At 68.1% G+C, this 111,929-nt stretch carries 111 protein-coding genes and 3 tRNA genes (2 of these 114 only partly in view); 58 read left to right on the top strand and 56 right to left on the bottom strand.

Annotated elements, in window-relative coordinates; genetic code table 11:
- A protein-coding gene (locus MF609_RS08825; protein ID WP_242415931.1) for an alpha-L-fucosidase crosses the window boundary here: on the top strand, positions 1–1,517 show its 3' portion. Its footprint begins 166 nt before the window's first position; the window shows 1,517 of its 1,683 coding nt (coding positions 167–1,683); its start codon lies off the left edge, out of view; it ends in the stop codon at positions 1,515–1,517.
- Between the two features lie 44 nt (positions 1,518–1,561).
- A complete protein-coding gene (locus MF609_RS08820) occupies positions 1,562–2,377 on the top strand; it encodes an amidohydrolase family protein (protein ID WP_242415930.1) in 816 nt (271 codons plus the stop codon).
- 128 nt (positions 2,378–2,505) lie between these two features.
- Here MF609_RS08820 and MF609_RS08815 read toward each other — a convergent pair.
- Positions 2,506–2,579: transfer RNA gene (locus MF609_RS08815), tRNA-Gln, on the bottom strand.
- A gap of 165 nt (positions 2,580–2,744) precedes the next feature.
- Here MF609_RS08815 and MF609_RS08810 point away from each other — a divergent pair.
- Positions 2,745–3,785 (top strand): Ppx/GppA phosphatase family protein, encoded by a 1,041-nt coding sequence (locus MF609_RS08810; RefSeq protein ID WP_242415929.1) that lies wholly within the window; start codon positions 2,745–2,747, stop codon positions 3,783–3,785.
- A complete protein-coding gene (locus tag MF609_RS08805; RefSeq protein WP_242415928.1) occupies positions 3,782–4,501 on the top strand; it encodes an RlmE family RNA methyltransferase in 720 nt (239 codons plus the stop codon). The genes MF609_RS08810 and MF609_RS08805 overlap by 4 nt, the downstream gene beginning before the upstream one ends.
- Positions 4,502–4,643: 142 nt before the next feature.
- Here MF609_RS08805 and MF609_RS08800 read toward each other — a convergent pair whose 3' ends face one another.
- The gene (locus MF609_RS08800; protein ID WP_242415927.1) at positions 4,644–5,708 is read right to left on the bottom strand and encodes an SDR family oxidoreductase; all 1,065 of its coding nucleotides are present in this window, start codon (positions 5,706–5,708) and stop codon (positions 4,644–4,646) included.
- 96 nt (positions 5,709–5,804) lie between these two features.
- On the opposite strand from MF609_RS08800, the gene MF609_RS08795 reads away from it, so the two are divergent.
- Entirely contained in the window at positions 5,805–6,185 is a 381-nt protein-coding gene (locus tag MF609_RS08795; protein ID WP_242415926.1) for a winged helix-turn-helix transcriptional regulator, read from the top strand.
- Between the two features lie 199 nt (positions 6,186–6,384).
- Here the strand turns inward: MF609_RS08795 and rpoZ are convergent, their stop codons facing one another.
- Complete coding sequence (rpoZ, locus tag MF609_RS08790) at positions 6,385–6,729, bottom strand: DNA-directed RNA polymerase subunit omega (RefSeq protein WP_055758348.1); 345 nt, start codon at positions 6,727–6,729, stop codon at positions 6,385–6,387.
- Positions 6,730–6,853: 124 nt separating this feature from the next.
- Between rpoZ and MF609_RS08785 the strand changes: the two genes are divergently transcribed.
- From MF609_RS08785 to MF609_RS08775, 3 genes are read left to right on the top strand one after another with little or no spacing between them, the layout of a single operon-like run.
- Positions 6,854–8,002, top strand: coding sequence for a phospholipase D-like domain-containing protein (locus tag MF609_RS08785; RefSeq protein ID WP_242415925.1), 1,149 nt, complete (start codon positions 6,854–6,856; stop codon positions 8,000–8,002).
- A 43-nt stretch (positions 8,003–8,045) separates the two neighbouring features.
- Positions 8,046–8,399, top strand: coding sequence for a hypothetical protein (locus MF609_RS08780; RefSeq protein WP_242415924.1), 354 nt, complete (start codon positions 8,046–8,048; stop codon positions 8,397–8,399).
- Positions 8,400–8,421: 22 nt separating this feature from the next.
- Positions 8,422–8,757: a hypothetical protein gene (locus MF609_RS08775; RefSeq protein ID WP_242415923.1), complete on the top strand. Its 336-nt coding sequence runs from the start codon at positions 8,422–8,424 to the stop codon at positions 8,755–8,757.
- 52 nt (positions 8,758–8,809) lie between these two features.
- On the opposite strand, the gene MF609_RS08770 is transcribed toward MF609_RS08775, so the two are convergent.
- Positions 8,810–9,400: a TlpA family protein disulfide reductase gene (locus MF609_RS08770; RefSeq protein ID WP_242415922.1), complete on the bottom strand. Its 591-nt coding sequence runs from the start codon at positions 9,398–9,400 to the stop codon at positions 8,810–8,812.
- 16 nt (positions 9,401–9,416) lie between these two features.
- On the opposite strand from MF609_RS08770, the gene argH reads away from it, so the two are divergent.
- The 5 genes from argH (at position 9,417) to MF609_RS08745 (ending at position 14,080) form a co-directional block, all read left to right on the top strand.
- The gene (argH, locus tag MF609_RS08765) at positions 9,417–10,778 is read left to right on the top strand and encodes an argininosuccinate lyase (RefSeq protein WP_242416018.1); all 1,362 of its coding nucleotides are present in this window, start codon (positions 9,417–9,419) and stop codon (positions 10,776–10,778) included.
- A complete protein-coding gene (locus MF609_RS08760) occupies positions 10,778–11,014 on the top strand; it encodes a hypothetical protein (protein WP_242415921.1) in 237 nt (78 codons plus the stop codon). The genes argH and MF609_RS08760 overlap by 1 nt, the downstream gene beginning before the upstream one ends.
- A 98-nt stretch (positions 11,015–11,112) precedes the next feature.
- Positions 11,113–12,378 carry a diaminopimelate decarboxylase gene (gene lysA / locus MF609_RS08755; RefSeq protein WP_242415920.1) on the top strand — a complete coding sequence of 422 codons (1,266 nt, stop codon included), beginning with the start codon at positions 11,113–11,115 and terminating at the stop codon, positions 12,376–12,378.
- Positions 12,375–13,130, top strand: a complete 756-nt coding sequence (locus MF609_RS08750) for a precorrin-2 dehydrogenase/sirohydrochlorin ferrochelatase family protein (RefSeq protein ID WP_419723075.1) — start codon at positions 12,375–12,377, stop codon at positions 13,128–13,130. Before lysA ends, MF609_RS08750 begins: the two co-directional genes overlap by 4 nt.
- A complete protein-coding gene (locus MF609_RS08745; protein WP_242415919.1) occupies positions 13,127–14,080 on the top strand; it encodes a CorA family divalent cation transporter in 954 nt (317 codons plus the stop codon). The genes MF609_RS08750 and MF609_RS08745 overlap by 4 nt, the downstream gene beginning before the upstream one ends.
- Positions 14,081–14,196: 116 nt before the next feature.
- On the opposite strand, the gene MF609_RS08740 is transcribed toward MF609_RS08745, so the two are convergent.
- From MF609_RS08740 to MF609_RS08645, 20 genes are all read right to left on the bottom strand, one after another.
- Positions 14,197–16,245: a HAMP domain-containing methyl-accepting chemotaxis protein gene (locus MF609_RS08740; protein WP_242415918.1), complete on the bottom strand. Its 2,049-nt coding sequence runs from the start codon at positions 16,243–16,245 to the stop codon at positions 14,197–14,199.
- 111 nt (positions 16,246–16,356) lie between these two features.
- Positions 16,357–16,890, bottom strand: coding sequence for an NADPH-dependent FMN reductase (locus tag MF609_RS08735; RefSeq protein ID WP_242415917.1), 534 nt, complete (start codon positions 16,888–16,890; stop codon positions 16,357–16,359).
- Between the two features lie 104 nt (positions 16,891–16,994).
- Complete coding sequence (fliS, locus tag MF609_RS08730; protein ID WP_242415916.1) at positions 16,995–17,396, bottom strand: flagellar export chaperone FliS; 402 nt, start codon at positions 17,394–17,396, stop codon at positions 16,995–16,997.
- Entirely contained in the window at positions 17,396–18,901 is a 1,506-nt protein-coding gene (gene fliD / locus MF609_RS08725; protein WP_242415915.1) for a flagellar filament capping protein FliD, read from the bottom strand. The genes fliS and fliD overlap by 1 nt, the downstream gene beginning before the upstream one ends.
- A 51-nt stretch (positions 18,902–18,952) precedes the next feature.
- The gene (locus MF609_RS08720) at positions 18,953–20,080 is read right to left on the bottom strand and encodes an EscU/YscU/HrcU family type III secretion system export apparatus switch protein (RefSeq protein ID WP_242415914.1); all 1,128 of its coding nucleotides are present in this window, start codon (positions 20,078–20,080) and stop codon (positions 18,953–18,955) included.
- Positions 20,077–20,859, bottom strand: a complete 783-nt coding sequence (gene fliR, locus MF609_RS08715; RefSeq protein WP_242415913.1) for a flagellar biosynthetic protein FliR — start codon at positions 20,857–20,859, stop codon at positions 20,077–20,079. The genes MF609_RS08720 and fliR overlap by 4 nt, the downstream gene beginning before the upstream one ends.
- Before the next feature lie 388 nt (positions 20,860–21,247).
- The gene (fliQ, locus tag MF609_RS08710) at positions 21,248–21,517 is read right to left on the bottom strand and encodes a flagellar biosynthesis protein FliQ (RefSeq protein ID WP_055758396.1); all 270 of its coding nucleotides are present in this window, start codon (positions 21,515–21,517) and stop codon (positions 21,248–21,250) included.
- A 4-nt stretch (positions 21,518–21,521) separates the two neighbouring features.
- Complete coding sequence (gene fliP / locus MF609_RS08705; RefSeq protein ID WP_419723076.1) at positions 21,522–22,373, bottom strand: flagellar type III secretion system pore protein FliP; 852 nt, start codon at positions 22,371–22,373, stop codon at positions 21,522–21,524.
- Between the two features lie 83 nt (positions 22,374–22,456).
- Positions 22,457–22,711, bottom strand: a complete 255-nt coding sequence (locus MF609_RS08700; protein WP_055758399.1) for a FliO/MopB family protein — start codon at positions 22,709–22,711, stop codon at positions 22,457–22,459.
- A complete protein-coding gene (gene fliN / locus MF609_RS08695) occupies positions 22,711–23,007 on the bottom strand; it encodes a flagellar motor switch protein FliN (RefSeq protein WP_242415911.1) in 297 nt (98 codons plus the stop codon). Before fliN ends, MF609_RS08700 begins: the two co-directional genes overlap by 1 nt.
- On the bottom strand, positions 23,004–23,885 hold the full coding sequence (locus tag MF609_RS08690; protein ID WP_336944518.1) for a flagellar motor switch protein FliM: 882 nt from the start codon (positions 23,883–23,885) through the stop codon (positions 23,004–23,006). The genes fliN and MF609_RS08690 overlap by 4 nt, the downstream gene beginning before the upstream one ends.
- A gap of 78 nt (positions 23,886–23,963) precedes the next feature.
- Positions 23,964–24,638 (bottom strand): flagellar basal body-associated FliL family protein, encoded by a 675-nt coding sequence (locus tag MF609_RS08685; RefSeq protein ID WP_242415909.1) that lies wholly within the window; start codon positions 24,636–24,638, stop codon positions 23,964–23,966.
- Between the two features lie 11 nt (positions 24,639–24,649).
- Entirely contained in the window at positions 24,650–27,133 is a 2,484-nt protein-coding gene (locus MF609_RS08680) for a flagellar hook-length control protein FliK (protein WP_242415908.1), read from the bottom strand.
- A 32-nt stretch (positions 27,134–27,165) separates the two neighbouring features.
- Positions 27,166–27,594: a hypothetical protein gene (locus MF609_RS08675; protein ID WP_242415907.1), complete on the bottom strand. Its 429-nt coding sequence runs from the start codon at positions 27,592–27,594 to the stop codon at positions 27,166–27,168.
- Positions 27,587–28,915: a FliI/YscN family ATPase gene (locus MF609_RS08670; protein WP_242415906.1), complete on the bottom strand. Its 1,329-nt coding sequence runs from the start codon at positions 28,913–28,915 to the stop codon at positions 27,587–27,589. Before MF609_RS08670 ends, MF609_RS08675 begins: the two co-directional genes overlap by 8 nt.
- The gene (locus tag MF609_RS08665) at positions 28,915–29,676 is read right to left on the bottom strand and encodes a FliH/SctL family protein (RefSeq protein WP_242415905.1); all 762 of its coding nucleotides are present in this window, start codon (positions 29,674–29,676) and stop codon (positions 28,915–28,917) included. The genes MF609_RS08670 and MF609_RS08665 overlap by 1 nt, the downstream gene beginning before the upstream one ends.
- Positions 29,669–30,676 carry a flagellar motor switch protein FliG gene (gene fliG / locus MF609_RS08660; protein WP_242415904.1) on the bottom strand — a complete coding sequence of 336 codons (1,008 nt, stop codon included), beginning with the start codon at positions 30,674–30,676 and terminating at the stop codon, positions 29,669–29,671. The genes MF609_RS08665 and fliG overlap by 8 nt, the downstream gene beginning before the upstream one ends.
- Positions 30,673–32,373: a flagellar basal-body MS-ring/collar protein FliF gene (gene fliF / locus MF609_RS08655; RefSeq protein ID WP_242415903.1), complete on the bottom strand. Its 1,701-nt coding sequence runs from the start codon at positions 32,371–32,373 to the stop codon at positions 30,673–30,675. The genes fliG and fliF overlap by 4 nt, the downstream gene beginning before the upstream one ends.
- 1 nt (position 32,374) lies before the next feature.
- On the bottom strand, positions 32,375–32,740 hold the full coding sequence (gene fliE, locus MF609_RS08650; protein WP_242415902.1) for a flagellar hook-basal body complex protein FliE: 366 nt from the start codon (positions 32,738–32,740) through the stop codon (positions 32,375–32,377).
- On the bottom strand, positions 32,737–34,026 hold the full coding sequence (locus MF609_RS08645; protein WP_242416016.1) for a sigma-54 interaction domain-containing protein: 1,290 nt from the start codon (positions 34,024–34,026) through the stop codon (positions 32,737–32,739). The genes fliE and MF609_RS08645 overlap by 4 nt, the downstream gene beginning before the upstream one ends.
- 246 nt (positions 34,027–34,272) lie before the next feature.
- Between MF609_RS08645 and MF609_RS08640 the strand changes: the two genes are divergently transcribed.
- Entirely contained in the window at positions 34,273–36,264 is a 1,992-nt protein-coding gene (locus MF609_RS08640; RefSeq protein WP_242415901.1) for a flagellin N-terminal helical domain-containing protein, read from the top strand.
- A 771-nt stretch (positions 36,265–37,035) separates the two neighbouring features.
- Here MF609_RS08640 and MF609_RS08635 read toward each other — a convergent pair.
- The 8 genes from MF609_RS08635 to MF609_RS08600 form a co-directional block, all read right to left on the bottom strand.
- Positions 37,036–37,782 (bottom strand): sigma-70 family RNA polymerase sigma factor, encoded by a 747-nt coding sequence (locus MF609_RS08635; protein WP_242415900.1) that lies wholly within the window; start codon positions 37,780–37,782, stop codon positions 37,036–37,038.
- Complete coding sequence (flhA, locus tag MF609_RS08630; RefSeq protein ID WP_242415899.1) at positions 37,779–39,875, bottom strand: flagellar biosynthesis protein FlhA; 2,097 nt, start codon at positions 39,873–39,875, stop codon at positions 37,779–37,781. Before flhA ends, MF609_RS08635 begins: the two co-directional genes overlap by 4 nt.
- The gene (locus MF609_RS08625) at positions 39,875–40,786 is read right to left on the bottom strand and encodes a lytic transglycosylase domain-containing protein (protein ID WP_242415898.1); all 912 of its coding nucleotides are present in this window, start codon (positions 40,784–40,786) and stop codon (positions 39,875–39,877) included. The genes flhA and MF609_RS08625 overlap by 1 nt, the downstream gene beginning before the upstream one ends.
- Before the next feature lie 80 nt (positions 40,787–40,866).
- The gene (locus MF609_RS08620; protein WP_242415897.1) at positions 40,867–41,205 is read right to left on the bottom strand and encodes a flagellar protein FlgN; all 339 of its coding nucleotides are present in this window, start codon (positions 41,203–41,205) and stop codon (positions 40,867–40,869) included.
- Complete coding sequence (gene flgM, locus MF609_RS08615; protein WP_242415896.1) at positions 41,192–41,500, bottom strand: flagellar biosynthesis anti-sigma factor FlgM; 309 nt, start codon at positions 41,498–41,500, stop codon at positions 41,192–41,194. Before flgM ends, MF609_RS08620 begins: the two co-directional genes overlap by 14 nt.
- A gap of 122 nt (positions 41,501–41,622) precedes the next feature.
- Positions 41,623–42,153, bottom strand: a complete 531-nt coding sequence (locus tag MF609_RS08610; RefSeq protein ID WP_242415895.1) for a flagella basal body P-ring formation protein FlgA — start codon at positions 42,151–42,153, stop codon at positions 41,623–41,625.
- Positions 42,150–42,692 (bottom strand): OmpA family protein, encoded by a 543-nt coding sequence (locus tag MF609_RS08605; RefSeq protein ID WP_242415894.1) that lies wholly within the window; start codon positions 42,690–42,692, stop codon positions 42,150–42,152. Before MF609_RS08605 ends, MF609_RS08610 begins: the two co-directional genes overlap by 4 nt.
- A 2-nt stretch (positions 42,693–42,694) precedes the next feature.
- Entirely contained in the window at positions 42,695–43,348 is a 654-nt protein-coding gene (locus MF609_RS08600; RefSeq protein ID WP_242415893.1) for a motility protein A, read from the bottom strand.
- A 190-nt stretch (positions 43,349–43,538) separates the two neighbouring features.
- Between MF609_RS08600 and flgB the strand changes: the two genes are divergently transcribed.
- The 13 genes from flgB to MF609_RS08535 all read left to right on the top strand — a co-directional run bounded on the left by flgB (position 43,539) and on the right by MF609_RS08535 (position 54,454).
- Positions 43,539–43,889, top strand: a complete 351-nt coding sequence (gene flgB / locus MF609_RS08595; RefSeq protein WP_242415892.1) for a flagellar basal body rod protein FlgB — start codon at positions 43,539–43,541, stop codon at positions 43,887–43,889.
- Positions 43,890–43,893: 4 nt separating this feature from the next.
- Entirely contained in the window at positions 43,894–44,301 is a 408-nt protein-coding gene (flgC, locus tag MF609_RS08590) for a flagellar basal body rod protein FlgC (RefSeq protein WP_242415891.1), read from the top strand.
- Position 44,302: 1 nt separating this feature from the next.
- Positions 44,303–44,977 carry a flagellar hook assembly protein FlgD gene (locus MF609_RS08585; RefSeq protein ID WP_242415890.1) on the top strand — a complete coding sequence of 225 codons (675 nt, stop codon included), beginning with the start codon at positions 44,303–44,305 and terminating at the stop codon, positions 44,975–44,977.
- Between the two features lie 41 nt (positions 44,978–45,018).
- Complete coding sequence (locus tag MF609_RS08580) at positions 45,019–46,326, top strand: flagellar hook protein FlgE (protein WP_242415889.1); 1,308 nt, start codon at positions 45,019–45,021, stop codon at positions 46,324–46,326.
- 57 nt (positions 46,327–46,383) lie between these two features.
- Positions 46,384–47,136 (top strand): flagellar basal body rod protein FlgF, encoded by a 753-nt coding sequence (locus MF609_RS08575; RefSeq protein WP_242415888.1) that lies wholly within the window; start codon positions 46,384–46,386, stop codon positions 47,134–47,136.
- A 12-nt stretch (positions 47,137–47,148) separates the two neighbouring features.
- Positions 47,149–47,937 (top strand): flagellar basal-body rod protein FlgG, encoded by a 789-nt coding sequence (gene flgG / locus MF609_RS08570; RefSeq protein WP_242415887.1) that lies wholly within the window; start codon positions 47,149–47,151, stop codon positions 47,935–47,937.
- 4 nt (positions 47,938–47,941) lie between these two features.
- On the top strand, positions 47,942–48,607 hold the full coding sequence (locus MF609_RS08565; protein WP_242415886.1) for a flagellar basal body L-ring protein FlgH: 666 nt from the start codon (positions 47,942–47,944) through the stop codon (positions 48,605–48,607).
- 8 nt (positions 48,608–48,615) lie between these two features.
- Positions 48,616–49,707 carry a flagellar basal body P-ring protein FlgI gene (locus MF609_RS08560; protein ID WP_242415885.1) on the top strand — a complete coding sequence of 364 codons (1,092 nt, stop codon included), beginning with the start codon at positions 48,616–48,618 and terminating at the stop codon, positions 49,705–49,707.
- The gene (locus tag MF609_RS08555) at positions 49,704–50,063 is read left to right on the top strand and encodes a rod-binding protein (protein ID WP_242415884.1); all 360 of its coding nucleotides are present in this window, start codon (positions 49,704–49,706) and stop codon (positions 50,061–50,063) included. The genes MF609_RS08560 and MF609_RS08555 overlap by 4 nt, the downstream gene beginning before the upstream one ends.
- A complete protein-coding gene (gene flgK, locus MF609_RS08550) occupies positions 50,060–51,397 on the top strand; it encodes a flagellar hook-associated protein FlgK (protein ID WP_242415883.1) in 1,338 nt (445 codons plus the stop codon). The genes MF609_RS08555 and flgK overlap by 4 nt, the downstream gene beginning before the upstream one ends.
- A gap of 8 nt (positions 51,398–51,405) precedes the next feature.
- Positions 51,406–52,491 (top strand): flagellar hook-associated protein FlgL, encoded by a 1,086-nt coding sequence (flgL, locus tag MF609_RS08545; protein WP_242415882.1) that lies wholly within the window; start codon positions 51,406–51,408, stop codon positions 52,489–52,491.
- Between the two features lie 109 nt (positions 52,492–52,600).
- On the top strand, positions 52,601–53,464 hold the full coding sequence (motA, locus tag MF609_RS08540; protein WP_242415881.1) for a flagellar motor stator protein MotA: 864 nt from the start codon (positions 52,601–52,603) through the stop codon (positions 53,462–53,464).
- Between the two features lie 3 nt (positions 53,465–53,467).
- Positions 53,468–54,454: a flagellar motor protein MotB gene (locus MF609_RS08535; RefSeq protein ID WP_242415880.1), complete on the top strand. Its 987-nt coding sequence runs from the start codon at positions 53,468–53,470 to the stop codon at positions 54,452–54,454.
- Between the two features lie 102 nt (positions 54,455–54,556).
- On the opposite strand, the gene MF609_RS08530 is transcribed toward MF609_RS08535, so the two are convergent.
- The 3 genes from MF609_RS08530 to MF609_RS08520 all read right to left on the bottom strand — a co-directional run bounded on the left by MF609_RS08530 (position 54,557) and on the right by MF609_RS08520 (position 58,272).
- A complete protein-coding gene (locus MF609_RS08530; protein ID WP_242415879.1) occupies positions 54,557–57,355 on the bottom strand; it encodes a TonB-dependent receptor in 2,799 nt (932 codons plus the stop codon).
- 99 nt (positions 57,356–57,454) lie between these two features.
- Positions 57,455–57,832 carry a PaaI family thioesterase gene (locus MF609_RS08525; protein WP_242415878.1) on the bottom strand — a complete coding sequence of 126 codons (378 nt, stop codon included), beginning with the start codon at positions 57,830–57,832 and terminating at the stop codon, positions 57,455–57,457.
- On the bottom strand, positions 57,829–58,272 hold the full coding sequence (locus tag MF609_RS08520) for a PaaI family thioesterase (protein ID WP_242416015.1): 444 nt from the start codon (positions 58,270–58,272) through the stop codon (positions 57,829–57,831). The genes MF609_RS08525 and MF609_RS08520 overlap by 4 nt, the downstream gene beginning before the upstream one ends.
- 134 nt (positions 58,273–58,406) lie before the next feature.
- On the opposite strand from MF609_RS08520, the gene MF609_RS08515 reads away from it, so the two are divergent.
- The 5 genes from MF609_RS08515 to MF609_RS08495 are packed head-to-tail and all read left to right on the top strand — an operon-like array spanning position 58,407 to position 61,898.
- Entirely contained in the window at positions 58,407–58,568 is a 162-nt protein-coding gene (locus tag MF609_RS08515) for a hypothetical protein (protein WP_242415877.1), read from the top strand.
- 1 nt (position 58,569) lies between these two features.
- Entirely contained in the window at positions 58,570–59,514 is a 945-nt protein-coding gene (locus MF609_RS08510; protein ID WP_242415876.1) for a hypothetical protein, read from the top strand.
- The gene (locus MF609_RS08505; protein WP_242415875.1) at positions 59,502–60,410 is read left to right on the top strand and encodes a transposase; all 909 of its coding nucleotides are present in this window, start codon (positions 59,502–59,504) and stop codon (positions 60,408–60,410) included. Before MF609_RS08510 ends, MF609_RS08505 begins: the two co-directional genes overlap by 13 nt.
- Positions 60,411–60,442: 32 nt before the next feature.
- Entirely contained in the window at positions 60,443–61,093 is a 651-nt protein-coding gene (locus MF609_RS08500; protein WP_242415874.1) for a response regulator transcription factor, read from the top strand.
- A gap of 31 nt (positions 61,094–61,124) precedes the next feature.
- Positions 61,125–61,898 carry a crotonase/enoyl-CoA hydratase family protein gene (locus tag MF609_RS08495; RefSeq protein ID WP_242415873.1) on the top strand — a complete coding sequence of 258 codons (774 nt, stop codon included), beginning with the start codon at positions 61,125–61,127 and terminating at the stop codon, positions 61,896–61,898.
- Between the two features lie 143 nt (positions 61,899–62,041).
- Here MF609_RS08495 and aguB read toward each other — a convergent pair whose 3' ends face one another.
- From aguB to MF609_RS08480, 3 genes are read right to left on the bottom strand one after another with little or no spacing between them, the layout of a single operon-like run.
- Entirely contained in the window at positions 62,042–62,887 is an 846-nt protein-coding gene (gene aguB / locus MF609_RS08490; RefSeq protein ID WP_242415872.1) for an N-carbamoylputrescine amidase, read from the bottom strand.
- A gap of 8 nt (positions 62,888–62,895) precedes the next feature.
- The gene (locus MF609_RS08485) at positions 62,896–63,246 is read right to left on the bottom strand and encodes a DUF3147 family protein (RefSeq protein WP_242415871.1); all 351 of its coding nucleotides are present in this window, start codon (positions 63,244–63,246) and stop codon (positions 62,896–62,898) included.
- On the bottom strand, positions 63,243–64,211 hold the full coding sequence (locus MF609_RS08480; protein WP_242415870.1) for an agmatine deiminase family protein: 969 nt from the start codon (positions 64,209–64,211) through the stop codon (positions 63,243–63,245). The genes MF609_RS08485 and MF609_RS08480 overlap by 4 nt, the downstream gene beginning before the upstream one ends.
- 134 nt (positions 64,212–64,345) lie before the next feature.
- On the opposite strand from MF609_RS08480, the gene fsa reads away from it, so the two are divergent.
- Together fsa and MF609_RS08470 are read left to right on the top strand one after the other, a co-directional pair.
- The gene (gene fsa / locus MF609_RS08475; RefSeq protein WP_242415869.1) at positions 64,346–64,999 is read left to right on the top strand and encodes a fructose-6-phosphate aldolase; all 654 of its coding nucleotides are present in this window, start codon (positions 64,346–64,348) and stop codon (positions 64,997–64,999) included.
- 43 nt (positions 65,000–65,042) lie between these two features.
- Positions 65,043–65,924 (top strand): tyrosine recombinase XerC, encoded by an 882-nt coding sequence (locus MF609_RS08470; RefSeq protein WP_242415868.1) that lies wholly within the window; start codon positions 65,043–65,045, stop codon positions 65,922–65,924.
- 220 nt (positions 65,925–66,144) lie between these two features.
- Here the strand turns inward: MF609_RS08470 and MF609_RS08465 are convergent, their stop codons facing one another.
- The 10 genes from MF609_RS08465 to MF609_RS08420 all read right to left on the bottom strand — a co-directional run bounded on the left by MF609_RS08465 (position 66,145) and on the right by MF609_RS08420 (position 78,299).
- On the bottom strand, positions 66,145–66,396 hold the full coding sequence (locus tag MF609_RS08465) for an ATP synthase F1 subunit epsilon (RefSeq protein ID WP_055788798.1): 252 nt from the start codon (positions 66,394–66,396) through the stop codon (positions 66,145–66,147).
- A gap of 1 nt (position 66,397) precedes the next feature.
- Positions 66,398–66,580 carry an eL24 family ribosomal protein gene (locus MF609_RS08460; protein ID WP_242415867.1) on the bottom strand — a complete coding sequence of 61 codons (183 nt, stop codon included), beginning with the start codon at positions 66,578–66,580 and terminating at the stop codon, positions 66,398–66,400.
- Positions 66,580–68,052, bottom strand: coding sequence for a F0F1 ATP synthase subunit beta (gene atpD, locus MF609_RS08455; RefSeq protein ID WP_242415866.1), 1,473 nt, complete (start codon positions 68,050–68,052; stop codon positions 66,580–66,582). The genes MF609_RS08460 and atpD overlap by 1 nt, the downstream gene beginning before the upstream one ends.
- Entirely contained in the window at positions 68,052–68,639 is a 588-nt protein-coding gene (locus tag MF609_RS08450) for a hypothetical protein (protein ID WP_242415865.1), read from the bottom strand. The genes atpD and MF609_RS08450 overlap by 1 nt, the downstream gene beginning before the upstream one ends.
- Positions 68,636–69,514, bottom strand: coding sequence for a F0F1 ATP synthase subunit gamma (locus MF609_RS08445; RefSeq protein WP_242415864.1), 879 nt, complete (start codon positions 69,512–69,514; stop codon positions 68,636–68,638). Before MF609_RS08445 ends, MF609_RS08450 begins: the two co-directional genes overlap by 4 nt.
- Positions 69,515–69,635: 121 nt before the next feature.
- Positions 69,636–71,165 carry a F0F1 ATP synthase subunit alpha gene (gene atpA, locus MF609_RS08440; protein ID WP_242415863.1) on the bottom strand — a complete coding sequence of 510 codons (1,530 nt, stop codon included), beginning with the start codon at positions 71,163–71,165 and terminating at the stop codon, positions 69,636–69,638.
- Between the two features lie 2 nt (positions 71,166–71,167).
- Positions 71,168–71,743 carry a F0F1 ATP synthase subunit delta gene (locus MF609_RS08435; RefSeq protein WP_419723074.1) on the bottom strand — a complete coding sequence of 192 codons (576 nt, stop codon included), beginning with the start codon at positions 71,741–71,743 and terminating at the stop codon, positions 71,168–71,170.
- Positions 71,744–72,061: 318 nt separating this feature from the next.
- Complete coding sequence (locus MF609_RS08430; RefSeq protein ID WP_242415861.1) at positions 72,062–73,594, bottom strand: S1C family serine protease; 1,533 nt, start codon at positions 73,592–73,594, stop codon at positions 72,062–72,064.
- Between the two features lie 194 nt (positions 73,595–73,788).
- Complete coding sequence (locus tag MF609_RS08425; RefSeq protein WP_242415860.1) at positions 73,789–75,954, bottom strand: primosomal protein N'; 2,166 nt, start codon at positions 75,952–75,954, stop codon at positions 73,789–73,791.
- A gap of 257 nt (positions 75,955–76,211) precedes the next feature.
- Positions 76,212–78,299: a TonB-dependent receptor gene (locus MF609_RS08420; protein WP_242415859.1), complete on the bottom strand. Its 2,088-nt coding sequence runs from the start codon at positions 78,297–78,299 to the stop codon at positions 76,212–76,214.
- 133 nt (positions 78,300–78,432) lie between these two features.
- Here MF609_RS08420 and MF609_RS08415 point away from each other — a divergent pair, with 133 nt between their 5' ends.
- The 5 genes from MF609_RS08415 to MF609_RS08395 all read left to right on the top strand — a co-directional run bounded on the left by MF609_RS08415 (position 78,433) and on the right by MF609_RS08395 (position 86,912).
- A complete protein-coding gene (locus MF609_RS08415; protein ID WP_242415858.1) occupies positions 78,433–79,263 on the top strand; it encodes an IclR family transcriptional regulator in 831 nt (276 codons plus the stop codon).
- A 141-nt stretch (positions 79,264–79,404) separates the two neighbouring features.
- Positions 79,405–80,688: an L-fuconate dehydratase gene (locus MF609_RS08410; RefSeq protein WP_242415857.1), complete on the top strand. Its 1,284-nt coding sequence runs from the start codon at positions 79,405–79,407 to the stop codon at positions 80,686–80,688.
- A gap of 306 nt (positions 80,689–80,994) precedes the next feature.
- A complete protein-coding gene (locus tag MF609_RS08405) occupies positions 80,995–82,176 on the top strand; it encodes an efflux RND transporter periplasmic adaptor subunit (RefSeq protein ID WP_242415856.1) in 1,182 nt (393 codons plus the stop codon).
- A gap of 3 nt (positions 82,177–82,179) precedes the next feature.
- On the top strand, positions 82,180–85,371 hold the full coding sequence (locus tag MF609_RS08400; RefSeq protein ID WP_242415855.1) for an efflux RND transporter permease subunit: 3,192 nt from the start codon (positions 82,180–82,182) through the stop codon (positions 85,369–85,371).
- The gene (locus tag MF609_RS08395; RefSeq protein WP_242415854.1) at positions 85,368–86,912 is read left to right on the top strand and encodes an efflux transporter outer membrane subunit; all 1,545 of its coding nucleotides are present in this window, start codon (positions 85,368–85,370) and stop codon (positions 86,910–86,912) included. The genes MF609_RS08400 and MF609_RS08395 overlap by 4 nt, the downstream gene beginning before the upstream one ends.
- A gap of 94 nt (positions 86,913–87,006) precedes the next feature.
- Here the strand turns inward: MF609_RS08395 and MF609_RS08390 are convergent, their stop codons facing one another.
- Positions 87,007–87,450, bottom strand: a complete 444-nt coding sequence (locus tag MF609_RS08390) for a hypothetical protein (RefSeq protein ID WP_242415853.1) — start codon at positions 87,448–87,450, stop codon at positions 87,007–87,009.
- Between the two features lie 50 nt (positions 87,451–87,500).
- A complete protein-coding gene (locus MF609_RS08385; protein WP_242415852.1) occupies positions 87,501–88,214 on the bottom strand; it encodes a hypothetical protein in 714 nt (237 codons plus the stop codon).
- A 124-nt stretch (positions 88,215–88,338) separates the two neighbouring features.
- On the opposite strand from MF609_RS08385, the gene MF609_RS08380 reads away from it, so the two are divergent.
- Positions 88,339–88,560, top strand: a complete 222-nt coding sequence (locus tag MF609_RS08380; protein WP_055758567.1) for a hypothetical protein — start codon at positions 88,339–88,341, stop codon at positions 88,558–88,560.
- A 5-nt stretch (positions 88,561–88,565) separates the two neighbouring features.
- Positions 88,566–89,471: an EamA family transporter RarD gene (rarD, locus tag MF609_RS08375; protein ID WP_242415851.1), complete on the top strand. Its 906-nt coding sequence runs from the start codon at positions 88,566–88,568 to the stop codon at positions 89,469–89,471.
- Here rarD and MF609_RS08370 read toward each other — a convergent pair.
- Both MF609_RS08370 and MF609_RS08365 read right to left on the bottom strand, forming a co-directional pair.
- Positions 89,468–90,031, bottom strand: coding sequence for a glycine zipper 2TM domain-containing protein (locus MF609_RS08370; protein ID WP_242415850.1), 564 nt, complete (start codon positions 90,029–90,031; stop codon positions 89,468–89,470). The genes rarD and MF609_RS08370 overlap by 4 nt on opposite strands.
- Before the next feature lie 92 nt (positions 90,032–90,123).
- Positions 90,124–90,948 carry a class I mannose-6-phosphate isomerase gene (locus MF609_RS08365; RefSeq protein WP_242415849.1) on the bottom strand — a complete coding sequence of 275 codons (825 nt, stop codon included), beginning with the start codon at positions 90,946–90,948 and terminating at the stop codon, positions 90,124–90,126.
- 131 nt (positions 90,949–91,079) lie between these two features.
- Between MF609_RS08365 and MF609_RS08360 the strand changes: the two genes are divergently transcribed.
- The 5 genes from MF609_RS08360 (at position 91,080) to MF609_RS08340 (ending at position 95,168) form a co-directional block, all read left to right on the top strand.
- Positions 91,080–92,045 carry an outer membrane protein assembly factor BamD gene (locus MF609_RS08360; RefSeq protein WP_242415848.1) on the top strand — a complete coding sequence of 322 codons (966 nt, stop codon included), beginning with the start codon at positions 91,080–91,082 and terminating at the stop codon, positions 92,043–92,045.
- 266 nt (positions 92,046–92,311) lie between these two features.
- Positions 92,312–93,976 (top strand): DNA repair protein RecN, encoded by a 1,665-nt coding sequence (gene recN, locus MF609_RS08355; RefSeq protein WP_242415847.1) that lies wholly within the window; start codon positions 92,312–92,314, stop codon positions 93,974–93,976.
- Positions 93,973–94,287 (top strand): hypothetical protein, encoded by a 315-nt coding sequence (locus MF609_RS08350; RefSeq protein ID WP_242415846.1) that lies wholly within the window; start codon positions 93,973–93,975, stop codon positions 94,285–94,287. Before recN ends, MF609_RS08350 begins: the two co-directional genes overlap by 4 nt.
- Positions 94,288–94,371: 84 nt before the next feature.
- The gene (locus MF609_RS08345) at positions 94,372–94,872 is read left to right on the top strand and encodes a homogentisate 1,2-dioxygenase (RefSeq protein ID WP_242415845.1); all 501 of its coding nucleotides are present in this window, start codon (positions 94,372–94,374) and stop codon (positions 94,870–94,872) included.
- Between the two features lie 206 nt (positions 94,873–95,078).
- Positions 95,079–95,168 (top strand): darcynin family protein, encoded by a 90-nt coding sequence (locus MF609_RS08340; protein ID WP_242415844.1) that lies wholly within the window; start codon positions 95,079–95,081, stop codon positions 95,166–95,168.
- Positions 95,169–95,445: 277 nt separating this feature from the next.
- On the opposite strand, the gene MF609_RS08335 is transcribed toward MF609_RS08340, so the two are convergent.
- The gene (locus MF609_RS08335) at positions 95,446–96,090 is read right to left on the bottom strand and encodes a DNA-3-methyladenine glycosylase family protein (RefSeq protein WP_242415843.1); all 645 of its coding nucleotides are present in this window, start codon (positions 96,088–96,090) and stop codon (positions 95,446–95,448) included.
- 60 nt (positions 96,091–96,150) lie between these two features.
- On the opposite strand from MF609_RS08335, the gene MF609_RS08330 reads away from it, so the two are divergent.
- Entirely contained in the window at positions 96,151–96,468 is a 318-nt protein-coding gene (locus MF609_RS08330; protein ID WP_242415842.1) for a 2Fe-2S iron-sulfur cluster-binding protein, read from the top strand.
- Positions 96,469–96,843: 375 nt separating this feature from the next.
- On the opposite strand, the gene rlmB is transcribed toward MF609_RS08330, so the two are convergent.
- On the bottom strand, positions 96,844–97,593 hold the full coding sequence (rlmB, locus tag MF609_RS08325; protein ID WP_242415841.1) for a 23S rRNA (guanosine(2251)-2'-O)-methyltransferase RlmB: 750 nt from the start codon (positions 97,591–97,593) through the stop codon (positions 96,844–96,846).
- Positions 97,594–97,772: 179 nt separating this feature from the next.
- Here rlmB and MF609_RS08320 point away from each other — a divergent pair.
- Together MF609_RS08320 and MF609_RS08315 are read left to right on the top strand one after the other, a co-directional pair.
- Positions 97,773–97,859 (top strand) — tRNA-Tyr (locus tag MF609_RS08320).
- A gap of 38 nt (positions 97,860–97,897) precedes the next feature.
- Entirely contained in the window at positions 97,898–98,224 is a 327-nt protein-coding gene (locus MF609_RS08315; RefSeq protein ID WP_419723073.1) for a YnfA family protein, read from the top strand.
- A 9-nt stretch (positions 98,225–98,233) separates the two neighbouring features.
- Here the strand turns inward: MF609_RS08315 and MF609_RS08310 are convergent.
- Positions 98,234–98,307, bottom strand: a tRNA-Gly gene (locus tag MF609_RS08310).
- A gap of 131 nt (positions 98,308–98,438) precedes the next feature.
- Between MF609_RS08310 and MF609_RS08305 the strand changes: the two genes are divergently transcribed.
- From MF609_RS08305 to MF609_RS08285, 5 genes are all read left to right on the top strand, one after another.
- Positions 98,439–99,779: a cation:proton antiporter gene (locus MF609_RS08305; RefSeq protein ID WP_242415840.1), complete on the top strand. Its 1,341-nt coding sequence runs from the start codon at positions 98,439–98,441 to the stop codon at positions 99,777–99,779.
- Between the two features lie 42 nt (positions 99,780–99,821).
- Positions 99,822–101,069, top strand: a complete 1,248-nt coding sequence (gene hisS, locus MF609_RS08300) for a histidine--tRNA ligase (protein ID WP_242415839.1) — start codon at positions 99,822–99,824, stop codon at positions 101,067–101,069.
- Entirely contained in the window at positions 101,066–102,136 is a 1,071-nt protein-coding gene (prfA, locus tag MF609_RS08295) for a peptide chain release factor 1 (RefSeq protein WP_242415838.1), read from the top strand. Before hisS ends, prfA begins: the two co-directional genes overlap by 4 nt.
- Before the next feature lie 243 nt (positions 102,137–102,379).
- Positions 102,380–103,189 carry a peptide chain release factor N(5)-glutamine methyltransferase gene (gene prmC / locus MF609_RS08290; protein ID WP_242416013.1) on the top strand — a complete coding sequence of 270 codons (810 nt, stop codon included), beginning with the start codon at positions 102,380–102,382 and terminating at the stop codon, positions 103,187–103,189.
- 246 nt (positions 103,190–103,435) lie between these two features.
- Positions 103,436–104,320 carry a DUF4167 domain-containing protein gene (locus MF609_RS08285; RefSeq protein ID WP_242415837.1) on the top strand — a complete coding sequence of 295 codons (885 nt, stop codon included), beginning with the start codon at positions 103,436–103,438 and terminating at the stop codon, positions 104,318–104,320.
- Between the two features lie 159 nt (positions 104,321–104,479).
- Here MF609_RS08285 and MF609_RS08280 read toward each other — a convergent pair whose 3' ends face one another.
- The gene (locus MF609_RS08280; protein ID WP_242415836.1) at positions 104,480–106,201 is read right to left on the bottom strand and encodes an acyl-CoA dehydrogenase family protein; all 1,722 of its coding nucleotides are present in this window, start codon (positions 106,199–106,201) and stop codon (positions 104,480–104,482) included.
- Positions 106,202–106,247: 46 nt separating this feature from the next.
- On the opposite strand from MF609_RS08280, the gene MF609_RS08275 reads away from it, so the two are divergent.
- The 4 genes from MF609_RS08275 to MF609_RS08260 all read left to right on the top strand — a co-directional run.
- Positions 106,248–107,207 (top strand): L-threonylcarbamoyladenylate synthase, encoded by a 960-nt coding sequence (locus tag MF609_RS08275; protein WP_242415835.1) that lies wholly within the window; start codon positions 106,248–106,250, stop codon positions 107,205–107,207.
- A gap of 91 nt (positions 107,208–107,298) precedes the next feature.
- Positions 107,299–108,753, top strand: coding sequence for a methyl-accepting chemotaxis protein (locus MF609_RS08270; protein WP_336944497.1), 1,455 nt, complete (start codon positions 107,299–107,301; stop codon positions 108,751–108,753).
- 132 nt (positions 108,754–108,885) lie between these two features.
- Positions 108,886–111,369 (top strand): circularly permuted type 2 ATP-grasp protein, encoded by a 2,484-nt coding sequence (locus MF609_RS08265; protein WP_242415834.1) that lies wholly within the window; start codon positions 108,886–108,888, stop codon positions 111,367–111,369.
- A protein-coding gene (locus MF609_RS08260) for a transglutaminase family protein (protein WP_242416011.1) crosses the window boundary here: on the top strand, positions 111,369–111,929 show its 5' portion. It continues 324 nt past the right edge of the window; 561 of the gene's 885 nt are visible here — the first part of the coding sequence; it begins with the start codon at positions 111,369–111,371; the stop codon falls past the right edge of the window. Before MF609_RS08265 ends, MF609_RS08260 begins: the two co-directional genes overlap by 1 nt.

Genomic DNA, 111,929 nt, shown 5'->3' with positions numbered 1-111,929 from the left:
GCGGATACAGCGTGCCCGACTGGTTCCGGGATGCGAAGTTCGGCATGTGGGCGCACTGGACCGCGCAATGCGTGCCCGAGGCAGGCGACTGGTATGCCCGCGAGATGTACCTGCCCGGATCGCGCGCCTATCACCATCACCTGAAACATTACGGCCATCCCGCTGATCGCGGGTTCATGGAAATCCAGAATCTGTGGAAGGCCGATCGCTGGGACCCCGCCCGGCTGCTCGACCTCTACAAGCGGGCGGGCATCAAATATTTCATGGCGCTGGCCAATCACCACGACAATCTCGACACCTGGCCGTCGCAATATCATCCATGGAACACGGCGCGCGTCGGCCCGCGCAAGGACATTGTCGGCACGTGGGAAAAGCTGGCGCGCGAGCGTGGGCTGCGCTTCGCGGTGTCCAATCACTCCGCCCATGCATGGCATTGGGGGCAGCCCGCCTATGGCTATGATCCCGAAGGACCGCGCGCCGGGCAGCGGTACGACGCCTACAAGCTGACCGGGGCGCAGGGGCGCGGCACATGGTGGGAGGGGCTGGACCCCCAGCAACTCTATGGCGGCCGGCACATGCCGATGCCGGACGGTATTCGCACCAACCGCGAGGCTGCCGAGTGGCACGAATCCACCGACCGGTTGTGGAACGAGGGGGTACCGACCGGCGATTTCGCACGCACCTGGCTGTTGCGCTGTCAGGACCTGGTCCGGACATATCGCCCCGACATGGTCTATTTCGACAATTTCGACCTGCCGCTGGAGCAATATGGGCTGGATTTCACCGCCTGGTATTACAACGAATCGATGAAATGGCATGGCGGTCGGCTGGAGGCGGTCGTCACTGCCAAGATGACGCCGCCGCAGCGCCGCATGGGGATCGTCGACGACGTCGAACGCGGCGGCAAGAGCTATATCGAGCGTTTCCCGTGGCAGACGGATACGTGCATCGGCGCATGGCACTATGATGCCGACCTGGCGGCGCGCAACGGATACAAGTCGGCGGCGACCGTCATCCATACGCTGTGCGACGTGGTGTCGAAGAACGGCAACCTGATGGTATCGGTGCCGATGCGGGGCGACGGTACGATCGACGAGAAGGAAGAACGGATCGTCACCGAGATCGGCGACTGGATGGGCCGGTATGGCGAGGCGATCTATGGCAGCCGGCCGTGGAAGATCAACGGCGAAGGCCCGACCGGGGGCGGAAGCGGCCTGTTTTCGGAAGGCGGCCCAGAATCGCGCTACACGGCGCGGGACGTGCGCTATGTCACCCGTGGCGGGAATCTCCATGCGCTGGTCATGGGATGGCCCGACGACAATGTCGCGCGCCTGACGCTGCTCGGCCGTCGGAACCCGACCATGTCGGGGGAGGTGACGCGGGTCACGCTGCCGGGGGATGCGACGCCGCTGTCGTTCCGCCGGACCGACGACGCGGTCGAGGTGACGTTGCCGGAGCGTGCGCGGCATCCGATCGGCGTGGCGCTCGTCCTGTCGGGCAACGGCGTCACGGCCTGAGACCCGGCTCCCGCTGGCAGGACGTTCTGGTACACCGATTGGCGATGATCGATTCGCACCTGCATTTCTGGTCGCTGGCGACGCCGGGCAATATGTGGCCGACCCCCGACGAAGCCGCGATCCACCGCGATTTCGGGCCTGGCGATCTGCACGTCGCTGCCCGCGACGTGCCGTTGAATGGGGCGGTGCTGGTCCAGTCCCAGCCGAACGATACCGACACCGACTGGATGCTCGCGCTGGCCGCGGACGAACCGCTGGTCCGGGCGGTCGTCGGCTGGGTCGATCTCGCCGATCCGGCGGTGCCCGGACGGATCGCGGCGCTCGCCGCCAATCCGCTGCTGCGTGGCCTGCGCCCGATGCTGCAGGGAATCGAGGATAGCGACTGGCTGCTGGGCGATGCCCTGACCCCGGCGATCCGGGCGATGATCGACCATGGCCTGCGTTTCGATGCGCTGGTCCAGCCGCGCCACCTGCCGATGCTGGCGCGCTTTGCGGCACGCTGGCCCGACCTGCCGATCGTCATCGACCATGCGGCAAAGCCTCCTGCTGCACGGGGCACGCTGGAGCCGTGGCGCTCGGACATCGCGCGGCTCGGGCAGGCGGGGGCCTATTGCAAGCTGTCCGGGCTGCGCACCGAACAGGCACCGGGCCAATCGTCCGACGACCTGTTTGCCTATGTCGATCACCTTGCCGCGACGTTCGGCGACCGGTTGATGTGGGGCAGCGACTGGCCGGTGCTGACGCTGTCGGGCGACGGCTATGGTCGCTGGCTGGCCGATGCCCGGCGGCTGGCCCAGAGGTGCGCACTGGACGAGGAGCGGCTGTTTTCGACCTGCGCCGCCGAATTCTACGGGCTTTGACGATCGGCCCCGTCGCGGCGGTTGCCGCTCCCGGACCTAGACGGAGGCGGATCAGCGCACGCATAGGTAGCGGGGGGCAGGCAGGTTGCGATAGCTGAACGCGAGTGATGCGCTGCTGCGATATTCGCTGGATGCCCCGTGAGGATTCGAACCTCAATTAACGGAGTCAGAGTCCGTGGTCTTACCTTTAGACGACAGGGCAGCGTCGCAGCGAGGGCGGTCGGATAGGGCGACTGTCCGGGCATGTCAACGCCGAATCGCTCGTTTCGTCGCAACGCCTTGTCGGACAGGGTCGCCTTCGCTAGGTTGATGTCCAAGCACCGAGCGGCGTTCGGCCGTGACGGATAGAACATAAGTGAGTGACGGCATGGGGGATCTCTCCGCCCGGTTGCCGCACCGGGGGGCGCGTGGCGCTCCTCGAAAGGCAGCCTCTTCGCCGGCGCGGCCGCGCTGGCCGGGCGCGCGTCATTACGCCGCGCTCGATCTTGGCACCAACAACTGCCGGCTGCTGATCGCCCGGCCGCAGGGTGACGGCTTTGCCGTGGTCGATGCCTTTTCGCGCATCGTCCGGCTGGGCGAGGGGCTGGCGGCGACCGGCCGCCTGTCCGACGCCGCGATGGACCGCACCGTCGCCGCGCTGAAGATTTGTGCCGAAAAGCTGAAGCGCCGCGACGTGACGCTCGCCCGGTCGGTCGCGACCGAGGCATGCCGCCGCGCCAGCAACGGCCCGGCCTTCGTCGAACGGGTGTTGGCGGAAACCGGCATCCACCTCGACATCATCACGGCGGAGGAGGAAGCCCGGCTGGCGGTGCTGGGCTGTCACGCGCTGCTGGAGCCGGGTGACGGGCCGGCATTGGTGTTCGATATCGGCGGCGGGTCGACCGAACTGGTGCTGCTCGACGCGTCTGGGCCGGTGCCGCGCGTGCTCGACTGGCATTCCGCGCCGTGGGGCGTGGTATCGCTGACCGAGAGCCTGGGCGCGGGCAGGGAAGCGCCGATGGCGTCGGGCGCCTATGCCCGGATGCGCGCCTGCGTGACGGAGAGCTTCGCGCCCTTTGCCAAGCGCCTGCCCCGGACCGACGAGCCGCGCCGGCTGCTCGGCACCAGCGGTACGGTGACGACGCTGGCGAGCGTCCATCTCGGCCTCGCCTCCTATGACCGGTCGCAGATCGACGGGCTGATCGTGCCGGCCGAATCGATGCTGGCGGTCAGCCAGCGGCTGGCGGGCATGAGCCTGGCCGAACGCGGCACCGTGCCGTGCATCGGCAGCGAGCGCGCCGATCTGGTCGTCGCGGGCTGTGCGATTCTGGAAACGATTCTGGCGCTCTGGCCCGCCGAACGGCTAGGGGTCGCCGACCGTGGGATTCGCGAAGGAATCCTGCGCCGATTGATGGCAGGAACCCGATGACCCGCGGAAGCCCCCCCGGACGCCAACGTGTACGCACCGCGCGCTCGCGCTCGGCCCAGTCGACGCGCTGGCTCGAACGCCAGTTGAACGACCCCTATGTCAAGAAAGCTCGCGCGGAAGGCTATCGCAGCCGGGCGGCGTACAAGCTGATCGAGCTGGACGAACGTTTCAAGCTGCTCCGCGGCGTCAAGCGCGTCGTCGATCTGGGCATTGCGCCCGGCGGCTGGACGCAGGTCGTGCGCAAGGTACGGCCGGACTGCACCGTGGTCGGCATCGACCTGTTGCCGGTCGATCCGATCGACGGGGTGACGATCCTGCAGATGGACTTCCTTGCCGACCATGCGCCCGACCGGTTGCGCGAGGAGCTGGGTGGCGAGGCGGATCTGGTCCTGTCGGACATGGCGGCCAACACCGTCGGCCATCCGCAGACCGATCACCTGCGCACCATGGCGCTGGTCGAGGCGGCCGTCATGTTCGCCTGCGAAGTGCTGCGTCCCGGCGGCGATTTCGTGGCGAAGGTGCTGGCGGGCGGCGCCGACAACGAACTGGTCGCCGAACTGAAGCGCAATTTCCAGGCGGTAAAGCACGCCAAGCCGCCGGCGAGCCGCAAGGATTCGTCCGAATGGTATGTCATCGCCACCAACTTCAAGGGGCGGCGGGATGCGCCTTCCACCGGTTTGGAGCCGGCCGAAACGGACGACGACGACACGCTATAGCTTGCCGCACATCGCGCCCGACCCTTCCCTTCGTCACTCCCGCGCAGGCGGGAGTCCATATACGCAACGCTCGTGTATCTGGCTGAAACCTCAGCGCATATGGATTCCCGCCTTCGCGGGAATGACGAAGAGGGGGTGCCTCTTACGGAATGATGCGATCCGCGCGCAGCCGTTCGAACAGGGCGAAGAACGCATCGTCGGTCGCGCGATAGCCGGTGAAGCCCAGCCGGCGGCTTTTCGACATGTCGGTCACCACTTCGATCGGGCGGCCGAGATCGGCGTCGGTGTGCCAGGGCGATGCCAGCCGGTCGAGGTCGCCCTCGACCAGTCCATGCTTCGCCGCGATCTCTACCCAGCGCGAGGCGTCGTCCGCCATCTGCCGTTCCAGCGGGCGGGGCGTGCCGTCGAACGGCGCGGCCTCAATGCCGAACCACTGCGCGATCCGTCCCCACATCCATTGCCAGCGAAAGACGTCGCCGTTGACGACGTTGAACGCCTCGTCATGCGCCGCCGGGGTTTCCGCCGCCCATAGCAGCTGTTCGGCCAGCAGTCCGGCATCGGTCATGTCGGTCAGGCCATGCCACTGCGCCGCCGATCCGGGGAAGGCGAACGGCCGCCCGGTTTCGCGGCACAATGTCGCATAGACGGCCAGTGTCGTGCCCATGTTCATCGCATTGCCGACCGCCTTGCCGATCACGGTATGCGGGCGGTGGACGCTCCAGGTCGAACCGTCGCGCGCGGCGGCGGCGAACAGCTCGTCCTCCTGCGCATAATAGAAGTTGGCCACCGGCAGTCGCCCCTGTTCCTCGCGGAACGGCGTCTGCGGCAGGCTGCCCTGTCCGTACGCTTCGAAGGGTCCCAGATAATGTTTGAGCCCGGTCACCAGCGCCACATGGCGGGCGCGGTCGGCGGCGGGCAGGGCGGCCAGCAGGTTGCGGACCATCGCCGCGTTGACCCGGATATTCTCCGCCTCGCTGTCCTGCCGCAACCAGGTGGTGATGAACACCGCATCGGCCTGTACTCCGGCCAGCGCGCCCCGCGTCGCGTCCGCATCCAGCAGGTCGGCGGCCAGCGGCTGCACGCCCTGCTGCGCCACCGGCCGGCGGGCAAGGCCATGGACGGTCCAGCCCTGCCGCACCAGCAGGTCGGCGGTCGCGCTGCCGATGATGCCGCTCGCCCCCGCCACGATTGCCGTCTTTCCCGCCATGTCCGTTCCTTTCCTTTGTCGAAACGGGCAGTTAGGAAGCGGGCCACGCCGCCGAAAGACGGCACCCTCTCCACCCCCAGGCACCTAAAGGTACCCATGCGACCCGGATCGGACGAGGCGGAATGGCGGGAGGATTGCGCGCCGCGCCGCGTGCTGTCGCTGTTCGCGACCAAATGGACCAGCATGGTGCTGCACACGCTGCATGCCCGCCATGGCGGCACCGCGCGCACCGGCGTGTTGCTGCGCAGCCTGCCCGGTATCTCCAAGAAGATGCTGACCCAGACGCTGCGCGAGATGGAGGAGATCGGCCTGATCGCGCGTGACGTGCTCGCGGTGATGCCGCCCGCGGTCGAATATCGCCTGACGGAGCTGGGCTGCCGGTTCGTGGAGCCGGTGAACCTGCTCTATGACTGGGGGCGGGCGAACGCCGATGCGCTGGATGCGTTGGGCAGCCGGCCGGGCGCGCGGCGGGGGTGAGCCATAATCGTCATTCCCGCGAAGGCGGGATTCCATAGACACTGCCGTGGCGGAGCGATCAGCAGCGCCAGCGTCAATGGACTCCCGCCTGCGCGGGAGTGACGAACCCGGCTGACGGCTAACCCATCGCTCGCCCGCTCGAAACGAAAAGGGCGGCCCCGCAGGACCGCCCTCTCGAACTCAAAACGACCGACCGGCCTCAGCCGTCATAGTCGCCACCGACATTCTGGTTGCGCGGGGGTGCGGCGGCGGTGAGGCGCAGCGCCTCTGCCGATGCGGCCAGCGAACCCAGTTCGTCCGGTGCTTCCTCGTCGTCGATCTGCACCTTCTGCATCGAAGTGATGACCGATTCGCGCAGATGGTCGGGGGTGATGTTCTCCTCGGCGATTTCGCGCAGGGCGACGACCGGGTTCTTGTCACGGTCGCGATCGAGCGTGAGTTCGGCACCGCCCGAAATCTGGCGGGCGCGCTGGGCAGCCATCAACACCAGGTCGAAACGGTTGGGGATCTTGTCGACGCAATCCTCGACGGTGACGCGCGCCATGAAACGCCTTCCTTGCAAAACGGAGGGTATCGGAAAGCACGCTGCCTACGCACGCACGCCCGGAAAGTCAATGAAACTTGGGGAAGCGACAGCCGTTACGCCATGGCAACGGATGGGAGAGGGCATGAACGCAGCGACCGAGCCGACCTTCACCGTCGCCGGCAACCGGCTCACGCTGTTGACGGAGGGGCCCGAACGGCTGTCGGCGCTGCTCGCGCTGATCGACGGCGCGCGCCATTCGCTGCGGTTCCTGTTCTATATCTGGGAAGAGGACGATGCCGGCACGCGGGTGCGCGACGCGCTGGTCGCCGCGGCGACGCGCGGGGTACGGGTGGCGCTGATCGTCGACGGGCTGGGCGCGGAGGCGGCGGCCAGTCGCCGCTTCTTCGAACCGCTCCGCGCGGCCGGGGGCGATGTCTGCGTGTTCGTGCCGCGCATCGGCCGGCGCTATCTGCTGCGCAATCACCAGAAGCTGGCGCTGGCCGACGATGCCCGCGTCATTGTCGGCGGCTTCAATATCGAGGACGCCTATTTTGGCACGGTCGAGGATCAGGCATGGCGCGACCTGGGGCTGATCGTCGAAGGGCCGGCCGCCGGGCGATTGGCGGGCTATTTCGACGCGCTGAAGGCGTGGACGGCGCTGCCCGGTGCCCCATTGCGCAGATTGTCGAAGCTGTTGCGCGACTGGAGCGAGGATAGCGGGCCGATCCGCTGGTTGCTGGGCGGGCCGTCGCGGCGGCTGTCCCCCTGGGCGCGGATGGTGAAGCACGAGATTCGCCATAGCGAGCGGATCGACATGATCGCGGCCTATTTCGCGCCCGGCCCGCTGATGACCCGGCGGCTGGACCATGCCGCGCGACGGACCCGACTGCGCATCGTCGTGCCGGCCAAGACCGACCATGCCATCGCCCTGCTGGCGGCGCGCTTCACCTATCGCGGGCTGCTGCGCCACGGGGCCGAGCTGTATGAATATCGCCCGACCAAGCTGCATACCAAATTGTTCGTCGCCGACGACGCCGTGCATATCGGGTCGGCCAATTTCGATATGCGGTCGATGTTCCTGAACATGGAACTGATGCTGCGGGTGGAGGACGCCGCCTTCGCAGCGCATCTGCGCGCCTATATGGACCGCGAGGTCGCCGAGTCGCAGCGGGTGACGCGCGAGCTGAACCGGGCGCGATCGGGCTGGTGGACGCGGGTGAAGCAGGCCGGGGCCTATTTCGTGATGGCGGTGCTCGACCCGGAAATCACCGTGTGGCTCAACCGCGACTGAAGCCGCTTGAGGTAAGCGCGGCGCTGGTCCATCGCTTGCGGCCATGGATATCCCCACGCTTTATGCCCAATTCATTCAGGCCATTGGCGACGGCACCGGCATGGCCGACAGCCTGTTGCACGTTCATGCCGGCATGGCGGTGCTGCTGATCACGCGCGTCGTGACGGGGCGTCGACTGTCGACACCGATCCCGCTGGCGATGGTGGCGCTGGCCGAACTGGCCAATGAAGTCCTCGACCGTCTGCATTACGGGTCATGGCGCTGGGACGACACGCTGCTCGACATCCTCAACACGATGTTCTGGCCGACGATGCTGTTCCTCGGCCTGCGCCTGCGCAACCGGTTCGAACTGCGCGAGAAGGCAGCGGAGGAACAGCCGGCGATCCGAAGGGGTTGATGCGGGAAAGGAGCCTTTCCCCATGACCGACACCCCTACGCATCCCAAGGTCGATCCGGAGCGGACCGAGCCGCAGAACGCTTTCGACAACCCGACCGGCTATTCGGGCCAGGAATATGACCGCGACCGTGCGGCGCGGCAGGAAGCTGCCGAGGCGCGCCCGCCCGCTACCGTCCATGCCGATGACGGCCGCGAAATCCCGCCCGAGGCCGGCCACCGCGCGTCGATCGGCCCCAATGGCGAGGTCCATGGCAGCGGCGCCAATGCCGGTGGCGGCGGGCAGGGCGAGAATTTCGACGACGACGCGCCGGGCGAAGGTGCGGGCGTGCCGCCGACGGAACGCGCACCGGATCGGTAATGCTTCCTCGTCATTCTCCGCCTGCGCGGGGAATGACGAATTTGGCGGTTGATCAGCCCTTCGCCTCGCCGATCAGCTTCGCGGCATCCGCCCCGGCCCAGTCCATGCCGCCGGTCACGCGCCACACTTCCTTGCCGCCCGCGTCATACAGGATCGTCGTCGGCAGGCTGACCCCCATGCCGGTCGAGAATTGCAGGTCGGGATCGCGATAGGCGACGAGGTTCGCCAGCTTGCGCTCGGTCAGAAACGGCTGGACCTTCCCCGGCTCCATGTCCTGCGACACGGTCAGGACGTGCAGCGACGCCTTATCCCGCACCGCCAGCGCATCCAGCGTCGGCATTTCCCGCACGCACGGCGCGCACCACGTCGCCCACAGGTTCAGCAACACCGGCTTGCCCCGGAAATCGGCCAGCGTCACCGGCTTTCCCGCGCCGTCCTGAAACTTGTAGGCGGGCATCGCCTCGCCCTTGTGGCTGCGGTCGACCTTCGCCACCGCTTCCGGTGCGGCGTCGTTGGCAGGCGCGTCGACGTCCGGCACGGTGCCGTCGCCTTCCGCGGCGGCTTGCTCCGGCGCGGCGGCTCGCTTATCGCAAGCGCCGACGAACAGGCTCAGTCCAAGGAGAAGCGCGATTACCGGGCGCATGGAAGGCTCCAACAGCATGTGGGGCGGGCGCTTTGCCGAAGGCCCGTCCGCGGTGATGCGTGAGATAAACGCCTCGATCCCCTTCGACAAGCGGATGTGGCGACAGGATATCGCCGGGTCCAGGGCGCACGCAACGATGCTGGGCGCGCAGGGCATCGTCGACCCGGCCGATGTGGCGAAGATTCTCGACGGGCTGGATGCGGTCGCGGCGGACTATGCCGAACAGGGCGTGCCCGACGACCTGACGCTCGAAGACATCCATATGCTGACCGAGGCGCGGCTGGCCGAAAAGATCGGTCCCGTCGCCGGACGGCTGCACACGGCCCGCTCGCGCAACGACCAGGTTGCGACCGATTTCCGCCTGTGGACTCGCGATGCGATCGATGCGGTCGACGCCGCGCTCGGCCAGTTGCAGGCGGCGCTGCTGAACCGGGCGGAGGAACATGCCGCGACGGTCATGCCGGGCTTCACCCATCTGCAGGTCGCGCAGCCGGTGACGCTGGGCCATCACCTGATGGCCTATCACACGATGATCGCGCGCGACCGGGGTCGCTTCGCCGATGCCCGCGCGCGGCTGAACTACAACCCGCTGGGATCGGCGGCGCTGGCCGGGACCGGCTTCCCGCTCGACCGGCACGCGACGGCAAAGGCGCTGGGCTTTGCCGGGCCGACGGTCAATTCGCTCGATTCGGTGTCCGACCGCGACTTCGCGATCGAATATCTGACCGCCGCGGTGCAATGTTCGCTGCACCTGTCGCGCCTCGCCGAAGAGTTCGTGATCTGGGCGTCGCAGATGTTCGGCTTCGTCTCGCTGTCTGACCAATGGTCGACCGGCAGCTCGATCATGCCGCAGAAGCGCAATCCCGACGCCGCCGAACTGGTGCGCGGGCATAGCGGGCGGATCATGGGCTGCATGACGTCGCTGATGGTGACGATGAAGGGCCTGCCGCTGGCCTATTCGAAGGACATGCAGGACGACAAGCCGCCGGTGTTCGAGGCGACCGACCTGCTGGCGCTGTCGATCGCGGCGATGACCGGCATGGTCGAAAGCGCGACCTTCCGCCCCGACCGGATGCGCGCGGCGGCCGAAACCGGCTTTTCGACCGCGACCGACCTTGCCGACTGGCTGGTGCGCGAAGCGGGCGTGCCGTTCCGCGAGGCGCACCACATCACCGGCCGCGCGGTGAAGCTGGCGGAGGAAAAGGGCGTGCGACTCGATGGGCTGACCCTCGACGACCTGACCGGCATCGACGCGCGCATCCATGGCGGCATCTTCGACGTGCTGAGCGTCGACGCCTCGGTCGCCAGCCGCAAGAGCTTCGGCGGCACCGCGCCCGAACGGGTGCGCGAAGCCATCGCCACCGCGCGGGGGCAGTGATGCGGGCGCTCGCCCTGCTCGGCATCGCGCTGGCACTGGCCGGGTGCGGCCAGCGCCGCGACCTGCGTCCGCAGGAGAACGCATCGCTGCCGCCCGCACCCTATGGCGCGACCGCGACGCCCACTTCCGGCGAACTGCTCGACCCGACGACGCAGCAGCGCCCCTCGCGCAGCGACGAACTGCTGACCGAATCGAAGGCGCGCGGCGACGACCCCTTCGCCCTGCCGCCGCGCTGAGGGTCGCCAAAGCCTGCGTCTATGGATTCCCGCCTGTGCGGGAATGACGGGCGGCGACCCCATTCTCAACCCGCCCCGGCCGTTCTAAAGGCGAAGCCATGGACAATTTCACCCTGCGCGACGGCACGCTCCATGCCGAGGATGTCAGCCTGCCCGCCATCGCCGATGCGGTCGGCACGCCGGTCTATGTCTATTCGACCGCCACCCTCGAACGCCATGTGCAGGTGTTTCGCGACGCCGTGGCAGGGCTGGGCAAGGGCGAGCCGCTGGTCGCCTTCGCGGTAAAGGCCAATCCGAACAAGGCGGTGCTGGCGACGCTCGGCCGCGCCGGCATGGGCGCCGACGTGGTGTCGGGTGGCGAGCTGTACCGCGCGCTCGACGCGGGCATGGACCCCGACAAGATCGTGTTTTCCGGTGTCGGCAAGACGGCGGACGAAATGGCGCAGGCGCTCGCCGCCGGCATCGGCCAGTTCAACATCGAATCCGAACCCGAACTCGACATGTTGTCCGCGGTCGCGACGCGTCTGGGCAAGGTCGCGCAGATCGCCATCCGGGTGAACCCCGACGTGATCGCCGGCACCCATGCGAAGATTTCGACCGGGGGCAAGGAGAACAAGTTCGGCATCGACTACCACGCCGCGCCCGCCGCCTACGCCCATGCCGCGTCGCTGCCGGGGATCAAGGTGCGCGGCGTCGCGGTGCATATCGGCAGCCAGCTGACCGACCTCGTGCCCTTGGAGGCCGCGTTCGGCCGCGTCGGTGCGCTGATCGCCGAATTGCGTGCCGGCGGCCATGACATCACCCATGCCGATCTGGGCGGTGGGCTGGGCGTCCCCTACGACCCCGCCAAGCCCCTGCCGCCGTCGCCCGCCGCCTATGGCGAAATGGTCGCGCGGGCGACCGCCGGCTGGGATGCGCGGCTGATGTTCGAGCCGGGCCGGCTGATCGTCGCCAATGCCGGGATGCTGGTATCGCGCGTCATCCGCGTGAAGCAGGGCGCGACCGCGCCGTTCGTGGTCGTCGATGCGGCGATGAACGACCTGCTGCGCCCCAGCCTGTACGACGCCTATCACGACATTCGCGCTGTGACCCCGACCGGGGAGCGTGCGGTGACCAATATCGTCGGCCCGGTGTGCGAAACCGGCGATACCTTTGCGCTGGGCCGTGAAATGGACGTGGTCGCCGCCGACGATCTGGTCGCGTTCATGACCGCCGGCGCGTACGGCGCGACCATGGCTTCGACCTACAACTCGCGCGCGCTGGTGCCCGAGGTGCTGGTGGCCGGGGATCAGTTCGCGGTGGTGCGCGAACGGCCGCCGATTCAGGCGCTGGCAGAGGCCGACCGCCTGCCGCCCTGGCTGTGAACGGACTGCCGATCCTGTTGCGTACCGCCGGGCGCAGCGTGATCCTGGTCGGGGAGGGGGAGGCGGCCGATGCCAAGCGTCGCCTGCTCGAACGCAGCGGCCTGACCATCGTATCCGATGCCTCCGACGCCCGGATCGCGGTCGTCGCGGTCGAGGATGACGCCGAGGCCCGCACCGCGATCGACGCGCTGAAGGCGCGCGGCATCTTGGTCAACGCCGTCGACCGGCCGGACGATTGCGACTTCACCCTGCCGGCGATCGTCGACCGTTCGCCGATCCTGATCGCGATTTCGACCGGCGGTGTCTCGGCCGGGCTGGCAGCGGCGATCCGGCAAAGGCTGGAGGCGATGCTGCCCGCCGACGTCGGGCGATTGGCCGAAGGGCTGGGCGCGGCGCGTGCGGCCCTGCGCGCCCGCTTTCCCGATGGCGGCGACCGGCGGCGGGCGATCGGCGCGGCGATCGCCGCCGGCGGCCCGCTCGACCCGATGGTGCCGCACGCCGACGAGGCTGTTGCGCAGTGGCTGGCAGGAGCAAGACAAGTTGCCGGCCGGGTGGAGACGATCCGCCTGCGCTCGGCCGATCCCGACGACCTGACCCTCCGCGAAGCCCGCTGGCTGGGGCAGGCCGACCGCATCCATCACACGCCGCACGTCCCGGCCGTGATCCTCGACCGCGCTCGCGCCGATGCGGTGCGGATCATGGGGCCGGTCCCGGCCGATCCGCTCCCCGGCCTGACGATCGACCTCGCATGAAGTGTCGCGCATGGCATATCGATGGGGGCAGGGCGACGCCGATCGACCCGCTGGCGGCGGTGGACACGACCGGTGGCTTCGTGTGGATTCACCTGCACGGCGATGGCGATGTCGTCGCGGCATGGCTGCGCACCCACGCCCATCTGCCCGACTATGTCATCGACCCGCTGACCGCCGTCGAGACCCGCCCGCGCTGCGACGCGATCGGCAGGGGGGCGTTCGTCAACCTGCGCGGCCTGTCCGACGACCAGCTGACCAGCGCCGATCCGCTCGCCTCGGTCCGGCTCTATGCCAGCGCGGGGCGGGTCCATTCGGTGACCCGGCGCAAGCTGACCGCGTTCCACACCGTCGTCGAAGAGGTCGAGGGTGGCGGGGTGGCCGATCCCGGCGACCTGATCGTCGCTTTCGCCAGTGCGATCACGGAGCAACTCGACCCGCTGATCGCCGATCTGGGCGACACGCTCGACGAATGCGAGGAGGCATTGGACCCGACTCGCATCTTCGAACAGCGCCGCGCCGTGACCCATACCCGCGTCCGCGCGATCGGCTATCGCCGGTTCCTCGTGCCGCAGCGTTCCGCACTCGAAAAGCTGGGGCAGTTGCCCGGCGACTGGCTGCAAGCCGATGACCGGCTCCACCTCGCTGCCGCTGCCGACCGTGCCGCGCGCATGGCGGAGGAGGTCGATTCGATCCGCGAACGCGCCGCGCTGATCCACGAGACACTGACCGACCTGCGTGCGGAACAGCTCGATCAGCGTTCGCTCCAGATCGCGATCGTCGCGATGGTGTTCCTGCCGCTGACCTTCGTGACCGGGCTGCTGGGCATGAATGTGAAGGGGATACCCTTTGCCGACGAACCCTGGGCCTTTGCCGGGGTGGTCGCGCTGTGCGTCGCGATGAGCGCGGCGATCGTCGCGTGGTTCGTGCGCAAACATTGGATCGGGCGCTAGGGTCTGATCCACTTCCGTGGAAGCGGTGCCGGCCCGCTCCCCTACCCGACCACCGCTGAATGGGCGGCCGGACAGGGGAGCGGGCCGGCACCCCCCGATCCGATTTCAGGGGCGGTTCAGGCGGCGCGACCGAAGGCGTCGTCGTCCTCGTCCGGCCCACCGTGCGTCAGGTCGAGTGCGAAGCCGCGCGCCCGCGCCTGCTGCTCCATGACCGAGTTGCTCTTCGCCTTCGGGGCAGGAGCCGCCTTCGCCCGACGGGCTGCCGGCTTGCGGCTGGCCGCAGGCTTGCGGGTGGTGACGGCATCGCCGATGTTGAAGAAGGCAATGCTCTGCTGCAGTTCCTCCGCCTGGCTGGCCAGTTCCTCGGAGGTCGAGGTGATCTGTTCGGATGCCGAGGCATTCTGCTGCGTGACCGTGTCGAGCTGTTGCAGCGCTTGGTTGATCTGGCCCGCGCCGATATCCTGTTCGCGGCACGCGGCGCTGATTTCCGATACCAGTTCGGCCGTCCGGCGGATATCGGGCACCAGCTTGGTCAGCATTTCGCCGGCCTGTGCCGCCGCCTGCACCGTGTCGCCCGACACCGCGCTGATTTCGGCAGCGGCGGTCTGGCTGCGTTCGGCGAGCTTGCGCACTTCGGAAGCGACGACCGCGAAACCCCGGCCATGTTCGCCGGCACGCGCCGCCTCGACCGCCGCGTTCAGCGCCAGCAGGTCGGTCTGGCGGGCGATCTCCTGTACGATGCTGATCTTCGCCGCGATGGTGCGCATCGCCTCGACCGCCTTGTCGACCGCGACACCGCTGGCTTCGGCATCCTTCGACGACTGACGTGCGATCTTTTCGGTCTGCGCCGCATTGTCGGCATTCTGTTTGATGTTGGCGGCCATCTGCTCCATCGAAGCGGATGCTTCCTCGGCGGCGGCGGCCTGTTCGGTGGCGCCCTGCGACACCTGTTCCGACGACGCCGAAAGCTGCTGGCTGCCGCCCGCGACATTGTCCGCCGCGCTCGAAGCATCGCCGACCACGACCCGCAGCCGTTCGACCATCGACACCAGCGCATGGCCCAGCTTGTCGCGGTCCGACAACGGCGTGTGGTCGACGGTCAGGTCGCCCTGCGCGATCTGGTCGGCCAGCGTCGCCGACTTGCGCAGGCCACCGACCATCGTCACCAGCGCATGGCCCAGCCGGTCCTTGTCCGACAGCGGAACATAGTCGACCGACAGGTCGCCGACCGCGATGGTGTCGGCCAGCGTCGCCGATTTGCGCAGGCCGTCGGTCATCGCGACCATGGCATGGCCCAACCGGTCCTTGTCCGACAGCGGCTTGTGATCGATCGACAGGTCGCCCTGCGCGATGGTGTCGGCCACGCCCGCGGTCTGGCGCAGATTGCCGACCATGTCGTTGAGTGCGGTGGTCAGCAGCCCGACCTCGTCGTTCGACTGGACGGTGGCGGTCTGCGACACGTCGCCCTGTGCGACTGCCTCGGCAAGGTCGGTCGCCTGGCGCAGGTTGCGACGGATTGCGTTGGTGACGACCCAACCCACCGCAGATGCGATGGCCAGTGCGACCAGTGCCACGATCGCCATCACCCAGTTCAGCATGCGCGACAGCGCGGCGCCGTCGGCGCGTGCGGTCTCGGCGGCCTTCAGCTGATAATCGGACAGGTGGCCGATCCCCGCCGTGGTCGGGTCGATCCCGGCATACATCTCCGTATCGGCGAAGCGGGCCAGCGCGGCGCTGTCGTGCGCCGCGATGATCGCGTTCAGCCGCGCCACCGCCTGGTCCGACTGATTCATGTTCTGGCGGACCTGCGTCACGACCGACCGTTCCTCGTCGGTCAGGTCGGTCTGCATATAGGCCGACCATTCGCGGTCGATCGTCCGCTTCGCCTCCGCCACCGACGTGCTGGCCTGTGCCCAGTCGAGCTTGCCGGCGCGCAGCTTGTGCGTGGTGTCGACGATGTTGATCGCATAGGCGTCCGACACCGCCTTCAGCTGGCGGACCGGTACCAGGCGGTCGTCATAGATCGACGTCATCGCGCCGGTCAGCGCGTTCATCCCGTAAAAGCCGGCACCGCCGATGATCGCCGCGATGGCGATCCCCGATGCGAGCTGGATCGTCAGGATCCTGGTCCCTATGGAGGTAAATTTCGTGCCGGCAGGTTTCATGGATTGCGTCCCCAAATCTCGCGGAAAGGGTACGCAGCGCGCCTTAAAGTGACGTAAACATACCGTATACCATTGCCAGTAAACGGTTTTGGGACGAAGCGCCCGAGTCGCTCAGCGAGCGACGAAGCCGATCATCTGTTCGACCATCAGCCGCAACTGTCGATCGGCCTTGTCGATCGCGCCGTCCTCGACGGTGTTGATCGCCACGCCGACCGGGGTCGGCCATCCGCGCAGCGCATGGGCGACGGTGCGCAGCGTCGTCATCGTGGCGACCGCCGCCTGCCACCCCGCCGCCGTCGCGACGATGCCGATCGGCATCCCGTCGAAATAGACTCGGTCGTCGCGGCGCAGCAGCTCGACATGGTCCAGCGCATTCTTGACCAGTCCGGACAGCGTGCCGTGATAGCCCGGCGACCCGATGATGATCCCGTCGGCATCGCGCAGCGCGCGCAGGAACGACTGGATCCGCGGATTGCCGCCCGCCGCTTCGGGTTCGTAGTTCGGGAAATCGATCGCCGGCCCGGTCAGCAGCGTGGTTCGCGCGCCCAGCATCGCGGCATGGGCCAGCGCCCGCTCCAATGCGGCGGCGGTCCCCGAAGTCGGGCGCAGCGTGCCCCCCAGCGCGACGATATGCGGTTGCTTCATGCGCGCACCGCTAGCGGATCATGGCGGCCGATGCCACCGTTGAGAAGGGGGGAGCGCGCCACGTCCGGCTATCGCCCCCATCGGCCACGATCGAGGGAACGATCCTATCGCGGCCGGACCGCTTCCCATGCCTCGGCGATATCGGTCAGCGACGCGGCGGCGTTCAGGAACGGCTGTGCGTCCTGCCCGATGCTGGCGTTTACGATCTGTTCGCGCAGGCCCGTGTAGAGCCGCGACAGCGTCTGCGACAGGTCGCCGCCCTTCTCGTAATCCAGCCCGGCTTCGAGCGCGAACAGGATCGCGGTCGCGCGGGTCACGCGCTCGCCTTTCATCGCATATTGGCGGTTGGTCGTCGCCCACGCGGCCGACCGCAACGCGCGGATCGCCTCTTCGTACAACAGCGACACCAAGGCGTGCGGATCGGCCCCGCCGGTGCGCGCGGCCAGGTCGACCGATCGATAGGTCTGGGCGGGATCGCCCGCGAGCGCGGTGGCATAGCGGGTCATTATTCGCTCCGCGTCCACATCTTGATCTGGTTTTCCATGAAGGTCTGTCGCGCCTTGTACGCGGCGACGCGCGCTTCGGACGCCGCGAACTGCTGCGTCATGCGGGTCGATGTCACTTCGGTCTGTTCGGCGACCTTGGCCTGTTCCTTGGCCAGATCGGCCTGCAGGCCGGCATAGCGCTTGTCACTGGCGCCAAGGCCCAGCGTCGTGCTCTTCGCGGTGGCGGCGATGCGGTTCAGCGTCGCGGGCAGGCTGCTGCCGGTCGTACCGTCGCTGCCGGTGCCGGCGGCGAACATCGCTTCCACCGCGCCGGGATTATTGGCGAGTGCCGACGACAGCATCTTCGCATCGACGCGCAGCGATCCGTCGTTGTTGGTCGCGATGCCGATCGATGCCAGCGTGGTCGGGCTGCCGTCCTTGGCGCCGGTCAGATCGGTCAGGGTCAGCTTCTGCAGTGACCGCTTCATCGCCATCGCCGCCGGATCGGCGCGCAGGTCGCCGGTGATCGGGTCGGTCGCCTTGTTCACCGACGTCAACATCTGGTTATAGGCGGCGACCACGTTGTTGACCGCCTCCTTCAGCGCATCGGTCGGCGTCGACGAACTGAGCGTCACCGGACCGTCGGTCGTCACCGCCTTCAGCTCCAGCTTGACCCCGTCCGCGCCGGTGATGGTGTTCGATGCGCTGACCATCGGCACGCCGTCGACGCTGAACACGGCATTGCCGGCGCGGGTCACGACCTCCGCGCCATCGGTGGTGTTCGAATCGAAATCGACGTTCAGCCGCTCCAGCCCGGTGCTGCCCGAATCGTTCGTCGCGGTGACGGTGAAAGCCTGGTTCGCGCCGTCGGTGCTGCGCATGACGAGGCGCTGGCCATTGGCGTCGGTCACGACGCTGGCGGTGACGCCGGCCTTTGCGGCGGTGATCTTGTCGGCGACCTTTTGCAGCGACATGGCGTCGCTGGCCGTGATCGTGATCGCCGGGATGGCGGTGCCGTTCGACGTGAACTTCCCGTTCGCATCGACGCTGCCCAGTTGCAGCTGGATCGTGCCGGACCCGACCGATCCGGTGGTGCTGAACGATTCCTTGGTCACCGCCACCTGCGGCGAGGCGAGGCGCGCGACCGACACGCTGGCGTTCAGGCTCGTCACCTTCGCGCCGCTGGTCAGCGATGCCTTCACCGCCGGCCCGCTGCTGCTCAGCTGGGTGGTGAGACCGCCCGATTCGGCCAGCGCGGTCAGCGCCGTGGCGAATTCGGTAATGCCCGATTTCAGTTCCGACACCGCCGATACCTGCGCGGTCAGCGTTTCGGCCTGCCGCGTCAGCCGGGCGTTCCTGTTGGCGAACTGCGCATCGACCAGGCTCTTGACCAGTGCGGTCGTATCGACGCCCGATCCGGCGCCCAGCGCATTGGCGAGGTTTGGAGTCGTCGCCTTGCTCGTGGTCGTGGTCGACGTCTTTGCCGTGGTGGCGCTGGCCGTCGCACTGGTTGTCGTGATCGCCATCGCTGGTCCCCGGTCCGTCTCCCCCATCCAACGGCACGGCGTGGCGAATCTTTAGGAGATTTTTACCGCCAGATTGCCGTTCTCGTCATAGCGCGCCTCGGGCGGCACGGTCACCGGCGGCTGGATGCCGCCCGCCTGCCGGTTGACCCCCATGACGAACGCCAGGACGGTGGCGATGGCGAGGTACAGGTCGTCGCGAATCTCCTGTCCCTGCCGGCTGGTATAATAGACCGCACGGGCCAGCTGCGGATATTCGAGCATCGGCACCTTCGCCTCCGCCGCCAGTTCGCGGATGGCGAGCGCGGTCGCGCCACGCCCCTTGGCGACCACCACCGGCACCTGATCGCGCCCATGTTCGTAGCGCAGCGCGACCGCGAAATGGGTCGGGTTGGTCAGCACGACCTGTGCCTCGCCCACCGCCGCCTTGAACCCGCCCTTCAAAATCTCGTGCCGGCGCTGGCGGATCTGCGCCTTCACATGCGGATCGCCGTCGCTTTCCTTATGCTCGTCGCGCACTTCCTGCTTGGTCATCTGCAGCCGCTGCATCCGCTGGAAGATCGCCAGCGGCACGTCCAGCCCGGCGATCAGCACCAACCCGCCGGCCATCACGAACAGCAAGGTGAGGAAGGTGCCGCCCAGATCACCGACCGCCTGGTCGACATTCGACGACACCAGCCCGACCGAACTGACCGCCGCCTTCTTGAGCATGACATAGCCGATCGCGCCGAGCAGGATGACCTTCAGCAGCGACTTGCCCAGTTCGATCCAGCCCTGCGTGCCGAAGATGCGCTTCATCCCCGATGCCGGATTGATCCGCGACCCCTTGGGGGCCAGCGCGCCGCCGTTGAAGCGGATGCCGGTCAGCCCCGCCTGCGCCAGGATGCTGGCCGATACCGCGAGCGCGAGGATACCGCCCAAAGACGGCAGCAGCTTCCACCCCGCCTCGATCAACGGGCGCCAGGGCTGGAAATCCTCGACATCCGCTCGGCCGAAACGGAAGCTGGCGGTCATGATCGCCTTGCACGCCCCCACCAGCGAGGGACCGAGCAGCGCAAGCCACGCGCAGCCCGCCAGGATCACCAGCGCCGCGCCCAGCTCCTTGGACTTGAGGATGTCGCCATCTTCGCGCGCCTTGTCGAGGCGCTTCTGGGTTGGGCTTTCGGTTTTGTCCTCGCTCACCTGACCCCTCCCAGCACCAGCGTATTGGCGGCGTCCAGCGCCTCCTGCACGATGACCAGCATATAGTCGGTCATCGCGGGCAGGGCGACGAACAAGGCGACCACGCCGACGAACAGGCTGGCCGGCAGACCCACCGCGAACAGGTTGAGCGCGGGGGCCGAGCGCGACAACATCCCCATGACGAGGTTGAGGCACAGCAGCAGGAACCCGACCGGCAGCGCCAGCAACAGCCCCGACAGGAACGCATAGCCGCCGAAGATCGCGATATTCTCCAGCTTGGCGGGCGACAGCCACGCGGCACCCGGCGGCAGCAGCTCATAGGAGCGCACGATCAGGTCGATCAGTAGCAGATGCCCGTCGAGCGACAGGAACAGCAACGTCAGCAGCACCGACAGGAAGGTGCCCAGCGCCGGGCTTTGCGCGCCATTCTGCGGATCGACCATCGCGGCGAAGCCGATGCCCATCGAAATGCCGATGACTTCGGCGGCGATGACCGGGGCGGCGAATGCGATCTGCAGGACGAGGCCGATGGCGAGGCCGACCAGCCCCTCCGCCGCGATGCTGAGGAAGGTGGTGAGCGAAAACACCTCGGTCGGAATGGCGAAGGGCTGGGCTTTCAGCACCAGCACCGCGATCGCGCCCGATAGAAGCACCCGCACCTGCACCGGCATCGCCACCGCCCCGAACACCGGCGCGACGATGAACGCAGCGCCGATGCGGACCATGGTGAAGAGCAGCGCCCAGAGCTGCGGCTCGACCGCGAGGCCGAGGCCTAGCATGGGGCGAATGCCCGCGACGCGACCCAAGCGCGCACTCGTGTCCCCGCGCAGGCGGGGACCCAGGGCCACGAACGCCGACGCCCGCGACCCTGGACCCCCGCCTGCGCGGGGGTACGGCGGAAGGTGGCACATACCACGCGTCCAAACACGTCACCCCAGCGAAGGCTGGGGTCTCCCTCGTAGGCACCGCGACGCTGGACTGTGAGAGACCCCAGCCTGCGCTGGGGTGACGTGCGTGGCGCGCAACCGACCAAACCCACCCCGTCATTCCGGCGAAAGCCCGAATCGACGGACACGACCGCCATCGACGAAGCGCAACCGTCCCCCCATCCATGGATTCCGGCCTCCGCCGGAATGACGGACGGCGAGCGGTAAGCGCCCCCCGCAATCACCGCACCAAATCCGGAATCCGCTCGAAAATGCTCGTCGTGAAATCGCTCAGCAGCCCGAGGATCATCCCCCCGAACACCGCCAGGCTGATGCCGACCACCGCCAGCTTCGGCACGAACGACAGCGTCTGTTCGTTGATCGACGTCGCCGCCTGGATCATGCCGAGGATCAGGCCCGACAACAGCGCCGGAATGAGAATGGGTGCCGCGACCAGCGCCAGCACCCACATCGCCTCGCGCGCGACGGTCATGAAATAGCCTGCGTCCATAACGCTAACTCACGAAAGAGGCGGCAAGGCTGCCCATGGTCAGCGCCCAGCCATCGACCAGCACGAACAGCAATAGCTTGAACGGCAAGGAGATGATCGTCGGCGACAGCATCATCATGCCGAGCGACATCAGGACCGTCGCCACCACCAGGTCGATGACGATGAAGGGCAGGAAGATCAGGAACGCGATCTGGAACGCGGTCTTGAGCTCGCTGGTGACGAAGGCTGGCAGCAGGATCGTGAACGGCGTGTCGGCGGGCGTCGCGATCGGGCCGATCTTGGCCATCTGCGCGAACATCGTCACGTCCTTGGTCCGGGTCTGCTTCAGCATGAACGAATGCAGCGGCAGGCTGGCCGCCTCGATCATCTGGGTCGAACTGATCTGTCCGGCGGCATAGGGTTTGATCGCGGTCTCGTTGATCCGCCCGATCACCGGCGACATCACGAACAGCGACAGGAACAGCGACAGGCCGATCAGCACCTGATTGGGTGGTGTCTGCTGCAGGCCCAGCGCCTGGCGCAGTACCGCCAGCACGATGATGATCCGGGTAAAGCTGGTCATCATCAGCAGGATGCCGGGCAGGACCGACAACAGCCCCATGATGATGAGGATCTGGAGGGACAGTGCCATCGGCGCGTCGTTCTTGCCCCCCAGCTGCCCCAGCGCGCGGTCGAGCGCGTCGGCCGCCCCCGGCGTCGGCGCGGGCGCGGCGGGCACGCCCTGCGCCATCGCCGGCATGGCGAGGAACAGCATCAGCACGATGCCCACCACCGCCAGCGCGACTTCGAACCGCCAGTGCGGCAGCGTGCGCGCCGGGCGGCGGACTTTCACTGTCTGCGCCGGCACGGTCGCCATCGTCCGCCGGCGCGCGGCGGCGATCGGCGACGGCCGATACCGCATTTGCGACAATACCGGCGCGAGCTTCCCCCCCAGGACGCTCACTTGTCGCCCCGGTCCAGCAGCGTGACCCCGTTACGGCTGACCGATACCAGCAGCAGCCGGTCGTCGAATTCCAGCACCGCCAGCTTGGTGCCGGTCGACACCATCATCGTCTCGCGCACCTTGACCAGCCGTTCGCCCTGATTGCCCGGCATCCGCGCTTCCAGCCGGCGCCACAGATACAGGCAGCCGATCATCAGCCCGCACACCAGCGGCAGCAGGATGACCAGCTTCAGGATGTACGACCACATCATCAGCGGCTGACCCGCTTGTCCGGGCTGACCAGTTCGGTCATGCGCACGCCGAAGCGGTCGCCGACGGTCACGACCTCGCCGCGCCCGATCAGCGTGCCGTTGACGAACACGTCGAGCAGTTCGTTCGCCGCCCGGTCCAGCTCGATCACGCTCTGCTCGCTCAGCGCCAGCAGTTCGCGCAGTGTCAGCTGAGTCGACCCGATCTCGACGGTCAGGCGGACGTCGACATCCTGCAACAGCTTGAAATTGGCGGCGAGCGACGCTTCGGCGGGGAAGCCGCCGGTCATCTCGTTCATTGGAATTCCTCTTCGAAACCGGGGTCGATGGAGTTGAGCTTGATCGCGGCCTGTCCGTTGGCGGTGCCGACCGTGCCGGTGCCCAGCCGTCGGTTGGCGACCCAGACCGGCACCTGCGGGCCGAAGCTGATCGGGATGATGTCGCCCTCCTTCAACTCCAGCAGCATGGCGAGCGACACGACCGGTTCGGCCAGTACCGATCGCACCGGCAGCTTCACCGACATGACCGCGCGGGTCAGGCCCGACAGCCATTTCGGGTCGGGCGCGCTCTTGCCGTGCACCTTGGTCGACAGCTGCGGTGCATGGGGCTTCAGCGCCGCCACGGGGTAGAGGATGTCGATGAAGGTCGGCTCCGCCTCCCCCGCCGCGATGCCGAACCGGGTCGCGATCACCGCGTCCTCGCCATCGATCGCGCCCATCATCGCCGGGTTCGATTCGGGATTGCCGGGTTCGAAGCCGATGCCGGCCAGCGGCCCCCATGCCTCGCTTAGCGGTTGCGCGATCGCCCCCGCCAGCCGCCGCAGCATCGCCTCGGCCGCCGGCGAGAACTCGATCGGCAGCGGCGAGGGGGCCTCGCCGAACCCGCCGAAGAAGATGTCGAGCACTTCGAGCAGGAACGCGCCGTCGAACACGATGATCGCCGGGCTTCCCCCGGTCGACAGCGTCATCGGCACCCATCCGGTCAGCCGGTCCTTGCGCCGGGCCTGGATATAGCCCGCGAATCGATCCACCTCGACCGGTTCGGCCCAGCTGCGCACGCCCCGGCGCAGCAGCGGCTCGAACACCTGTCGCATCGATCGCGCCATCCGTGCGGACAGATGCTCCAGCGCATGGAGGTCGCCGAACGGATTGAGGTTCGCCACGCCGAGCGTCGGCACGTGCGACGCCGGGGGATTCCGGCGGCTCCGTTCGCGGCGCTCGGGCGCGGAGGTGGATGGCGCGTTAACCATGCGCGTTTACTGAACGACAAATTGGGTAAAATAAACGTTACCGATGCCGCCAAAGCCCTCTTTCTGCTCAAGTGTGTCGTTGATGGCCTTCTTGATCCGCAACGACAGCTGTTTCTTGCCCTCGGCGGTGAACACCTGATCCTCGGTCGTCTCGCCCAGCGCCAGCAGGATCGCCGAGCGAATCGCGATCTCATGGGTCTTCAGATTGTCGAGCACCTTGTGATCGTAGGAGGTCGAGATGGCGACGCCGACCTGGATGAAATGCGTGCTGTCCGCCAGGTTGGAGGTGAACTCCTTGTCCATCGCGTAATAGCTCGACGCATAGCGGTCGCCGCCTTCCATCTCGGGGGTCGGACGGCCGCCTTCGCCGTTATTGGCGGCTTCGCCGCCACTTTCGCCGCCTTCGCCACCGCCGCCATGGCCGCCGCCCTCGCCGCCGCCTTCCGCGCTGGCCTTCACTTCCTCGGACTTGGGCACCAGCTTGGGCAGGTCCTTCTTGACCTCCTCATGCTCGCTTTCCTTGCCGTGCCCGCCGCCGATCAGGCCCGACGAGCTGGCATATAGCCCGGCGCCTACGCCACCGCCCAGCAGGACGATGACGCCGACCGCCATGACGATGATCTTGCCGAGCTTGCCCTTCTTCTTGGCCGGTTTCTCGTCCGGCGATTCCTTGTCGCTCATGTCATGCTTCCTCAGGCGATACGATCATCGGATCGGGTGGTTTGGGTGTCTGCTCGTGCGGCGGACCGCGGCGCGCGGGGGGCGGGATTGCCCTGATCCTGCGCCTGGCGCTGCGACTGCTGCGACTGTTGCTGCGTGCCAACATCGACCTGCATCCCGCCCAGCTTCAGCCCGCGGGCCTCGGCCATCTGCAACAGGCGCGGCTGCGCATCGGCCAGCAGGCGGCCGGCATCGGCATTGTCGCTGTTGAAGTGGACATGCAGCTTGCCGTCGTCACCGGTGCGGATCGCGACCTCGACATCGCCCAGCGCGTCGGGCGACAGGCGGATGCGGGTCTCGCCGCTGCCGTTCGTGCCGCTCGCCTCGCGCAGCGTCTCTATCCGGTCGATCATCCCCTCGATCCATTGCGGCTGGCGCGTGTCGAGCGCGGGGTTCGCGGCATGGGCGGTCGGCGCGACCGGGCGCAGCACGGCGGCGTCGGGCGCGGCGATGGCGCCGGTCGTCGGGATCGCCGGATCATCGTCCCGCCGTGCGCGTGGCACCTGCGTGTCGCTGTCGCGCAGCATCGCGTCGGCCACGACCGGGGCGACACCCGCCACCGGAACGGCGTCGCGGCGCGTGACCGGCGGCATCGCTGCGGGCACGTCGACCTGCGCATCCACCGGCCGGCGAGCGGCGGGAAGAACGCCCTGACCATCGTCCAGGGTCGCATCCGGGACCGGTGCGGTGTCCGGCACCGGAACGCCGGCAATCCGCGTGACCGGCGGCGCGGCAACGGTGGGCTGGGTCGCAGCAGCGGCAACCGAGACGGCGGGCGCAGTGGCATCGCTCGCGATCGGCTGACGATCGGTGTTTGCTGCCGCGGGCGGTCGGAGGTTGCTCGGCCGGGCGGCGATCTCGGTCGCGGCTTCACGGTCGATCGGCTGACGATCGACGAGCACTTCCGCCAGCGGCACGGGATTGCCTGAGTCGGCGACCGGGATAGGCGTTGCCGTGCCGCGTTCGACCACCGCGTCGGCGTTCGGCGCAATGCCGCGCGACACAGGAGCGGTCGGTGCGAAGCCGGTCCGCGTCATCGGCCGGGAAAGGCGGGTTGGCGATGGCATCGTCGGAGTTTCGGCCGGACGCAGCACCGCGTCGGCGGTCGGCTTCCGGGCGGGTTGCCCGACGTCGATGGTAACCGGCGTTGCCGCTGCATCGGCAGGCATGGCCGGCGCGACGCTAGGCATTTGCGGTGTAGCGGGAGCCGTCATCGCCAGCGGCGCTTCGTCGACCGGCAACAGATCGACCATCGCCCCGGCCAGCCCATCCGGTGCCACCGCAGCAACCGGAGCGATACCGGCGGTCCGCACCGCATCCGACCCGGTCGAGCGAACGAAGGACGGCGCGATCGCCGCACGACCGGGCATCGGCGTCGCGGATGTCTGGGGCGGTACGACCGCGGATGCAGCGGCGGTGGCGGGTGGCCGGACGATCGACCCGGCGCTTCGGGCGGGAGCGGCGGCCATGGGCACGACCAGCGGCGCGCCGTCCACGACCGGCGGCACCACGACATGCACCGGCACCGGCTGATCGGTATCGAGCGCAGTCACGACGCCGATCGCCGGTTCGGCGACTATGGCGTCCCGATCGCTATCGGCCGTCCGATCGATTGTCGCGGCAGCCGCGCGACGGGTCTCGGCCGGGGGGAGGGCGGCATCGGTCCGCTTCGCCGATCGCATCGTCGATGCCTTGCCCGATACCGGTTCGGCGGCAACGACCTCGCCCATTTCGATCACCATCATCGCGGCGGGCGTCGGGCCATCGCCCGACGCGGTGACCGGATCGCCGGCCTGCACGGTCGCCTGCACGGCGGCGGGCAACAGGATCGCGTCGGCCGGTGGCGGCACGATTACCGGTGCGGCAACGACCGGCACTGCGGCCTCCGCGGCCGGTTGTTCGGGATCGGTGCCGTCCTCCTGGCTCTCTGGGCCGGCCGTGTCGGGCGTCGCGGTCTCGGCCCGCTTCGCGCGCGGCGGAGTCATCGCAAAGCGGGTCGGCACCGGCATGGGCAGCGCGCGGGCGACGACCTCCTCGGCACGCGGCGGGGTCTCGACCGTTTCCTTGTCGGGCAGCGCGCCCGCCAGAACGCCGATCGCCGCGGCGGCCACCAGCACCGGTGCGATCTGCTCGATCGGCGTCGCCACCGGCGCAGCGGCTTCCTGCGGTAGCATCAGCACTGCCTCGGTCGCCGACACCGGCAGCGGCGGCGCGATGGGTGCCGTAACCTCGACCGGCGCGACCGGCGTCAATGGCGTGGCAAGCGTTACCGGCAAGGCGTTGCCGGTCGGGGCAGTACCCTGCCGCTCCCCCGCAACCGGCATCGCTTCGGCATCGCCCGCCGGCACCATTCCCGCGATCAACGCCGCGAAATCGCCGGTCAGCGGGCCGACGAGCGGCATTGCCGGCATCGCAAGCGGTGAGGTGGTGCTGGAAAGGGCCGAGAGCAGGGTCATAGGTCGATCCGTCGAAGCGTTCGACCGGTCGATCAGCAAGGATCGTGCCGATTGAGACGGCGGACCGGCGGCGCGTTTTCGAGCGCGCGCAACTCGCGCAACGCACGGGCGGCATGGGCGCGCTCCAGCAGCTTTTCGACCGCGCTCTGGTCGCGCTTGGCGGCCATGGTCGCGGACTTGGCGCGGGTCAGCCCGTCGTCGGCCTGTGCCACGCGATGTTCGACGACGCGCGCGGTCGCGTGGAGTTTCTCGCGATAATGGGCGGCGGCGCCCAGCGTCTGTGCGCTCGCGCTGGGCGTCGGCACCGGCGACACCGCCTGCGCCAGATTAAGGATACGGTCGCGCAGCGCGATCTCTTCCGCCACGCGGGCGGCGGCGCGGGCCTCTTCGGCCTGGGTGAGGTTCAGCTGCATGGTGCGCACCCGCAGCACGCGGGCGAGGCGCTTGGCCCTGTCAGCCACCGAACACGCCCACCAGCTCGGCGACGGCATCGTCCAGCGACACGACCTCGTCCGAATCCTGCTTCACATATTCCATGACCGCCGGATGCGCGGCCAGCGCCCCGTCGATCGCGGCATCGGTGCCGGGGCGATAGGCCCCCATCAGCACGAGATCGCGATTCTCCTCGTACGTCGCCAGGTGCCGGCGCAGCACCCGCGCGGCGGCCAGATGCGGCTTGTCGGCGATGTCGGTCATCACGCGGCTGACCGACGGCCCGAGGTCGATGGCGGGATAGACGCCGCGCTCGGCCAGCTGGCGGCTCAGCACGATATGCCCGTCGAGGATCGACCGCGCCGAATCGACCACCGGGTCGCTATTGTCGTCGCCATCGGCCAGCACGGTATAGATGGCGGTGATCGACCCGCCGGTGCGCACGCAAGTGCCCGCGCGTTCGATCAGCCCCGGCAGCATCGCGATGGCACTGGGCGGATAGCCCCGCGCCGACGCCGGCTCGCCCAGCGCCAGCCCGATCTCGCGGCCGGCATGCGCCACGCGGGTCAGCGAATCGATGATAAGCAGGACCTTCTTGCCCTGTTCGCGAAACGCCTCGGCAATGGCGGTCGCGCGCAGCGCGCCGCGAATGCGCAGCACCGGCGAATGATTGGCCGGCACCGCGACCACGACCGAGCGCGCGCGGGCATCGCCCTTCAGCTTGGTTTCGAGGAAGTCCGACACTTCGCGGCTGCGCTCGCCGATCAGGCCGACGACGATCACATCGGCCTTGGCGGCGCGGACCATCATGCCCAGCAGCACCGATTTGCCGACGCCGGAGCCAGCCATGATGCCGACGCGCTGGCCCTGGCCGATCGTCAGCAACCCGTTGATCGCGCGCACGCCCACGTCCATCGGCTCCAGCACGCGGCCGCGGTCCAGCGGCGACTGGATACGTCCGGCCAGCGGCCAGCGACCCGCACCGCGGATCGGGCCCTTGCCGTCGATCGGCTTGCCCGCGCCATCGACCACCCGGCCCAGCATCGCGTCGCCGACCTCGGCCTCGCCCGGCTTGTCGCCCGGCCGCACCAGCGCACCGGGGAGCAGGGGCGCGGGTCCGCCCAGATTCATCATCAGCGTCCGGCCGTTGCGAAAGCCGATCGCCTCCGCCTCGACCATGCCGCCATCGCCGGTGCCGACCTGGCACACGGTGCCGACCGGCAGCGACAGCCCGACCGCTTCCATCAGCAGCCCGTCATAGCTGGCGAGCTTGCCCGCCACCCGCGCACGCGGCCGGAAATCGGTCGGGGCCAGCGCACCCAGATAGTCGTCGGTGAAACGGTTGAGCATCAGCGGGGCACCGGTACGGTTTCGATCGCCGCGCCCAGCTGTTCCAGCCAGAGCGAGGGACCGTCCTCGACCACGGTCGAGGCGGATTCGAGGATGAAGCCGCCGCGCTCGACATGGGCGTCGGCGACGGGAAAGACGGCCTTGGGCAGCTTGCCCTCGACGAGCGGCATGTCGGCCTCGTGCATCCTCAGGATCGCGGATTCGGCACCGTCGGCCAGCAGGTCGGCGGCGGCGTCGATCCGTTCGATCAGGTGGTTGGCCGATACGCCGACCTCGCCCACGATCTGGCGGACCAGCGTCAGCACCGTCGCGCGCAGCCGCTCGGCCATCGCTTCACGGTCGATATGGGTCGCGGTGCCCAGCGCCTCGGCCAGCTTCCCCAGCAGCGCATGGTCGCGCGCGGTGTCGGACTGGCTGGCGGCGGCAGCGGCGGCCAGCCCCTCGGCATAGCCTGCCGCATGGGCTTCGGCGACCGGGTCCAGCGTATGGACGCTTTCCTCGACGACGGTCGAGAACGGGTCCCAGCCCTCGGTCGGGTTGCTGTCGGGATCGGCCGGGCGGAAATGCCTTGGGCCGGACGGCTGCACCGGTTCGGCGGCCATGCCGAAATCGGCGGGGCGCACGGGGATGACGCCGGTCGCCGCGAACGGATCGGGCGCACCGAAGGCGCGGGCCAGGATATCGGCCGCCGCGACATGGCGGCTGGCGAAGCCGGCGACGAAGCCGGTCGCGGGCGCGGGGGAGGCGGCGCTCTCAAACATAATCGTCGTCGCCGCCGCCCATCATGATCGTCCCGTCCTTGGCCAGCTGGCGCGCGATGGTGATGACGCCCTTCTGCGCGTCCAGCACCTCGGCCAGCTTCATCGGCCCGCGCGCCTCCATCTCGTCGCGGATGCCGTCGGCGGCGCGCGCCGACATGCAGCCCAGGAACCGGCCGCGCGCATTCTCGTCGACGCCCTTCAGGGCGCGGACCAGCAGGTCGCTGTCGACGTTGCGGATCAGCACGCCCAGATTCTTGTCGTCCATCTCCAGCAGGTTGTCGAAGACGAACAGCTGGTCCTCGATCTGGCGGGCAATGTCGCGGTCGATCTTGGCCAGTTTCGGCATGACCCGCGTCTCGGTCGCCTTGCGGCCCGACGACAGGATCTTGGCGGCGTCCTTCGCCCCGCCCAGCTGCACGCCGCTGCCCGAACTGCGCCCGGTCGAGCGGCGCGACAGCATCGACTTCAGCGTTTCGATCGCCTCCGGCGTGATCGGGCCGAGCTTCGCGATACGGTGCAGGATCTGCGGCTGCGACGCTTCGGGCAGTCCTTCCAGCACCTGCGCGGCGATGGTCGCGTCGAGATTGGCGAGCAGGACGGCGGCGATCTGCGGATGTTCGTCCTTGATGAGGCTGACGATCTCCGATGCGTCCATCCAGTCGAGCAGCTCGATCTGGCATGCGGTCTCCACCGGCGTGATCTTGGCCAGCACGCTCTCGGCCTTGTCGGCACCCAGCGCACGGTTCATCACCGTTTCGATGTGCGGGCGCGGGTCGAAGCCGACCGTGGTGCGCTCGCGGGCCTTTTCGACGAAATCGTCGAGGACCACGGCGACCTCGTCCTCGCTGACATCGGCGACGCTGAACATCGCCTTGCCCAGCTGCTGGACCTCTTCCGGCTCCAGCTTCTGGAGGATGGCGGCGGCTTCCTCCTCGCCGACCAGCATCATCAGGACGGCGGCGCGTTCGACGCCGGTCTGGATACGGACGGGCGCGTTCACTGCTTGGCGTCCGACTGGATCATGTCGCGGACGGCCAGCGCGGCGCGCGTCGGATTGTCGCGGGTGAAGCCACGGACCAGCCCGACCCGGTCGTCATAGCTGGTGGCGGTTTCCAGCATCTCCATGCTCACCGGTTCCGGCCCGGCCGGGGCGGCCAGCGCGGCCTTTGCAGCGGCTTCGGCGGCTTCGGCGGCGGCGATCCGGGCCGTTTCGGCGGCGGCATCGGCGTTGCGCTTTTCGTTCATCGCCTTGACCATCGGGCGGACCCCCATGAACAGCACCAGCAGCGCGATGATGAGCGCGGTGCCGTTGCGGGCGGCCAGCGGCACCCAGTCGGCATCGTACCACGGGCGGGCGACATCGGTCGCGACCGCATCGGGCGAAAATTTCCGGCTGATGACCGTGACCGTGTCCTGGCGCTGCTGGTTATAGCCGACCGCCGCCTTCACCAGGTCGTTGATCTGCTGGATCTCGGCCGGGGTGCGCGGCTTCGCCCCTTCGGGTTCGCGCAGCAGCACGGCGACCGACAGGCGACGGATCGAACCGGGGGCGGCACGGGTCACCGACACTTCCTTGCCCAAATCATAGGCGCGGTTGAAATTCTCGCTGGTCTTGACCGGCGCGGGAGCACCCGGCGCGGTACCCGGCTGGACCGTCGCACCGGCGGGGCCGGGGGTCGCGGTCGCCAGCGTCGATGCGGCGGGTGGGGTGTTGGCCAGTGCGCCGGGCACGCCGCCGGGGGTGGTTTCGCCGGGCGTATTGCCCTGCCAATTACCCTGTTCGGCGCGGACGACCCCCTGCTTGTCATAGCTTTCGCGCGTCGCCTGGCTCTGGTCCAGATCGACATCGGCCTGGATTTCGGCCGAGAAATTGCCGGCACCCAGCAGCGGGGTCAGCAGCGTGTTGAGCTGCGCGCGATATTTGTCCTCGATGCGGCGCTGATAATCGATCCGCTCGTCCGACAGAGTCGATCCTTCCGACCCGTCGGTCGGCTTGCTCAGCAGCGCGCCCATCTGGTCGATGATCGTCACCTGATCGGCCTTCATCCCCGGCACCGAACTGGCGACGAGGTTGACGATCGAGCGGACCTGCGCCTGCGTGAGGCTCCGACCGGGTTCGAGCCGGACGATGACCGAGGCGGAGGGCTGCGCATTGTCGCGCACGAAGACCGAGGATTCGGGCATCGCCAGGTGGACGCGGGCGTCCGCCACCGACTCGATCTCGCCGATCGACTTGGCCAATTCGGTCTCGCGCGCCTGGCGCAGCCGCTCGCCCTCGACGGCGCGGCTGACGCCCATCGGCAGCTGGTCGAGGATGGCGTATCCGCCCGGCGCGGCCTTGGGCAGGCCTTGGCCCGCCAGCAGGATGCGCGCGCGGTGGTAATCGTCCTCGGCGACGGTGATCCCGCCCGAATCGTCGACATGGCTGGTGATCTTCGCGGCGGAAAGCGCGTCGACCACCGCCTGCTTGTCGCTGTCGGGCAGCTGCGGGAACAGCGTGCGCTGGGGCGGGGTGGCCAATGCCATCCAGGCGAGCGCCGCCGACAGGACGAGCCCGACGATGAAGATCATCGGCAGGCTGCGCTTGACGGCGGGGTTCTTCATGATCCCGCCGATCTGGGTCAGCGGGTTGGCGAACTTGGTCGCGGGGGCGGCGGGAACGCCGCCTGCACCGGTGGTGGCGAGTGCGTTTTCCATATCAGACCGGCATGCTCATGATGTCCTTGTAGGCGGACAAGAGTTTGTTCCTGACCTGCATCGTGGCTTCGAAGCCGACCGATGCCTGCTGGCGGGCCATCATCACCTTGGCGATGTCCACGGTCTCGCCGCGTTCGTACATCGCCGACAATTCGCTCGCCTTGTTCTGCTGCGCGTTCACGCCCTTCAGCGCGTCGCCCATCGCATCGGCGAAGCTGGTCGGCTTGGCCGGTTCGGCCTGTACCGGGGCGGTCGCGACCTGCGCATTCGCCTTGGACAGGGCCTGGTTGCGTTCGAGGATCTGCGCACGCAGCGCCATCACCCGGTCGACGCCCATCGCGCCGCCGACACCGCCGACGCCGCTCATGCCGACGCCGCCATCGACTGGGTCGCGGGTGCGGCGAGCAGCTCGCCGGCCTCACGCGCCTTGGCGAGGCGGTAGCGCAGCGTCCGCTCCGAAATGCCCAGCCGCTTCGCGGTTTCGATCCGGTTGCCGCCGCATTCCTCCAGCGTGCGGCGGATCGCCGCGAACTCGTGGATCTGGACGATGTTGGTCAGCGTCGCGGCGACCGGCTCGACCGCCTGCGGCACGGTGGCAGCGGTGGCGGCCGGAACGCTCGCCCGGTCGAACACGATATCGTGCGCCTCGATCCGGTCGCCCATGCCCAGCAGCAGCGCGCGCTGGATCACATTCTCCAGCTCCCGCGCATTGCCCGGCCAGTCATGGCGGCCGAGCATCGCCAGCGCCTCGTCCGAAATCCACGGCAGGGTCCCGCGCATTCCGGCATGGCGCACCACCATCGCGGCGGCGAGCGCGGCGATGTCGCCCGGCCGGTCGGCCAGCGCGCGGGTGGTCAGCGGAAAGACGCTGAGGCGGTAATAGAGATCGGCGCGGAAGCGGCCGGCGGCGACTTCGTCCTGCAGGTCGCGATTGGCGCAGGCGACGACGCGGACATCGACCGCCTCGGCCTGGGTCGCGCCGATCGGCACGACTTCGCGTTCCTGCAACACGCGCAGCAGCTTGGCCTGCAGCGGCAGCGGCATTTCCGCGATTTCGTCGAGCAGCAGCGTGCCGCCATGCGCCGCGCGGAAAAACCCTTCGCCCGCCGCGCCCGCGCCGGTGAACGCGCCCTTCACATGGCCGAACAGCATCGCTTCCAGCATGGTTTCGGGCAGTGCCGCGCAGTTGATCGCGATGAACGGGCCTTCGGCACGGTTGCTCTCGGCATGGATGGTGCGGGCCAGCACTTCCTTGCCGGTGCCGGTCGGGCCGTTGACCAGCACGGTGATGTCCGCCCCGGCGACCCGGCGGGCCAGCGCCTGCAGCGCCAGGCTTTCGGGGTCGGCGGCGACCGCCTCGTGCCGACCGCACAGCAGCGCGGCGGCAAAGGCATGGGCCAGCTCGGTATCGGCATGGGAATAGGACAGGCGGGCCGGGCGGCCTCCTTCGAACGGGGTGGCGGAGGCCGGACCGTCGGCCAGCACCAGCGTGCGCGCGGCGATCGGCGGCACTTCGCCTTCCATCACCAGGAACACGTCGTGCGGCCCCGGCTTCTGCCCGGCATTGGCCAGCGCAAAGCCCTGCGCACGCAGCGACGAGACCAGCGTAAACTTCGACGCGAGCACGGCGGCGGATGGATAGATCGAGCGCATTGTTTCGGACATTCCCCCTGAACGGCACCCTTTTGCCGGCAAATGGTTAACGGCCGGTAAAATGACCCCCGATTCGGCTCTGTACTCCGCGTACGCCCTCGTGCGCGCGCGAGGGCCGGGGAAGGCCCGGAACTTTTTTGCTTAATGCCGTCCGATGCGTGCCGTTTCTCCGGGCAGCAGCTTCGATCCCGATCGCTTCAAGGGGGGGACGCGGGGCGCTGGAAGTCAGACTGGAGGACACACCCAATGACCGTTATCGGATCCAACATCGGATCGCTCCGCGCCGCGAACGCCTCGACCGCCGCCAACGACTCGCTCAAGGCGTCGATGGAGCGCCTGTCGACCGGCAAGCGCATCAACTCGGCCAAGGACGACGCCGCCGGCCTCGCCATCGCCAGCCGCATGACCAGCCAGATCAAGACGATGGCCGTCGCCGCGCGCAACGCGAACGACGGCATCTCGATGGCGCAGACCGCCGAAGGCGCGCTGGGCGAAGTCACCAACATGCTGCAGCGCATGAAGGAACTCGCAGGGCAAGCCGCCAACGGCACGCTGGGTTCGTCGGAACGCAAGGCGCTCCAGTCGGAAGTCGGTCAGCTGACCGCGCAGATCAACGACATCGCGACCAAGACCAACTTCAACGGCATCAACCTGCTCGACGGTTCGGTGAAGGCCGTGACGCTGCAGACCGGTTCGCAGGCCGGGCAGACCACGTCGGTCAGCCTCACCAGCACCTCGGCCACTGCGCTCGGCCTGAATGGCTATCGTGTCGAAGGTCAGGCGACCACCGGCCGCGTCAATGGTGCCACGGTCGCTGTCGGTGACGTTCAGTTCAACGGCAAGAACGCGCTCGGAACCGCGCTGACCACCGCCGACGCAGAGACGACTGCCGCCAGCATCAACGCCAACACCGGCCAGACCGGCGTGTCGGCCAAGGCATATAACACCCTGTCGGGTGGCCCGATCGCGGCAGGCGGCATCACCGCCACCGGCAGCCTAACCATCAAGGTCGGTGCCGGCGCAGCCGTCGACATCACCGGCGCCAACGGCCAGGAACTGGTCGACAAGATCAACCGTGACGTGGGCGGCATCAGCGCCCAGCTCGACAGCGAAGGCAAGATCGTCCTGTCGAACGATACCGGCAAAACGATCGAAATCGGCGGCACGGCAGCGGGCAAGGCGGGGTTCACCGCCGGCACCTATGGCGGTTTCGTCGCGCTGCAAAGCTCGACCGGCGAAGCGATCGACATCAAGCGCAGCGCAACCGGCCCGGCCGCAAGTCTGACCGCGCTCGGCCTGAACGAAACCACCACCAATGACGGTGTGAAGGGGTCTTCGGTCAGCGATACCAAGCTCGCCACCACCGATGACGTCCGCATCAATGGCGTCGCCGTCGGTGCCTCGAACGACGCCTCGGCCGCGTCGAAGGCCGCCGCGATCAACGCGGTCAGTGAAAAGTCGGGTGTCACCGCCACCGCCACGACGACGGCAACCGTAGCGCTCGACTCGTCGAAGGTCGTCGCCGCCAACACCGTCATCATCAACGGCGCGACCGTCACCCTCGCCGATTCGGACGGCAAGGCCGGCATGTCGATGGCGGAAGTGGTGAAGAACATCAACGACGCCGGCATCAGCGGCCTGGTCGCGTCGAGCGACGATAAGGGCAACCTGATCCTGACCTCGTCGACCGGCAACGACATCACCATCAAGGACGGCACTGGCGGTACCTCGGCGGGCATGGTCACCGCGATGTCGGGCGATGACGGCACGGCCGCAACCGGCACCACCGCCGGCGCGGCGGGCATGACCCTGCGCGGCCGTATCGAACTGAAGTCGGACACCGGTGCGGAAATCCGCGTCGAAAGCTCGACCGCAGGTTCGCTCGCCAAGGTCGGCATCTCGGCACAGGGCGGTTCGGCTGCCACGGTCGGCGGCGCGCTGAACGTGTCGACCCAGGCGAATGCCGCGGTGGCGATGAACGCCATCGACAAGGCGCTCGACAAGGTCTCGTCGATCCGCGGCGACTTGGGTGCGGTGCAGAACCGTCTGCAGGTCACCGTCAACAACCTGACGACCACCTCGTCGAACCTGCAGGAAGCGCGCAGCCGCATCGAAGATACCGACTTCTCGTCGGAATCGACGGCGCTCGCCAAGGCGCAGATCCTCGGCCAGGCCTCGACCGCGATGCTCGCCCAGGCGAACCAGTCGCAGCAGGGCGTGCTGAAGCTCCTCGGCTAATCCCGGCTCCGCCGCCGCCGTTCCCCCTTGATGAAGGCGGTGGCGGCGGAACTCCCGGCAACGGGACCAACCCCCGGCGACCCGAAGCGGTCTCCGGGGGTTTCGGCGTTCTGAAGCGCACACGGACTCTATATACAGGGCACGACCCAAATCCTCCCCGGCACGGGGAGGGGGACCGTCCGCAGGACGGTGGAGGGGGACGTCCACAAACGCCACGCCCGCATATTGTCGTACCCGTATCCCCGCGCAGGCGAGGATTCAGACGCCCGCCGTATCAGGTCGTCGTCGTCGGCCGGCGTATCCCCGCGCAGGCGGGGATCCAGAGTCCCAATCGCAACGATAGCGCTCGACAACCCTGGACCCCCGCCTGCGCGGGGGCACGGAACCAGCATTGCGGCCCTCACCCACAACCTGCCCTACCCCGGCGGAGGCCGGGGCCCAGTTGGGAAAACACCACGCTTCTATCGCTGTCGTCCCCCAACTGGACCCCGGCCTCCGCCGGAGTACCCACGGGTGGCGGAGTGCGACAACTGCACCGCTTTCCTACAACCGCCCCGCCAGGCTAACCTGCGCGCGCTCTTTCTCGCCACCGAACCCCATCGTCACCCCGGGCCTGACCCGGGGTCCCGCTTCTTCTTCTCCGACCGGACCGACGACCCAACCGCACCGCGCGCAAAATGTGCACGAGTGTGAACTTTGTGAACTTTGGGCGCGAAAACGGGGCCGGACTTCCCGCCCGACCCCGTCCAAATATCTAAATTGAAAGCGAAACTACCCGGCGGCCCGTGCCAGTGCCCGTTTCAGCTTCTCATGCGCCGCCTTCTTGATCTGGCAGATGCGCGCGGCCCCCACGCCCAGCACCTGCCCGATCTCTTCGAGGTTCAGTTCCTCGACATAATAGAGCTGGATCACCTGCGCCTCGCGCTCGGGCAGGGCGGCGATCGCGGCTATCAGCGTGTCGCGCAGCTGCCCCTCGGCCAGCGCTTCGAAGGCGTCGGGACCGTCGTCCATGAACCACGGGGCCTCGTCGGTATAGACGTCGTCGATCGAATCGAACTGCACCGACTGGACATCGGCATAGTCGACGCGCAACCGCCCCAGCGGCACGCCCAGCCGGTCGGCGATCTCGGCCGGCACCGGCGCGCGGCCCAGCTCGACCGTCAGGGTCGACACCGCCTTGGCATAGTCGCGCCGCCGCTTCATCGCGCCCCGGCTGATCGTCGCCTGTCGCCTGAGCTCGTCGATCATCGCCCCGCGCAGCCGCGTGGCCAGATATTGCTCGAAGGTGACGGTGCCACGATCCTCGAACATCGGCACCGCCTCGACCAGTGCGACCAGTCCGACCTGCACCAGGTCCTCGACATCGACCATCGTGCTCATATGGCCATGGACGTGCCACGCGATGCGGCGGACCAGCGGCAGGTGGCGGCGGACGATCGCGTCGCCATCGTTGGGCCGGGCGCTGCGGGTATAGACCGGCACGCTCAGCTCGGGCTGGGGAAAGAAGGGGGCGTTCATGCGGGGATGGCCTCCGGGGCACCGATGACGGCGACGACTTCGACTGCCTTGTCCTCGGGAACTTCGAAGAAGCTCATGACCGGGGTGTCGGGCAGGCAGGTCTTGACGAGCTTGCGGATCGCGACGCGGATCGACGGCTGCACGACCAGTGCGAACGGCTTGGCCTCGGCCATCAGCGGCTGGGCGGCATGGGTCAGCGCGTCGATGATGCGGCGGCCGAGGTCCGGTTCGATCGCATGGCGGCGCGACGGATCGTTGCGCATCGCCTGGCCCAGCAAGGCCTCCAGCTGCCCTTCGAGGGTCATGACGCGCAGCGGCTCGCGCACCCCGCACAGCTTCTGGATGATGAGCGCGCCCAGCTCCGGCCGGATCAGCTCGACGATCTCGTCGGCATCCTGCGTCCGCTGGGCGACGACGACGATCGCGGCGGCGATGCGGCGGAATTCCTTGAGCGTGATATTCTCGGCCAGCAGCGCGCGCAGCACCTGCGTCAGCGTGGTGAGCGTCAACGGGTTGGGGCAGAGCGCCGCCACCAGATTGGCGGCACGGTCCTTCAGCCCGTCCAGCAGCGCCTGCACCTCGTCCGGGCCGAGCAGCTCGGTCGCATTGACGGTCAGCACATGGTTCAGGTGCGTGGCGATGACGGTCCCGGCATCGACCACCAGATAGCCGGCACCCGTCGCCGCATCGGCATCACCCGGCTGGATCCACACGGCGTCCAATCCGAAGGTCGGGTCCTTGGCGGTCTTGCCGTTCAGCATGCCGACCGCCTGGCCCGTGTCGAGCGCCAGCATCTCGGTCGCCGACGCCATGTCCTCGCCGACGACCACGCCGCCGATCGAGATGCGATAGGTATAGGGAGCAAGGTTGATGTCGTCGCGCACCTTCACCTGCGGCACGACGAAACCCAGTTCCTTGGACAGCTGGCGGCGGACCCCGGTGATTCGGCTCATCAGCGGCGCACCCTTGCGCTCGTCGACCAGCGGCACGAGGCCATAGCCGATGTCGAGCATGACGTGGCAGGTGTCGGCGACTTCGTCCCAGCCGATCTTCGACAGGTCGGCGGCCTCGGGCAGTGCCTCGACCGGCGGCGGGGGCGGGGGGGCGTTCTTCTTCTTGGCAAGCTTCCACGATGCGAAGCCCGCAATGCCTGCCGCCGGGGCCAGCACCAGGAACGGCATCCCCGGCAGCATCGCCAGCAGCCCGAGGATACCGGCGACCGGCGCCCAGGTGCGGTGCGACGCGAACTGGGTACCGATCTGTCCGGCCAGGTCCTGCGACGAGGTGGAGGTGACGCGGGTCACGATGGCGGCGGCGGCGATCGACAGCAGCAGCGATGGCACCTGCGCGACCAGCGCGTCGCCGATGGCCAGCAGGACATAGGTCTGCGCCGCCTGTCCGACCGCCATCTGGTGGCTGACGACCCCCAGGATCAGGCCGCCGACGATATTGATCGCCAGGATCAGCAGGCCGGCGACCGCGTCGCCCTTCACGAACTTCGACGAACCGTCCATCGCACCGTAGAAATCGGCTTCGGCGCCGGTCTCGATGCGCTTGGCGCGGGCTTCGTCGGGGGTGATGAGTCCCGCGTTCAGATCGGCGTCGATCGCCATCTGCTTGCCGGGCAGGGCGTCGAGGGTGAAGCGCGCCGACACTTCGGACACGCGGCCCGCACCCTTGGTCACCACGATCATGTTGATGATGATGAGGATCGAGAAGACGAAGAGACCGACGACATAGTCGCCGCCAATCAGGAAGGTGCCGAACGCCTCGATGACATGGCCCGCCGCCGCTTCGCCTTCGTGGCCGTGCACCAGCACGACTCGGGTCGATGCGACGTTGAGGCCGAGGCGGAACAGCGTCGCGAACAGCAGCACGGTCGGAAAGGCGGAAAAGTCGAGCGGCTTCTGCGCGTTGAGCGCGACCATCAGGACCGCGATCGAGATCATGATGTTCATGACGAAGAAGATGTCGAGCATGAACGCCGGGATCGGCACGACCATCAGCAGCACGAGCAGCAGGATCGCACCGGGCAGCGCCGACCCGCGCAGCGCGGGCAGGATGCTCTTGGGATTGCTCAGGATCGCCTGCATCACGCGTTCCCCAGGCCGGCGAGGATCGAATAGGCGAGCCGCGCCGACTCAGGAGTCGGGCGATAGAGCGAGGCCATCTGCATCTGCGGCGTCGTGGCGTCGCCGCTGCGGCTGCGCACGACGTTCAGGTTGGCGAGCGTCGTCGTCAGCCATGCCGCGTCGCCACCCTGCGCCTCGTTGCCCATGATGACGTCGCCGTCGAAGCCGTTCATCAGCACCGCCGGCTGCATCCTATTGACCGGAAAGCCGCCGTTCAGCGCGTCGCCCATGTCGACGCCCTCGCCGCCGCCGGCCTTCGCGCCACGATCCAGCTTGGTGGCCATCCTGTCATAGATTTCGGCAAGCGAGCGCGGCTGGCCGCCGGCGCCGTAGAAGATCGAGCGGTTCGCGCGCGCCGCGGCGGGGAACATGGCCGCCGCCGAGCGGTCGGGATTGCTCTGCATGGTGGTCAGGAACTGGCGCGCACCGCCCAGCCCGAGGAAATGCGCCATATACAGGTCGGTACCGGTCGCCGAGCGGCCCAGCGCATTCTCCAGCGCGGCCTTGTTGTCGGCGGCATGTTCGGCGGCCATCAGCGACGATGCCTGCGGGTCGCTGCGCAGGTTCAGGATCGCGCGGCGGGTTCCCGCATCGGCGACATAATAGCGGCCGTTGCTCCCCTGGCGGATGCTGTCGGCGGCCCAGGCCATGCCGTGTTCGGCGCCATGCGCCTTCACCACGCCCAGCCAGCTCTGTTCGACGAACTGATAGAGGCCGGTCGCGGAGGACGTGCCGGCGCGGGCATTGGCCTGCAGGCCGCTTTCGACCTGTGCCTGCCCCAGCAGGTAATTGAAATCGACACCGGTCCGCGCGCTCGCCTTGGCGATCGCGCTGTGGACATAGGATCGGGATTCTACCGGAACGACACTCATCGGGCTTTGCTCTGCTTCCCCTGTTCAGGAGCAAGCACAGCAAGCGGCGTGCCAATTCGAGATTTGCTGTCGTCGACCGATCAGCGATATGCCGCGGCGGCCATGCGCTGCGGCGTGCCGGCAACCACTGGCCGGTAGGCCGGCAAACCGCCGCCGGACAGCTGGTCGATCCGCCGGCGGACATTGGCCGCCATCAGGTTGACATAGATGCGCGCGGTCTCGTTCAGCCGCTGCGCCTCGCGTGCCAGCGTTTCCAGCTCCGCGTCGAGCGGCAGGTCGTCATTGGCGGCGACCGCTTCGATCCCCTGCAGCTTCATCGCGGTGGCGGTTTCCAACGCGGTGACATCGTTGGTCTGCAACGCCGCGATTTCGGCGTGCAGGCTGTCGATGATCTGGATCAGCGCATCACGCCGGTTCATTGCTGTTCCAATCGAGTTTCAATGCGATGAGCCGGTCGGCGATGGTCGCGGGCGACAGGGGGAAGCGTCCTTCGGAAATCGCCTTGCGGATCGTCGCGACCCGATCGGTATCGACCGGCGGCGCTGCCGACATCGCTTGCGCCGTGGTCCCGCCGGACAGAAGCGACACGCCGCTCTTGGCGGGAGTCGCATCCGGCGCACCCTGCGTCGTTTCGGCGCGTGTCTGCCCATCGGTCCGCGCGACACCGCGCCCCCCGATCGACGAAACCAGCCTTGATCCAACAGAGTCCACCATGTCCCCGTCCTTCACGAACTGCTGACATGAGGAGAAACGGCGGCATCCGGAACTTCTTTAGCAAAAATTACTGTGGGCTTATTTTTTTGCCTCGGCGGTGCCGGGGCAGCGGTACCGCCGCTTCAGCCGGTGAAGCCCGGCAGGGCGGCACGTCCCGATTCCAGCGCGATCGCCTGGATCGGCGGCTTGGCCGGATCGATCTTGACCATCAACCGCCCGCCGACCGGCGCATCGCCCATCGCGACGCCGTCGCGGGTGATCGAAAAGCCGGGGGCACCAGCCTCGACCATGATCGGGTCGCCGCGGCGGATGACCGGTTCGGGCTTGGCGGCGACGACGGCGACCGGGGCGGCGGCCGGGCGGTCGGGCATGGCGCGGGTCAGCCGGCGGACCGGGACATAGACTTTCCATGCCGGTGCCATGCAACTGATGACGACCGCGTCCTGCCGGTCGGACAGCCAGCCGAATTGCGGCATCGGACAGCGTGCCAGCTTCAGCCGGGGGTCGACCGGCATCTGCGCGCCGCCATCCATGCCGATGCTGGCACCGGTGAACTGCACTACCGCTTCGTCGAGCTGGGCGGTCGATTGAAAAGTCTGCGCGGCGGCGGGGGCCGTGACCAGCATCGCGGCGAACAGGGTGGTACGGATCATTTCTCTGCTCCATCGGCCGGGGCGGCAAGCGGCGCTTGCCGGTCGGCAACGGCTTGCCGCTCACCGGCAAAACCAAGATCGATCGAAACGCCGCGTCCGCCGGTTCCGGGCGGGGCAAAGGCGATCTGGGCGGGCGTCACCGCGCCTTCGCGAACCAGCAGCGCGGCGACGGCCCGCGCGCGGTCGGTGGCGAGGATCGCGGCGCTGCCGGTCGTCCGATCGACGTCACCGGCCGTTCCACCGGTCAGCGTGACGGCGATGCGCCGGTCCGCCGCCGCGCCGCGCACGAACTCGACGGTGTTGGCGGTGCCAGTAGGCAGCGTGGCCGATCCGGGGGCGAAGCCGTCGATCGCCGCACGATCGACCGTCATCGGGATCGGCTGGGCATCGAAACCGGCGCGGATACCGGCGGTCAGCGCGCGTTTGTCGACGGCCTGTGCCGCCTGCAGAAACACGAAGAACCCGACCAGCAGCAGCGACAGGTCGGCAAGGGTGGTCAGCCATAGCGGGCGACCGGGGGCGGGGTCGAAACGGTTCATTCTCATTCTGCGGCCTCCCGGAATTGTGGGCGTTCGCGTCTGGCGAGCGCGACCAGAGGTGCCTCGAAACGGGCACGTTCGAATGCTTCGGCGCGGGCGAGGCGACGCAGCCGCCCGGCGATCGGCATGCCGACCAGCGCGGCCAGCACCGCGCCGTAGAGCGTCGACAGCAGGGCGACGGCCATCGCCTGTCCGATGGTGGTCGGATCGGTCATCGCCATGAACATCCTGACCAGCCCGACCAGCGTGCCGACCATGCCCAGCGCCGGCGCCAGTTCGGCGATGGCGGTCCACACATCGGCGGCGGCCAGATGGCGTTCGGCACGGGCTTCGTTGCGATGGCGCAGCGTCGCGGCGACCCCCTCCGGCCCCATGCCGTCGACGATCGCGGCGATCGCATCGGCGATATCGGGATCGGCGATGCGCGACCGGTCGAGCGTCATGACGCCGTGGCGCTTGGCGATGCGCCCCAGCGCCGCGATCTGGTCCAGCCCCTCCTCGGCGGAAAAGGGGCGACGGCCGAGCGTCGCGAGCGCTCGGACCGCGCGGCCAAGGTCGCCCGGCGGGGTACGGATCAGCAGCGCGACCATGGTCCCGCCGAGCACGAAGGCGGCGGCGAGGGGGTCGGCATAGGGGGCAAGCACGGCGGCGTCCATGCCCGCTTCCCTGCAAGCACGGTGCCAGTTTGGCGGCGGCAAGCGATTGCCGGGGGCGGTTGCCGCTTGCCGGTCCGGGGCGGCAAAGCCCCCGTTTCGCCGTTCGATGACCGGTGGCGCCGAAACTGGCACGCCCTTTGCTGTGATCCCGTGTGACGCGCATCCGGCGCGCCGACTTTGGGATCGTCCGATGGCCGACAACGCTCTGTTCGGGATACATGGCACCGCGCTGCAGCTGCGGGCGCAGCGCATGGGGATGCTCGCCTCGAACATCGCCAATGCCTCGACGCCCGGCTTCAAGGCGAAGGACGTCGATTTCCGCGCGGCGCTGGCCGGCGTCGAGCAGGGGGGCAATGTCGATCGCTCGATCGACAGCAACACGCTCTATCGCCGTCCGCTCCAGCCCTCGCTCGACGGCAATACCGTCGAACTGACCACCGAACAGACCGCCTTTGCCGAGAATGCCGTGGCGTATCAGACGACGCTGGCATTCCTGAACGGTCGCATCTCCACCATCACCCGCGCGCTGAAGGGGGAATAAGCCCATGCCCGCACCCATGAGCATTTTCGAAGTATCGGGCCGCGCGATGTCCGCGCAGATGATACGGATGAACACGACCGCATCGAACCTCGCCAATGCCGGCGCGGTATCGACGACCGAGGCGGGCGCCTATCGCACGATGAAACCGGTATTCCGCACCACCTTCGATGCGGCGAGCGGCCTGGCGACGGTCGATGCGGCGCAGGTGGTGACGGCGGGCGAGGCACCGTCCAAGCGCCACGACCCCGGCAACCCGCTGGCCGATGCCGATGGCAATATCTGGGAAGCGGCCGTCGACGAACCGCGCGAGCTGGTCGACATGCTCGATGCCGCGCGCACCTATCAGAATAATGTCGAGGTGATGTCGACCGCCAAATCGCTCATCACCGAAACGCTCCGCCTGGGACGCTGATATGACCACGACTTCGATCCAGAATATCCCGACGGTCAAGGGCGCGAACGACGCCGCGGCCAAGGCGAAGCTCGGCCAGCGGTCGCTGGGGCAGGACGATTTCCTGCGCCTGATGACCGCGCAGCTGCAATATCAGGACCCGTTCAATCCGACCGACAATACCCAGATGGTCGCACAGATGGCGCAGATGTCGTCGCTGTCGGGCATCACCGAAATGAGTTCGACGCTCAAGACGCTGTCCGCCCGGCTGGCTGGCAGCGGGACCAGCGACGCGGTGTCGTGGATCGGCAAGGCGGTGCTGACCGCCAGCGCGACCGCGACCGCCGATACCAAGGGCAATGTCACCGGCGCGGTCGAACTGGACGCGGACGCCGCGCAGGTGAAGGTCGAGATTCGCGACGCGTCGGGCAATCTCGCCCGTGCCGTCTCGCTGGGCAGCCAGCCTGCCGGGCTGGTCGACTATCAATGGGACGGCAAGACCGATGACGGCACCGCCGCCGGCGCCGGCCCCTATACCATCAGCGTCGCTGCCAGCGATGCCAGCGGACAGGTCGTGAAGGCGCGCAACCTCGCCTGGGCCGGCGTGTCGTCCGTCATGCCCAATGGCGGCAAGCCGATGCTGACGCTGTCCGACGGGCAGCAGGTGCTGGCCGATACCGTTCGCAAGATCGCCTGATCCCAAACCCTTTCATCTGAATTTTCGCAGGAGCAACTCCCATGTCCTTCTACACTTCGCTGTCCGGTCTGAAGGCCTCGCAGGTCGACATGGCGTCGATCTCGCACAACCTCGCCAACGTCGGCACCACCGGCTTCAAGAAGAGCCGCGCCGAATTCGCCGACGTGATCGCATCCAACCTGTCGGTCGCGCCGACACAGATGGTCGGGTCGGGTACCGTGGTGAAGGGCAATCGCCAGCAGTTCGGCGAAGGCAATCTGGTCCAGTCGTCCTCGTCGCTCGACATCGCGATCGCCGGTGACGGCTTCTTCGCGCTGAAGCCCGATCCGACCAAGGACGGCCTGACCTTTACCCGCAACGGGTCGCTGCGCGTCGATTCCAACCAGTTCGTGACCGATGCGCAGGGCGCGCGGCTGCAGGTCTATCCGGTCGACGGGTCGGGCAACGTCGTGTCGACGACGCGCGGGTCGCTGACCGACCTCGTCCTGAACGAAACCTCGGGCAAGCCCAAGGGAACCGAGAATGTCGACCTCAGCCTCAACATCAACGCCCGGTCGGTCCGGCCGGCAACGACGCCGTTCAACCGGTTCGACGCGACCAGCTATAACGAGGCGCTGACGACCGTCGTCTATGACGGCGCGGGCAATCCGATGACGATGACCACCTATATGGTCCGCACGACGGCGCCGGCAGGCAACCCGACCGACCTGTCCAGCACGTGGCAGGCGTACAGCTTCGTCGGCGACAAGGCGATGGAGGTCGGCGGCACGCCGGCGACCGGCACGACCCCGGCGGTACCGGGCACGCAGCCGGTCACCATCACGTTCGACGCCAACGGCGCACTCGCCAACCCGGTCGTCACGACCTTCGATTCGTTCATGCCGGCCAGCGGCGTGGCGCAGCAGCAGATCAAGCTGACCATCCCGAACACCACCGCCGCGACGACGAAGCCGTTCAAGCTGGAAGAGCAGAAGCAGGACGGCGTCGCGGTCGGCCGGCTGCAGGGCGTGACGATCAACGAAAAGGGCGTGGTCACCGCCAGCTATTCGAACGGTGATACCAAGGCGCTGGGCCAGGTCGCGATCGTCAACTTCTCGAACTCGGCGGGTCTGCGCCAGATGGGCAACAGCAACTGGCAGGCGACCGGCCTGTCGGGCGATCCCAGCTTCGCCAGCTCGGGCGAAAACGGCGCGGGGTCGCTGATGTCGGGCATGATCGAAGGATCGAACGTGGACATCACCGAGGAACTGGTCAGCCTGATTGCCGCGCAGCGCAACTTCCAGGCGAACTCGAAGGCGCTCGACACCTCGAACCAGATCACGCGGTCGATCCTCGACCTGCGTGCCTAACCGCTGAAACTGGCATGACCCTTGCTGTGAAGCAGGGGTCATCATTGGGAGGTTTCGATGGACCGGCTGGTCTATACCGCAATGTCGGGGATGCGTGGCCATATGGCCGCGCAGGCGACGATCGCGAACAACATCGCGAACGGCTCGACGATCGGGTATCGCGCGGACAAGATCGATTTCGAGCAGCTGTTGCTGAAGGGCAAGAACGGCGAACTCGAAACCCGGTCGCCCTCTTCGGAGGAAGTGCGCGACATGGACCGCCGGGCCGGCGCGATCCTCGCCACCGGCCGCCCGCTGGACATCGCCATGGAAGGCGACAGCTGGATGGCGGTGCAGGGGCTGGATGGCACCGAAGCCTATACCCGTCGCGGCGACCTGCAGGTTTCTGCCGCCGGCACGCTGGAGACCGGCGATCGCTTGCCGGTCATGGGTGCCGGCGGGCCGATCACGGTGCCGCCCTATCAGTCGATCTCGATCACCGCCGATGGTCGCGTGATGATCGTGCCGCAGGGCGCGCCCGCGGGCACGCCCGACCAGGAAATCGGACAGATCAAGCTTGCCAGCACCGCCGGCAGCCAGACGGTCAAGGGCATCGACAACCTGCTGCACGTCCGCGGCGGCGGCGTCCTGCCCGGCGACATGACTGCCAAGGTCCGCTCGGGGTCGCTCGAACAGTCGAACGTCAACATGACGCAGGCGCTGGTCGACATGATCGAGAACCAGCGGTCGTACGAAGTACAGGCGGGAATGCTCAAGCAGGCGAAGGAAATGGATGAGTCCGCCGCCAACCTGATGCGCGTCCAGAGTTAAGGGGAAGACACCATGGCCAATGCCGCACTCCATATCGCCCGCACCGGGCTGGACGCGCAGGACACGCGGATGCGTGTCATCTCGAACAACCTGGCGAACGTCAACACGACCGGGTTCAAGCGCGACCGCGCCTCGTTCGAGGCGCTGAGCTATCAGATCGTCACCGCGCAGGGCGCCGCATCGACCGCAGAATCGCGCTATGCCACCGGTCTGAACCTCGGCACCGGCGTAAAGATTCAGGGGACCGCCAGCATCCAGACGCAGGGGTCGCTGTCGTCGACCGGCAACACGCTGGACGTGGCGCTGGAAGGGGACGGCTTCTTCCAGGTGCAGCTGCCCGGCGGCCAGCTCGGCTATACCCGCGCCGGCAATTTCAGCCGCTCGCCCGAGGGAATGCTGGTCACGACCGAAGGCTATCAGGTGATGCCCGGCATCACCCTGCCCGAAGGCGCGACCTCGATCACCATCGGCGGCGACGGCACGGTCAGCGCGACCATCCCGAACCAGACCGAGGCGACGCAGATCGGCCAGATCCCGGTGGCGACCTTCGCCAATCCGGCAGGCCTGCAGCCGGTCGGCGACAATTTCCTGATCGAGACCGGCGCATCGGGCGCGGTGCAGACCGGGGTCGCCGGCCTCGAGGGCCGTGCCCGCATCCGGCAGGGGATGCTGGAAGGGTCGAACGTTAACGTCGTCGAGGAACTCGTCGACATGATCGAGACGCAACGCGCCTATGAGGTCAATTCGAAGATGATCTCGGCCACCGACGAAATGCTGAAATATGTCAACCAGAACATCTGACGCCATGCGCGCGGTCGCACTCGCCGCGGTCGTGCTGGCGGCAATGCCGGCAACTGCCCGCCCCCTGTTCGGCAGGAAATCGCCGCCCGAGGATTATTCGGCGTCGCGTCCGGCACCGCCGATGGCCACCGTCGTCGCGACCGGTGCGATCTTCCAGGCGGATCACGGCTATGCCGCGCTGTACGAAGGCTGGCGCGCCAAGAAGGTCGGCGACCCGCTGACCATCGTGCTGGTCGAACGCACCAGCGCGTCGAAATCGGCCGGGTCGAAGCTCGACAGCGGCGGCGGCTTCGGGATCACCCCGCCATCGGCCGGGCCGCTGTCGTTCGATCCGAACATCGCGTCGGCATCGGGCAAGCGCAATTTCGGCGGTACCGGAACGGCGGACCAGACCAATGCGCTGTCGGGCGAATTGTCGGTGACCATCGCCGAAGTCTATTCCAACGGCACGATGCTGGTGCAGGGCCGCAAGCAGGTGACGCTCAACCGCGGCGACGAATTCGTCGCGATCAAGGGCATCGTCCGCATGGCCGATGTCGATGCGAACAATCGGGTCCCGTCGACCCGCGTCGCCGATGCCCGCATTTCCTATACCGGCAAGGGCGATGTCGCCCGCGCCAGCCGGCAGGGGTGGCTCAACCGCTTCTTCCAAGTCATCAGCCCGTTCTAGGACAGCCCATGCGCATCCTGCTCGCCCTTCTCGCCGCGCTTTTCGCGATCCAGCCCGCCGCCGCCGAACGGGTCAAGGACCTCGGCCGCTTCCAGGGCATCCGTTCCAACCAGCTGACCGGCTACGGCATCGTCGTCGGCCTGCCCGGCACCGGTGACGACAATCTCGAATATACCGTGCAGTCGGTGAAGGCGATAACGTCGCGCATGGGGTTGCAGCTGCCGCAGGGCGTCAATCCCGGCCTGAAGAACGCGGCGGTGGTGATGATTACCGCCGAACTGCCCGCCTTCGCCAAGCCCGGTCAGCGGATCGACGTGACCGTCGCCTCGATGGGCAAGGCGAAGTCGCTGCGCGGCGGCGCGCTGGTGATGACCCCGCTGATGGGTGCCGATGGGCAGATCTATGCGATGGCGCAGGGCAACCTCGCGGTCGGCGGCCTGGGGGCCGAAGGGGCGGACGGCTCCAAGATCGTGGTCAACATTCCCTCGGCCGGTCGCATCCCCGACGGGGCGACGGTCGAACGCACGGTCGACACCGGTTTCGCCACCGCGCCGACGCTGACCTTCAACCTCGCACAGGCCGACTTCACCACCGCGCAGAACGTCGCCAGCGCGATCAACCGCCGCTTCGGTGCCGGCACCGCCACCGCGATCGACGCGGTGTCGGTGGCGATGCGCGCCGCGCCGGGGGCCGATACGCGATCGATGCTGATGAGCGAGGTCGAGAATTTGCCGGTCCAGCCGGCCGAGACGGCGGCACGGGTTATCGTCAACGCGCGGACCGGCACGGTCGTCATCAATTCGGCGGTGCGGGTGTCGCCGTCGGCGGTGACGCACGGCAAGCTGACCGTGAAGATCGATGAGAACCAGCGGATCAGCCAGCCGGCCCCGCTCAGCCAGGGCCAGACCGCCGTCGAACAGAAGAGCGCCGTGACCGTCGAGCAGGAGGTCAAGCCGATGTTCATGCTCGAACCCGGCCCCAAGCTGGCCGATGTGGTGAAGGCGATCAACGCCATCGGCGCATCGCCCGCCGACCTGGTCGCGATCCTCGAGGCGCTGAAGGAATCGGGCGCGCTCAAGGCCGAGCTGGTGATCCTGTGAGCCTGATCGGCGCGACGACCGGCATCGGGGTCGACAGCAGCCGCATCGGCACCGACAAGAACCTGAAGGCCGCCGGCCAGCGCTTCGAATCGGTCTTCACCGGCATGATGCTGAAGTCGATGCGCCAGGCGAAGCTGGCGGACGGCCTGTTCGAGAACAAGGCCGGTACCCAGTTCCGCGACATGTGGGATCAGAAGGTCGCGGAGAACATGGCCGTGTCGACGCCGCTGGGCATCGGCAAGGCGATGACCGAGTTCCTGGCGAAGGCGCAGAGGGTTAACGCGGCGGAAACCGCCAATTCGACGCAAGCCGGACCGCAAACTGCCGTTAACCCCTCTGAAGGGAAGAGCGGATGAGCGACCTGCTGTCGATCGGCACGAGCGGCGTCAGGGCCTATCAGTCGGCGCTGACCACCACGTCGGATAACATCGCGAACGCCGGCACCCCCGGCTATGTCCGCCGCACGACCTCGCTGGCCGAGATCGGCGTCGGATCGGCGGTCCAGCTGACCGGCAGCGGCGTGACCGTTGCCGGTATCGCGCGTTCCGCCGACCCGTTCCGAGCGGCAGATGTCCGCCAGACGACCTCCGACGTATCGCGCAGCGACGGCGGCATCGTGTGGATGCAGCGGATCGAGGATGCGCTGGGCAGCCGCGCGCTGACCACGCGCATGACCGCCTTCTTCAACACGGCGACCACGCTGTCGTCCGACCCGTCGGCCGATGCCCCGCGCCGGGCGATGCTGGAGGAAGCGGAAAGCGTCGCCCAGTCGTTTTCGGGCACGATCAAGGCGCTGGACGATGCGTCGACCAATCTCGACCAGACCGCCGCCAGCGTCGCCGAAAAGATTTCGAACGGTGCCGCCTCGCTCGCCCGGATCAACGACGGGCTGGCGCGCGTCGCGCGCGGTTCGGTCGGTGAGATGCAGCTGCTCGACCAGCGCGACCGGATGCTCGACGAGATGAGCGAGATGATCGACATTGACGTCCAGTTCGATGCGGTCGGGCGGGTCACGGTCCGGGCGGGGGCCGGCGACAATCCACCGCTGGTCCATGGCATCACGGCATCGGTCGTACGCACCTGGCGGGACGAGAACAGCAACCTGCCGGTGTTCGGCGCGGTCCGTGACGGGCAGGAAACCATCCTCATCCCGCGCGGCGGGTCGACGGCGGGCATGGTCGACGGGGCACAGCGCATCAACGAGATGCGGGACAGCGTCGCGCAGCTGGCGGCGGACTTCGTCAGCGGCGTCAACGCGGCGTTCGAGGGCGGCGAGGATGCCAAGGGCAATACCGGCGCCGGCAACGCCATGTTCGCGATCGACGCCAACAGCCGCGTCACCCGCGTGTTCGACGATCCGACCAAGATCGCGGCGGCGACCATCGGCAAGGGGCCGCGCGACAGCGGCAACCTGGCCGTGCTGGCGGAGGTCCGCCGCACCGGCGCGTTCGAGACCAAGGTCACGGCGCTGCAATCGACCAACGGGTCGGCGCTGGCCGCGCGCAAGACGGTGGCCGAGGCGCAGGGTTCGATCCGCGATTCGGCGGTCGACATGCGCGATGCCGCGTCGGGCGTGAACCTCGATCAGGAAGCGGTCAACCTGATGCGGTTCCAGCAGGCATATCAGGCGTCGAGCCGCGTGATCCAGGTCGCGCGCGAGACGTTCGACGCGATTCTCGCGATCCGATAGGACGTATCATGCAGATATCCACCGCCAGCTTCTACAACCGGTCCGCTGCGCAGATGGCGCGGCTGAACGCCGACCTCAACCGGTTCCAGACCGAGATGACGACGAAGAAGCTGAACGTCGCGTCGCAGGATTCGACCGCCTGGATGATGCTGGGCGGGATCAAGCGCGAAGAGGCCGACGCCACCGCCTACCGTGCGAACATCACCCTGTCGCGCGGGCTGCTGGCGCAGGCGGACACCGCGCTCGGCAATGTCGACGACCGGCTGGTGCGCGTGCGCGAACTGGCGACGCGCGCGGGTACCGAAACGCTGAACGACGCGGATCGCACGTCGATCGCCAACGAATTGGGGCAGTTGCGCGAAGGGCTGCTGGCGCTGGCCAATATCAGCGACGTGCGCGGCCATGCCATCTTCGGCGGCCTGGGCGATGCGGCCTTTGCCAAGGACGCCACGACCGGGGCCATCAAATATACCGGCATCGATGCGACCGGGGCCGTGGTGGTGGACGTGGCGTCGACCGCGCGTATCCGCATCGGCGATGCCAGCGAAATCCAGGTGGGCATCGACGGCAGCCGGGTCTTCGGCGGTGCGACCGGCACGACGGACATCTTCCAGCTGATCGACGACCTGAAGGCGGCGATGGAGATGCCGCTGACCGCGCCCGGTACGACCGCGGCCGGCGGCACGGCGGGCGGCACCACGACCGGGGGAACCACGGGTGGCACCACCGGGGGGACGACCGGAGGCACCGCCGGCGGCACGGCAACGACCGATCCGAACGCGCCCTTCGATGCGGAAGCCGCGCGCAGCAAATATGCGCTGGCGATCAGCTCCGCGCTCAAGAAGCTGGACGCGGCAGAGGGGCAGATCGGTGCCGCCCGTGCCGCCAACGGCGCCCGCGCCGCACGGCTGGAGATCGAATCGAGCCAGCTCGAATCGGTCGGCATCGACCGCGAAGAGGCGCGCAGCTCGCTGGAGGACGTCGATATCGCGACGATGACGGTCGAGTTCCAGAAGACGCTGACCATCCTGAACGCGACCCAGGCGACCATCTCCAAGCTCGCGAACCTGTCGCTGTTCAACTACCTGAAGTAACGATCCGCAGGCGGTAACGATTTCTCGACGTCTGTCGGGCAGAAGGGGGACAACATGACGCGCCGCGACCGGCGGGGCGCCATTTCGTAAACCCAGGGGCAAGTGCCATATGTTTCCGGCCATCGGCTTCGTCGTCCTTATCGCCATGGTGTTCGGCGGGTTCGCCTTCACCGGCGGCGATCTCGGTCCCGTGCTGCACGCCCTGCCGCACGAAATGCTCATCATCGGCGGCGCGGCGGTCGGCGCGCTCATCATCGGTAATTCGGGCCGCGAGCTGAAGGGGATGGGCGGCGGCTTCATGAAGGTCCTCAAGGGGCCGAAGTACAAGAAGCAGGATTATCTCGACGCGATCTTCCTGGTGTCGAAGCTGATGAAGATGCTGCGCGCCGAAGGGCCGATCGCGCTGGAGCCGCATGTCGAGGACCCGAAATCGTCGTCGGTGTTCAGCGAATATCCGCGCCTGATGAAGGACCATACGCTGGTCAACCTGATCGCCGATACGCTGCGCCTGATCGTCGTGTCGTCGGGCACCTTGGACGTCCATGCGGTCGAGGAGGTCATGGACAACGCGATCAAGACCCATCACCACGAGGAGCAGGGGCCGCAGGCGACGCTGCAGGGCCTGGCCGACGCGCTGCCCGCACTGGGCATCGTCGCCGCCGTGCTGGGCGTGGTGAAGACCATGGGATCGATCGACAAGCCGCCCTCGATCCTGGGCGGGATGATCGGGTCGGCGCTGGTCGGCACGTTCCTGGGCATTTTGCTGGCTTATGGTCTGGTCGGACCGCTCGCCGGACGGTTGCAGCAGGTGATCGACGCCGATGCCGCCATCTATCACACCGTCAAGCAGATCATCATCGCCTCGCTCCACGGCCATCCGCAGCCGCTGGTGATCGAAGCGGCGCGCTCGGGCATCCCGCACCACAACCAGCCCGGTTTCGCCGAAGTCTTCGACGGCCTGCGCGGACGCTGATCCATGGCGAAGGCACCGCACGGCAACAACCAGCCGCCCCCCGTCATCATCGTCAAGAAGATCATCGCCGAGGGCCATGGCGGCCATCACGGCGGTGCGTGGAAGGTCGCCTATGCCGATTTCGTGACGGCGATGATGGCGTTCTTCCTGCTGATGTGGCTGCTGGGTGCGACGACCGAGAAGCAGCGCAAGGGGCTGGCCGATTATTTCGCGCCGACATTGGTCGAGGTGAAGGCGGGTTCCGCAGGATCGAACGGCCTGTTCGGCGGCGAATCGATCGTCGACCAGGACAGCTATCCCCACCGCGCGGCGCAGACCGGCACCCGGTCGCTGACCATCCCGACCGATTCCACGGGCGGTGCGAAGGAAGGGGCGGGCGACAAGGGCCGGTTGAAGAACAAGGCCGAACTCACCGCGTCGGACAAGAAGGCGTTCGAACGGGTCAAGCGCGACCTGCAGCGCAAGCTGGCCGCCAATGCCGAACTGCGCAAGCTGTCACGCAACATCCGTTTCGTGCCGACGCATGACGGGGTGCGCATCGACCTGGTCGACAATGCCGATTATTCGATGTTCGCGCTGGGCACCACGGCGCTCGCCCCCGAAGCGGCCAAGCTGATGACGCTGATTGCGCAGACGGTCAGCGACCTGCCCAACACGATCATGATCCGCGGCCATACCGACGCCGTCGCCTATGGCCGGCCGCAGGACATGAACAACTGGATGCTGTCGTCGGGCCGGGCGGAAGCGACCCGCCGCCGGCTGGCGATGGGCGGGGTGGGCGAGCGGCGTTTCGAACGGATCGAGGGCGTGGCCGACCGCGAACCGATGATCGCCAAGGACCCCTATGATCCGCGCAACCGCCGCGTGGCGATCACGCTCCTCTATCAGGCGACCGAAGGCTTTGGCGGGTCGCGCATGGCGAGCATCGACAGCGGCCCTGCGGAAAGGGCGGACGTGGCACGGCCGGGGCGGGAGAATCCGGCGCATTGAGAAGGGGGCGGTGAGCCGAAGCCGTTCGCCAACCGGCAGCCGCATTCTTTACCGTCACCCCGGATCAGGTCCGGGGTAACGGCGAGCGGGTCCCGCTTCCCGTCAGAAGAACAGCTTGCGCAAGGTCAGCCGCACGACCCGGCCATTGGGATCGAGATAGCCCGGCTGATAGTTGATCGGTACGACCCCGTTGGCGTCGGTCACGCGCTGGCGGGCGTTGAACAGATTGTCGACGCCCAGGCTGATCCGCGTGCCCCGCAGCCAGCGATTGTTCCGCACCAGCCCCGGCTGCTGCCCCAGATCGGCGAACAGGCGCAGGCCGACCGTGGCGAGGCTGCCGAAGTTCAGCCGCTGCGTCGATCCGGTCGCGCCGCCATCGACTTCGGTCCCCGACTGCCAGTTGACCACCAGCCGTGATCCGATGCCGTCGCGGGTATAGCCGCCGTTGAACTGCACCTGATGGCGCGGCTGGCCGCCGGTATCGCCGATCGCCGATCCGTTCAGCAGGTCCAGTTCGGGCAGGCCGGGCCGGATCAGGATCGTGTTGGACAGCGCGACCGTGTGATAGACGCTGGCCCAGATCCGGCCGCCGCCGCCACCGCCGCCACGTCCTCCGAACCCGCCGCCGGGGCCGCCGAAACCGCGTCCGCCACCCGGTCCGCGCCCCTCGCCACCGGGGCCACGGCCTTCGCCACCCGGGCCGCGTCCCTCGCCCGGCGGGGGCGGGGGTGGTGCGTCACCGGGGGGCGGCGCGCCGTTCGCCTCGGCCGCTTCGCGCGCGGCGCGACGCTGTTCCATCCGCGCCTGCCGCATCGCTTCGAACTGGCGCGAGCGGGCGGTCGTCACCCGTTTCGAGAAATTGATGCCCCAGCGCAGCTGGCTGCTGTCCGCCCGGGCGAAATTGATCGGGCGGTTGTCGACGCGCAACAGCACGCCATCGGCATCGCGCACGAACCGGTCGGGGAATGCCGCCTGGATATCGGCGGTGATCGCGGGAAAGCTCTGGATCGGATTGTCGATCCGGCTGTCGGTATAGTCGAACTGCAGCGAAACGTCGCGCTCGCTCCAAGGCTTCACGTTCAGCCCCAGCTTCAGGACGCGGCTGTTGCTCGACACCAGGTCGGGATTGCCGCCGCCGATCGTCGTGACATCGACCGTGGTACCACGCACATAGTCGAAGGTGCGCACGAACGGCGTGGTGATGAGCGGATTGCCCAGCTGCTGCTGCGTCGGGGCGTTCTCCTCATGGCTGACCGAGGCGAGCAGGCGGATCGCGGTGATCGGCTGCCAGTTGACGCCATAGCCGAGCGTGGTGAGAGTGCCGAAATCCGACAGCTGCTCGACCTCCGCATTGGCGTTCAGCGACAGGCGGCCGAGCGCCGACAGCACGTCGCGCGCGGCATTGGCGATCGGCAGGTCGATATTGGCGCGGATCGATCCGCTGTCACGGCCGAGATTGGTCGAATTGGCGATACCGGCGCGCAGCGAATCGCTGGTGAAGTCGGTGGTCGTCGCGGCCACGCGGAAGCTGGTGCTGACGTCGCCGGCCGGCAGCGAGAAGGGCGATCCGGCGACCAGCGCGTTCAGCCCCGCCGCGCTCGACACCGATTTCGCGCGGTCGGCGGTGCGGATCAGGTTGCCGAGATCGCCGAACGGGCTGAACGTGCCCGCCGTCACCGCCGCCTGAATGTCCGACACGTCGACGCCGCGTTCGGTGCGGGTACTGGTTTCGGTGCGGTCGTAATTGCCGTTCACCGTCCAGCGCCAGCGGCCGAGATCGCCGTTCAGCGCCAGCGCGGCATTGGCGGTCGTCGTCTCGCCATTGCGCATTAGTGGATCGGTATCGCCATAGCGCCGGACGATCACGTCGCTGGCAAAGGGGGAAAAGGGCGTGTTGCCCGGCAGCGTGAGCGACACGCCTGGCAGGCCGAGGAGCGATTCGGTGCGGGTATGTTCGACGCGGGTGGTGACCGTCGCCGCGACATTGCCGAAGATGCTGCGGGCATAGACGCCGTTCGCCGAAAACCGGTCGACCGCACCCGACAGCGTGCGGAACGGGGTCGTGTCGGTGATGTTCGGATCGTTCGCGCCGGCGGCGAACCCGGCCAGCGTCGGCGTGGCACCCGGCACAGCCGCAACGATCACCGGGGTTCCGGCCAGCGCGGTGAGCGCCGGATCGATCGGCGCGCCGCTGACCGTCGAGGTGACGTTGCCGGTCAGGTCGAACGGGATGCCGGTCGTGTTCGGGATGATCCCGCGTTCGCTCTCCAGCAGGTTCGACGTGGTTTCGGCTTGCAGGTTCAGGTTGAACCGCTTGTCCTGGTCGATGCGGACCAGACCGCCCTCGGCCTCGAAATTGCTCGATCCGCCATCAGTCGGCGCGCCGCCCTGCAATTCGCCGGTATAGCTGCGGAAACGCGGGCGCAGGACGAAGTTGATGACCTTCTGGTCCGAACGATAGCCATATTTGAGCGCGACTTCTTCCGGCAGGATGTCGACGCGCAGGATCGCTTCGGTCGGCAGGTCGCGGATTTCCTGGAAACCGGCCGAACGGCGACCGTTGACCAGGAATACCGGCTGCCCGCCACGCACCGATTGCAGCTGCGGGGCCAGTTCGGTGACGAGTTCCGCGACCGAGCTGACGCCATAGGAGCGGATGTCGGCGGGGGAGAGCTGCAACTCGGGCTTGATGTCGCCGGGTACCGATCCGGGGGGCGGCCGGCCGGTGACGACGATCTCTTCCGCCTCGCTTTCGGTATCGGTGCCGCCCGCCCCACCCGATCCGGGTTCGACCGGCTCGGGCGTCTGAGTCTGGGCGGTGGGGGCGGTCGGGGTCGTCTGTGCCGCCAGTGCAGCCGGCGCGGTTCCCAAGGCCAGTACCAGTAACGTCCACCGCGCCATGCGCATTCCTTCCAAACCCTGCCCGCCACGATGCGGGAACAGGGGCAATAGGGTCCAAATGTCGCACAACTATCGCGGGCGGCGAAAATATCCGGGGGGTCAGCGCTTCAGCAGATAGTTCAGCCGGGCGGCGGCGATGGGGCGGTCGCGATCGTCCTGCCACGCGGTCGCGGTGACATTGGCGATGCGCGTGCCCAGCCGGGTGACCTCTCCGGCGGCAAAGGTCGTGCGCTCGCGCCCGCCGCGCATGAAGTCGATGGTGACGTTGATCGGCTTGATGACCGTCTCTTCCTCACCCAGCGCCGCGCGCAACGCGGCCCAGGCGGCCATTTCGAGCATCCCGCCGATCGCGCCGCCATGGACGAAGCCCGGCCGGCCCAGCACGTCGCGACCGAACTCCATCGTCACCAGCGGATTGCCCTGCGCATCGGTGGCGAAGGTCAGGCCGAGCAGGTCGGCATAGGGCGACATGCTCATGCCGCCACGTCCAGCAGCATGAAGGTGCCCGCGACATGCGCGACCGGGTCTTGCGGGTCGCCGTCATGGGCGATGCCGCGCACGAACGCGACCTGCCGCGCCACGCGGTAGCATTCGCCGCGCCCGATGACCGTCCGCCCCGGTGTCGCCGGCCGCAGATAGTCGAGCCGCAGGTCGAGCGTCGCATGGGGCAGGAACGCCCCGCGCCGCAGCCACACGCCGACGCTGGTCGCCATGTCCATCAGCGTGACGATCGGCCCCGACGCCAGCACCCCGCGCGCCGGATCGCCGATCAGGTCGTCGCGAAACGGCAGCAGCAACTCGCACCAGTCGGCCCCGTGCGCCTGATACCCGATGCCCAGCCGCGACCCATGGCCGTCGAGCCGGGCGGCGAAGAAACGGGCCGGGTCGAAACCGGGCAAAGGGGGAGGGACGCGCATCGCCAGCGTCATAGGGCCGAACGCACGCGGAATGAAGCGCGCGATCATAACAGCCTTGTAACTATGGCCGGCAAGTATGGGGGCATAGGATCGCGGCCGCGGCGCAGGAACGTCGCAACAGGGGGAAACGGGATATGCCGATCGTCACCATGGCGCTGGCCGACATCGTCGAACTGGGCACGCAGGTCGCGACCACCGGCGCGATCCGCGCCGCGGAGGCGTCGGGCGACCAAGTCTTCGAATATATCATCGCCGTCGCCATGCTGGTGTACGAAATGTATCCGAACCCCAGCTGAGATGCGGAGACCGATCGACGACCGGTTGCGCGATGCGATCGCATCGGCGCGGACTCGGTCGCTGGCCGCCGGTCGGGCGTGGGTCGACGATGCGGCGGTCCGGGCGGTAACCGCGCGCTTTGCCGATGTGACGACGCTGGCCGAGGGAGAGGCCGCTGCGCGTTCGCTGGTGGATGACGCCGGATGGGTCGAGGCGCTGCTCACTCCGTGGATCGCCCGGTTGCGGGACGATCCGTTGTTTGAACCGCCGTTCAGGAGCCAGCGCGACGCGCTGCGCACCGGCATGGTGCTGGCCGAAACCCCGGCGGCGAGCGTGACGATGGCGGCGATCGACCACCTTGCCCCGGCCGCGCGGACGATGCCCGATACGGTGGTCGTCGGCGGGCGGGTGTCGTGGACGCGGTATCTGCGCGGGGGTGAGGCGCGGTTGTGGCGATGGCGCGCCGACCCGGTCGATGCCGGGTGGCATGGCGGTATTGCCGAACCCGCCCGGCCGATCGGCGTGCAGCCGCTGGCCGATGGCGCGGTGGTGCGGATCGACGGGCGGACCGATGCGATGCTGCTCGCCGATCCGGCGGCGGCGATCCTGTCGGTGACGATCACGCTGCGCCACGGGGCCGCGCCGTTCATGCGCGAATATGACCGGCGGAGCGGCACGCTGGTCCGGGTGGCGACGCTGGACGATGGCGCGGCGCGCAGCTCGATGTTGCTGACGCTGCTGCGCGAACTCGGGCAGGCGGATGCGGAGGTGTTCGATGCGCTGTCGCACGATCCGGCGTTCTTCGTCCGATGGGACGCGATGCGCGAATGGCTCGCCGCCGATGCCCGTGCCGCGCTGCCCCGGTTGCGGACGATGACCGATGATCCCCACCCGGACGTCCGCGCGGCGGCGAGCGCGATGGTGCCGGTGGTCGAAGCGCGGCTGGAGGCGGCATGGCCCGGTTGATTGATCCGGGCAGCGGCGATGCGATCACGCTGGACGATCTGGTCGAGCTGCTCGCCGAGGCGAAGGTCGATGTGCGCGACGAGGAGGCGTTCGCCTCGCTCGGGCCCGCGCTCGCGCGGCTGGGGCGCAACCGGCACTTCCTCGGCGAACTGGCGCTGGCCGAACTGAAACAGCGGTGCCGGGGACAGGTCGATGGTAATGCCTATGGCGCGCAGGTCCTATTGCTGCGTCCGCCCGATGGCCGGTTCGTGCTGCGTGCGAATTTCTGGCCGGCGGCACAGGATCGGGCACTCCGGGCCGGCGGGCGGGGGGCCTATTTCTACGACCTGCCGCACGACCATAATTTCCCGTTCCTGACGGTCGGCTATCACGGGCCGGGCTATTGGAGCGACGATTATCGCTATGATGTCGGCGCGATCGACGGTGTCGTCGGCGAAGTGGCGGGGCTGCGCCATGTCGGGCGGTCGCGGCTCGATCCGGGGAAGGTGCTGCTGTACCGGATGCGCGACGACGTGCATGTCCAACTGCCGCCCGATGCGTTTTCGGTGTCGCTCAACATCCTCGGCTATGACGCGGCCCAGCCGTGGCTCGACCAGTATCGCTTCGACATTCGCGGCAACACGATCGCGCAGGTGCTGACCTCCACGCCGGCCGAGATACTCGTGACGCTGGCAGCGGGGGTGGACCTGCCCGGCGCGCTGGACCTTGCCGAGGGTTTTGCGCGCCATCATCCGTGCGAGCGGATGCGGATCACCGCGACCGACGCGCTGGTGCGGTTCGGACCCGATCCCGCGGCAGCGCTCGACCGGGCCTCGGGCGACACGTCGCGGCGGGTGGCGATCCATGCCCGACAATTGCGCGAACAGATCGATCCGGTTCGGACCGGGTTGCCGTAACCGCCGGCGCGCGCGCGGCTAAGGTACGGGCGATGCAGCTTGTCGCCGTCCTCGATCCGATGCCCGCGCTGGTCGTTCCGGCGCGGCGGCGCGGTATCGCGCTGCAAACCTTGGCCGAGGCACCCCATGCCGCCGTTCGCGTCGCCCGCTGGCGCCGGCACGAGCAGTGCGTATCGGGTCGCCTGCACATGGTCCGCGCGGGCAAGCGATCGGTGCGGGCGATGCTGCTGGTCGAGGATGCCGCCGCGCTTGCCGAGGGGCTGGACGCCGGCGCGGACGATGCGGTGCTGGAACGCGCCCACCCGGTGGAGATCGTCGCCCGGATGCTGGCATTGTTGCGGGGGCCACGTCATGCCGGGATGCTCACCATCGGCGACCTGACCATCGACCGCGCCGCCCGCCGGGCATGGCGCGGCGGCGCGGCGCTGCACCTGCTGCCGCGCGAATATGCGGTGCTGGCCTATCTCGCCGACCATGCGGGCAGCACCATCTCGCGCGAGGCATTGTTGCGCGGGGTGTGGGACCGCGCCTTCGATCCTGGTACCAATGTCGTACAGGTGCAGATGTCACGGCTGCGTGCAAAGCTGGACGCGGCCGGACCGCCACTGCTGCACACCGATCGCGGGCGCGGCTATCGGCTGGGCGATCCGCCATGGCTTCCGGCACCGGCGACCGATAGATAGGTCGCGAAAGAAAACGGGAAGAGGATGCCGCATGACTCGGGTGACGGTTGCGATGGTCGATGGCGTCGCCGAGGTGCGGCTGGCGCGCGGCGACAAGATGAACGCCATCGACCCCGCGATGTTCGATGCGCTGATCGACGCGATCGACACGCTGCGCACGTCTTCGGCCCGCTGCGTCGTGCTGTCGGGCGAGGGGCGGGCTTTCTGCGCCGGGCTGGACATGGCCAGCATGGCGGCGGGCGCGGCGGGGCTGGATCTGGCGACGCGCACCCACGGCATCGCCAATCGCGTGCAGCAGGTGGCGTGGGGCTGGCGGACGCTGCCGATGCCGGTCATCACGGCGGTCCATGGGCTGGCGTTCGGCGGGGGCCTGCAGATCATGGCCGGCGCCGATGTGCGCATCGCCGCGCCCGATACGCGCTTTGCGGTGCTTGAGGCGAAATGGGGGCTGGTCGCGGACATGGCCGGCTTTGCGCTGTGGCGCGAGGTGCGCGGCGATATCCTGCGCGAACTGGCCTTTTCCGCGCGCGAGTTCACGGCGGAAGAGGCGCTGCGGGCCGGGTTCGTGACGCGGCTGTCCGACGATCCGCATGGCGCGGCGATGGTGCTGGCCCGCGCTATCGCCGCCCGCAGCCCCGACGCGGTACGTGCCGCCAAGCGGATGGCGAACCTTGCCGACGAAGCCGATGCGGCGGCGATCCTCGCTGCGGAAAGTGCCGAGCAACAGGCGCTGCTCGGCACGCCCAATCAGGTCGAGGCAGTGCGGGCGGGGATGGAGCGGCGAGCGGCCGTTTTTCGGGACTGACCCGCGCATCGTCATTCCCGCGAAGGCGGGAATCCATACACGCTGGACTATCGGCAAGAAACGCAACGTCAGCGTCTATGGACTCCCGCCTTCGCGGGAGTGACGGGGTTTTGGCCTGCGCCGACCGCAGCCAACGATAGCCGTCAAATATCCTGCACCAGCCGCCCGTACAGCTCCGGCCGGCGATCGCGGAAGAAGCCGAACGCCGCGCGGTGGCGCTTTACGCGATCGAGGTCGAAGGTTGCGGTGATGACGCCCTCTTCCTCGCGATCCAGTTCCGCGACGATGTCGCCGCGCTCGTCGGTGATGAACGACGTGCCGTAGAAGGTCTGGCCATGTTCCACGCCGATGCGGTTGGCGGCAACGACCGGTACGACGTTCGACACCGCATGACCGACCATCGCCCGCCGCCACAGTCGCGCGGTGTCGAGGCTGGTGTCATGCGGTTCGCTGCCGATCGCGGTCGGGAAGAACAGCAGCTGCGCACCCATCAGCATCAGCGCGCGCGCGGTTTCGGGATACCATTGGTCCCAGCAGATGCCGACGCCCAGCTTCGCCGGGCCGTCCCACACCTTGAACCCGGTATTGCCGGGACGGAAATAGAATTTTTCCTCGTATCCCGGCCCATCGGGGATATGGCTCTTGCGATACACACCCTGGATGCGGCCATCGGGGTCGATCATCGCCAGGCTGTTGTAATGATGCTGTCCGTCCAGTTCGAAGAAGCTGGTCGGGATCGCGATCTTCAGTTCGCGCGCCAGTTCCTGCATCGCCAGCACCGCCTTGTGCTCGCCGACCGGCTTGGCATTGGCGAACAGCCCCTCGTCCTCGACGCGGCAGAAATATTCGCCTTCGAACAATTCTGGCGGCAGCACGACCTGCGCGCCCCGGGCGGCGGCTTCGCGCACCAGGGCAGAGACATTGGCGATGTTGCGGTCGATATCGGCGGTGAAGCCGAGCTGGAGCGCGGCAACGGTGATGTCGGTCATGGACGGTCCTAAAGCGTGACGCCGAAACGGGCGGCGACGGGGATAGTGGCGCAATACAGCAGGATCGTGACACCGCAACCGGCGAGGAGCGCCCACCAGAAGCCGATCCCATGCCGCAGCAGCGCGGGCACGATCAGGAACATGGGAAGCGAGGGCAGCACATACCAGAAGGTCGCCTCCGCATGGGCCGCCAGCCGCACCGTGTCGCCCGTATCGCGCCACAGCCAGACCATGCCGAGCAGCGAGACGAGCGGCAGCGACGCGACCAGCGCCCCCGCCGCCGGACTGCGCCTTGCGATCAGCGCCACGGCGGCGACGATCAGCCCGGACAGCGCGGCGCGGAGCGCAAAGGCGATCAAGCGGCCGGAATCTGCTGGCTGATGCAGTGGAAACTGCCGCCGCCGGTCAGGATATGATCGGCGCGCAGTCCGACGACCTCATGGTTCGGAAAAATTTCGGCGAACGCAGCGACTGCCGCAGCATCGGTCCCGGTGCCATAGAGCGGCACGACCACCGCGGCATTGCCGATATAGAAGTTCATGTGGCTGCCCGGAATGATCTCCTCGTCGGGCGACAGCACGCGGCCCGGCGACGGGACGAGCACGACCTCGACACCGAATGCCTTCGCGCGGGCGGCGGCATCCTGATAGATGCGCCAGTTCGGATCATTCTCCGCCGCTTGCGGGATCGCCAGCCGGTTCGGCCCGACGAAACGGGCGAGGTTGTCGACATGGCCGTCGGTATGGTCGTTCAGCAACCCGTCGCCCAGCCACAGCACCCGGTCATAGCCCAGGTCCTCGCGCAGGCGCGTTTCGGCGGTTTCCCGATCGAAATGGTCGTTGCGATTGCGGTTCAGCAGGCATTGCTCGGTCGTGACGACCAGCCCCGTGCCGTCGCCGTCGAGCGCGCCGCCCTCGACGATCCAGTCATGCTCCACGACGTCCAGTCCCCGCTCGCGGGCGAGGCGCAGGCCGATATCGTCGTCGCCGGGCAGGTCGTATTTGCCGCCCCAGCCGTTGAAGCCGAACGAATGCGCGGTGCCGTCGCCGCCGATGATCGGGCCGGTGTCGCGCAGCCAGATATCGCCGAACGGTTCGATCACGACCTCGGCAAAGGGTGCCCGCTGCCGCGCATCGTCGGCGGCTTCGATATCGGCCGCGACCAGCAGCACCTTCTCGCCCCGGCCATCGGCATGGACGGCGCGGGCAAAGGCGACGACTTCGTCACGGGCGGGGTCGAGGTCCTCCTGCCACAGTTCGGGATGGCTGGGATAGCCGATCCATACGGCGGCGTGGGGGGCCCATTCGGGTTTCGGCGCGGTCATGCGCGCGGAAATAGTGGATCGCGCGCCGGAGGAAAAGAGCCTGCCGTAGTGCACCGCACGGGCAAACCTTGCCCCGGCGGCGGCGATGCGCGATGGGGCGGCCAGTGCCTCCATCCGCCAGGAACCCGAGTCCCATGAAATTCTTCGTCGACACCGCCGATACCAACGACATCCGCGAACTGGCCGATACCGGCCTGCTCGACGGGGTCACCACCAACCCGTCGCTGATCCACAAGTCGGGCCGCGATTTCCTCGAAGTCGTCGCCGAAATCTGCTCGATCACGCCCGGCCCGGTGTCGGCCGAAGTGGTCGCGCTCGACCACGAAGGCATGATGCGCGAGGCCGAAATCCTGCGCAAGATCGCCGACAATGTTGCGGTGAAGGTGCCGCTGACCATCGACGGCCTCAAGACCTGCAAGGCGCTGACCGACGATGGCACGATGGTCAACGTGACCCTGTGCTTCTCGGCGAATCAGGCGCTGCTGGCGGCGAAGGCCGGCGCGAGCTTCGTCTCGCCGTTCGTCGGCCGGCATGACGATATCGGCTTCGACGGCATGGGGCTGATCAGCGATATCCGCCTGATCTACGACAATTATGATTTCGGCACCGAAATCCTCGTCGCCAGCGTCCGTCACCCGATCCACGTCCTCGAATCGGCCAAGCTGGGTGCGGACGTGATGACCGCGCCGCCGTCGGTGATCCGCGCGCTGGTCAAGCACCCGCTGACCGACAAGGGCATCGAGGGCTTCATGGCCGACTGGGCCAAGTCGGGCCAGACCATCGGCTGATCCGCGTTCGACAGCGGCTGCGGCATGGCGCTATCAGGCGACCATGACGCAGCCGCTGCCGCTGGCTTTCGCCACCCATCTTTCCCGCGACCGCCGCCGGTCTGCGCATACCGTCCGGGCCTATGCCGCGACTGCCGAGCGGCTGGTCGCGTTCCTGCAGGGCCATTGGGGCGGCGCGGTCGATGCGCCCATGGTCCACCGCATCACCGCCGCCGACCTGCGCGCCTTTCTCGCCCATCGCCGCGAACAGGGGCTGGGCAATGCTGCCGCCGCGCGCGAATTGTCGGCGGTGCGGGCATTTATTGCCTTTGCCGGGGGTGAAGCCCCGCCGCTGCGTGGTCCCCGCGTCGCGAAGAACGTTCCCCGTCCGATCTCTCCCTACGAAGCCGTCGCATTAGCCGGGGAAGTCGCCGATGCCGCCGCCGAGCCATGGATCGGCGCGCGCGACTGGGCGATCCTGTTGCTGCTCTATGGCGCGGGCCTGCGCATCGGCGAGGCGCTGTCGCTGACCGGGCGCGTGCTGCCGCTGGGTGAGACACTGGTCGTGACCGGCAAGCGCGACAAGACACGGATGGTGCCGCTGCTCCCGCCGGTACGCGCGGCGGTAGAGGCTTATGTCGCACAGCAACCCTGGGGCACTGCCCGCGACGCCCCGCTGTTCCGTGGGGCGAAGGGCGGGGCGCTTGATGCCGGTGTGGTGCGCAAGGCGGTGCGCACCGCCCGCGTCGCGCTGGGCCTGGGCGACCGTACGACGCCGCACGCGCTGCGCCACAGCTTCGCGACGCATCTGCTCGGTCGCGGGGCGGACCTGCGCTCGCTCCAGGCGCTGCTGGGCCATGCCAGCCTCTCGTCGACGCAAATCTATACCGCCGTCGATGCGGCGCATCTGCTGGATGTGTACCGGAATGCACATCCGCGGGGGTAGGGGTGGCCGGGCAAGATACCGCTTGCCCACTCCGTCACCCCGGACTTGATCCGGGGTCCCGCTTCTTCTTCGATCGCGGCCAGGAAAGCGGGACCCCGGGTCAAGCCCGGAGTGACGAGGGGGAGGGCAGTGTGCGTCCCTCGACGTTGCTCCAAAACACGAACGCCGCGCCGGACCCCAGTCCGACGCGGCGTTCGCCTAACCCAATGTGCCGAACGCCTTAGCCGGCCTGCTCGGCGAGGATCGTCAGCCCCTTTGCGGTCACCTCGGCAAAGCCGCCGCGGATCGCAATGCGCTCCGCCTCGCCCTTTTCGGCGCGCTGGATCAGGACGTCGCCGTCGCGGATCGTCGACATGAACGGGGCATGGCCCTCCAGCACGCCGAAGTCGCCTTCGGTGCCCGGCACGGTGACCATATAGACCGATTCCGAGCGCACGAGCTTTTCGGGGGTCACGAGTTCGAAGTGCAGCATGTCAGGGTCTCGTTTCAATCGCGCGGTCGAACGCGGCGGTGGCCGCATCGAACTTGTCCCGGCAGCCGGGATTACAGAAGCCGACCACCGCGCCGCGATACACCGTCAGGGCGTCGTCGCTGATCGGCTTACCCGACCAGGGACAGACATCGTTCACGGCATCCTCGCGGCGCAGTGCCGTCATCAGGCGTCCTGCGCCATCTTCTGTGCCTTGGCGACGACTTCGTCGATGCCGCCGACCATGTAGAAGGCCGATTCCGGCAGGTGGTCATACTCGCCCTCGACGACCGCCTTGAACGACTTCACCGTGTCCTCCAGCGCGACGAACTTGCCGCTGATGCCGGTGAAGACTTCCGCGACGTGGAACGGCTGGCTGAGGAACTTCTGAATCTTGCGGGCGCGGGCGACCGTGATCTTATCCTCTTCGCTCAGCTCGTCCATGCCGAGGATGGCGATGATGTCCTGCAGCGACTTGTAGCGCTGGAGCAGCGACTGCACGGCGCGCGCCGTGTCGTAATGCTCCTGGCCGACCGTGCGCGGCTCCAGCACGCGGCTGGTCGAATCGAGCGGATCGACCGCCGGATAGATGCCGAGTTCCGAGATGGCGCGGTTGAGAACGGTCGTCGCGTCCAAGTGGGCGAACGACGTCGCCGGTGCCGGATCGGTCAAATCGTCGGCGGGGACGTAGATCGCCTGCACCGAGGTGATCGAGCCCTTGTTGGTCGAGGTGATGCGCTCCTGCAGCGCGCCCATGTCGGTCGACAGGGTCGGCTGATAGCCCACCGCCGACGGGATGCGGCCGAGCAGCGCCGACACTTCCGAACCCGCCTGGGTGAAGCGGAAGATGTTGTCGACGAAGAACAGCACGTCCTGGCCTTCGACGTCGCGGAAATATTCGGCGATCGTCAGGCCCGACAGCGCGACGCGCGCACGGGCGCCCGGCGGTTCGTTCATCTGGCCGTACACCAGCGCCACCTTCGAACCCTCGCTGGTCGGATTGCCTTCGGCATCCTTGGCAATGACGCCCGCGTCGAGGAATTCGTGGTACAGGTCGTTGCCCTCGCGGGTACGCTCACCCACGCCCGCGAACACCGACGTGCCGCCATGGCCCTTGGCGATGTTGTTGATCAGTTCCTGGATGAGAACCGTCTTGCCGACGCCGGCGCCGCCGAACAGGCCGATCTTGCCGCCCTTCGCATAGGGGGCGAGCAGGTCGATGACCTTGATGCCGGTGACGAGGATCGCGCTCTCGGTCGACTGGTCGACGAATTCCGGTGCCTTGGCGTGGATTGGGGCGGTGGTTTCCGCGCCGACCGGACCACGCTCGTCGATCGGCTCTCCGACGACGTTCAGGATGCGGCCGAGCGTCTTCGGGCCGACCGGCACGCGGATCTGCGAACCGGTGTCCTTGACCGACTGGCCACGGGTCAGGCCTTCGGTTGCGTCCATCGCGATCGTGCGGACGGTGTTCTCGCCCAGATGCTGCGCGACTTCGAGGACCAGCCGGTTGCCGTTATTGTCGGTTTCCAGTGCCGACAGGATGGCGGGCAGTTCGCCGTCGAACGTCACGTCGACGACCGCGCCGATCACCTGGCTGATGCGGCCGGTATTGTTGGTGCTGCCCTGCGGGGCGTAGGTGTCTGCGGCGGTTGCCATTACGGGTTCCTCGGGTGGCTGTCCCCGGCTTGGCGGCCGGGACGGGTAAAGGTCACGATCAGGCGACGACCGCCATCGATCGGTTCACGGGTAATCTTGTAGTCCGCGCCGGGCAGGGTACCCGATGCGGGGCTTTCGGTGCGGATCGCCTTTTCGACGACATCCTGCCCCGGCAGCGCCATCGATGCCAGCGGCCGGTTCACCCAGCGGATGAACTGGTCCTTGGCGAACGGGCTGGAATCGAGGTTCACGATGTCGAGCGTGAAGCGCAATTCACCGATCCGCTGGGCATCGCCGGTCACGCTCAGATTGGCGGTGTTGACCGGCTTGATCGACGGATCGCCCATCGGGGTGGGCTGTGCCGTCGTCACGAACGCGCCACCGTTGGGCGCATAGGCCGACAGGCGGAAGCCCATGCCGTTCAGCAGCTCGATCGTGCGCGGCGCGTCGCCCAGCACGGTGGCCCAGCCGCCATCGACGAACGGCGTCGGCGTCGCGCGCGGCTTGTCCGCTGCCTTGTCGGCAGCGGGCTGACCGCAGCCGGCCAGCGTGGCGACGAGCGCCAGCAGGACGGCGGGCCGGATCACAGCGCTTCGGCGCCCGAGATGATCTCGACCAGTTCGGTCGTGATCGCGGCCTGGCGGGTGCGGTTATATTCGATGGTCAGACGGTTGATGAGGTCGCCCGCATTGCGCGTGGCATTGTCCATCGCCGTCATCTTCGAACCCTGTTCCGACGCCGCATTTTCCTTCATCGCGCGATAGATCTGCACGGCGATGTTGGTCGGCAGCAGGCTGTCGAGGATCGCTTCCTCGCTTGGCTCATATTCCACCACGGCGTCGGCGGCGGGGGCCTTGGTCGCGTCGGGAATCTTGACCGGGATCAGCTGCTGCTCGGTCGGCTCCTGCGTCAGCACCGTCTTGAACGTGGCATAGAACAGGTGCGCGACGTCGAATTCGCCCGCTTCGTAGCGGCGGATCAGATCGTCGGCATAGCCCTTCGCATCGGCGAAGGTCAGCTTGCCCAGATCGCCCGGTTCGACCGCATGGACGAAACCTTCGCGGAACTGGCGGGCCAGCACGGCGCGGCCCTTGCGACCGATCGTCAGGAACTTGACGGTCTTGCCCTCGGCCTGCAGTTCGAGCGCGCGACGGCGAGCCAGACGGGCGATGTTCGAGTTGAACGCGCCGGCCAGCCCCTTGTCCGACGTCGCGACGACGAACAGGTGGACCTGATCGCGGCCGGTCCCGGCGAGCAGCGGCGAGCTGCCCTCGGTGATCTGCGCGGTGCTCGCCAGGCTGGCGACGACCTGCTCGACCCGCTGGGCATAGGGGCGACCGGCCTCGGCCGCCTCCTGCGCACGGCGCAGCTTGGCGGCGGCGACCATCTTCATCGCCTTGGTGATCTTCTGCGTCGACTTCACCGAGCCGATGCGCAGTTTCAGGGCCTTGAGACTAGCCATTTGTCTTCCCTACTCCCTCTCCCCCTCGGGGGAGAGGGTCGGGGAGAGGGGGCTGTCGCAACGACCGCCCCGCTCTGCCCCTCTCCCAACCCTCTCCCCCGCGGGGGAGAGGGCTTTGATGTTACGCGAAGGTCTTCGCGAACTGGTCGAGCGCGGCCTTCAGCCCCGACTTCGCCTCGTCGCCCAGGTCCTTGGTGTCACGGATCTTGGCCAGCACCTGCGGGTGGTTCGCCTTGAGGTCCGACAGCATCGCCGCTTCGTAGCGGACGACGTCGTTCACCGGAACGGTGTCGAGATAGCCTTGGGTGCCGGCGAAGATCGATGCGACCTGCTCCTCGAACGGCATCGGCGAGAACTGGGCCTGCTTGAGCAGCTCCGTCAGGCGCGCGCCGCGGTTCAGCAGCTTCTGCGTCGACGCGTCGAGGTCCGACCCGAACTGCGCGAAGGCGGCCATTTCACGATACTGGGCCAGCTCCAGCTTGATGCTGCCGGCGACCTTCTTCATCGCCTTGGTCTGCGCGGCGGAACCGACGCGGCTGACCGACAGGCCGACGTTGATCGCGGGGCGGATGCCGGCGAAGAACAGGTCGGTTTCGAGGAAGATCTGACCATCGGTGATCGAGATCACGTTGGTCGGGATATAGGCCGACACGTCGCCCGCCTGCGTCTCGATGATCGGCAGCGCGGTCAGCGAGCCGCCGCCATTGGCGTCCGACATCTTGGCGGCGCGCTCCAGCAGGCGGCTGTGGAGATAGAACACGTCGCCCGGATAGGCTTCGCGGCCCGGCGGACGGCGCAGCAGCAGCGACATCTGGCGATAGGCGACCGCCTGCTTCGACAGATCGTCGAACACGATCAGGCCGTGCATCCCATTGTCGCGGAAATATTCGCCCATCGCGGTGCCGGTGTACGGCGCCAGATACTGCAGCGGGGCGGGGTCCGACGCGGTCGCGGCGACGACGATCGAATATTCCATCGCGCCATTTTCTTCGAGCGTGCGCACCAGCTGGGCGACGGTCGAGCGCTTCTGGCCGACGGCGACATAGACGCAGTAGAGCTTCTTGCTCTCGTCATCGCCCGCATTCGCGATCTTCTGGTTGATGAAGGTGTCGATCGCGACCGCCGACTTGCCGGTCTGGCGGTCGCCGATGATCAGCTCGCGCTGGCCACGGCCGACGGGGACGAGGGCGTCGATCGCCTTCAGGCCCGACTGCATCGGCTCGCTGACTGACTGGCGCGGAATGATGCCCGGTGCCTTCACGTCGACGCGCGCGCGCTGTTCGCTGACGATCGGGCCCTTGCCGTCGATCGGGTTGCCGAGGCCGTCGACCACGCGACCCAGCAGGCCCTTGCCGACGGGAACGTCGACGATGGTGCCGGTGCGCTTGACGGTGTCGCCTTCCTTGATCGACGAGTCCGACCCGAAGATCACGACGCCGACATTGTCGGCTTCGAGGTTCAGCGCCATGCCCTGGATGCCGCCGCCGAACTCGACCATTTCGCCCGCCTGGACGTTGTCGAGCCCGTGGATGCGGGCGATGCCGTCACCGACCGACAGCACCTGGCCGACTTCCGAAACCTGCGCTTCGGTGCCGAAATTGGCGATCTGGTCGCGGATGACCTTCGAGATTTCTGCGGCGCGGATATCCATGTTCAGCCTTTCATCGCGTGCGCGAGCGTGTTCAGTCGGGTCTTGATCGAGCTATCGATCATCTGGCTGCCGATCTTCACGACCAGTCCGCCAAGGAGAGAGTGGTCGACCTTCAGGTCGATGGCGACCTCGCGGCCGACCCGGTGACGCAGCTGCTGCTTGAGCGCGTCGACCTGGGCCTGGTCCAGCGGGTGGGCCGAGACGACCTCCGCATTCGTCTCGCCGCGCGAACGGGCGGCAAGGTCGCGGAAGGCGCGGATGATCGCCGGCAGGTCGCCCAGGCGACGATTCTGCGCCAGCACGCCGAGGAAATTGGCGGTGAGCGGGTCGAGGCCCAGCACCGGCACCAGCGCCGCGATGGCGCGCGCGGCGTCGTCGCGACCGACCAGCGGGCTCTTCACCAGCGCGGCCAGATCGGCCGATTCGCCCATCGCGGTCGACACCGTCTTCAGGCTCGATTCGACGGCCGTCAGCTGGCCCTGCTGCCGGGCGAGGTCAAACAGCGCGGTCGCATAGCGGCCGCCCAGGCTCGCCTGGATCGTACCGCCGCCACCAGTAGTTCCGCCGGATGTCTCCACGCGCGCGTCCTTGTCAGGGGTCAATTCAACGTCCCATGCCGATAAGGGAGCTGCCATGCCAACCGCCGTCGCGAACCAATGTCGCGCCGCTGACCGGCCCATGCGCCCCCGATGGGTCGTGGGGCCGCTAGCATCGGTGTCACGATTTCGCAAGCTTTGTGGGACGTGGGTCCGCGCAATGCGATTCACGGGGATGCTGAACGAGGGATTACGCAACCCGCTCCGCGCATTCAGCGGATCCCCGCGCAGGCAGGAATCGAGTGCCCCGATCGGCAGCGCCTGTAACTCTGAACCCCCGCCTGCGCGGGGGTGCGGATATTACTTCGCCGCCGTACAGCGATACACCAGCCGCTCGTTGACCTGCGCCGGCAGCGACGTGCGAATCGCCGATTGCTGCGTCGCCAGCGCCGCGCGCCCGCCCGTGTCGGCGGCGCACGCCTTTTGCTGCACCTGCCCGCGCAGCGTACGGGCACGCTGCATCGCCTCGGCCGACAGCAGGTAGCGGCTGTTGGTATAGCTGCCGCTCAGCGGATCGAAGCGCAGTACGGAGACGGTCGCGTCTTCGTTCGGCACGAGGATGCGTTCCCAGCCGCCGCCCGGCGCCTCGGCATATTGCGTCCGGCCGTTCATGCAGCCATCGCCGCGCCAGTCGAAGCGGACCGTCTCGACCGGCGGCAGGATGATGCGGCTGCGTTCGGGCACCAGCGCGCATTGCAACGGCCCCGACAGCGCCGTCGCACGGGTCGCGGCGGTACGGCCCGATTCGTCGGCGGCGGCGACCGATTCGGGATCGAAATCGGGCCGCAGCAGGAACGTCGCGACCGCCGCGACGAACAGCACGCCACCACCGATCGCGGCGAGGCGCGCATGGCGTTGCTGCTTCTTCTGCCGCCTGCTCGCCAGCATCCCCGCATAGCCGACCGCCAGCACCGACAGGGCCAGCAGCAGCGCCGCAATGGCGATCATGTTCTCGCGCGTTTCGGCATTGTCGGCGCGCGCCTTTTCCAGCGCGGCCTCGCGGTCGTCGCGGGCGCGTTCGGCGGCGGCACGGGCGCGCTCGCGATCCTCGACGCTCTGCCGCTCGGCATCGGCCCGGTCGCGCGCATCGGCATCGGCGAGCGTCAGGCAGGGGGTGGCGATGGTTGAGACTGGCTGGTCGGCCTCGCGCAGGAACGCGATCAGTTCGCTGTCGGCGATGGCGAAGGCGAAGCTGGCATCGCCTTCCTCGCCCCGCGTCAGCGCCGAATTGACCCCCAGCACCCGGCCGCACCGGTCGAGCAGCGGCCCGCCCGAATTGCCGCGCGCGATGCTGGCAGTGTGGACCAGCACGGAGGTTCCCTCGAGGGTGCGGTTTCCCGACATCACGCCCTGCGACCGCACCGGCGCGGTCGGCGTCACGAAGTCATCGGCCGATCGCGCGGTCGCCAGGTCGACATTGCCCGGATAGCCCAATGCGATCAGCGGATCGCTCTCCCCCAACGGCCCGGTATAGAGGGTGAGCGGCGGCAGGCGCACGCCGCTGACCTCGATCAGGGCCAGGTCGCGCGACTTGTCGAGGCGCAGCACGCGACCCTCGAACGACTTGTCGCCCTCCGACGGCACCACGCCGACCACCGCTTCGCCGGGATAGCGTTCCAGCAGCTCGACGACATGGGCGTTGGTGACGATCCGGCCCGGCGCGACGGCAAAGCCGGTGCCATGTTCGATATCGACCATCTCGCCATCGACCGTCGCGATGACCACGACCCGCACCACCCCGCGCGCCGCCGCCGACACGTCGTCGGCACGGGCTGGCGCGGACAGGGAGAGGAGGGCGGCGAACACCACCATCCAGGTCGTCAGCAATCGCATGATCGGCATTCCGTCTTTCCCCATGACGCCGCCGTTTCGGCGAAAGCGGCGCGCGGGGCAAGAGGGAGGGCGTAACCGCTGCGTTCATCGTCACCCCGGGCTTGACCCGGGGTCCCGCTTACTTGCCGCGGTAGAAGAAGAAGCGGGACCCCGGATCAAGTCCGGGGTGACGATGGTGGCGGAGGAGTGGGGCTTCAAACGAAACTATACGGATCGACGTCCACCGCCACCCGGACCTTCGTTCCCCATTCCACGCCGTCCAGCCAGTCGCGGATCACGTCCTGCACGTCTAGGCTGCGCGTCGCATGGACCAGCAGGCGGAATCGGTGCCGCCCGCGCAGCATGGCGAGCGGCGCGGGGGCGGGGCCGTAGACATGGCATCCCTCCACCTGCGGTGCGGCACGGCCGATGGCGCGGGCGGTCGCCTCCGCCGCGCCCTTGTCCTCCGACGACACGATGATCGCGGCATAGCGCCCGAACGGGGGCACCCCGGCATCGGCCCGCGCCTCGGTTTCGGCGGCATAGAAGCTGTCGGCATCGCCGGAGATCAGCGCCTGCATCACCGGCGCGTTCGGCTGCGTCGTCTGGATATAGACATGGCCGCGCTTGGTCCCGCGCCCCGCGCGCCCGGCGACCTGCGCGATCTGTTGAAAGGTGCGTTCGGACGCACGCAGGTCGCCGCCCTGCAGCCCCAGATCGGCATCGATCACCCCGACACAGGTGAGGTTCGGGAAATGATAGCCCTTGGTCACCAGCTGTGTGCCGACGACGATGTCGATGTCGCCTGCCTCCATCCGCCCGACGAACTCCGCCGCCTTGGCCGGGGACCAGATGGTGTCGGAGGTGACGATGGCGATCTTCGCAGTCGGCCACAGCGCCGCCGCCTCGTCCGCGATGCGTTCGACACCGGGACCGCAGGCGACCAGCGCGTCCTCCGCCTGGCATTCGGGGCAGGCGCGCGGGGTGGGGATCACATGACCACAATGATGGCACGACAGCCGGTGGATCAGCCGATGCTCGACCATCCATGCGGTGCAGTTGGGGCATTGGAAACGATGCCCGCACGACCGGCACAGCGTCAGCGGCGCATAGCCGCGCCGGTTGAGGAACAGCAGCGCCTGTTCCTTCCTCGCCAAAGTCTCGTCGATCGCCTTGACCAGCGGCGCTGCGATCCAGCGGCCGCGTTCGGGCGGCTGCTCGATCAGGTCGATCGCCTCGATCGTCGGCAGTTGCGCCTTGCCATAGCGGCCGGGCAGCTTGACCTCGGTATAGCGGCCTTGCGCCACCTGTTGCCGGGTCTCGATCGCCGGCGTGGCGCTGGCGAGGATCACCGGGCATTTCTCGAACAGCCCGCGCATCACCGCCACGTCGCGGGCGTGATAATGCACGCCCTCTTCCTGCTTGAAGCTCGTCTCATGGGCCTCGTCGACGACGATCAGGCCGAGATCGGCATAGGGCAGGAACAGCGCGGACCTTGCGCCGACCACGACCTTCGCCTGTCCGCTGGCGGTGGCGCGCCACGCCCGGCGGCGTTGCGTGCTGCGCAGGTCGCTGTGCCATGGCACCGGCTCACAGCCGAAGCGGGCGGTGAAGCGTTTCAGGAACGGTTCGGTCAGCGCGATTTCGGGCAGGAGCACCAGCACCTGCCGGTCCTGGCGGATCGCCGCCGCCACCGCCTCGAAATACACCTCGGTCTTGCCCGATCCGGTGACGCCGTCGAGCAGGAAAGGGTGAAAGGCGTTCGCATCGACCGCCCCCGTCAGCCGGTCGGCCGCCGCCTGCTGATCGGCGGACAAAGCGGGCTGATGATGGTCGGGGTCGGGGGTGGCATAGGGCTGGTCGATATCGACCGATACCGCCTCGATCGCCCCGAGCTTCACCAGCCCCCGGATCACCGCGTCGGACACGTCGGCGAGGGCCGCCAACTCGCGCACCAGCCCGCGCCGCTCGCCGATCCGCTCCAGCGCCTGTTCGCGCTGCGGCGTCATCCGCTCGGGCACCTGCCCCGTCGCGCGATATTCGATGGCGAGCTTCGCCCCCTCCAGCGCCGAATTCGACGCGAGGCACATGCGCAGCACGGAGGCGGGAGCAGCGAGATAATAGCCCGCCGTCCACTCGACCAACCGGCGCAACGGCGCAGCGATCGGTGGCACGTCGGCGACCGAGAGCAGGGGGCGCAGGCGATTGTCGCCGACTTCCTCCGCCGCCAGCCGCTCGGCATCCCACACCACCCCCAGCAGCTGCCGGGGGCCGAGCGGGGCGGTGACGATCGAACCCGGCTCGACGGTCATGCCATGCGGCACGCGGTAATCGAGCGGCCCGAGTGCGGCGTTGAGCAAAAGGACGCGGGCGCGGGACATGAACGGGTAGATAGGGAGGGTCGGGGCGGATTGGAATCCACCGCACATCTTCGTCGTCATGACGGTAGTGTCACCGTCCGGCGCTTCGCTATCCCGGCCCGTTCGTCATTCCCGCGAAGGCGGGAATCCATAGACGCCGACGATAGCGCCTCTTACGCAACCGTCGGCGTTTATGGGTCCCCGCCTTCGCGGGGACGACGAAAAAGATGGGGCCGGGGCGGGGCCGCCGCCCACGATTCGCTCCGTGAAAGGGCGAATTACAGCGCCAGTCGCACCGTCGCCCGGATGTCGCGCCCGGCCAGCGGCGCATAGTCCTTCAGGAAGCTGGCATGACGGCGTGCCTCCACGTCGAAGATGTTGTTCGCCGACAGCAGCAGCGTGGTCTTGCTGTCGCGCCCGAACGGCCGCAGCGACACCGATGCGTTGACCATCGTATAGGCCGGCGTCGTCGTCTCCAGCGCGGCGACGCGGTCCTGCGCGGTCACATGCTCGACCTCGCCGCGCACCTGCACCATCCGGCCCTGTGCCTCGATCCCGCCCAGCACGCGCAGCGGCGGGATGCGCGGGGCGGGGCCGCGGTCGACGATCGTCGCGCGGGTATAGTCGGCCAGGCCGTCGATGTTGATCGCCGTCTCGCCGAACTTCGCAAGGCGCGCCGACGCTTCGGCCTCGAAGCCCCACAGCCGGGCATCGGCCTGCGAATATTGGAACACGGGCAGGTCGTCCTCGACCGCGCCGGTCGGGTTCTCGTAGATGAAGTTGCGGAACCAGTTGTGATAGGCCGACAGCCCGAAGCTGTAGCCGTCGCCCGACCCCTTCAGCGTCGCTTCGAGGCCGTCGCTGATTTCCTTGGCAAAGCCCGGATTGCCGACCTCGAACGCCTGGGTGCCGGCGTGCGGGCCGTTGGCGAACAATTCTTCGGCCGACGGCGCGCGCTCGGTATGGCTGGCGTTGATGCCGAAGCGCAGATTGTCGCCCAGCCCGACGCTGCCGCCGAGCGAACCTGAGAAGCTGTCGAAGCTGCGGCGGATGTTGCCGTTACCCAGCAGGTCGTCGGCCGCCGCACGCGCTACGGTATATTCGTACCGCCCGCCGGCTTCCGCCCGGAACGCGCCCATGTCGAACGACTGGAGCGTGAACAGGCCATATTGCTGCGTTTCGTTGCGCGGCACGAACTTTTCCTCGCCCTGCACGTCGAAGTCGCGGATGAACATCTGCCCGCCGACCGCGCCGCGCCAGCCGCCGCGCGCCGCCTGCACCAGTTCGAGGCGCGCCTCGACGCTCTGGTTGAAGAAGCTGGTGCCGATCTCGCCGGTATCCTCGATTTCGTCATGGCGGTAATCGGCGAAGCCCGCGCGCAGGCGGATCTTTTCGAGGACGTTGCCGCCGGTCTCCACTTCGCCGCGCATATCGGCGCGGGTCTGCTGGACGTGCAGCGACACTTCCTCCGCCTCGCCGCCGTCCAGCGAATAGCGCACCGGCACGCCGTACCGGTTGTCGAGATGGCTGACCGAGAAGCCGAGATTGCCGGTATCGGTCACGACCGCCGCACCGCCGGCCACTTCCCACATCTTCGACTGCGAATTGGGCAGCTTGCCCTTCAGCTCGGCCAGTTCGCGGATATCGGCATCGGCGCTCGCCGCCGCCTGCGCGCGCAACGGGCGCGACAGGATATAGCCGCCGGTGTCGAGGTCGTCGGTGTTGCCATAGGTCCCGTCGAGGTGGAACACGACCTTGTCGGTCACCGGCACGTCGACCGCCGCCGACGCGTTGCGCTCGTTCGCGGCCGATCCGTAGTTCGCGATGGCGTCGACATGGATCGGTTCGTCGGGCACCCGGCGCGGGATGCGGCTGTCGATCACGTTCACCACGCCGCCGATCGCCGACGATCCGAACAGCAGGGCGGACGGCCCGCGCAGCACTTCGATCCGGTCGGCGGTCAGCGGGTTGATGGCGACGGCATGGTCGACCGAGGTGTTCGACACGTCGAAGCTGCCGATCCCGTCGGTCAGCACGCGGACGCGCTCGCCCTGCAGGCCGCGCAGCACGGGGCGCGAGGCGTTGGGACCGAAGCTGGTCGCCGACACGCCGGGCTGGCGGGCCAGCGTCTCGCCGATGGTCGGGCGCAGTTCGCGGGTCAGCTTCTCGCCGCTCAGCACGCTGGTGCCCGACAGGATATCGGCCTGGTTGCGCTGATACGGGGCGGTCACGATGATCTCGGGCGGGGCTTCGCTATGATAGCCGCCGGTGGTCGGCCCGGTGTCCTGAACCGTCGTGCTCTGGGCAAAGGCGGCGGCGGGCAGGGCCAAAGCGGTGGTCGACAGCCACAGGGCGGGACGGAACATTGCGAAGCACTCCAGTTTACGAAGACTCGGTCCGGTAGCGTAATATGATACAACATACCACAACATTTGTGCGACGCAGCGCCGGCTTTGCGTCGGGTTGCACGTCCCCGCTTTTCCGGCGAAGGTCCGCGCCATGACGCGCAAGTCCCCCGTTCCGCCCGCCGACACTGCCATCGACCCCCCGGTCGATGCCGACGCCGCCGACGACCGCCGCTATCGCGCGCCCGCGCTGGAAAAGGGGCTCGACATCCTCGAACTGCTGGCCGGGGTCACGACGCCGTTGACGCTGACCCAGATCGTCCAGCGGCTGGGCCGGTCGCATGGCGAACTGTTCCGCATGGTGCAGGTGCTGGAATATCGCGGCTATCTGACGACCGAGGCGGGGGGCGACGGCTATACGCTCAGCGACCGGCTGTTCTCGCTCGGCATGAACCAGCCGCGCACCCGCTATCTGATCGAGGTGGCCCTGCCAGAGATGCGACGGCTGGCGCAGGAAACCGGGCAGTCCTGCCATGTCGCGGTCCATACCATGGGCGACATGGCGGTGATCGCGCGGATGGAATCGGCGGAGCAGCTCGGCTTTTCGGTCCGGGTCGGCTATCGCCGCCCGCTGTTGCAAGTCGCGTCGGGCGTGGTCCTCTATGCCTATCAGCCCGAGGATGTCCGCGCCCGTTGGGAAGCGATGCTGACCCCTGCGCCGGCACCCGAGGCGCTGGCGGCGTTCCGCGCCCATGCCGAAGAGGTGCGGGCGGCGGGGATCGAGCGCACGCCCAGCCGCTTCGTCGACGGAGTGACCGACCTGTCGGCCCCGATCCTGCGCGGCGGCGTCGCGGCGGCGGCGCTGACCATGCCCTATCTGTCCAAGCTGGCCGAACCCGACCGGATCGACGCGGCAGCCGCGGCAGTCAGGGCGGCCGCCCAGCGCATATCGGAGCAGCTGGTCGACGACGACCATCATCCGTAACCGACGTACCGCGCCCTCCCTCACCGGCGCTTTCCGGTTGCAAGGAAAATTCGGTTCACATATGAAAACCGTTCGGCGCCGGGCACGGCGACCGGAACGGGGCGGAGCGATCATGTACGGACGGCCCCATGGGGGCTGCGCATGACGATCATTACCCGGCTATCGGTCCACGACATCCGGTTTCCGACCTCGGCCTTTCTCGACGGGTCGGATGCGATGAACCCGGAACCGGACTATTCGGCCGCCTATTGCATCCTCGAAACCGATACGCCGGGGCTGGAGGGGCATGGCCTGACCTTCACCATCGGGCGCGGCAACGACCTGTGCTGCGCGGCGATCGCGACGCTGGCGCCGTTGATCGAGGGGGTGTCGCTCAACGCGATCCGCAGCGACGGGGCGGGCTTCTGGCGGCGGATGACCGGCGACAGCCAGTTGCGCTGGGTCGGCCCGGAAAAGGGGATCATCCACCTCGCGACCGGTGCGGTCGTCAATGCGGTCTGGGACCTGCTGGCCAAGGCCGCGGGCCTGCCGCTATGGGACTATATCGGATCGATGTCGGCCAGCGAGATCGTCGGCCTGATCGACTTCCGCTACATGACCGACTGCATCACCCCCGACGAAGCCGTCGCGCTGCTCGAAGAGCGGGCCATCGGCAAGGCAGAGCGGCGCGCCACGCTGCTGGCGGAGGGGTATCCGGCCTATACCACCTCGCCCGGCTGGCTCGGCTATTCGGACGAAAAGCTGGTCCGTCTGTGTCGCAAGGCGGTCGCCGACGGCTTCACCCATATCAAGCTGAAGGTCGGTGGCGATCCCGAAAATGACCGCCGCCGCGTCGCGCTGGCGCGCGAGGCGATCGGGCCGAACATCGACCTGATGATCGACGCGAACCAGGTGTGGGAAGTCGATCAGGCGATCGCGCGGGTCAACGACCTCGCCTTCGCCAGGCCGCGCTTCATCGAGGAGCCGACCTCGCCCGACGATGTCGAGGGGCATCGCGCGATCCGCGAGCGCGTGAAGCCGGTGCAGGTCGCCACCGGCGAGATGTGCCAGAACCGCATCGTCTTCAAACAGTTCATCATGCGCCACGCGCTGGACGTGGTGCAGATCGACGCCTGCCGGCTGGGTGGGGTGAACGAAGTGCTGGCGGTGCTGCTGATGGCCGCCCGGTTCAACCTTGCCGTCTGGCCCCATGCCGGCGGCGTCGGCCTGTGCGAATATGTCCAGCACCTCTCGATGATCGACTATCTGTGCTTTTCGGGCGTGAAGCACGACCGCGCGGCCGAGTTCGTCGATCACCTCCACGAACATTTCGTCGACCCGTGCGTGGTCGCAAACGGCGCCTATCGCGCCCCGTCGCGGCCGGGCTATTCGATCGAGATGAAGCGGGAATCGATGGACGCGCATCGCTGGACGGGCTTGCGCTGACCGGCGCTCCACCGCGATAGCTTCGTCACCCCGGCCTTGCGCCGGGGTCCCGCTTCTTCTTCTGATGCGGGTAAGAGCAAGGCCCGGGGTCAGGGGATGAGCGCTGTGACTTGGCGGTCGATCACCGATCGTCGCCCACCCGCGACAATTTGCGACAACCTTCGCATTGCGCGATTTGACGTGGCGCGTATGAAATCGTCTTCGAAACTTTTCGGGCGTGGCGATGGTTGTGCGTCGGCGCGTCCGCGCCGCTATCCTGTCGCAAAGGTTGTCGCCTTGATCCGATCCGCGTCGCCGCGCGTCCGCATGTCCCTGTTCCTGCCCGCCCTTGTCGCACTGTCCGCCTGTGGCGGCGGCGGGAGCGAGAAGGCGACCAAGAACGGGCGCGGTGACCGGGGGCCGGCGCAGGTCGGCTTCGTCGTGGTCCAGCCGACCAGCGTCGCCCAGACCGCCGACCTCGCCGCCCGCGTCGTCGCGTTCCAGCAGTCGGAGGTTCGCCCGCAGGTCGCCGGCATCATCCGCAAGCGCTACTTTACCGAAGGTGCGCTGGTCCGTGCCGGACAGACGCTCTACCAGATCGACCCGCGCCTCTACCGCGCGCAGGCCAACGAAGCCGTCGCCAACCTCAACAGCGCGCGCGCCAATGCGGAGGCGACCCGCGTCCGCGCCGACCGCTATCGCCCGCTGGCCGAGATCGAGGCGGTCAGCCGCCAGGACTATACCGACGCCGCGGCGCAGGCACGGCAGGCCGCCGCAGCGGTCGAACAGAGCCGCGCCCAGCTGGAAACGGCGCGAGTGAACCTGTCCTTCACCAACGTCCCCGCGCCGATCACCGGCCGCATCGGCCGGAGCTATTTCACCGAAGGCGCGCTGGTCACGACGAACCAGACCGATCCGCTGGCGGTGATCCAGCGGCTCGACCCGATCTTCGTCGATATCCAGCAATCCGCCGCCGACCTCCTCGCGCTGCGCCGTGAACTGGCCAGCGGCGGCGTGGTCCCGGCCTCGGCCGCCGTCCGGCTGCGGCTGGAGGATGGCAGCGACTATGGCCAGACCGGGACGGTGCAGTTTGCCGAGGTGATGGTGAATGCCCAGACCGGCACCGTCACGCTGCGCGCCCGCTTCCCCAACGCCCAGGGCATCCTGCTGCCCGGCATGTTCGTCCGCGCGCAATTCGCGCAGGCGATCGATCAGCGCGCGATCCTGGTCCCGCAACAGGCGGTGAAGCGCGATCCCAAGGGGCAGGCGACCGTCTTCGTCGTCGGTCCCAACGATACCGCCGTGCAGAAGGTGGTGCAGGCCGACCGGACCCAGGGCGAATTCTGGGTCGTGACCGGCGGCCTCAACCCCGGCGACAAGGTGATTACGCAGGGGACCGCGAACCTGAAGCCCAATGCGAAGATTCGGCCGGTGCCGGCCAACACCCCGCAACGGCTCCAACCCAAGCCGCAAGGCGACAAGGCCGCCACGCCACAGAAGGCGGGATAAGCCATGTCCCGCATCTTTATCGATCGCCCCATCTTCGCATGGGTGATCGCGATCATCGTGATGCTGGGCGGGCTGGGTGCGATCCTGTCGCTGCCAATCGCGCAATATCCCGACGTCGCCCCGCCCCAGGTCAATATCCGCGCCACCTATCCGGGTGCGAATGCGGAGACGATCCAGAACTCCGTCACCCAGATCATCGAACAGCAGCTGACCGGCATCGACGGGCTGCTCTATTTCAGCTCGCAAAGCTCGTCGCGCGGGCAGGTGACGATCAGCGCGACCTTCGACAAGGGCGTCGATCCCGACATCGCGCAGGTGCAGGTGCAGAACCAAGTGCAGCAGGCCCTGTCGCGCCTGCCGCAACAGGTCCAGCAACAGGGCATCCGCGTTACCAAGTCGAACCCCGACTTCCTGATGATCGTCGGCATCTTCGACGAAACCGACCAGCGCACCAATGGCGACGTGTCGGACTATATGGAGGCGAACCTCGTCGAGCCGCTGGCGCGGATCAACGGCGTCGGCGAGACCAACGTGTTCGGCTCGCAATATGCGATGCGCATCTGGCTCGACCCGGCGAAGCTCGCCTCCTTCTCGCTGATGCCCGGCGATGTCGTCACCGCGATCCAGAACCAGAATACCGAAGTCGCGGCGGGCGAACTGGGCGGCCAGCCGACCGGCCCCGAACAGCAGCTGAACGCCACCGTCACCGCCCAGTCGCGGCTGCAGACCCCGGCGCAGTTCCGCGCGATCATTCTCAAGACGTTGCCCGACGGCTCGACCGTCCGCCTGTCGGACGTGGCGCGGATCGAACTGGGGCAGGAGAATTATTCGGCGCTCAGCCGGGTCAACGCCCATCCCGGCGCGGGCCTCGCCATCAGCCTCGCGCCCGGTGCCGATGCGCTGGAAACGGCCGAACTGGTCAAGGCCGAGGTCGAGCGCCAGTCGCAGAACTTCCCCGCCGGCCTGACCTTCGCCTATGCCAACGACACCACCGCCTTCATCAAGCTGTCGATCGAGGAAGTGGTCAAGACACTGGTCGAGGCGGTCATCCTCGTCGTCATCGTCATGTTCGTGTTCCTGCAAAGCTGGCGCGCGACGCTGATCCCGACCATCGCGGTGCCCGTGGTGCTGCTCGGCACCTTCGGCGTCTTCTATCTCTTCGGCTTCTCGATCAACACGCTGACCCTGTTCGGGCTGGTGCTGGCGATCGGCCTGCTGGTCGACGACGCGATCGTGGTCGTGGAGAATGTCGAGCGCCTGCTCGACGAAAATCCCGACATGACGCCGCGCGAGGCGACGATCGAATCGATGAAGGAGATTCAGGTCGCGCTGGTCGCGATCGGGATCGTGCTGTCGGCGGTGTTCCTGCCGATGGCGTTCTTCGGCGGGTCGACCGGCGTGATCTATCGCCAGTTCTCGGTGACGATCGTCGCGGCGATGATCCTGTCGGTGCTGGTCGCGCTGATCCTGTCGCCCGCGCTCACCGCGACGCTGCTCAAGCAGAAGAAGCGGGGCGAGGACGGCAGCTTGGAGGGCGGCTGGCTCGAACGCAAATTCCCGCGCGTCGCCCATGTCGGCGAACGGCTGCGTAACGGCTTCAACAGCCGGTTCGACCGGGGCGTGGCGAAATACGAACGCGGCGTCATCCATGTGATCGACCGCAAATGGCTCTATCTGCTGCTCTATGCGGCGGTCCTCGCCATCCTCGCCTTGCTCTTCTTCCGCCTGCCGACCAGCTTCCTGCCGACCGAGGATCAGGGCGCGGCAACCGTCCGGTTCCAGCTGCCCGCCGGATCGACGCGCGGCCGCACCGAGGAGGTGCAGCGCGCGGTCGAAAAATATCTGCTGACCTATGAAAAGGACAATATCCGCACGATCCTGACCGTCGCCGGCGGCGGCGGCGGCAGTTCGGGGCAGAATACCGGGCAGGGCTTCATCAACTTCACCGATTGGGCGGAACGCAAGGGGAAGGAAAACAGCGCCGACGCGATCGTCGCCCGCGCCTCCGCCGCGTTCGGGGGCCTGCGCGACGCACAGGTCTTCGCGCTGCTGCCGCCCGCCGTACGCGGCCTGGGACAGGCGAACGGCTTCACCATGGAGCTGCAGAACGCCAGCGGCATGAGCACCGCCGAATTCGCCGAGGCGCGCGACAAGCTGCTCGCCGCCGCCAATGCCGATCCGATGCTGACCGGCGTACGCCTGTCCGAACTGCCCGATATCGCCACGCTGAACGTCGACATCGACCAGCAGCGGCTGTCGACGCTCGGCCTGACGCAGGGCGACGTCAACAACACGCTGTCGACCGCCTGGGGTGGCCGCTACGTCAACGACTTCATCGATCGCGGCCGGGTAAAGCGCGTGTTCGTGCAGGGCGACGCGCCCTATCGCAGCGAACCGACCGACCTGTCGCAATGGTTCGTGCGCGGCAGCAACGGACAGATGGTGCCCTTCTCGTCCTTCTCGCGCACCGGCTGGACCGTCGCGCCGACCACCCTGTCGCGCTTTCAGGGCCTGCCCTCGTTCGAATTTCAGGGGCAGGCGGCACCGGGCGTCAGCTCGGGCGAGGCGATGGACCGCATCGCCGAACTCGCCGGCCAGATTCCGGGCACCAGCGTCGCCTGGGCCGGGCTGTCGTTCCAGGAACGACTGTCCTCGGGACAGGCGCCCTTGCTCTACGGCCTGTCGATCCTCGTCGTGTTCCTGTGCCTCGCCGCGCTGTACGAAAGCTGGTCGATTCCGATCGCGGTGCTGCTGGTCATTCCATTGGGCCTGATCGGCGCGATCGCCTTCGTCACGCTGCGCGGGCTTGAGAACGACGTCTATCTCCAGATCGGGCTGCTCACCACCATGGGCCTCGCCGCCAAGAACGCGATCCTCATGATCGAATTCGCCGAGCAGGCGGAAAAGAAGGGCGCGCGCGTCATCGACGCCGCGCTGGAGGCCGCCCGCATCCGTCTCCGCCCGATCCTGATGACGTCGCTCGCCTTCATCTTCGGCGTGCTGCCGCTCGCCATCTCGACCGGGGCCGGCGCGAACAGCCGCATCGCCATCGGCACGGCGGTGATCGGCGGCATGTTCACTGCGACCGTGCTGGCGATCTTCTACATCCCGCTGTTCTTCGTGCTGGTCCGGCGCGGGGTACGCGACGGTCTCGCCAAGCTGCGCCATCATCCGCCCAAGGAGGCCGACGCATGAAGCGGCTGACGATCCCGCTCATCGCCGCGCTGCTGGCCGGCTGTTCGATGACCCCGGCCTATGAACGGCCGACCGCGGTGGTCCCGCCCTCCTGGCCGGTCGGCGACGCCTATCTGCGGCAGAGCGAGGCGAGCCTGCCCGCGTTGACCTTCGAACAGGTGTTCACCGCACCCGGCCTGCGCACGCTGGTCGGGCAGGCGCTGGTCAACAACCGCGATTTGGCGGTCGCCGCCGCGAACATTCGCGCGGCCCGCGCGCAGTACCGTATCCAGCGCGCCGATTTGTTGCCGCAGGTCGATGCCTCGGCCCGCTACAGCTATCGCGGCACCGGCAGCAACGGCACGACCACGATCCCCACCACTGGGGGCGGTACCGGCAATGGTGGCACGGGAACCGGGACCGGGACTGGCGGCACGGGCACCGGCGGCACGATCGTCACCAGCGGGCGCTCGCCCAGCAGCTTCTCGCTCGACCTCGGCGCGACCGCGTTCGAACTCGACCTGTTCGGCCGCATCCGTTCGCTGACCGAGGCCGAGCAGAATCGCTATTTCGCGACCGAGGCTGGCGCGCGTGCCACCCGGCTGACACTGGTCGGCGACATTGCCGAGGCCTGGGCGACCTATGGTGCCGACCGCAGCCTGATGGCGGTGGCGGAGGCGACCGCCGCCAGCGCCCGGCGCAGCGTCACGCTGACCCGCGCCCGGCTGCAGGGCGGGATCGCCCCGCGCACCGACCTGCGCCAGGCCGAACAGATCCTCGCCACGGCGGAAAGCGACCTCGCCGAACAGCGGACCCAGCTGGCGCAGGACATCAACGCGCTGCAACTGCTGGTCGGCGCGCCCATCGATCCCGCGCTGCTGCCCACATCGATCGACGTCGCGCTGCCGACCATCGCCAATCTGCCTGCCGGAATCGATTCGTCGATCCTCTTGCGCCGCCCCGACGTGGTGCAGGCCGAATATGAACTGCTCGCCGCCAATGCCGATATCGGTGCGGCGCGTGCGGCGCTGTTCCCGCGCCTGTCGCTGACCGGACTGGTCGGTTTCGCCAGCGACGCGCTGCGCACGCTCTTCACCGGCGGGGCGTTCAACTATTCGGTCGCCCCCTCGCTCAGCTATCCGATCTTCCGCGCTGGAGCAGGCCGTGCGGGTGTCGAGTTCAGCAAGGCGCAACGCGACGCGCTGCTCGCCACCTATGAACGCACCATCCAGTCGGCGTTCCGCGACGTGGCCGACGCGCTGGCGCGGCAGGGTACGATCGCCGAACAGACCCGCGCCGAACGCGCCAACCTGCTCGCCGCGCAGGACACGTTCCGCCTGACCGAGGCACGCTATCGGGGCGGGATCGACACCTTCCTCACCAGCCTCGACGCGCAGCGCAGCTATTACAGCGCGCAACGCCGGCTGGTCGCGACACAACTGGTCGCCGCAACCAACCGGGTGACGCTGTACCGGTCCTTGGGTGGCGATTCGCTGCTGGAGGCGGGACCCGACGGCCCGGTGTCGGTGACGCCGGAGGCTCCTGCGACACCCGCTCCCTAATCGTCACCCCGGGCTTGACCCGGGGTCCCGCTTCTTCTCCTGCCTTGGTCAAGAAAGCGGGACCCCGGATCAAGTCCGGGGTGACGGTAGAGCTTCAAGCGGCCAGCCAAACCCCCGCCGGCTCGTCATCATTCGCCGCCTTCCGCGCCACCCGCACCCGCCGCGTCCGCCGACCGCGCCGCCGCGGCAACACCCGCGCCACCCACAGTTTCAGCGACGTCCCCCGCACGGCGCTCGCCACCGCCAGCGCCGCCAGCACCGCGTCGAGATACGCCGCGACATCGACCGCCAGCAACACGCCAGCCAGTTCCGGCGATCCCATCGCCGTCACCACCAGCATGTCGCCGCCCATCCAGACAACGGTCCCGGCCGCCGCCGACAGGATCGCAAACAGCAACCAATGCCCCGGCGTCAGCGCGGCCACCCGCCGCGCGACCGGCACGATCAGCAGGGCGGCCAGTATGCGCGCCATCGGCAGGTCCGGCCACAACCGCAGGACGACGATACAGGCGACGAACGTGGCAGCAACGATCAGCATATGGTTCCCCCTCCGCAACGACATGGGGAGCCGGCACCGCCGGGTAAAGATCAGCCGCCGTCGACGATCAGGTCGACCGATGTGCCCCGCCCCTCGGGCGACAGGAACACGGCATAGGCGGCATTGCCGCGCGTGCCGCCCAGCACATGCTGGTCGCCCTCCGCCTGATGCTCCGCCGAATAGCCGCCCTTCCGGGCGCGGGTGTAATACCAGTCGACCATGCGATCGACCGGCTGGGCGATGGTGAAGCTGACCACCCGCATCCGGCAGCCATCGGCATCGGTGCCGGCCGCTTCCGACAGCCGCGCATCGGGATGGAGTGCAAAGGCGGCGGGCAGGCGATTGGCCCATGCCGCGCTATAACCGACCTTTGCCGCGCACTGCCGGTTGCCGGCCTTCTGCACGGCGGCCAGTTCCCCCAGCGTCAGCGCCTCGCGCCCGCCCTTGCACGACGGGCAGCTACCCGGCTTCGGCGCGGATTCGAGTGATTCGGACGCGCCTGCGCTGCCCGATGCGACATCGGCGGCGGGGGCGGCGGCGCTGTACGGCTTGTCGGCGGGCTTGAGCGCGCCATTGCCCGATTGGCCGGTCAGGCTGGGGTCGACCATGATCTGGTCCTGCAACGCCGCCGTCACCGCGGGATCGCCGGCATTGCCGCGCAGCAGTTCGGCGTCGAGCGAATCGACGCTGTTCGCGCTCGGCGCGCTCTGGTTGCACGCGCCGAGCAGCGCGATCGGCAACAGGATCGAAACGGCACGAATCATCGGCGACACACTCCGGGCAGTCAGGGCCGCACGACGCTATCGCCGCCGGGTTAAGATTCGACCCTAACGGAAAATCGCCCCTTCGCCATTGCCCGATGCGCCCGCCGGGGCCATGTCCTGTCCCATGTTGAACATCGTCTCGATCCTGATCGGTCTCGTCGCGCTGGTGATCGCCATCCCCGCGCTCATCCCCATCGTCTCGCTGATGAACTGGATCGCCTTTCCGATCGCGCTGGTCGGGTTCGTGGTCGGGCTGCTGTCGTCGAAGAATACCGGCCGCAACCTGAACCTCGTGATCCTCATCATCGCCGGCCTGCGCCTGTTCCTGACCGGCGGCCTGATCTAACCACGATGGACGGGGAAGGGGCGGACCGGCGGGGGCTGGCGTTCGGCGTCGGCGCCTATGCCTTATGGGGCTTGCTGCCCCTGTATTTCCGGCTGCTCGGGCCGATCGACGCGGGCGAGATCGTCGCGCAGCGCGTGTTGTGGTCGGCGCTGCTGGTCGCGATCCTAGTCGTCGCGGTCGGGCGCGGGCGACAGCTGCGCGCGGCCTTCGCCGACCGGCGGGCGCTCGCCAACCTCGTCGCCAGCGCCGGCTTCATCGCGATCAACTGGCTGGTCTATGTCTGGGCGGTGCTGCACGGTGAAGTGCTGGCGGCCAGCCTCGCCTATTTCCTGAACCCCTTGCTGAACGTCCTGCTCGGCGTCGTCCTGCTCGGCGAGCGAATGAACCGGACGCAGGGCGCGGCGGTGGCGCTGGCCGGGGCGGGGGTGGCGCTGTTCGCCTTCGGATCGTCGTGGGTCGCGCTCGGTATCAGCCTCAGCCTCGCCATCAGCTTCGCGCTCTATGGCCTGATCCGCAAGACGGTGTCGGTCGGCGCGCTGGAGGGGTTGATGGTCGAAACCACGCTGCTTGCCCCCGTGGCGCTCGGCTATCTGCTGTTCCTGAGCACGAAGCAGCCGCTCGCCTTCGATCAGGGGGCGGGGATGGCCGGCCTGCTGATCCTCGCCGGGGCGGTCACGACCGCGCCGCTGCTGCTCTTCTCCGCCGCTGCACGCCGGCTGCGGCTGGCGACGATGGGGATGCTGCAATTCCTCGCACCCTCGATCCAGTTCCTGCTGGCGATCGCGGTGTTCGGCGAAACGCTGACGCCGGTCAGGCTGGGATGTTTCGCCCTGATCTGGGCGGGGCTCGCCGTCTATGTCATCGGCGGGCGCAAGCCGGGGCGGCGCGAGGCCGCCCCGAACCGGGCTTAGCGGCAGACCACCTGGCCACGGTCGACCGAGCGACCGAGCAGCGCACCCGCGCCGCCACCGAGCAGCGTACCGAGCAGGCCCGAATTGCCACCCGCCAGGACATTGCCCAGCACGCCGCCACCGATGCCGCCGATGATCAGGCCGGTCGTGCCGTCGCTGCGGCGGCAGTAATAGCGATTGTCCTGTCCGCGATAGATGCGGTCGTTCCGGGTCAGCCGGCGCGGCTGATAATAGCGGCCGTCGCGATAGTAACGATCGGCATAATAGCGGTTCTGGCCCGGTTCGAACCGGTTGTAGTTATAGTTGCGATAGCCGCGCCAGTCGCGCTGGTCCCGACGCAGGTCGCGGCGGGCGTCGTTCACGTCACGGGCGTATTCGCGCTCGGCACGGCGCACGTCGCGGGGGCTGTCGGCATTGCGCAGGTCGCGGCGATAGTCGCGGCGGGCGTCGCGCACTTCGTCGCGATAGTCCTGGCGCGGAGTCTGCGCCATCGCCGGGGCGGCGGCAAGGGTCGGCAGGGTCACGGCCGCGACCATCGCGGCAAGAATGGGGGTACGCATCATACGGCTCCTATCCAGAGGACGGGCGGTAGAACGATGCGTACCCTTGTCCAGTTGCGTGAACGGGAAACTACTTCCCGTTCATTCCGGCGTCAGGCATATTGTTCACCCGGATAGGCGAACAACAGGTCGGCATCTTCGCTGGAGCGCAACTGCACGTCACCTTCGAACGTCAGGCAGTCACCGGCGGTCCAATTCGTACCGTCCGCCGTTCCATTGCCGGTGACCGGCACGAACCAGCCCTTGGTCCCTGCCGGAACCTTCACCGTGCGTTCGCCACCGGTCCAGCGCTCCAGCACGAATTTCGGCCCGTTGACCAGGATGCTGCGATCCTCGGCGACCTTGCCCGGCGCTTCCGGGGCGACGAACGGCCGCGCGTCCGACACCGCGACGCCGTCGTCCAGATGCAGCTCGCGCGGACGACCATAATCGTACAGGCGATAGGTGGTTTCCGAATTCTGCTGGATCTCGATCAGCGTGATCCCGGCACCGATCGCATGGACCGTGCCCGACTTGGCGTAGAAGAAATCACCGGCCTTTACCGGCTTCCAGTCGAGCTTCTGCTCGATCGACCCGTCCAGCGCCGCGTCGCGCAGCTGTTCGGCGGTCATCGGCTCCAGCGTACCCAGCGCGATCGTCGAATCGGCTTCGGCCGCCAGCAGCGTCCAGCATTCGTCCTTGCCGCGCGGCAGGCCGCGGGCCTGGGCCTGCTTGTCGTCGGGGTGGACCTGCACCGACAGTTTTTCCGACGTGAACAGATATTTGACCAGCAGGTCAGGCGTGTCGTCGCCCGGCGTCTTGTACCAGATTTCGCCGACCGGATCGGCATCGGCGGGCTGGTCGGCAAAACCGAAGCCCAGGGTGTGGCGACCCCATGGCTTTTCGACACGGTGCATTTCGAGCTTGGTGACCGGCACTGGACGCGCTCCTGATCGGTGGTGAACGGGTTGGTGTGCTCCATGCGCGAACGGCATCGTTCGCGCTACCCTCAACTACGCGCGAAAGGGACTGTTCGCGCTACCCCTGTGGCAGTAGAAGCGTCGCCCATATGCGTACCGTATCGACCCGCGCGTCTGCGCTCATCCTCGTCGCCATTGCCGGTCTCGGCCTGTCCGCCTGCGCGCGCGGCGGTGCAGGTGCCGGCCGCGACCTGCCCTATGTCGCGCGCGACGTGGGCACGCTCTACACCGCCGCCAAGGACCGGCTCGACCGCCACCAGTACAAGGTCGCGGCGGCATTGTTCGACGAAGTGGAGCGCCAGCACCCCTATTCGGTCTGGGCGCGCCGCGCGCAGCTGATGGGCGCGTTCAGCTATTATCTCGATGCGGACTATACGAAGGCGATCGCCGGCGCGCAGCGTTTCCTGTCGGTCCATCCCGGCAACCGCGACGCGCCCTATGCCTATTATCTGATCGCGCTCAGCTATTACGAGCAGATCAGCGACGTGACCCGTGACCAGAAGATCACGATGCAGGCGATGGACGCGCTGGGCGAACTCTCGCGCCGCTATCCCAACACGCCCTATGCCGCCGATGCCCGGCTGAAGCTCGATCTGGTCCGCGATCACCTCGCGGGCAAGGAAATGGAGATCGGCCGCTTCTACCAGCAGCGCGGCCAGTGGCTCGCCGCCTCGATGCGCTTCCGCTCGGTCGTCGATCAGTATCAGACGACGACCCATGCGCCCGAAGCACTGATGCGCCTGACCGAAACCTATCTGGCGCTGGGCGTGCCGGCCGAGGCGAAGAAGTCGGCGGCAGTGCTGGGGGTCAATTATCCGGGCACCGACTGGTATCAGCGCGCCTATGACCTCATCAACGACAAGACGCCGCCGCCGCCCAAGCCGATCCCGGTGAAGTACGCGCCGCCCGCGCCGCCGCCCACCGGCACCGTGACGGTCGAACCCGGCGACGATCCCGTGCCCGCGCCCCGGACCCCGCCGGCGGTGACCCCGTCGCCGACCGGTCCGACGACCGGCGGCACGACGACCGGCGCGGGCAGCCCGTCGGGCAACTGACCTTTTCGTCACTCCCGCGAAGGTGGGAGTCCATAAACGTGGCCGCTGCACTTCGCTGGCACATTCGTCATCCCAGCGAAGGCTGGGATCTCCCGCTGATAGCACGGGGCAGGAGCCGCCTGAGGCCCCAGCCTTCGCTGGGGCGACGGTTCCTGTCGGATGGAACAGGGTAGCCTCCACGGATCGAACCCCCGCATCATCCGTTCGCACCCCATGCCGCACGAAGCCATTTGTTCTTGCCTCGTTCCGCGGCTATGGAGGGCGCGATGCTGACGGCGCTTTCCATCCGTGACGTGGTGCTGATCGAGGCGCTCGACCTCGATTTCGCCGCTGGTCTGGGCGTGTTGACCGGGGAAACCGGCGCGGGAAAATCGATTCTGCTCGATGCGCTGGGCCTCGCGCTCGGCGCGCGCGGCGACACCGCGCTGGTTCGCCATGGCGCGAAACAGGCGGGCGTGACCGCGATCTTCGCGCCCCCCGTGCCCGACGGCCCGGTCGCCCGGCTGTTCGACGATAACGGCCTCGACCTCGAACCCGGCGAGCCGCTCATCATCCGCCGCATCGTCAAGGCTGATGGTGGCAGCCGCGGCTTCGTCAACGATCAGCCCGCCTCCGCCGGCCTGCTGCGCGACCTCGCCCCGCATCTGGTGGAAATCCACGGCCAGCATGACGATCGCGGCCTGCTCAACCCGCGCGGCCACCGCGCGCTGCTCGACGGCTTCGGCCGGATCGACACCGCCCCTTTGTCGCGCGCCTATCGTGACTGGCGCACGGCCGAAGCGGCGCTGGGCGCGGCACTGGCCGAGATCGAGGTGGCGCAGCGCGACCGCGAATGGCTGGAACACGCCGTCGCCGAACTGACCGCCTTGAACCCCGAACCGGGCGAGGAAGAGACTCTCGCCGAACGCCGCCGTTCGATGCAGCGCGCCGAAAAGGTCGCGGACGACCTGACCCAGGTCGAGGAACGACTCGACGGTCCCAATGGCGCGCTGTCGGCACTGCGACAGGCCGCCCGCGCGCTCGAACGCATCGCGGACGCCCATCCGGCGCTCACCGAATCGCTCGCCGCCGTCGACCGCGCCTTGGTCGAGGCGGAGGCGGCCGAGGTCGCGCTGCGCGAGGCGAGCGACGCGCTGGCGTTCGATGCCGGCGCGCTGGAGGATGACGAGTCCCGCCTGTTCGCGCTGCGGGCGATGGCGCGCAAGCACCGCGTCCAGCCCGACGACCTTGCGACCCTCGCCGAGGAGCTGACCGCGCGACTCGCCCTGCTCGAATCGGGTGAGGCTGGCCTGGGCAAGCTGGAGGCGACCGTCGCCAGGGCGCGCACCGCCTATGCGAAGGAAGCTGATCGCGTCCACGTCGCCCGTGCCGAAGCGGCCGCGCGACTCGATGCGGCGGTGGCGGGCGAACTCGCCCCGCTGAAGCTCGACGCCGCCCGCTTCCGCACCGTCGTCGCCGAACTGGACGACGCCCAATGGTCGTCCTCCGGCCGCGACCGGGTGGAATTCGAAATCTCGACCAACCCCGGTGCGCCCTTCGCCCCGCTGGCGAAAATCGCCTCGGGCGGCGAATTGTCGCGCTTCATCCTCGCGTTGAAGGTGGCGCTCGCCGAAGAAGGCGGGGCAGCCACCATGATCTTCGACGAAATCGATCGCGGCGTCGGCGGCGCGGTCGCCTCGGCGATCGGCGACCGGCTCCACCGCCTGTCGCGCGCCACCCAGCTGCTGGTCGTCACCCACAGCCCCCAGGTCGCGGCGCGCGGCGACCGTCACCTGCTGATCGCCAAGGCCCATGACGGTACCGTCACCCGCACCGGCGTCCGCCCGCTGTCGAGCGACGAACGCCGCGAGGAAATCGCCCGGATGCTCTCGGGTGCGGAGATTACCGACGAGGCGCGGGCGCAGGCGCGGCGGCTGATCGAACCGGCATGACGCAGCCGCCACGCACGCCCGATGGCCGTTATATCGTGGTCGACGGCGTGCTGTGGCGCGCGACCCGCCCCGACCTGCCCGAGAGCGAGCGCGAAACCCTCGTCCACGCCCTGATGGACGCCCGCCGCGCGGTGGGCGCGGGCAAGCGCGCCGGCGACGACGCAGCGGTGGCCAAGGCGCGCAAGGCGGTCGACGCGGCCAAAACGGCGCTCGGCGAACGCGGCCCCGTCTGGTGGACCGACGGCGCGCCCGATTACAACCGGCACAAGGTCGAGAACACGCCCTATACCGGTTGGTGGGCGGCGCGGTAGGATCGGGTCGAGCGCCATGGCGTGCCGGTCAACCGGCGGCTATCGTGGTGAAGAAGCCGACCTTCCGACTGACGGGGAACCCTCATGCTGCTCGCGACCCTTATCGCCCTGTCCTTGCCACAGGCGGTTTCCACGCCGCGCGATGAGGCGTGTCCGCCGACGCCTATCGGCCTGCCGCGCGGCATGGAGGGTTGGGGCCGGCCAACCGCTATCACCGCCGCCTCGACCGCGTCGAAGCCCGCGTTGCTGACGCCCGGAGTGGCCGTGCGCGCGACGCTGCTTCCGACCGCTGGCGTGACCTATGCCGTCCGCCCCGCAAAGCCCGGTGCGGCGAGCAGTCATGGCGGCGTCTTTGCGTTCGATGTCGCGCGGGCAGGGCGCTACCGCGTCGCGCTCGGGTCGGCGGCATGGATCGACGTATTGCGCGGCACGACACCGGTCGCCTCGGTAACGCATGGCCATGGCCCGGCCTGCTCGACGATCCGCAAGATGGTCGATTTCGACCTCAAACCCGGTCGCCATCTCCTGCAGATCGCCGGCAGCGAACCGGCGGCGGTGACGCTGATGGTGACGCCGGTCGGCTGATCCACCGCGGACCGATGTTCGCCAATTCCGGCACCGTTTCCCTTTTCGTCGTCACCCCGGGCTTGACCCGGGGTCCCGCTTCTCCGTCGATCGTGGCGGAAGCGGGACGCAGCGCCAGGCTCGTTCGCAACGGACGACCGGCACCACCGCACGGACCGCTTTCCTACACGGGGTCGGGCTGTCAGTATCGCTCCGCCCTTTGACAGGTGGACCGCTATTTCGACATCGTCGACATTCTGACTGGCGTCGAAAATGCCTACGCCAGGAATTACGACCGGTCGGCGATCACGGCCTGACGACTGGGCCGCTGTCGCGTGAGAGAAACGCCTGTCCTACAGCGCGGTGGCCTGCCACACTCCTTGCGTTCTTTGACAATCGAATCGCTACTGCGTCCCGGTCGCAACTGTCGCGCAAAAACGTGGCAAGTGTGAACTTTGTGAACTTTGGCGAGAAAAGCCTTTGTTTTCAGGAGGCGCGACACCGGCAAAGCCGGTGCCGTCGGACGGCGCTTCTCGCGCCGCCGGCCGGACGCGGCTTGAGCCTCGGTCCAGCGATGCTGGACCTTGGCCGCCGCTAAATCGCGCTGTTCTTCGCCGCCTTCGTCTCTGGATCGAACATATAATGGTGCCACGCGAACACCGTCGCGGCGCTGCGATGCGGCCGCCACGCCTCGGCAAGGTCACGGATCGCCTTCTCGCTCGGCCGTTCGGGCAGGCCCAGTATCTTGCCGATCTCGACCTGCACCGCCAGGTCGCCTGCCGGCCACACGTCCAGCCGCCCCTCGGCGAACAGCAGGTAGATTTCGGCCGACCATCGTCCGATCCCCTTGACCCGCACCAGCTGCGCGATCGCTTCCTCGTCATCGTCGGGCAGGTTGGCGAGGTCCAGCCGCCCGCTCAGCACCTCGTCGGCGAGACTCCGGGCATAGCCGCTCTTCTGCCGCGACAGCCCGGCGGCGCGCAGTTCCTCGTCGGTCTTGGTCGCGATTCGCGCGGGATCGCTGGCATCGCCCAGCAAGGTCTCCAGCTTCTTCCACACCGCGTCCGCCGCCTTGTAGCTGACCTGCTGCCCGACGATGGTGCGCAACAAGGTCACATAGCCACGCTCGCGGATGCGCGGTTCGGGATAGCCGGCATAGGCCAGCGCCGCCGCGAACGCCGGCTCGCGCTGTGCCAACGCATCCAGCGACGTGCGCAGCTGTTCGGCGGAAAGTCCCATGGCCGGTCCTTGAAAAGCGCCGGTCGCCCCGGCATGGGGCGGCGGACAGGAGAAGATATCATGCCAACGCTTACCGTCGTCGACCGTGCCGGGGAAGAACGAACCGTGGACGCGGAGGTCGGGCTGTCCGTCATGGAAGTGCTGAAGATCAACGGCTTCGACGACATCCTCGCTTTGTGCGGCGGCTGCTGTTCCTGTGCGACCTGCCATGTCCATGTCGACGCCGCCTATCTCGACCGCCTGCCGCCCGTCAGCGAGGACGAGGACGACCTGCTCGATGCGGTCGAGGACCGGGACGCGACCTCGCGGCTGTCGTGCCAGCTGCCCATCAGCGAGGCGCTGGACGGAATGCGGGTGGTGATCGCGAAGGAAGACTGACGCGGCACCGCAAGCTGGCGCGCAGCCCTTCCAAGCGCGGCCGGCGGGGCAACGCCCCGACCGACGACATGGGCTTTGCCCATGGCGCTTTGCGTGCGCGGAGAGGCGTTCTCGATACGGGCTCTCGACAAGCTCGATCCCTACTCGAACCGAACGGGGAGTATCAGGGGGCAGCGGGGCTGGAGAAGGGATCAACCCCTCCAAACCCTCCCCGTTCAGTTCGAGCAGCTTCGAGCGAAGTCGAGAAGCGTCCGTCGAGAACCGAGAACCCCGCCCCAAATGCAACCCGCCATGGGCAAAGCTCATGTCGTCGGACGGGCTGAAGCCCGCCGGCCGGCCCGGGGATGATGCGAAGCAGCTTGCGCTGCTCCGTCTTCATCCCTCGTGCGTCGCCACCGCATACAGCGCGATCGCCGCCGCATTCGACACGTTCAAACTCTCGATCCGGTCCGAAATCGGCAGCTTGGCGAGGATGTCGCAATGCGCCGCGGTATTCTGCCGCATGCCTTCGCCTTCGGCCCCGACGACCAGCGCCACCCGCTTCGGCCCCAGCGCCTGCGCCAGCGTCGTCTCGGTATGCCCGGTCAGCCCGACGCGCCAATATCCGGCATCGCCCAGCTCGACCAGCGCGCGGGACAGGTTCACCACACGGACCCACGGAACGCTCTCCAGCGCGCCCGATGCCGACCGCGCGACCGTGCCCGATTCGGGCGGTGCGTGCCGGTCCTGCGTCACCACGCCCAGACAGTCGAACGCGGCGGCCGAGCGCAGGATCGCGCCGACATTGTGCGGGTCGGTCACTTGGTCGAGCAACAGGATCGGCCGGTCGTCGTCGCGCCCCTGTTCGATCAGGTCGGCCAGCCAGATATCCTCCAGCGGATCGGCCTCGACCACGATTCCCTGGTGCGGCGCATCGGCGGGGACGAGGCGGGCGAGGTCGGCGGCTTCGGCGAAGACCACCGGCACGCCTTCGGGCAGGACCAGCTGCGACCCCATCTCGCGGGTGCACCAGATCTTGCGGATCACCCGCTCCGGATTGTCGAGCGCGGCGAAGGCGGCGTGCCGGCCCCAGAAACGCGGGCGTTGCGGCGATGCCTTGCTGGGGCGGTGTCCTTTGCGGGCCATGTCGGTCTTTCGAATCTTTCGGGGTGCGGCCGTGGTCGGCAAACGCGATGCCCGGCTCATAGCCGCGACGGGCGCATCGGCGCAAATCGGCAACAAAGTTGCAGGCAGGCGTTGACAGCGCCGCGCCGGGACGGCAATGGGCGCCCTCGCTCAGCGGCTTGCCCGCCTGAGTGGCGGCTGGACAGGTGGCCGAGTGGTTAAAGGCAGCAGACTGTAAATCTGCCCGGGTTTCCCGTACGCTGGTTCGAATCCAGCCCTGTCCACCACCGTCCGCGCAGGTAGCGCGGCGGTGCCCCAGCGGGAGGTGAGCATCCCGACCCCCATCCTCTTCATCCTCGCCGCCCTGTGCGAGATCGCGGGCTGCTTCGCCTTCTGGGCATGGTGGCGGCTCGACCGTTCGCCCCTCTGGCTGATCCCCGGCATCGCCGCGCTGGTCGCCTTCGCATGGCTGCTCGCGCAAAGCGGCACCGCCGGGGCAGGGCGCGCCTATGCGGCCTATGGCGGCGTCTATGTGCTGGGCGCGGTGCTGTGGGGCTGGACGGTCGAGGGGATGGTGCCCGACCGGTTCGACCTGATCGGCGCGGCGCTATGCATCGCCGGGTGCGGCGTGATCCTGTTCGGACCGCGATGATGTGGGGGTTGGAGCGGGTAACGGGAATCGAACCCGTGTATTCAGCTTGGAAGGCTGCTGCACTACCATTGTGCTATACCCGCCCACGCGCTTGCGTGTCAGAGCGATGCACCTGCCACAGCGAAGCGGGACAGGTCAACCGCCTCGTGCAACACCTTGCTTTTACAGTACCCAGCCCTATTGCTCCGACCACAGGTTGCCGGGGGAGGGCGCAATGCTGAACGACATGGGCGCCGCGCTCGGCGATGTGCTGAACCCGCATGGGCCTGCGGTACAGGCGGCGAAGAGCTTCGCGCCGTCCGATTATTCGATCCATTTCTTCCTGCAACTGGCGGTGATCCTGCTGGCGTGCCGTGTGGTCGGCTGGGCGGGCAAGCGCTTCCTGGGTCAGCCGCAGGTGGTGGGGGAGATGATCGCCGGCGTCGTCCTCGGCCCGTCGCTGCTCGGCCTGTTCTTCCCCGATCTGCAGGCGGCGATCTTCCCCAAGGAAACACGCGGCGTCCTCTATGCGGGCGCGCAACTGGGCGTCGGCCTCTACATGTTCCTCGTCGGCCTGACGCTCCGGCTCGACCATTTCCAGAGCAAGGCACGAAGCGCGGCGATGGTATCGGCGGCGGGCATCGCCGTGCCGTTCCTGCTGGCGGTGCTGGTGACGCCACTGCTGCTGCGGGTGCCGGGGCTGTTCGCCGAAGGGATTTCGACCGGCAGCGCGACGCTGTTCATGGGCGCCTGCATCGCGCTCACCGCCTTTCCGATGCTGGCGCGCATCATCCACGAACGGGGCCTTGCCGACACCGCGCTCGGCACGCTGTCGCTGACCGCCGGGGCGTTCGACGATGCGGTGTCGTGGTGCGTGCTGGCGATCGTGCTGGCGACGTTCGGGGCAGGGGCGGGCGTCGCCATCCTCGCCATCGGCGGGGCGCTGCTCTACGCCGCGTTCCTGATCCTGTTCGGCAAGCGCCTGCTCGCCCCGCTCGGCCGCGCGGTCGAGGCGCGGGGCGAGATGAGCATGACCGTGCTGTCGATCACGCTGATGCTGTTCTGTCTCTCTGCCTTCTTCATGGACGCGATCGGCATCCACGCCATCTTCGGCGGCTTCATCCTTGGCGTGTTCATGCCGCGCGGGCTGTTCGTCGAGGAGCTGAAGCGCAAGGTGGAGCCGCTGGCGGTCGTCCTCCTTCTGCCGATGTTCTTCACCTATTCGGGGCTGAACACGCGGATGGATACGGTCAGTTCGTTGCCGCTCCTCCTGATCGCGCTCGGCGTGCTGGTGATGTCGATCCTCGCCAAGTTCGGCGCCTGCTGGGCGGCGGCGCGGTTGGCGGGTGAAGACAATCGCACCGCGCTCGGCATCGGCGCGCTGATGAACTCTCGCGGGCTGATGGAACTCATCATCATCAATATCGGCCTGCAAAAGGGGATCATCGGTCCCACGCTGTTCGCGATGCTGGTGCTGATGGCCATCGTCACGACCGTGATGGCGACCCCGTTGTTCGAGGCGGTCTATGGCCGCCAGGCGCGGGCCAGCGGCGAACTGGGACATGTGCCTGCGTAAACGCTGGCGTTCGTCCGGCGGACACCATAAATCGCGCGCATAATGGCAAAGATCACGACTCCGCGTCCGGTGCGCGGCACCCAGGACATTTTCGGCGATTTCGAGCGGCGCTTCACCCATGTCGCCGAGACGTTCGAGCGCGTCCGCCGGCTCTACTGCTTTAATCGGGTCGAAGTGCCGGTGTTCGAATCGACCGCCGTCTTCGCCCGCTCGCTGGGCGAGACGACCGATGTCGTGTCGAAGGAAATGTATTCCTTCGAGGATCGTGGCGGCGATTCGCTGACGCTGCGCCCCGAATTCACCGCCGGCATCGCCCGCGCGTTCCTGACCGAAGGGTGGCAGCAGCACGCCCCGCTCAAGCTCGCGACGCATGGCCCCGTGTTCCGCTACGAACGCCCACAAAAGGGCCGCTATCGCCAGTTCCACCAGATCGACGCCGAGGTAATCGGTGCGGCCGAGCCGATGGCCGATGTCGAACTGCTGGCAATGGCCGACCAGCTGCTCAAGGAACTGGGCATTTCGGACGGCGTCACGCTGCAGCTCAATACGCTGGGCGATGCCGAGACGCGCGACGCATGGCGCGCCGCGCTGGTCGAGCATTTCGAAGCGCATCGTGGCGACCTGTCGGAAGACAGCCTCAAGCGGCTCGACAAGAACCCGATGCGCATCCTCGATTCGAAGGACCCGCGCGACCGCCCGATCGCCGATTCGGCACCGGGGATCGACGGGTATCTGACGGCGGAGGCGGCGGACTTCTTCGCGGCGGTCACGTCGGGGCTGGATGCGGCGGGGGTCGCATGGACCCGCAACGACCGGCTGGTGCGCGGTCTCGACTATTACCGCCACACCGCGTTCGAATTCGTCACCGACCGGCTGGGTGCGCAAGGGACCGTGCTGGCCGGCGGGCGCTATGACGGGCTGATCGAAAGCCTCGGTGGCCCCTCGACCCCCGGTGTCGGCTGGGCTGCGGGGATCGAGCGGCTGGCGATGCTGCTGGAGGAGCTTCCAAGGCCTCCGAAGAAGATCGCGGTCGTTGCCGAAGATGACGATTTTGTTTTGCCGGCAGTGCAGTATGCTACGACACTACGGAAAAACGACTTCGCCGTTGAAGCTTTCGTCACGGCCAATCCAAAGAAGCGTCACAACCGTGCGCTGCGATACGGTGCAGATGCTGCCATCTTCATGGTGCGCCATGAAGACGCGATGAAGATCGATTTCCTAAATTTGCGCCTCACGGATACGGAAGAAGCCGCGCTTCGTGCCGTAATGGCCAAGATCGTTTCCGCATGACCATCGCCCCCGAACGCATCGCCCAGATCGAGGCGCGGCGCGACGAACTGGCGGCGCAGATGGCGACGGGCGACCTGCCCGGCGACCGCTTCGTCGCGGTGTCGAAGGAATATGCCGAGCTGGAGCCGGTCGCGGCAGCGGCGGGTGAGGTCCGGCGGCTCCGCGCCGAGAGCGAGAGCCTGTCGTTCATGACGCAGGACGCCGATGACGATTTGCGGCAGATGGCGGTCGAGGAACTCCACACCAACCGCCAGCAGCTCGAAGCCGCCGAACGCGCCCTGTCGCTGGCGCTCCTCCCGCGCGACGCGGCGGACGAACGCGCGGCGATGCTCGAAATCCGCGCCGGGACCGGTGGCGACGAAGCCGCGCTGTTCGCGGGCGACCTGTTCCGCATGTACCAGCGCTATGCCGACAGTCGCGGCTGGCGGGTTGAACTGATCTCCGCATCGGTATCGGATGCTGGCGGCTACAAGGAAGTCGTCGCCAGCGTCACCGGCGCCGGCGTGTTCGCGCGGCTGAAGTTCGAAAGCGGCGTCCACCGCGTACAGCGCGTCCCCGCGACCGAGAGCGGCGGGCGCATCCACACCAGCGCCGCGACCGTCGCGGTCCTGCCCGAGGCGGAAGATGTCGACGTCCAGATCGACGACAAGGACCTGCGCATCGACGTGTACCGCTCGTCCGGGCCTGGCGGCCAGTCGGTCAACACGACAGATTCGGCGGTGCGCATCACCCACCTTCCGACCGGCCTTGTCGTCATCCAGCAGGACGAGAAGTCGCAGCACAAGAACAAGGCGAAGGCGCTCAAGGTCCTGCGCACCCGCCTGTACGAGGCCGAACGCCAGCGGCTGGCCGACGAGCGGGCCGGCACCCGCCGGTCGATGGTCGGATCGGGTGATCGGTCGGAACGCATCCGCACCTATAATTTCCCGCAGGGGCGGGTGACCGATCACCGCATCAACCTGACGCTCCATCGCCTGCCCGAAATCCTCGAAGGCGAGATGGAGGAATTGATCGGCGCATTGATCGCGCAGGACGAGGCGGAGCGGCTGGCGACGCTGGATGGCTGATCCACGCGAAGGCGCGAAGACGCGAAGGGAAGAAGAGAGTTTTCGCGCAGAGGCGCAGAGGCGCAGAGCGGTTGAGACGGCCGATCGCGCAGCGATCCCTCGCTATCGCCAAGGCAATTCAGCCGGAAAGCGCCTGACGGCGCGGAACGTCTCCCGGCGCGCACCCTCTCCGCGCCTCTGCGCCTCTGCGCGAAACCAACCCTTCTTCGCGTCTTCGCGCCTTCGCGTGAACCCGTGATCACGCTGCGCCGAGCGCTGACCGAAGCAACGGCCCGCATCGCCGCTGTCTCCGACTCTCCCCGCCTCGATGCCGAACTCCTCGCCGCCCATGCGCTTGGCTGTACGCGGGAGGCGATGCTGCTCGCCCGCCTCGACGATCCGGCACCGGCGGGCTTCGATGCGCTGGTCGAACGCCGGCTGACCCATGAACCGGTCGCGTACATCACCGGCAGCCGCGCCTTCTGGACGATCGAGCTGCTGGTCGGCCCCGGCGTGCTGGTGCCGCGGGCGGACAGCGAGACGCTGATCGAGGCGGCGGTGGCGCATTTCGCCGGGCGGGCACCGGCGCGCATTCTCGACCTCGGCACCGGGCCGGGCACGCTGCTGCTCGCCGCGCTCGACGAATGGCGCGACGCGACCGGTCTGGGCGTCGATGCCTCGGGTGTCGCGCTCGACTATGCCAGGCACAATGGCGAAGTGCTGGGGATGGGCAGGCGGGTGACGTGGCGACAGGGCGACTGGACCGCCGGCATCGACGAACGCTTCGACCTGATCCTGACCAACCCGCCTTACATCGGCACTGCCGAAGCCTTGCCGCAGGAGGTCGTCGGCCATGAACCGGCCGGCGCGCTGTTCGCCGGGCAGGACGGTCTGGACGATTACCGTCGGATCGTCCCGGAACTGCCGCGCCTGCTGGCACCGAACGGCATCGCCGCCATCGAGATCGGCCACGAACAGGGCGATGCCGTGCTGGCGCTGGTGCGGGACGCAGGGCTGCCGGCGCGGCTGGTGCGTGATCTGGGCGATCGGGCGCGCTGTGTCGTGGCCGGTTGAAGCAGTTGCGCCTCGACCCCATCTTTCCGCTTGGAGTTGCACGATGCAGCCGCTAAGACCGGCGGCGGGGCAGGCACCATCGACCAAGGCGTCGATTGCGGGGCGTGGCTCCTTCCATCGTCATGTGAACCACTGTCGTCCGGTGGTCATGGCAGGCGGACGGTGCCCGTGCATCGTTTCGCGAAGTGGCTCGCACCCGGGATCGCGAGATCGACGGACAGGTAAGGACAGGACAACCAACCCTTGATGAACAATCGTCAGGCCGGCCGCCGTCGCGGTCGCGGTGGCCAGCGGCAGCCGGGAAGCGGCGGCGGCAATCCGCGGGATAACGGCAACCGCATAGACAACCGCGCGCGTGGTAACGCCGCGCAATTGCTGGAAAAGTACAAGAACCTCGCCGCCGATGCGCAACGCGCCGGCGACCGGGTGAACACCGAATATTACCTCCAGTTCGCCGATCATTACTTCCGCGTGCTGGAAGCCGGTCGTTCGCGGGTCGAGGAACAGCGCCGCAGCCGCGACGAGTTCGACGGCAGCGATGAAGAGGATTTCGACGGCGACGGCGACAATGGCGCCGAAACCGGCGGCCAGGATCGCGGCAACCGCGACGATCGTGGCCAGCGCGAGGACCGCGGCCAGCGGGAAGATCGCGGCAATCGCGACGACCGCCAGCCCCGTGCCCAGCGCGACTATCGGGACGACCGTGGCCCGCGCGAAGAGCGTCAGCCGCGCGAGGAACGCCAGTCGCGTGACGATCGGGCACCGCGCGAGGATCGTCCGCAGCGCGAAGACCGTCCGCAGCGTGAACGCCTGCGCCGTGACGGCGGGCGCACCACCGCACCGGCCAATGACGGTGCCGAACTGCGCGGCGTGGAAGGCGAAGTCGGCACGCAGCAGAACGACGTGACCGAAGCCGCCCCTGAAGTGGCGGTCGAGGCCAAGCCGGTCCGCCGCCGCACGACCCGGTCCCGCGTCGAGGCCCCGGTGGCCGAGCCGGTCGAAGCCGCGCCGTCGATCGAGGCGGACCGCCTGCCGCCGGCGCTGTCGGCGAACGACGATGCGGCCGAGCGCCCGCGCCGCCGCCGCCGCGTCCGTGCGGACGAGGAAGAGGCCGTGCCGCCCGCCGCCTGATCGGGCGACGCGCGTCAGACGATAAGGGGCCGGTATCGCCAAGCGCGATACCGGCCCTTTTCGTTTGGGCGCGGGGTAATAGAGAGTCTCGTCACCCCGGACTTGATCCGGGGTGACGAGGAATCGCATGGTAGCGAACGGTCGAACCGCCCTGCGGCCTTACCCCGCCGCGAACTGGTCCGCGCTGAGCGAATACAGCCCACCCGCACCGGCCATCGCCGCCATGCCGAGGCCACGCGCCTCCGGCACGATCCGGTCGAGATAGAAGGCGACCGCCGCCCGCTTGCGCGCGACGAAATCAGGGTCCGCGACGCCGTCCAGCGCCCGGCCCTGGCGTTCGAGTAGCCAGCCACAGACACAGGTCGCGAGCATCGTCAGGAACGGATAGCTGCCGGCCAGCCGATCGTCGACGTCCGCCTCCAGCATCCAGCGCGATACCGCGCGGGTGTCGTTCAGCAGGTCGCGCAGCGCCGCATGGCCGACCTCGCCCTCCATCTCCGCGAACAGCGCCTCGACGCCCGCGCCGCCATCGCCGATGAGCTTGCGCCCGACCAGATCGGCGGCCTGGATGCCGTTGGTGCCTTCGTAGATCGGCGTGATCCGCGCATCGCGATAATGCTGCGCCGCGCCGGTTTCCTCGACATAGCCCATGCCGCCATGGACCTGCACGCCGAGGCTGGCGACCTCGCAGCCGATATCGGTGCCATGCGCCTTGGCCAGCGGGGTCACGAGGTCGAGCCGCGCCTTTGCGCCCTCGACGCCCAGCGTCGCAAGGTCGACCTGTCCGGCGGCGTAATAGACCAGTGCGCGGGCGGCCATGGTCTGTGCGGTCATGCGCAGCAGCATCCGGCGGACATCGGGATGTTCGATGATCGCCACCGGCGCGCCGCCGGTCGAGGCGCGGGGCGACTGGATACGGTCGCGGGCATAGGCAACGGCGCGCTGCGTCGCGGCCTCCGCCACCTGCACCCCCTGCAGCCCGACATTGAGGCGGGCATTGTTCATCATCGTGAACATCGCGCGCATCCCCGCGCCCTCCGCCCCGATCAGCTCGCCGATGCAGTCGCCATGGTCGCCGAACGACAGGACGCAGGTGGGCGAGGCGTGCAGTCCCATCTTGTGTTCGATCGACACCACGCGGACGTCGTTCGGCTCGCCCGGTTCTCCGTTCGCATCGAGCCGGTATTTGGGCACGAGGAACAGCGAAATGCCCTTGGTCCCCGCAGGAGCGCCGGGCGTGCGGGCAAGGACCAGGTGGACGATATTGTCGGCCATGTCGTGATCGCCGAACGAGATGTAGATCTTGGTGCCCGTGATCCGCCAGTTGCCGTCACCGACCGGTTCGGCCCGCGTCGTCAGCGCGCCGACGTCCGATCCGGCCTGCGGCTCGGTCAGGTTCATCGTGCCGGTCCATTCGCCGGTCGCCAGCTTGGGCAGATAGCGTGCCTGTTGTTCGACGCTGCCATGATGGGTCAGTGCCTCGATCGCGCCGACGGTCAGCGTCGGGGCAAGCGCAAAGCCCATGTCGGCGGTGCCGAGCGTCTCCAGCACGGCAGTCGCCACCGCGAAGGGCAGGGCCTGTCCGCCATATTCGGCCGGCGAGCCGATCGTGCCCCACCCGCCGGTGACATAGGCCTGATAGGCGGCGCGATAGCCATCGGGCATCACCACGCCGTCGGGGGTCCAGCGCGCGCCGACCGTATCGCCCTTTCGTGCCAGCGGCCGCCATTCGCCGGCGGCAAAATCGCCGATCCCGGTCAGGATCGCATCGAGCGTGTCGGGCGTCGCATCGGCGAAGCGGGGGGCGTCGGCGATCGTTTCGATCCCTGCGGCATGGGTCAGCACGAAACGCTGTTCGGCGGTGACGGGGGTCAGGTCCATTTGCCCTCTCTCGATCCTTGGTTTTTGGCGGTATAGGCACCGAACCATGACTGCTTCAAACCCTTCGATCGCGACCGTTTCCTTACCCTACGGCACGGCGGGGATCGCAGCGGCGGCCGAGGTGATCGCAGGCGGCGGTTGCGTCGCGGTGCCGACCGAGACGGTCTACGGCCTTGCCGCCGACGCGACCGATTCGCGGGCGGTGGCGGGCATCTATGCGGCCAAGGGGCGACCGGGATTCAACCCGCTGATCGTGCATGTGCCGGATCGCGCGGCCGCCGAGGCGCTGGCGGTCTTCGACGATTCCGCGCTGCGACTGGCCGCGGCGTTCTGGCCGGGGCCGCTGACCCTGGTGCTGCCGATCCGCGCGGGGGCGGGGATCGCGTCGCTGGTCACGGCCGGGCTGCCGACGATCGCGATCCGGGTGCCGGCGCATGACGCGATGCAGGCGCTGCTGCGCGCGACCGGACGGCCGCTGGCCGCGCCATCGGCCAACGCCAGCGGATCAATCAGCCCGACGCGTGCCGACCATGTCCTGCGCAGCCTGAACGGGCGCATTCCGATGGTGATCGACGCCGGGCCGACCGCGCGCGGAATCGAATCGACGATCATCGCCTGTGTCGACGGACAGGTGCGGCAGTTGCGCCCCGGCCCGATCCCGCGAGAGGCGGTCGCCGACCTGCTGGGCGTACAGGTCGGCGGGGCGGGGGCAGGGATCGAGGCCCCGGGACAGCTTGCCAGCCATTATGCCCCGTCCAAGCCGGTGCGGCTGAACGCGACCGATCGTCGGACAGACGAATGGCTGATCGGGTTCGGCGCGGTGGCGGGCGATGATTCGCTGTCCGAGCGCGGCGACCCGGTGGAGGCGGCGGCGCGGCTGTTCGATGCGCTGCACGTTGCCGATACTGCCGGCCCCGGCCGGATCGCGGTGGCACCGGTGCCGGAGGACGGGCTGGGTGCGGCGATCAACGACCGGTTGCGCCGCGCGGCGGTGCCCGCCGCATAATTTCGTACAGGATACTGCAAACGATATCCGACCGCTACGCAACCTTAACGTTTTGTCCCGTAACAATTCTTTGTACGGGAGGGATCAAATCGTGAGCGGACAGGACGAGATCAATTTCGACCAACGGCTGGCGGCGTTCGATTATGACGAACGCAGCTACCGGGCGTTTCCCATGGTCAAGCGCGCGATCGAGCGCCATGCGCCGGCGGCACTGACAGCTCTGTATCGCCATATCGCGAACACCGCCTCGATCCGGGGGATGTTCGCGTCGCAGACGCGGATGGACCATGCCCGCGACAAGCAGATGGAGCATTGGCGCAAGCTGTTCTCCGGGCCGATCAACCGCGACTATGCCGCCGCCGCGACCAACATCGGCAACGTCCATGCGCGGATCGGCCTTGCCCCCACCTGGTACATCAGCGGCTATGCCCGGATGCTGGAACATGTCCTCCCCCGGCTGGTGCTGGGGCGGCTGGGTCTGCCCTTTGGGGCGCGAGCGCGGGCGCGGGCGGCGACCGCGCTGGTGAAGGCGTCGCTGATCGACATGGATATCGCGCTCGCCGCCTATTTCACCGCCGAACAGGCCGGGCGGCGTGCGGTGATCGAACGTTGCGGCGCGGCGTTCGAACGGATGGCGCATGGCGACCTGACCGTCTCGCTCGACGGACTGCCCACCGAATATCAGGCGCTGGCCGAGAGTTTCGAGGCGATGCGCGTGCAGATGTGCGAGACGCTGGGCATGGTCACCCGGTCGGGCGAGCAGATCCGCATCGGGTCGGGCAATATCCGCCAGGCGTCGGACGACCTGTCGCAGCGCACCGAGCAGCAGGCGGCGAGCCTGGAAGAAACCGCCGCCGCGATGGACGAGATCACCAGCACTGTCCGCCAGACCGCCGACGGCGCATCGCGCGCCGACCGCATCGTCGGCGAAGCGCGCAGCGAGGCCGAGGAATCGGGGCGCATCGTGCGACAGGCGGTCGATGCGATGGGCGGTATCCAGCGCTCGTCGGCCGAGATCAGCGAGATCATCAGCGTGATCGACGGCATCGCGTTCCAGACGAACCTGCTGGCGCTGAACGCAGGCGTCGAAGCGGCACGCGCGGGCGACGCGGGCAAGGGCTTCGCCGTCGTCGCATCCGAAGTGCGGGCGCTGGCGCAGCGTTCGGCCGATGCGGCGAAGGACGTAAAGGTGAAGATCACCGCCTCGTCCGATCAGGTCGATGCCGGAGTCGACCTGGTCAATGCGACCGGACAGGCGCTGCAACGGATCATCGGCCGTATCGGCGAGATCAGCGAACTGGTGTCGGGCATCGCCAGTTCGGCGGCGCAGCAGTCGATCGGCCTGCAACAGGTCAACACCGCCGTGTCGGAAATGGACAGCGTGACCCAGCGCAATGCGGCGATGGTCGAACAGGCGACCGCCGCCGCCCGCATCCTGGCGCAGGAGGCCGAAGTGCTGGCCGCCGAGGTCGCCCGGTTCCGGCTGGAAGGGGCCGGGGCGGTGAACGAGGTACATCGGTTGCAGCAGCGGCTGGCGGCGGCGTGATCCCGACCTGCGGCAGGATGACCTGCGCGCCCATTTGTCGGCCCGCTGCGTTCGTAACTGCCTGACACCCTGCAAACGGCTTGCACCCGGCCGGCGTGCGTGCTTGGGATCGCGGGGGATCGGGAAGGGTTTATGGCCAGCCGCGCAAGCAACGGACAGGTCGAGGCCGGCGTGACGGGCGCGCACTGGCTGAACGACTATTGCGCGCGGGCGCCGCGCGGGGATGTGCTGTGCCAGGCCACCGGGCCTGACCGGGCGGCGTGGGACGCGGCGTTCGACGAACTGGCCGGCGTGCCCGATACGCTGGCCGGTGCCCGCGAACGGGCGCAGCGCCATGCCGACGATATCGGTACCGCCTATCGCGCGGCGGGCGAGAAGGAGGAGCGCCGCTGGCCGCTCTCTCCCGTCCCGCTGCTGATCGGGGCCGAGGAATGGCGCGGCATCGCCGAGGGGATGGCCGAGCGCGCCGAGCTGTTCGAATCGATCATCACCGATATCCATGGCGACCAGCGGCTGGTGGCCGATGGCGTCCTGCCGGCGATGCTGGTGACCGGATCGCCGCTGTTCCTGCGCCCGATGGTCGGGCTGATGCCGCCGGGCGGGCATCAGTTGCACTTCGTCGCCGCCGATCTTTGCCGGGGGCCGGACGGGCGCTGGCGGGTGCTGGCCGATCACCTGCGCGTGCCGGTCGGGGCGGGCTATGCGCTGGAAAACCGGCTGGCGATGGGCCGCACTTTGGGCGGGTTGCCGTCGCGGGTGAATGTCGAACGCCATGCACCGTTCTTTGCCGCGATGCGCGCGGGCATCGCCGCCGCGTGTCGCCGGGCAGAGCCGCGCATCGGGCTGCTGACGTCGGGCAAGCTCAACCCCAGCTATCCCGAACAGGCGCATCTGGCGCGCTATCTGGGGTTCCTGCTGGTCGAGGGGGCGGACCTCGCGGTGCGCGACGACCAGCTGTACGTCCGCACCATTGCCGGGCTGAAACGGATCGACGCGCTGTGGCGGCGGATCGACCCGCGGTTGATCGATCCGCTGGCGTTCGATGCCAATTCGACGATCGGCGTGCCGGGCCTCGTCGATGCGATGGCGGCGGGCAATGTCGTCATCGCCAATGCGCCGGGCGTCGGCGTGCTCGAATCGCCGGCCTTCGCCGCGTTCCTGCCGGCGCTGGGCGAAAGGCTGCTGGGTCGTGCGCCGTCGCTGTCGTCGATCGGGACATGGTGGTGCGGCGATACGGCGGCGCGGGCGCAGGTGCTGGCGTCGCTCGACCAGCTGGTGATCGGCCCCGCCTTTGCCGGTCCGGTCGCGGGAATGCCGGATGGCGCGGTACTGGGCGCGTCGCTCGATGCCGAAGCGCGTGCGCGGCTGGTGGCGGCGATGGCGCTGCGCCCACAGGATTATGTCGGGCAGGAGGTCGCCGAACTGTCGACCATGCCGACCGCGTGCGGGGCAGGGCTGTTGCCGCGCCCCTTCTCGCTCCGCGTCTTTGCCGCGCGTGGGGGGGACGGGCGCTGGGTGGTGCTGCCCGGTGGCTTCGTGCGGATCGGCGACCAGCCCGACGCGCGCGCGGCGGTGATGGGCGAGGGGTCGTGGTCGGCCGACGTCATCGTCCATGGCCCCGATCCGGTGGAGCCGGTGTCGCTGCTGCAACCGACCGATAGCGTGGAGCTGCGCCGCAATCCCGGCACGCTGCCCAGCCGGGTCGCCGACAATATGTTCTGGCTGGGCCGCTATCTGGAGCGGGGCGAGGCGCTGCTGGGCGTGATCCGCGTGCTGTTCGGCCATTCGATCTCGGCCGATACCGGTGCGGCACTGGCCCCGGCGACCGTCGAGCGGCTGGTGACGATCATCGCCGATACCGGGGCCGCGCCGCGCCCGCCCAGCCATCGCCGCCGCGACCTCGTCGATTTCGCGCGCGAGGCGATGGAGTCGGTCGATGGCTGGGGCAGCGTGCGCGCGGTCAACCGCATGGCGACCGGCATCGGCGGCATTTCGCGCGACCGGCTGTCGGCGGACATGGTGCGGCTGCTCGACGCGCCGCATCCGACCACGGGTACGTTGCTCGACCGGGCGGGTACGTTGCAGCGCCGCTATGCCGCGCTCGCCGGGCTGTCGGCCGAACATATGGGGCGGACCGATGCGTGGCGCTTCCACGACCTCGGCCGCCGGATCGAACGCGCGCTGGCGGTGACGCGCACCTTGCTGTCGGTCGACCTGCGTCGCGCCAATGCCGAGGACCTGTCGACATTGCTCGACCTCGCCGACAGCCAGATCAGCTATCGCCAGCGCTACCTGATCGGCTTTGCCCGGGTGCCGGTGATCGACCTGATCGCGCTTGACCCCGGCAATCCGCGCGGGATCGCGTATCAGGTGGAGACGATCGTGCAGCATCTCTGCAAGCTGCCGGTGCTGAACGATGCCGGTATCGCCGAACCGCAGCAGCGCATCGCCGCGCGCCTGACCGCCGGAATCGCCATGGCATCGGCGGAACGGGTCGATCGCGGCTGGGTATTGGAGATCAACCAGCAGCTGCAGAAGCTGTCCGACGCCATCGCCACCCGTTATTTCCTGCAGGGCGCACAGGCACTCCGCGAAGCCGGGCTGACGCTGGCATGATGCGCTATGCGATCCGCCACATCACCCGCTTCGATTATGAAGAGGCGGCGGGGTTCGCGCGCTGCAACCTGCGCCTCCGGCCGATCCTGTGGTCGGGACAGACGCTGGAGGATTATGCGCTGCTGGTCGAGCCGGGCGGTCATACCCATCCGGCGCGGGCGCAGGCGGGGCTGGCCAACGTCACCCGGCTGGTGGTCGAACGGCCCGAACGCACGCTGACGATCGAGAGCCGGGCGACGGTCAGCGTGGATCGCCCGATCCCGGTGCCGTCGCCGGCCGATCCGACGCTGGCGGACATTCGCAGGCTGGTGGCGAATGTCGCCGATGCCGGCCCGGCCAGCCCGGTCAGCTATCTCTTCCCCTCCGCCCACGTCCCGATCGTGCCGGAGATCGCGGATTGGTGCGCCGGGGACCTAGCCGACGATCGCGGCATCCTCGACGCGGCGATATCGCTCGCCCGTCGCATTCAGCACGATTTCGCCTTCGATCCGACCGCGACCCTGGTCGACACGCCGCCCGCCGAAGCCTTCGCCAAGCGTGGCGGGGTGTGTCAGGATTTC

It is taken from the genome of Sphingomonas panni (genome assembly GCF_022664435.1).
In the GTDB taxonomy this organism is placed as follows: Bacteria; Pseudomonadota; Alphaproteobacteria; order Sphingomonadales; family Sphingomonadaceae; genus Sphingomonas; species Sphingomonas panni.
This window is presented reverse-complemented; position numbering and strand designations above follow the sequence as displayed.

Bases quoted from the DNA above. Each gene is read 5' to 3' on its own strand.
- fliQ (WP_055758396.1), bottom strand. From the start codon at position 21,517: ATGGACGCAGGCTATTTCATGACCGTCGCGCGCGAGGCGATGTGGGTG.
- MF609_RS08390 (WP_242415853.1), bottom strand. From the start codon at position 87,450: ATGCTGATCGTTGCTGCCACGTTCGTCGCCTGTATCGTCGTCCTGCGG.
- MF609_RS08460 (WP_242415867.1), bottom strand. From the start codon at position 66,580: ATGACGGCACTGCGCCGCGAGGATGCCGTGAACGATGTCTGTCCCTGG.
- recN (WP_242415847.1), top strand. From the start codon at position 92,312: ATGCTGACGGCGCTTTCCATCCGTGACGTGGTGCTGATCGAGGCGCTC.
- MF609_RS08785 (WP_242415925.1), top strand. From the start codon at position 6,854: ATGAACGCAGCGACCGAGCCGACCTTCACCGTCGCCGGCAACCGGCTC.
- MF609_RS08575 (WP_242415888.1), top strand. From the start codon at position 46,384: ATGGACCGGCTGGTCTATACCGCAATGTCGGGGATGCGTGGCCATATG.
- MF609_RS08265 (WP_242415834.1), top strand. From the start codon at position 108,886: ATGGCCAGCCGCGCAAGCAACGGACAGGTCGAGGCCGGCGTGACGGGC.
- MF609_RS08535 (WP_242415880.1), top strand. From the start codon at position 53,468: ATGGCGAAGGCACCGCACGGCAACAACCAGCCGCCCCCCGTCATCATC.
- motA (WP_242415881.1), top strand. From the start codon at position 52,601: ATGTTTCCGGCCATCGGCTTCGTCGTCCTTATCGCCATGGTGTTCGGC.
- rpoZ (WP_055758348.1), bottom strand. From the start codon at position 6,729: ATGGCGCGCGTCACCGTCGAGGATTGCGTCGACAAGATCCCCAACCGT.
- MF609_RS08345 (WP_242415845.1), top strand. From the start codon at position 94,372: ATGCTGCTCGCGACCCTTATCGCCCTGTCCTTGCCACAGGCGGTTTCC.
- MF609_RS08285 (WP_242415837.1), top strand. From the start codon at position 103,436: ATGAACAATCGTCAGGCCGGCCGCCGTCGCGGTCGCGGTGGCCAGCGG.
- MF609_RS08480 (WP_242415870.1), bottom strand. From the start codon at position 64,211: ATGACCGCGCCGAAACCCGAATGGGCCCCCCACGCCGCCGTATGGATC.
- atpD (WP_242415866.1), bottom strand. From the start codon at position 68,052: ATGGCAACCGCCGCAGACACCTACGCCCCGCAGGGCAGCACCAACAAT.
- MF609_RS08560 (WP_242415885.1), top strand. From the start codon at position 48,616: ATGCGCATCCTGCTCGCCCTTCTCGCCGCGCTTTTCGCGATCCAGCCC.
- MF609_RS08610 (WP_242415895.1), bottom strand. From the start codon at position 42,153: ATGATCCGTACCACCCTGTTCGCCGCGATGCTGGTCACGGCCCCCGCC.
- MF609_RS08275 (WP_242415835.1), top strand. From the start codon at position 106,248: ATGACTGCTTCAAACCCTTCGATCGCGACCGTTTCCTTACCCTACGGC.
- fliR (WP_242415913.1), bottom strand. From the start codon at position 20,859: ATGCTAGGCCTCGGCCTCGCGGTCGAGCCGCAGCTCTGGGCGCTGCTC.
- MF609_RS08305 (WP_242415840.1), top strand. From the start codon at position 98,439: ATGCTGAACGACATGGGCGCCGCGCTCGGCGATGTGCTGAACCCGCAT.
- MF609_RS08820 (WP_242415930.1), top strand. From the start codon at position 1,562: ATGATCGATTCGCACCTGCATTTCTGGTCGCTGGCGACGCCGGGCAAT.
- fliN (WP_242415911.1), bottom strand. From the start codon at position 23,007: ATGAACGAGATGACCGGCGGCTTCCCCGCCGAAGCGTCGCTCGCCGCC.
- MF609_RS08775 (WP_242415923.1), top strand. From the start codon at position 8,422: ATGACCGACACCCCTACGCATCCCAAGGTCGATCCGGAGCGGACCGAG.
- fsa (WP_242415869.1), top strand. From the start codon at position 64,346: ATGAAATTCTTCGTCGACACCGCCGATACCAACGACATCCGCGAACTG.
- fliF (WP_242415903.1), bottom strand. From the start codon at position 32,373: ATGGAAAACGCACTCGCCACCACCGGTGCAGGCGGCGTTCCCGCCGCC.
- MF609_RS08625 (WP_242415898.1), bottom strand. From the start codon at position 40,786: ATGAGTGTCGTTCCGGTAGAATCCCGATCCTATGTCCACAGCGCGATC.
- MF609_RS08385 (WP_242415852.1), bottom strand. From the start codon at position 88,214: ATGATTCGTGCCGTTTCGATCCTGTTGCCGATCGCGCTGCTCGGCGCG.
- MF609_RS08405 (WP_242415856.1), top strand. From the start codon at position 80,995: ATGTCCCTGTTCCTGCCCGCCCTTGTCGCACTGTCCGCCTGTGGCGGC.
- flgM (WP_242415896.1), bottom strand. From the start codon at position 41,500: ATGGTGGACTCTGTTGGATCAAGGCTGGTTTCGTCGATCGGGGGGCGC.
- MF609_RS08700 (WP_055758399.1), bottom strand. From the start codon at position 22,711: ATGATGTGGTCGTACATCCTGAAGCTGGTCATCCTGCTGCCGCTGGTG.
- MF609_RS08430 (WP_242415861.1), bottom strand. From the start codon at position 73,594: ATGCGATTGCTGACGACCTGGATGGTGGTGTTCGCCGCCCTCCTCTCC.
- MF609_RS08780 (WP_242415924.1), top strand. From the start codon at position 8,046: ATGGATATCCCCACGCTTTATGCCCAATTCATTCAGGCCATTGGCGAC.
- rarD (WP_242415851.1), top strand. From the start codon at position 88,566: ATGGACGGGGAAGGGGCGGACCGGCGGGGGCTGGCGTTCGGCGTCGGC.
- flgK (WP_242415883.1), top strand. From the start codon at position 50,060: ATGAGCGACCTGCTGTCGATCGGCACGAGCGGCGTCAGGGCCTATCAG.
- flgC (WP_242415891.1), top strand. From the start codon at position 43,894: ATGCCCGCACCCATGAGCATTTTCGAAGTATCGGGCCGCGCGATGTCC.
- aguB (WP_242415872.1), bottom strand. From the start codon at position 62,887: ATGACCGACATCACCGTTGCCGCGCTCCAGCTCGGCTTCACCGCCGAT.
- MF609_RS08605 (WP_242415894.1), bottom strand. From the start codon at position 42,692: ATGAACCGTTTCGACCCCGCCCCCGGTCGCCCGCTATGGCTGACCACC.
- MF609_RS08805 (WP_242415928.1), top strand. From the start codon at position 3,782: ATGACCCGCGGAAGCCCCCCCGGACGCCAACGTGTACGCACCGCGCGC.
- MF609_RS08685 (WP_242415909.1), bottom strand. From the start codon at position 24,638: ATGAGCGACAAGGAATCGCCGGACGAGAAACCGGCCAAGAAGAAGGGC.
- MF609_RS08420 (WP_242415859.1), bottom strand. From the start codon at position 78,299: ATGTTCCGTCCCGCCCTGTGGCTGTCGACCACCGCTTTGGCCCTGCCC.
- lysA (WP_242415920.1), top strand. From the start codon at position 11,113: ATGGACAATTTCACCCTGCGCGACGGCACGCTCCATGCCGAGGATGTC.
- MF609_RS08330 (WP_242415842.1), top strand. From the start codon at position 96,151: ATGCCAACGCTTACCGTCGTCGACCGTGCCGGGGAAGAACGAACCGTG.
- MF609_RS08280 (WP_242415836.1), bottom strand. From the start codon at position 106,201: ATGGACCTGACCCCCGTCACCGCCGAACAGCGTTTCGTGCTGACCCAT.
- MF609_RS08770 (WP_242415922.1), bottom strand. From the start codon at position 9,400: ATGCGCCCGGTAATCGCGCTTCTCCTTGGACTGAGCCTGTTCGTCGGC.
- MF609_RS08640 (WP_242415901.1), top strand. From the start codon at position 34,273: ATGACCGTTATCGGATCCAACATCGGATCGCTCCGCGCCGCGAACGCC.
- MF609_RS08505 (WP_242415875.1), top strand. From the start codon at position 59,502: ATGGCCCGGTTGATTGATCCGGGCAGCGGCGATGCGATCACGCTGGAC.
- atpA (WP_242415863.1), bottom strand. From the start codon at position 71,165: ATGGATATCCGCGCCGCAGAAATCTCGAAGGTCATCCGCGACCAGATC.
- prfA (WP_242415838.1), top strand. From the start codon at position 101,066: ATGACCATCGCCCCCGAACGCATCGCCCAGATCGAGGCGCGGCGCGAC.
- MF609_RS08585 (WP_242415890.1), top strand. From the start codon at position 44,303: ATGACCACGACTTCGATCCAGAATATCCCGACGGTCAAGGGCGCGAAC.
- MF609_RS08565 (WP_242415886.1), top strand. From the start codon at position 47,942: ATGCGCGCGGTCGCACTCGCCGCGGTCGTGCTGGCGGCAATGCCGGCA.
- MF609_RS08760 (WP_242415921.1), top strand. From the start codon at position 10,778: ATGCGGGCGCTCGCCCTGCTCGGCATCGCGCTGGCACTGGCCGGGTGC.
- MF609_RS08745 (WP_242415919.1), top strand. From the start codon at position 13,127: ATGAAGTGTCGCGCATGGCATATCGATGGGGGCAGGGCGACGCCGATC.
- MF609_RS08600 (WP_242415893.1), bottom strand. From the start codon at position 43,348: ATGGACGCCGCCGTGCTTGCCCCCTATGCCGACCCCCTCGCCGCCGCC.
- MF609_RS08415 (WP_242415858.1), top strand. From the start codon at position 78,433: ATGACGCGCAAGTCCCCCGTTCCGCCCGCCGACACTGCCATCGACCCC.
- MF609_RS08495 (WP_242415873.1), top strand. From the start codon at position 61,125: ATGACTCGGGTGACGGTTGCGATGGTCGATGGCGTCGCCGAGGTGCGG.
- MF609_RS08500 (WP_242415874.1), top strand. From the start codon at position 60,443: ATGCAGCTTGTCGCCGTCCTCGATCCGATGCCCGCGCTGGTCGTTCCG.
- flgB (WP_242415892.1), top strand. From the start codon at position 43,539: ATGGCCGACAACGCTCTGTTCGGGATACATGGCACCGCGCTGCAGCTG.
- MF609_RS08465 (WP_055788798.1), bottom strand. From the start codon at position 66,396: ATGCTGCACTTCGAACTCGTGACCCCCGAAAAGCTCGTGCGCTCGGAA.
- fliP (WP_419723076.1), bottom strand. From the start codon at position 22,373: ATGGCGACCGTGCCGGCGCAGACAGTGAAAGTCCGCCGCCCGGCGCGC.
- MF609_RS08670 (WP_242415906.1), bottom strand. From the start codon at position 28,915: ATGCTCAACCGTTTCACCGACGACTATCTGGGTGCGCTGGCCCCGACC.
- MF609_RS08470 (WP_242415868.1), top strand. From the start codon at position 65,043: ATGACGCAGCCGCTGCCGCTGGCTTTCGCCACCCATCTTTCCCGCGAC.
- MF609_RS08795 (WP_242415926.1), top strand. From the start codon at position 5,805: ATGCGACCCGGATCGGACGAGGCGGAATGGCGGGAGGATTGCGCGCCG.
- MF609_RS08735 (WP_242415917.1), bottom strand. From the start codon at position 16,890: ATGAAGCAACCGCATATCGTCGCGCTGGGGGGCACGCTGCGCCCGACT.
- MF609_RS08520 (WP_242416015.1), bottom strand. From the start codon at position 58,272: ATGCGCGTCCCTCCCCCTTTGCCCGGTTTCGACCCGGCCCGTTTCTTC.
- MF609_RS08425 (WP_242415860.1), bottom strand. From the start codon at position 75,954: ATGTCCCGCGCCCGCGTCCTTTTGCTCAACGCCGCACTCGGGCCGCTC.
- MF609_RS08800 (WP_242415927.1), bottom strand. From the start codon at position 5,708: ATGGCGGGAAAGACGGCAATCGTGGCGGGGGCGAGCGGCATCATCGGC.
- hisS (WP_242415839.1), top strand. From the start codon at position 99,822: ATGGCAAAGATCACGACTCCGCGTCCGGTGCGCGGCACCCAGGACATT.
- MF609_RS08525 (WP_242415878.1), bottom strand. From the start codon at position 57,832: ATGAGCATGTCGCCCTATGCCGACCTGCTCGGCCTGACCTTCGCCACC.
- MF609_RS08680 (WP_242415908.1), bottom strand. From the start codon at position 27,133: ATGACCCTGCTCTCGGCCCTTTCCAGCACCACCTCACCGCTTGCGATG.
- MF609_RS08810 (WP_242415929.1), top strand. From the start codon at position 2,745: ATGGGGGATCTCTCCGCCCGGTTGCCGCACCGGGGGGCGCGTGGCGCT.
- MF609_RS08400 (WP_242415855.1), top strand. From the start codon at position 82,180: ATGTCCCGCATCTTTATCGATCGCCCCATCTTCGCATGGGTGATCGCG.
- fliD (WP_242415915.1), bottom strand. From the start codon at position 18,901: ATGGCGATCACGACAACCAGTGCGACGGCCAGCGCCACCACGGCAAAG.
- MF609_RS08395 (WP_242415854.1), top strand. From the start codon at position 85,368: ATGAAGCGGCTGACGATCCCGCTCATCGCCGCGCTGCTGGCCGGCTGT.
- MF609_RS08635 (WP_242415900.1), bottom strand. From the start codon at position 37,782: ATGAACGCCCCCTTCTTTCCCCAGCCCGAGCTGAGCGTGCCGGTCTAT.
- flgL (WP_242415882.1), top strand. From the start codon at position 51,406: ATGCAGATATCCACCGCCAGCTTCTACAACCGGTCCGCTGCGCAGATG.
- fliS (WP_242415916.1), bottom strand. From the start codon at position 17,396: ATGACCCGCTATGCCACCGCGCTCGCGGGCGATCCCGCCCAGACCTAT.
- MF609_RS08645 (WP_242416016.1), bottom strand. From the start codon at position 34,026: ATGCGCTCGATCTATCCATCCGCCGCCGTGCTCGCGTCGAAGTTTACG.
- MF609_RS08580 (WP_242415889.1), top strand. From the start codon at position 45,019: ATGTCCTTCTACACTTCGCTGTCCGGTCTGAAGGCCTCGCAGGTCGAC.
- MF609_RS08510 (WP_242415876.1), top strand. From the start codon at position 58,570: ATGCGGAGACCGATCGACGACCGGTTGCGCGATGCGATCGCATCGGCG.
- rlmB (WP_242415841.1), bottom strand. From the start codon at position 97,593: ATGGCCCGCAAAGGACACCGCCCCAGCAAGGCATCGCCGCAACGCCCG.
- MF609_RS08515 (WP_242415877.1), top strand. From the start codon at position 58,407: ATGCCGATCGTCACCATGGCGCTGGCCGACATCGTCGAACTGGGCACG.
- MF609_RS08335 (WP_242415843.1), bottom strand. From the start codon at position 96,090: ATGGGACTTTCCGCCGAACAGCTGCGCACGTCGCTGGATGCGTTGGCA.
- flgG (WP_242415887.1), top strand. From the start codon at position 47,149: ATGGCCAATGCCGCACTCCATATCGCCCGCACCGGGCTGGACGCGCAG.
- MF609_RS08620 (WP_242415897.1), bottom strand. From the start codon at position 41,205: ATGAACCGGCGTGATGCGCTGATCCAGATCATCGACAGCCTGCACGCC.
- fliE (WP_242415902.1), bottom strand. From the start codon at position 32,740: ATGAGCGGCGTCGGCGGTGTCGGCGGCGCGATGGGCGTCGACCGGGTG.
- MF609_RS08530 (WP_242415879.1), bottom strand. From the start codon at position 57,355: ATGGCGCGGTGGACGTTACTGGTACTGGCCTTGGGAACCGCGCCGGCT.
- MF609_RS08370 (WP_242415850.1), bottom strand. From the start codon at position 90,031: ATGCGTACCCCCATTCTTGCCGCGATGGTCGCGGCCGTGACCCTGCCG.
- MF609_RS08380 (WP_055758567.1), top strand. From the start codon at position 88,339: ATGTTGAACATCGTCTCGATCCTGATCGGTCTCGTCGCGCTGGTGATC.
- MF609_RS08360 (WP_242415848.1), top strand. From the start codon at position 91,080: ATGCGTACCGTATCGACCCGCGCGTCTGCGCTCATCCTCGTCGCCATT.
- MF609_RS08410 (WP_242415857.1), top strand. From the start codon at position 79,405: ATGACGATCATTACCCGGCTATCGGTCCACGACATCCGGTTTCCGACC.
- MF609_RS08740 (WP_242415918.1), bottom strand. From the start codon at position 16,245: ATGAAACCTGCCGGCACGAAATTTACCTCCATAGGGACCAGGATCCTG.
- MF609_RS08665 (WP_242415905.1), bottom strand. From the start codon at position 29,676: ATGTTTGAGAGCGCCGCCTCCCCCGCGCCCGCGACCGGCTTCGTCGCC.
- MF609_RS08445 (WP_242415864.1), bottom strand. From the start codon at position 69,514: ATGGCTAGTCTCAAGGCCCTGAAACTGCGCATCGGCTCGGTGAAGTCG.
- flhA (WP_242415899.1), bottom strand. From the start codon at position 39,875: ATGCAGGCGATCCTGAGCAATCCCAAGAGCATCCTGCCCGCGCTGCGC.
- MF609_RS08350 (WP_242415846.1), top strand. From the start codon at position 93,973: ATGACGCAGCCGCCACGCACGCCCGATGGCCGTTATATCGTGGTCGAC.
- argH (WP_242416018.1), top strand. From the start codon at position 9,417: ATGTGGGGCGGGCGCTTTGCCGAAGGCCCGTCCGCGGTGATGCGTGAG.